Here is a 114,976-nt window from a genome sequence, read left to right as displayed (position 1 = left end):
ACGACCACGTCGTACGGCGGGGATGTGACGGCGGACAGGCTGCCGACCCGGTCGGGGTCGTAGCGCAGGCCCCGGAACGGGGTGAGGTCAAGGCCCATGCGTGCCGGTACGTCCGCGGTACCTGCCGTGTTCATTGATGCATCGTAAGTGTGTCAGTGCCATGAGCGATGATCGGGGGAAAGAGACCGAACGAGGAGCGATGCGTAATGAGCCAGACCGCGAGGACGCGGCCCGAGGGCAGTGACAGGGCCCTGAGCGAGGCGTACGACACGGCGCTGCTCGACCTGGACGGCGTGGTGTACGCGGGCGGCAACGCGATCGCGCACGCGATCGAGTCGCTCGGCACGGCCCACACGGGCGGGATGCGCCTCGCGTACGTCACGAACAACGCGCTCCGCACGCCCGACCACGTCGCGGAGCACCTCACGGAGCTGGGCATCGCGACGGAGGCCTTGGACGTCATCACCTCGGCCCAGGCCGTGTCCCGCCTGATCAGCGAGCAGTTGCCCCAGGGTGCGCGGGTGCTGGTGATCGGCGGGGAGGGGCTGCGGGTCGCGCTGCGCGAGCGCGGTCTTGAGCCGGTCGAGTCGGCCGACGACGATCCGGCGGCCGTCGTGCAGGGATTCGGCGGACCCGACCTGCCGTGGGGACGCTTCGCGGAGGCCTGTTACGCCATCGCGCGCGGGGTGCCGTGGTTCGCCTCCAACACCGACCTGACGATCCCCGGCGCCCGCGGTATCGCTCCGGGCAACGGGGCGGCCGTGGAGGTCGTACGGATCGCCACGGGTGCCGAACCGCAGGTGGCGGGCAAGCCGCTGCCCCCGATGCACCGCGAGACGATCCTGCGGACCGGGGCGAAGCGGCCGCTGGTCGTCGGGGACCGGCTCGACACGGACATCGAGGGGGCGTTCAACGGCGAGGTGGACTCGTTGCTCGTGCTCACCGGAGTGACCGATGGTGCGCAGCTCCTCGCCGCGCCGCCGCAGCACCGGCCGACCTATGTCGACGCCGATCTGCGGGGGATGCTGACGGGGCAGCCCGAGGTGGTCGAGGCGGGTGAGGGCTTCCGGTGCGGGGGTTACACGGCCACGGCCGGCAGCGAGAGGCTGGAACTGGACGGTGAGGGCGAGCCCATGGACGGGCTGAGGGCGCTGTGCGCCGCCGCCTGGACGGCAGGCGGCGGCGCGGCGTGCGAGCTGGACGGAGGCAAGGCACTGGCCCGGTTGGGGCTTTGAGGGCCGCGCAAGGCCGCGCAGGGTCGTTCGAGGCCTCGCCAGCCTGGTCACCACGCCTGGTCACCGGGCCAGGTCACAGGTCACCGGGCCTGGTCGCCGGGTGCGCCGATCGAAGCACAGTTCAAGTTAGGCTAACCTAACTGCCGTGTTGGTCGACAGTCCCCCCGAACCGAGCGCGGAGACCGCCCCCGCGCCCCCCGAGCGCCGGGCGGTCCGAGCCGCAGGGCTCCTCCTGTCCCTCGCCGTGCTGGTGCTCGTCGCCCTGGCGAGCATCGCCATCGGCGCGAAAGAGCTGTCCCTGGAACAGGTCTGGCACGGCCTGTTCCAGGACTCCGGTACGTACGGCGACGTCGTGGTGGGGGAGCGGCTGTCGCGTACGGTCCTCGGGCTGCTCGTCGGCGCGGCGCTCGGCCTCGCCGGGGCCGTGCTCCAGGCGCTCACCCGCAACCCGCTCGCCGACCCCGGGCTCCTCGGCATCAACGCGGGTGCGTCCGCCGCTGTCGTCACGGCGATCACCTTCTTCGGCGTCACCTCGCTGAGCGGCTATGTGTGGTTCGCCTTCGCGGGAGCGGCCGGGGTCGGGGTGCTCGTGTTCTTCCTCGGCGGCAGCCGGGGCGCGACACCGGTACGGCTCGCCCTCGCCGGCACCGCGATCAGCGCCGCGCTCTACGGCTATCTCCAGGCCGTGATGATCACGGACGAGGCGGCGCTCGGCAAGATGCGCTTCTGGACGGTCGGTTCGCTGGCCTCGGCCACCAGCGACATCATCTGGCAGGTGCTGCCGTTCCTCGTGGCCGGCACGGTGCTCGCGCTGGCCCTCGCCCGGCCGCTGAACGCCATGGCCATGGGCGACGACACGGCCCGTGCGCTGGGCGCGCATCTGAACCGCACCCGGGCGCTGTCCATGGCCGCCGCCACCGTGCTGTGCGGGGCCGCGACCGCCGCCTGCGGGCCGATCGTCTTCGTGGGGCTGATGGTCCCGCACGTCGTACGGTCCTTCACCGGGCCCGACCTGCGCTGGATCCTCCCCTACGCCACCGTGCTGTCGCCGGTGCTGCTGCTCGGCGCCGACGTCGTCGGCCGGGTCGTGGCGCGGCCCGCGGAACTCCAGGTCGGCATCGTCACCGCGATCCTCGGCGGCCCGGTCTTCATCTTTCTCGTACGACGGCGGAGGACGGCACAGCTGTGAAGGCCCCACGCAACCAGCCCGAGACCACACAGGCGGCTCCCGCCCGGGTCTCCCGCGGCCGTACGGTCCGTACCGTCGGCGGGCTGTCGGTCCGTGTCGACGTCCGCGCGTGCACGGTCGTCGTCCTGCTGCTGGTGGCCGCGCTCACCGCGAGTGTCGTGCTCATCGGCACCGGCGACTTCCCGATCTCCGCCGGTGACGTCGTCCGGACGCTGCTCGGCGACGGTGACGCCGGCCAGGAGTTCATCGTCAACGAACTGCGGCTGCCGCGGGTCCTGGTGGGGCTCCTGGTCGGCGCCTCGCTCGGACTCGGCGGCGCGCTCTTCCAGGCCATCTCCCGCAACCCGCTGGGCAGTCCGGACGTGCTCGGTCTCGGGCAGGGCTCGACGGCCGGCGCGCTCGTGATGATCGTGCTGTTCTCCGGGACCGCCAGGCAGGTCACCGTCGGAGCGCTGGTCGGCGGGCTGGTGACCGGCCTCGCCATCTATCTGCTCGCCTGGAAGAGGGGCGTGCACGGATACCGGCTGGTCCTGGTCGGTATCGGTGTCTCCGCGATCGTCACGGCCGTCAACGGCTATCTGATCACCAAGGCCGACCTGGTCGACGCGACCCGCGCGATCGTCTGGATGACCGGCTCCCTCAGCGGCCGTGACTGGGAGCAGGTCCGGCCCCTGCTCGGCCTGTGCGCCGTACTCGTACCGCTGGTCCTCGGCAACGCGCGCGCCCTGCGGATGCTGGAGATGGGCGACGACGTGGCGTACGCGCTCGGTGTGCGCGTGGAGCGGACGCGACTGCTGCTGATGGTGGCCGCCGTGCTGCTCACCGCGTCGGCCACCGCCGCCGCGGGTCCGGTCGGCTTCGTCGCGCTCACCGCGCCACAGCTCGCACGGCGCCTGACCCGCTCGCCGGGACCCAATCTGGTACCGGCGATGTGCATGGGCGCCACCCTCCTGGTCGTCGCGGACTGGGCCTCGCAGCGGGTCTTCGGAGCCGACCAGCTGCCCGTCGGCGTGGTGACGGGAGTCCTCGGCGGTGCCTATCTGCTGTGGCTCCTGGTCACCGAGCGCAAGGCGGGCCGGATATGAACCCCGGCCCCGTTCACCACCCCGACGGCCCTGCCCATGCCGACGGCGGGACACGCAGGACACGTACGGGCCGAACCACCGAAGGAGCACTGTGAACCGCCTGTCCGCCGAGGACGTCACCCTCGCCTATGACCAGCGCGTCATCGCCGAGCGGTTGTCGGTCGAGATACCGGACAACTCGTTCACGGTGATCGTCGGCCCCAACGCCTGCGGCAAGTCCACGCTGCTGCGCGCGCTGTCCCGCATGCTGAAGCCGCGGCAGGGCCGGGTCCTCCTCGACGGCCAGGCCATCCAGTCGATGCCCGCGAAGAAGGTGGCGAGGACCCTCGGACTGCTCCCGCAGTCGTCGATCGCGCCGGACGGGATCACCGTCGGCGACCTCGTGGGGCGCGGTCGCTACCCGCATCAGGGGCTGCTGCGCCAGTGGTCCACGGACGACGAGCGGATCGTACGAGAGTCCATGACCTCGACCGGGGTCGCCGAACTCGCCGACCGGTATGTGGACGAACTCTCCGGAGGGCAGCGGCAGCGCGTGTGGATCGCCATGGCGCTCGCCCAGCAGACCCCGCTGCTGCTGCTCGACGAGCCGACCACCTTCCTCGACATCCAGCACCAGATCGACGTACTCGACCTGTGTGCCGAGCTGCACGAGGAACAGGGCCGCACCCTGGTGGCCGTACTGCACGACCTCAACCACGCCGCCCGCTACGCCACCCATCTGATCGCCCTGCGCGACGGGGCGGTGATCGCGGAGGGCGCCCCGGCGGACATCGTCACGGCCGAACTGGTCGAGGAGGTCTTCGGGCTGCGCTGCCAGGTCATCGCCGACCCGGAGACGGGCACGCCGCTGGTGGTGCCGGCGGCGCGGAAGGCCCGTACGGCCGCCGCCGCGCCCGTCGCCGTACCCGTCGAGGCGCCCACCGCTGTCACCGAGGGCTGACCGGGGCCGGCCGGGAGGAGCGGGTCAGAGCAGCTTTCTGAGCCGCACCAGGTCGCGCAGGCCCGCTTCGAGCTTGACGCGGCCCGAGCCCCACGCCTTCGCGAAATGGAGCTCGCCGGCGACCATCGCGACCAGGTCGTCGCCGGTCATCGCGAGCCGGATCTCGGCCTTGTCGGGCGGCGGGCCCTCGACCGTGTCGAGCACCACGATCCGGCCGTCCCGCAGGCGGCCGACGAGGGTGATGTCCAGGTCGGTGATACGGCAGCTCAGGGAGCGGTCCAACGCGACCGCGCTCTGTACGTCACCGTTCGCGCCGGCCATGTGGTCCGAGAGTTTGTCGAGTGCGCCGCGGCACTCCTCGATCGTCGCCATCGTGATCGACGGTACCTCAGCGCTTGGCGGTAGCGTCGGGGCATGAGCGAGTCCACGACCGGCCCGGGGACCGAGATTCCCGGTACGGATCTTTTCGGTACGGAGCCGGAGACGGAGCTGAAGCCAGAGACTGAGCCGCACGCCGAGTCCCGCGTCCGGTCCGGCCCCGACGCCCGGCCCGAGTACGACCCCGCCGCCCCCGCCCCGCTGTACGTGCCGCGCACGCCGACCGGTGACGCCGAGGTCGACGCGCTGCTCGACCGGCTGACCGACGCGGACCACCTCGACACGGACGGCCACGTGGAGGTGTACGAGGATGTACACCGGGGGCTGCGCGACGCGCTCACCGCGCTCGACGCCCGCCCGGGACCTCCGGCGCCCCCCGTGCCGGACAGCAACAGTAGTTACAGCGCCAGCAACAGCTACAGCTACAGCAACAGCAACAGCTACAGCAACAGCAACAGCAACAGGAGCTGAACCGAACGTGGCAGGAGTGGCACGACGCCGCCTCGACGCCGAGCTGGTCCGACGCAAGCTCGCCCGCTCGCGCGAGCACGCAGGACAGCTGATCGCCGCCGGACGCGTCACCGTCGGCAAGAACCTCGCGACCAAACCCGCCACCCAGGTGGAGACCGCGGCCCCCATCCTGGTCACCCAGGACGACAACGACCCGGACTACGTCTCGCGCGGCGGCCACAAGCTCGCGGGGGCCGTGGAGGCGTTCGTACCGCTGGGCCTGGAGGTCCGGGGGAGGCGGGCTCTGGACGCCGGAGCCTCGACCGGCGGGTTCACCGATGTGCTGCTGCGCGCCGGCGTCTCGCACGTCCTCGCCGTGGACGTCGGCTACGGGCAGTTGGCGTGGTCTCTACGAAGTGATGAACGCGTCACCGTCAAGGACCGTACGAACGTACGCGAGTTGACGTTGGAGGCGATCGATGGGGAGCCGGTGGATCTTGTAGTCGGTGATTTGTCCTTCATCCCGCTCGGCCTGGTGCTGCCCGCCCTTGTGCGGTGCGCGGCGCCCGATGCCGACCTGGTGATGATGGTCAAGCCGCAGTTCGAGGTGGGCAGGGAACGGCTCGGGAGCGGCGGAGTCGTCCGCAGTCCCGAGCTGCGGGCGGACGCCGTGCGCGGTGTGGCCCGCCGGGCGGGGGAACTGGGGCTCGGGGTGAAGGGTGTGACGGCCAGTCCGCTGCCCGGACCCTCGGGGAATGTCGAGTACTTTCTGTGGCTGCGTGCCGGGGCACCCGCACTGGACCCGGCCGACGTTGACCGTGCAGTGGCGGAGGGGCCGCGTTGACCGACACCCGATCTCGTACTGTTTTCCTGCTCGCCCACACCGGACGGCCCGCGGCCATCCGCAGTGCCGAGCTGGTCGTAGAAGGGCTGCTGCGCTCCGGACTCGGCGTACGCGTCCTGGAGGCGGAGGCGGCCGATCTGCCGCTGCCGCCGACCGTGGAGCTCGTCAAGGAGGCGACTCCGGAGTGCCTCGACGGATGTGAACTGCTGATCGTCCTCGGCGGTGACGGCACACTGCTGCGCGGCGCCGAGTTCGCCCGCGCCTCCGGCGTGCCGATGCTCGGCGTCAACCTCGGGCGCGTCGGCTTCCTCGCGGAGGCCGAGCGCGACGACCTCGACAAGGTCGTCGACCGGGTGGTGACGAAGGCGTACGAGGTCGAGGAGCGCATGACCGTCGACGTCGTCGTGCACAGCAACGGCGATGTCGTGCACACGGACTGGGCGCTCAACGAGGCCGCCGTGCAGAAGGCGGGCGCCGAGAAGCTGCTCGAAGTGGTCCTGGAGATCGACGGGCGGCCGGTGACCGGCTTCGGCTGCGACGGGATCGTCTGCGCGACCCCGACCGGGTCCACGGCGTACGCGTTCTCCGCCGGCGGGCCCGTGGTGTGGCCGGAGGTCGAGGCGTTGCTCATGGTGCCGATCAGCGCGCACGCCCTGTTCGCCAAGCCGCTGGTGACCTCGCCGAACTCGGTCCTTGCCGTGGAGATCCTGCCGCACATCCCGCCCGGGGTGCTGTGGTGCGACGGCCGCCGCACGATCGAGCTGCCGCCCGGGGCCCGCGTGGAGGTTCGGCGCGGGGCGGTGCCGGTGCGGCTGGCTCGGTTGCACCATGCGTCGTTCACCGACCGGCTGGTGGCCAAGTTCGCCCTGCCGGTCGCGGGGTGGCGGGGTGCGCCCCACTAGGCGCTCCGCTGCCGGGTAGGTGATGAACCTGCTGGTGCGTGGGGGCTGGTCGCGCAGTTCCCCGCGCCCCTGAAGGCGAAGGATCGCGCCGTTCCCCGCGCCCCTGAGGGGGCAAAGGCTGGGGCGCGGCCCCGCTTCTGAGGGGCGCGGGGAACTGCGCGATCAGCCCCCGCCGGGCCGCGGACGGGACGCGGGCGGTCCCGGCGGTCACACCAGGACGTTTGTGCAGGGAATGGGGCGGCGTCGCGCCGGGTGGGAGAAACCTCGTATGGTCATGTCCGTGTTGGAGGAGATGCGGATACGGTCGCTCGGAGTCATCGACGACGCGGTGGTCGAGCTGTCGCCCGGCTTCACCGCGGTCACCGGTGAGACCGGCGCGGGCAAGACGATGGTGGTCACCAGCCTGGGCCTGCTGATGGGCGGACGCGCCGACGCCGCCCTGGTGCGGATCGGGGCGAAGAACGCGGTGGTGGAGGGACGGATCTCCGTCCTCAAGAGTTCCGCGGCGATCCTGCGGGCCGAGGAGGCCGGCGCGGAACTCGACGACGGCACCCTGCTCATCAGCCGTACCGTTTCCGCCGAGGGCCGCTCGCGCGCGCATCTCGGCGGGCGTTCGGTGCCGGTGGGGCTGCTCGCCGAACTCGCCGACGACCTGGTGGCCGTGCACGGGCAGACCGATCAGCAGGGGCTGCTCAAGCTGTCCCGGCAACGGCAGGCCCTCGACCGGTACGCGGGCGACGCGGTCGCCGTGCCGCTCGCCAAGTACACGGGCGCCTACCGTCGGCTGCGCGCCATCACCACCGAGCTGGACCAGATCACCACGCGCGCCCGTGAACGCGCCCAGGAAGCGGACATGCTGCGCTTCGGGCTCGACGAGATCGCCGGGGTGGAACCCAGGGCGGGCGAGGACGTGGAGCTCGCGGCCGAGGCCGAGCGGCTGGGACACGCGGAGGCGCTCGCGTCGGCCGCCGCGGTCGCGCACGCCGCCCTCGCGGGCAACCCGGAGGACCCGGAGGGCATCGACGCCACGACACTCGTCGCGGGCGCCCACCGGGCCCTGGAGGCCGTACGGTCCCACGACGCGGCCCTCGGCGCGCTGGCAGGCCGCATCGGGGAGATCGGCATCCTGCTGGGCGACGTGGCGGGGGAGCTGGCGGGCTACGCCGACGACCTCGACGCGGATCCGCTGCGGCTCGCGGCCGTCGAGGAGCGGCGTGCCTCGCTCACCACGCTGACCCGCAAGTACGGCGCTGACGTGGCCGCGGTGCTGAGCTACGCGGAGCAGAGCGCCGTGCGGCTGCTGGAACTGGACGGCGACGACGACCGGATCGGCGAGCTCACCGCCGAGCGGGACGCGCTGCGGGCCGAGCTGGGTGGACTGGCGCAGGCCCTCACCGACGTCCGTACGGAGGCCGCCGAGCGCTTCGCCGCCGCCGTGACGGCCGAACTGGCCTCGCTCGCCATGCCGCACGCGCGCGTGTCGTTCGCGATCCGGCAGACCGAGGACCCGGAGGGCGTGGAGGTCGGCGGACGTCCCGTCGCGTACGGGCCCGCCGGGTGCGACGAGGTCGAACTGCTCCTCGCCCCGCACCCGGGGGCACCGCCGCGGCCCATCGCCAAGGGCGCGTCCGGCGGTGAACTGTCGCGGGTCATGCTCGCGGTCGAGGTCGTCTTCGCGGGGACGGATCCGGTGCCCACGTATCTCTTCGACGAGGTCGACGCCGGTGTCGGCGGCAAGGCGGCCGTCGAGATCGGGCGGCGGCTCGCGAAGCTCGCCAAGAGCGCGCAGGTCGTCGTCGTCACCCATCTGCCACAGGTGGCCGCGTTCGCCGACCGGCAGCTGCTGGTCGAGAAGACCAACGACGGTTCGGTGACCCGCTCCGGCGTGAAGGTCCTGGAGGGCGAGGAGCGTATCCGTGAGCTCTCCCGGATGCTGGCGGGCCAGGAGGACTCGGAGACGGCACGGGCCCACGCGGAGGAACTGCTGGCGACGGCCCGGGCGGACGGATAGGGGCACGGATAGGGGCACGGGCAGGGGCACGGGCAAGGGTGCGAGCGGAGTGTCCTGAGGGGCGCGAAGGGGGCGTGAACAGGGGCTCGCCAGGGACGATGACCGCCCCTGACTGTCTTCGGACATCCCCTGGCCCTCACTCGTGTGAGTGACCACCCGCAACTCGCCCGCATTCCGCCCGCATCCCGTCCGAACCCCATGCGTCCCACTGGTCCCGCACCGGCCCCGCGGTGGTCGGCAACTCGCCCCCGTCCTGGCATCCTTAGGAGGAGGACGAGCGGTACACCCCCGTCGCCCGTTCCTTCGGTACTTTTCTTCGTGACCGCCCGACGCCGAACCAGGAGCCACGGCCACGTGAGCCACGTGAGCAGCCACTCACCGCACGGACAGTCGCCGCTGCGTACCGTCCAGGTGCTCGGCGGCGGCAGCGCGGGCAGCTGTGCCCATGTGCGGTCGCTGACCGCGGGACTCGTCGCACGGGGCGTGCGGGTGACCGTGTGCGCTCCGACGGATGCCGATCACGCGTACGACTTCACCGGCGTCGGTGCCGATCACGTCCATGTGCCCAGGCGCAACGACCCGGCCTCCGTGGCCGCGCTGCGGGCGGTCTGCGGGGACGCCGACCTGGTCCACGCGCACGGTCTGCACGCCGCGCTGCGGGCCGCGTTCGCGCTCAGCGGACGGCGCGTCCCGCTCGTCGTCACCTGGCACACCCGTCCGTACGCCGAGGGCGCGCGGGCCCATCTGCTGCGTGCCCTGGAGCGGCGGGTGGCGAAGGCCGCCTCGGTGGTCCTCGGTTCCTCGTCCGACCTGGTGGACCGCGCCCGCAGCAGGGGCGCCCGGGACGCGCGGCTCGCCGCCGTCGCGCTGCCGGCCCGGTCACGGCCCGGCGCCGCGCACGAGGAGACCGACGGGCTGCGGCTCAAGGCGCGCGCGGAACTCGGCACGACGGACCGGCCGTTGCTATTGGCCGTCGGCTCGCTCGACCGGCACCGGGGGTACGACACGCTGCTGGACGCCACGCGCGCGTGGCGACGGCTCGACCCGGTGCCGCTGCTCGTGATCGCCGGCGAGGGACCGCTGCGCGGCGCACTCCAGCGGCGCATCGAGGACGAAGGGCTCCCCGTACGTCTCATCGGCCGGCGGGACGACATCGGGGAGTTGCTCGCCGCCGCCGACCTCGCCCTGCTGCCCGGCTCCCCGGAGTCGCGCTCCCTGCTCGCCCAGGAGGCCCTGCACGCGCGCGTGCCCCTGGTCGCGGCCGCCACCGGAGGCATGCCCGAACTCGTCGGCGACGCGGCCGAACTCGTTCCGCACGGCGACCCGCGGGCGCTCGCCGAGGCAGTCGCCGCTCTGCTCGCCGACCCCGACCGCCGCGAGCGGCTGAAGGACAGGGGCACGCTCCAGACGGCCACCTGGCCGACCGAGGACGAGACGGTGGCGCAGGTCCTCAGCGTGTACGACGAGCTGACCCGACCCCTGCCGCTGCCGTAACACCTTCTGCCGTAACACCTTTTGCCGTAACACCTTTTGAAGTAAAACCTCTTGAAGTAACACCGCGAAACCCTGGCCGGGCCCCTGGGCAGGGCGGCGGTCCGGGCTCACGCGACGAGTCTGCGGGCCCGCAGCGCCAGGCTCAGGGCCAGCACCGCCTGCGGATCGTCCAGGTCCGTCCCGAGCAGTTCCCCGATCCTTGCGAGCCGGTTGTAGAGCGTCTGCCGGTTGAGGTGCAGTTCGCGCGCGGTCTCCGCCTTGCGGCCCGCGTGCGCGAGATACGTCTCCAAGGTGGGCAGCAGCGGCGGCTTCGAGCGGTGGTCGTGGTCGCGCAGGGGGCCGATCGCGCGGTCGACGAAGGCCGCCAGGTCCTGATGGTCCCGCAGCCGCCACAGCAGCAGGTCGATGTCCAGGCTCCGGGCGTCGTACCAGGGCCGGTCGGACAGCCCCTGGGCGGCCGTGGCCGTCTCGGCCGCGTGCCGCAGCCCCGCCGACGCGGCAGCCCAGCCACCCGCCATGCCGACCACCACGACCGGCGGCTGCGCTCCGGGCCGCTGTGTCCCCGCCCGCTCGACGCCCGCCCGCAGCGCCGCGGCGACCCGGTCCGCGACCGCCGGCCGCTCGGACTCCGCGCGCAGCCCCACCAGCAGCGGTACGCGGCCCTCCACGGGGCGTACGCCCAGCAGGACCGGTACGCCCACCGACGCCAGCTCCTCGGCGACCGCCCGTGCCAGCACGGCCCAGCCGCCGCCGGGAGACGGCCCGTCGGCGAGGCGCATGACGACCGGCAACAGCGGGCTCGCGCCGGGCTTGAAACCGAGGACCCGGGCCTGCGCGGGCGCGTCCCCGGCGGCGATCCGGCCCTCGGCGAGGTCGGTGAGGAAGTCGCCGCGTCCGCGGGCCGCCAGCTCCTCCTCCTGGCGGGCCTGCATCATGACCACGGCCAGGACGCCCGCCGCCCGCTCCGTCGCGATCCGGTGCACGGGCGCGAGCGGGGTGTTCACGGGGAGGAGGACGAGCCGGGCCCGGACGGACCCGGGGCCGCCGCCCTGTCCGCCGCCGGGCACGTCCACGAGGACCGTACCGGCGGGCGGCCCGGCCCTGTGCCGGCCGCGCAGCCCCTCCCACACCTGGAGCGGATCGGCGTTCGCGGGGCCGGTCCCGGCGGCGTACAGGAGCCGGCCGTCCGGGGTCTCCAGGAAGACCGGGTTGCCGCCGAAGTCGGCGAGGATGCCGAGGACCTGCGGGATGCCGCCACCGCCGAGCAGGGCCTCGGTGCAGCGCCGGTGGACCTCCTCGGCGCGCTGGAGCAGTGCGTAGTGGCCGTTGACGATCTCGGTGTGGACCTCCTCCGTGACCGTCACGAACGCCACCTCGCGGTGCAGCTGCACCAGGGGCAGACCGGCCGCACGCGCAGCCTCGACGAGCGCGGCGGGCAGACTCGTGAAGCGCGGCCCCAGCTCCACGACCAGGGCCGCGATGCCACGCTCGGCCAGCGTGCGGACGAACGCCCGCTGGTCGGCGGGGCGGGTGCCGAGCCCGTAACCGGTGGTCAGGAGCAGTTCGCCGCCCTTGAGGAGCGAGGCGATGTTCGGTACCTCGCCCGCGTGCACCCAGCGCACGGTGCGGCCCAACCGGTCGGCGCCCGCCAGGATCTCCGGCAGGCCACCGCGCAGTCCGGGCAGCTCCAGGGCCCGCCGCACGGTGATCCCGCCACTGTGCTGCGTGTCCGGCGTGTCGTCGCGGCTGTCCATGACCGGACGCTACCCCGTCCGCCACCTGCTGTGACGCGCCGGACGGGGTCACACGGGCTCTCAGCCGCCGTACGCCCCTGAGGCCGTCAGGCGCAGGGCCGTGTCGATCAGCGGCACATGGCTGAACGCCTGCGGGAAGTTGCCCACCTGGCGCTGCAGGACCGGGTCCCACTCCTCCGCGAGGAGACCGAGGTCGTTGCGCAGGGCCAGCAGCTTCTCGAAGAGCTTGCGGGCCTCGTCCACGCGGCCGATCATCGCGAGGTCGTCCGCCATCCAGAACGAGCAGGCCAGGAACGCGCCCTCGTCGCCCTTCAGGCCGTCCACGCCCGCGTCGTCACCGGAGGTGGGGTAGCGCAGGATGAAGCCGTCCGAGGTGGACAGCTCGCGCTGGATGGCCTCGATCGTGCCGATCACGCGCTTGTCGTCCGGGGGCAGGAAGCCCATCTGCGGGATCAGCAGCAGGGAGGCGTCCAGCTCCTTGGAGCCGTACGACTGCGTGAACGTGTTGCGTTCCTTGTCGTAGCCCTTCTCGCACACGTCCCGGTGGATGTCGTCGCGCAGCTCGCGCCACTTCTCCAGCGGGCCGTCCGCGTCCCCGGACTCGATGAGCTTGATCGTGCGGTCGACGGCGACCCAGGCCATCACCTTCGAGTGGACGAAGTGGCGGCGCGGCCCGCGCACCTCCCAGATGCCCTCGTCGGGCTCGTCCCAGTGGTCCTCCAGGTAGCGGATCAGCTTGAGCTGGAGGAGCGAGGCGTAGTCGTTGCGGGCCAGGCCCGTCATATGGGCCAGGTGCAGCGCCTCGGTCACCTCGCCGTACACGTCGAGCTGGAGCTGGTTCGCGGCGCCGTTCCCGACGCGTACGGGACCGGAGTTCTCGTATCCCGGCAGCCAGTCGAGCTCCGCCTCGCCCAGTTCCCGCTCGCCCGCGATGCCGTACATGATCTGCAGGTTCTCGGGGTCCCCGGCTACCGCCCGCAGCAGCCATTCGCGCCAGGCGCGCGCCTCCTCGCGGTAGCCGGTGCGCAGCAGCGAGGACAGGGTGATCGCCGCGTCGCGCAGCCACGTGTAGCGGTAGTCCCAGTTGCGGACGCCGCCGATCTCCTCGGGAAGGGACGTCGTGGGGGCGGCCACGATGCCGCCCGTCGGGCCGTACGTCAGCGCCTTCAGCGTGATCAGCGAGCGGACCACGGCCTCGCGGTAGGGCCCGTGGTACGTGCACTGGGCCACCCAGTCGCGCCAGAACTCCTCGGTGGCCTCCAGGGACTGCTCCGGCTCGGGCAGCGCGGGTGGCTGCTTGTGCGAGGGCTCCCAGGAGATGGTGAACGCGATGCGGTCACCCGGTGCGACCGTGAAGTCCGAGTATGTCGTCAGCGCCTTGCCGTACGTCTCGCACTCCGTGTCGAACCACACGGAGTCGGGTCCGGCGACGGCCACCGTGCGCCCCTCGTGCTTGTGCACCCACGGCACCACACGTCCGTACGAGAAACGCATCCGCAGGGCGGAGCGCATCGGGACGCGGCCCGTGATGCCCTCGACGATGCGGATGAGCTGCGGGGCGCCGTCACGCGGGGGCATGAAATCGGTCACGCGGACCGTGCCGCGTGAGGTGTCCCACTCGGATTCGAGGATGAGCGAGTCGCCGCGGTAGTGGCGGCGGACCGCTCTCGGCGGTTCGGCGTCGGCGGCATGCGCGGGGCCCAGCCGCCAGAAGCCGTGCTCCTCCGTGCCGAGCAGTCCCGCGAAGACGGCGTGGGAGTCGAAGCGGGGGAGGCACAGCCAGTCCACCGTGCCGTCCCTGCAGACCAGCGCGGCCGTCTGCATGTCTCCGATAAGTGCGTAGTCTTCGATGCGCCCGGCCACGTGCAACTCCAGTCGAACGGCCACTTCGCCCCGAGGGGGCGGTGTTCTTGCGGTCAGAGGATCATTGGTAAAGCGTCGTTGCGGAACGTCGGTTGTCGCGTGTCACGCATGTCAATGGTTGCAGCGATTGTCTTCGCGAGGCGAACCGACGAGCTCTTGGCCCAGGAATACCGGTGGGGTGCTGCCGTTTGCCGGTCTGGCTCGGCAGCGAGTGTCCGAGCAGGATACGACGCACGATGATGTTCCGCGTGCCCCTCCCGACAACCCGCCTGGTCCGAACGCGTGAGCACGGGTGTGGCGCGTGTCGACCTGTGCGCGGAGCGTGGCCGGAAGCGACCTCCTCGCGTCGCTGATACCCTGGTAGCCCGTGGACCGGTGGACGCCCGAGCAGGAAAAGGGACCCCCGAACCGCAGCGACGGCACCGCCGGAAACCTCCGGGCCGGGCAGCCGTACCGCAACCGAAACCGCGACCACGGGAGCCCCCTCTTGGCCATGCCGCCCGCTGCTTTCCGAAGCAGCACAGCCACGACGACCAAGCACATCTTCGTCACCGGAGGTGTCGCCTCCTCCCTCGGCAAGGGCCTGACCGCCTCCAGCCTGGGCGCGCTGCTCAAGGCACGGGGTCTGCGGGTCACCATGCAGAAGCTCGACCCGTATCTGAACGTAGACCCCGGCACGATGAACCCGTTCCAGCACGGTGAGGTGTTCGTCACCAACGACGGGGCCGAGACGGACCTCGACATCGGTCACTACGAGCGTTTCCTCGATGTGGACCTGGACGGCTCCGCGAACGTCACGACCGGGCAGGTCTACTCCACGGTCATCGCCAAGGAGCGGCGCGGCGAGTACCTCGGTGACACCGTGCAGGTCATCCCGCACATCACGAACGAGATCAAGCACCGTATCCGCCGGATGGCCACCGACGACGTCGACGTCGTCATCACGGAGGTCGGCGGCACGGTCGGCGACATCGAGTCCCTGCCGTTCCTGGAGACGGTCCGCCAGGTCCGTCACGAGGTCGGCCGCGACAACGTGTTCGTGGTCCATATCTCGCTCCTCCCGTACATCGGCCCCTCCGGGGAGCTGAAGACGAAGCCGACCCAGCACTCGGTTGCGGCGCTGCGCAACATCGGTATCCAGCCGGACGCGATCGTCCTGCGGGCCGACCGCGAGGTGCCCACCGCGATCAAGCGCAAGATCTCGCTGATGTGCGACGTCGACGAGGCGGCCGTCGTCGCCTGTCCCGACGCCCGCTCGATCTACGACATCCCGAAGGTCCTGCACACCGAGGGCCTGGACGCCTATGTCGTGCGCAAGCTGGACCTTCCCTTCCGTGACGTGGACTGGTCGACCTGGGGCGACCTGCTCGACCGCGTCCACAACCCGCTGCACGAGATCCACCTGGCGCTCGTCGGCAAGTACATCGACCTGCCCGACGCCTACCTCTCGGTCACCGAGGCGCTGCGCGCGGGCGGCTTCGCCAACAAGGCCCGGGTGAAGATCAAGTGGGTCGCCTCGGACGACTGCAAGACCCCGGCGGGCGCCGCCAAGCAGCTCGGTGACGTCGACGCGATCTGCATCCCCGGCGGCTTCGGCGACCGCGGTGTGGCCGGCAAGGTCGGCGCCATCCAGTACGCCCGCGAGAACAAGATCCCGCTGCTCGGCCTGTGCCTGGGCCTGCAGTGCATCGTGATCGAGGCCGCGCGCAACCTCGCCGGCATCGCGGACGCCAACTCCACCGAGTTCGACTCCGCCACCGGCCACCCGGTCATCTCCACCATGGCCGAGCAGCTGGACATCGTCGCGGGCGACGGCGACATGGGCGGCACGATGCGCCTGGGCATGTACCCCGCCAAGCTCGCCGAGGGCTCCCTCGTGCGCGAGGTCTACGACGGCAAGGAGTACGTCGAGGAGCGGCACCGCCACCGCTACGAGGTGAACAACTCCTACCGCGCCGAGCTGGAGAAGAAGGCCGGTCTGCAGTTCTCCGGCACCTCCCCGGACGGCAAGCTGGTGGAGTTCCTGGAGTACCCGCGCGAGATCCACCCCTACCTGGTCGCGACGCAGGCGCACCCCGAGCTGCGCTCGCGTCCGACCCGGCCGCACCCGCTGTTCGCGGGCCTGGTCAAGGCCGCGGTGGAGCGCAAGACGGCCAAGTAGGCCGAGGGTTGTACGGTTGCCGGGGTACGCGTCTTTTGGGGCGCGTGCCCCGGTTTTCGCCGTGTGTACATCTCTGGTGCGGCACAGGTTTCGTGCGTGTGGGAGGCAAGTCGACATGACCATCAAGGACACCGCCGAGGAGTGGGAGGTCAGGGCGACCGAGACCCCGTTCACCGGCAACAAGACCTCCGTGCGCACCGACGACGTGGTCATGCCCGACGGATCGGTCGCCCGGCGCGACTACCAGGTCCACCCCGGTTCGGTGGCCGTCCTCGCCCTCGACGACCAGGGCCGCGCCCTGGTCATCCGCCAGTACCGGCACCCCGTGCGCCACAAGCTCTGGGAGATCCCGGCCGGCCTGCTCGACGTCCCGGGCGAGAACCCCCTGCACGCCGCGCAGCGCGAGCTGTACGAGGAGGCGCACGTCAAGGCCGAGGACTGGCGGGTGCTCGCCGACGTGTACACCACGCCCGGCGGCTGCGACGAGGCCGTCCGGATCTTCCTGGCCCGCGATCTCTCCGAGGCCGAGGGACAGCGTTTCGAGGTCGAGGACGAGGAGGCCGACATGGAACTCTCCCGGGTCCCGGTCGCCGAGCTCGTACGCGGTGTCCTCGCCGGTGAGCTGCACAACAACTGTCTCGTCGTGGGTGTCCTCGCGCTGACCGCCGCCCTGGCCGGCGAGGGTCTGGAAGCGCTGCGCCCGGCCGAGGCCCCATGGCCCGCACGCCCGTTCGAGGCGTGATCCACTTCGGTGCGCGCAATCGGCCCACCGATGTGACGATCGCCTGATCCGATCGGGGGATCTGCCCGCCGCGCTCCGCACGGATCGTCGCAGAGCGTGAACTAGGCTCTGAAAACGCCCCGTCCGGAGTCCCGGCGGGCTTGCGCGCGCAGTGGGACGGGAGTGTGGCCCGTGACGGATCAGGCGGTGGATACCGGCGGCACGACGGTGTCGGAGAAGGGGCGGCGCCCGGCTGCCGCGTCCGCCCTCACGGGCAGTCAGTTCCTCGGCCGTACAAGAGAGTTGAAGGAACTCCGGGCCGACATCGACCGCGCGGGGCTCGACACCCTCGCCGGCCGCAAGGCGCCACGCGCGCGCGTGCTGCTCATCGCAGGCAGGCCCGGATCCGGGCGCACCGCCCTCGCCGAGGAGCTCGTACGGCAGGTCGCGGACAGTTACCCGGACGGTGTCCTGCGAGCCCGGCTCACCGAGCCCGGCGGCACCCCCGTACCGACCGAACGAACCGCCCGGGACCTGCTCACCGCACTCGAACTGCACGCCCCGGCCGGAGCGGACGAGGACGACCTCTCCGAGCGGCTGCGCGAGGCGCTCGCCACCCGCAGGACCGTGCTCCTGCTCGACGACGCGGCCGACGCGCAGCAGGTCGACGCGCTCCTCCCCGAGACCCCCGACTGCCTCGTCGTCGCCGTCTCCGGCGGGCCCCTGACCGGGATCGCGGACGTCCGGCCCTGCACCCTCGGCGGCATGGACACCAAGTCCGCCCTCGAACTCCTCGACCGGTTCACCGGCTCCGTACGCATCACCGTGGACCCGCGCGCCGCCGAGGGGCTCGTGGAGATCTGCGCGGCCCAGCCCGCGGCGCTCGTCCTCGCCGGGGCCTGGCTCGCCCACCGGCCCAAGTCCGCCGTCGCCGATCTCGCCAAGCAACTGCACACCGACGGTGACGACGGCCCGATCCTCGAACGGGTCTTCCGGCTCACCTACGCGGCCCTGCCGTCGGCCGCCGCGCGGATACTGCGCCTCCTCTCGCTCGCCCCCGCCGGTCTCGTCGACCCGCACACCGCGTCCGCGCTCGCCGGCTGCTCGGTCGGCGCCGCCCGCACCACCCTGGACGACTTCACGAAACTCGGTCTCGTCCGGGCCGTGGAGTCGCCGCTGCCGCAGTACGAGGTGCCCGGCTGCCTGCTGCCGCTGCTGCGCTCGCTCACCGGGACCGAGGACCGCGCGGCCGAGCTCCAGCTGGCCCGCGCCCGCATGCTGGAGCGGACCGTGCGGCTCCTGGTGTCCTGCCGGGCGATCACCGAGACCGACAGCTCGCCCGCCCGCGAGAAGCTCGCCGGGATGCCCCGCGCGCTGCGCTTCCCCAACCCCCGCGCGGCAGCCGACTGGCTGCGCATCCGACAGCCCGCGCTGCTGGCCGCCGCCCGCCTCGCGGTCTCCGACGGCGAGCTGGACACCCTGGCCCGCCGCCTGATGGCCGCCCTGGTCAGAGCGTTGGTCGCCCATGTCGGGACGCAGGCCGCGGCGCCCGAGCTGTACGGCATCCACCGGCTCGTCCTGGATGTCGCCGAACGCCGGAACCTGCCCCGCGAGAAGGCCGCGGCACTGCTGAACCTCGCCGACCTGGACGCCCGGACCGGCCGTACGACGGACGCGCTGGCCCGCTACCGGGCCGCTCTGGACGCCGGACGCGAGGCGAACGACCCCTACGCGACCGGCCGCGCGATGGAATCCGTAGGCGGTGCCCACCAGGAGCTCGGTGACTACGACCGGGCCGCCGACTGGTACGGGCGCGCGCTCGCCCAGCGGCTCGCCCGCGACGAGCGCGCGGACGCGGCCAGACTGCACGGGCGGATCGCCACCGTGCACACCTACGCGGGCCGTTACGGCGAGGCGCTGCGCAACTGGCGCTCCGCGGTCACCGGGTACCGCAGGACCGGCGATGTGGCGGGCCAGGCAAGGGCGTTGAGCGAGACGGCGCGGGTGCAGGAGTACGCGGGCCGGCCCGAGGAATCCCTCGCCACCTGCCAGGAGGCGGTCGAGTGGGCGCGCCGCGCCGACGACGTGCGGCTGCAGGCCGCGCTGCAGCTCCGGCTGGCCGACACGCTCGACCGGCTGGGGGACCCCACGGCCGCCCGGCTGCACCGCACCGCCGCCGAACGAATGCTGGGTGACGAGCTCCCGGAGAGCGCATCAACCAGGGAACAAGACGGCAACGCCTGCGAAATCCGTAGCGCAGCCGAAGAAGATTGATGCATTGAAAGGCTAGACAGGGAGAATCCCTTCATTAGACTGGCTCCGCCGCGTCTTTTCGTGGTGTTCCCCGGTGTGCTCCCGTGCATCCGGGTATGTCAGGCATCGTCATGTCTTGCGCTGCCCGGCCCAGATCCCCGCTGCATCCCTTCTGAGCCAAGGAACCGTGATCGACGTGAAGGTCGGCATCCCCCGCGAGGTCAAGAACAACGAGTTCCGGGTGGCCATCACCCCCGCCGGTGTGCACGAGCTGGTGCGCCACGGCCACCAGGTCCTGATCGAGCGGAACGCCGGTGTCGGCTCCTCGATCACGGACGACGAGTTCGTCGCCGCCGGCGCGCGGGTCCTCGCCACCGCGGACGAGGTCTGGACCGCCGCCGACCTGCTGCTGAAGGTCAAGGAGCCCATCGCCGAGGAGTACCACCGCCTCCGCAAGGACCAGACGCTCTTCACCTACCTGCACCTGGCCGCGTCCAAGGAGTGCACGGACGCGCTCCTGGAGTCCGGCACCACGGCGATCGCATACGAAACGGTCGAGCTGCCCAGCCGCGCGCTGCCGCTGCTCGCCCCGATGTCCGAGGTCGCGGGCCGCCTCGCCCCGCAGGTCGGCGCCTACCACCTGATGCGCGCCAACGGTGGCCGCGGTGTGCTGCCCGGCGGTGTCCCGGGCGTGCTTGCCGCCCGTGCCGTGGTCATCGGCGGCGGGGTCTCCGGCTGGAACGCGGCGCAGATCGCCATCGGCATGGGCTTCCATGTGACCCTGCTCGACCGCGACATCAACAAGCTCAAGGAAGCCGACAAAGTCTTCGGTACGAAGATCCAGACGGTCGTCTCGAACGCCTTCGAGCTGGAGAAGGCCTGCCTTGAGGCGGACCTCGTCATCGGCGCCGTGCTCATCCCCGGCGCCAAGGCCCCGAAGCTGGTCACCAACGAGCTCGTGTCCCGAATGAAGCCCGGAAGTGTCCTTGTCGACATCGCCATCGACCAGGGTGGCTGCTTCGAGGACTCACGTCCGACCACCCACGCGGAGCCGACCTTCCCGGTCCACAACTCGGTCTTCTACTGCGTCGCCAACATGCCGGGCGCGGTGCCCAACACCTCGACGTACGCGCTCACCAACGCGACGCTTCCGTACATCGTGGAACTCGCGAACCGCGGCTGGGTCGAGGCGCTGCGCCGTGATCCCGCGCTCGCCCGGGGTCTCAACACGCATGACGGCAGCGTCGTTCACCGTGAGGTCGCGGAGGCCCACGGCCTGGTCCACGCCGAGCTGGAGACCCTGCTCGGCTGAGGTCCCCGTCGGGTTCGTCCCGCTTCGGCGGCAGGCTTCTCCACCGACAAAAGGCGATACGTCAACACGACTCGTCAACATCGCGCTCACGGCCGGACCTTGGCCGACAGGGCCCGGCCGGGTGTGTGTCGAGTCACTTTGCGAGACTCGTTCAACTCGCCTCGAACGTAACCCTTGAACCGTTTCGCACACCCGTGAAACCTGCCGTGCGACGCCCTTACGCCCTTGACAGAGGGGTGTTCCGTTGCCGACACATCGGGCCGGGTCCGGCGGATTGTGTTGCTGCGAAGCGGTGACACGCCATAGAGTCGCCAACCGTCGGCATGGTGCCACGCTGACCTATCGAGAAGTTTCCTGGTCACCAAGGAGGTAAGACGACTTGTGAATGAGTCGACATTTACTCCCGGGGGTGGTCAACCAGGAATGCCTGCGCAGGGCTCAAGGCCAACGGGGCTCGAAGCTGTCGGCTCCGTCGCCGTGCGGACCTTCGCAGCCCATCAGAGTCCGAAGACGACTCAGACAGCACACCAGAGCATGGATGGCCATCACGTGAACGCCATGGCCGGCAACGGAAGTGGCGGGAACCGCACCCACTTCGCCGACTACGACGACCTGCCCGAGGGGCATTTCTACGACCCCGACGCCGAGTACGAGCCCGATCCGGAGTACGCGGCCACGCTCGCGCCCGACGCGGCGCGCCAGCGGCGCGAGCGCATCGGTCCGACCGGTCGCCCGCTGCCGTACTTCCCGATCCCGGGCCCGCTGACCGACCACGGCCCCGCGAAGATCATCGCGATGTGCAACCAGAAGGGCGGCGTGGGCAAGACGACGTCGACCATCAACCTGGGTGCCGCCCTCGCGGAGTACGGACGCCGGGTCCTGCTCGTCGACTTCGACCCGCAGGGCGCGTTGTCCGTGGGCCTCGGAGTCAACCCGATGGAGCTCGACCTCACGGTCTACAACCTGCTCATGGAGCGGGGCATGGCGGCCGACGAGGTGCTCCTGAAGACCGCGGTTCCGAACATGGACCTGCTGCCCAGCAACATCGACCTGTCCGCCGCCGAGGTTCAGCTGGTGAGCGAGGTCGCCCGCGAGTCCACACTGCAGCGCGCCCTGAAGCCGCTGATGGCCGACTACGACTACATCGTGATCGACTGTCAGCCCTCGCTGGGTCTGCTCACCGTGAACGCGCTGACGGCCGCTCACAAGGTGATAGTGCCACTGGAGTGCGAGTTCTTCGCGTTGCGCGGGGTCGCGCTGCTCACCGAGACCATCGAGAAGGTCCAGGAGCGGCTCAACCCCGAGCTGGAGCTCGACGGCATCCTCGCCACGATGTACGACTCGCGGACCGTGCACAGCCGTGAGGTGCTCGCGCGCGTGGTCGAGGCGTTCGACGAACACGTCTACCACACGGTGATCGGCCGGACCGTCCGCTTCCCGGAGACCACGGTCGCCGGTGAGCCGATCACGACGTACGCCTCCAACTCCGTCGGCGCCGCCGCCTATCGTCAGCTCGCCAGGGAGGTGCTCGCCCGGTGTCACGCCGAGTGAGTCTGCCGGGGGCCGACGAACTGTTCCGTACGACCGGGGGGATGGCACTTCAGTCCTCCAGCCCGCGGCGTCCGGCCAACGGCGAGGCGCGGGTGCCCGCTCCGGCGGGCGAGAGCGACGCCGCGGCCGGGGAGGACGGGCCGCAGTCGGTGCCCGTGCGGGGTGGCGACGGCGAGGGCGCCGAACATGTCGCGGCCGGCGCCGACTCCGCCGACGGGGAGTCCCGAAGCCGTGGCGCCGCCACGGCGGACCGTTCCGGGCGACGTCCGGGGCCGCAGGAAGGTTCTGCCGGGGCCCAGCCGCAGTCCCAGTCCCGCAAGCGCGGGCGGGGCTCCGGACGGCGGCCCAGCGGCCGCGAGCGGCACGACGAGAAGATCACGGTGTACGTGTCCGCCGAGGAGCTCATGGACCTCGAACACGCCCGGCTGGTGCTTCGCGGGGAGCACGGACTCGCGGTCGACCGCGGCCGAATCGTGCGGGAGGCTGTCGCGGTGGTCCTCGCGGACCTCGAATCGCGCGGCGACGCGAGCATCCTCGTACGACGGCTGCGTGGGCGGTAGCGGTAGCCTGCGACGGCTATGACCTCGAACGACGGCCCTCCTCCCGCCGCCGCCTCCGGTGGGAGGCGGCGCGTGCTGGGGCGGGGACCCGCGGGCGCCGCCCCTGTCGAGCCGCCTGCGGCGGAGGGCCCGTCCGAAAGTGTGGACGGTCCTCCGTCCGCGGACCGTGGTGAGGACCAGGCCGGGGACGGGGTTTTCAAGGTTCGGCTCGCCAATTTCGAGGGGCCGTTCGATCTGCTGCTCCAGTTGATCTCCAAGCACAAGATGGATGTCACCGAAGTGGCGCTCTCCGAGGTCACCGATGAGTTCATGGCGCACATCCGGGCGATGGGGCCGGACTGGGACCTCGATCAGACCACCGAGTTCCTGGTCGTCGCGGCGACGCTGCTCGATCTGAAGGCCGCCCGGCTGCTGCCCTCCGCCGAGGTCGAGGACGAGGCCGATCTGGCGCTGCTTGAGGCCCGCGACCTGCTCTTCGCACGGCTGCTGCAGTACCGCGCCTACAAACAGATCGCCGACATCTTCGACCGCCGCCTCGACGACGAGGCGCGCCGCTGTCCCCGTACCGTCGGTCTTGAGGCGCACCACGCCGAGCTGCTGCCCGAAGTGGTCATCGGCATCGGGGCGGAAGGATTCGCCGCACTGGCCGTGAAGGCGATGCAGCCCCGGCCCAGGCCCCAGGTGTACGTCGACCACATCCACGCGCCGCTCGTGAGCGTGCAGGAGCAGGCCGCGATCGTGGTGGCGCGGCTGCGGGAGTTCGGCGAGGCGAGTTTCCGCGCACTCGTCGAGGACGTCGACGACACCCTCACCGTCGTGGCGCGTTTCCTGGCCCTTCTGGAGCTTTATCGGGAGAAGGCGGTCTCCCTGGACCAGGAGGAGGCTCTGGGGGACCTGGTGGTGCGCTGGACGGGCGGGGAGGGGGGCGCGCAGCCGACGGTGACGGACGAGTTCGACCGGCCGCCGGATCCTGTCCCGGATCCGGTCAGGGAAAAGAAGGTGTGAAGGTGTGAGCGAGGACACCACCGGAGCCCCCGCGGGGGCTCGCAGCGTCGCGGATCTCGACCTCCGGCCCGCGCTGGAGGCCGTCCTCATGGTCGTGGACGAGCCCGCCACCGAGGAGCACCTCGCGAAGATCCTGGAGCGGCCCAGGCGGCAGATCGCGGACGCGCTGCGCGCGCTGGCCGACGAGTACAGCCTCCAGAGGCGCGGCTTCGAGCTGCGGATCGTCGCCGGCGGCTGGCGGTTCTACAGTCGTCCCGAGTACGCGGCGGCCGTCGAGCGCTTCGTCCTGGACGGGCAGCACGCCCGCCTCACCCAGGCGGCGCTGGAGACGCTGGCGGTGGTCGCGTACCGGCAGCCGGTCAGCCGATCGAGGGTCTCGGCGGTCCGCGGAGTGAACTGTGACGGCGTGATGCGCACCCTTCTTCAGAGGGGTCTGGTCCAGGAGGCGGGCGCGGAACCCGAAACAGGTGCGATCCTGTACAGGACGACGAACTACTTCCTGGAGCGAATGGGCCTGCGCGGCCTGTACGAGCTCCCGGAGCTCGCGCCCTTCCTTCCGGAGGCGGACGCGATCGAAGCAGAGACGCTGGAAGGGGTCCCGTCGTTCGATCCGGATGCGCCGGACGCAGATGCAGACGACACGACGACGACGGAACTTTGATGCGAAGCAGTGGCAGTGGCAGCGGCAGGAACAGCGGCGGGCGCGGCAACCCCCGCGGGACCGGCGGGAGTGGCGGGAGCGGTGGCTCGCGTGGCTCCGGCGGTGGGGGCGGTAACCCCCGCGGGGCCGGCGGCGGTGGCGGTGGCGGTAACCCCCGCGGGTCCGGTGGCGGCGGTGGCTCTCGCGGCTCCGGCGGCGGTGCCGGCGGTCCTCGTACCTCCGGCAGTGGATTCAACTCCCGGGGGAGCGCCGGGAGCGGTTCCCAGCAGAACGGCGCGGGGGGGCCCGACGACAGGCCGAAGCGTGCCAGCAACCCCCGCCCCGAGGAGCGCCGCTACGACGTAGGCCCCGGCGCGACCCACGAGGGTGCGAAGTCCGGGCGCGGCAGCTCCGCCCGCGGCGGTGCCAAGGGCGGCCCCAAGCAGGGCCAGCAGCGCACCGGCCGTACGGAGAACGCGCGCTCCCGCGAGCTGGAGACACGTACCGAGGAGCGCAACAGGGACCGGTACGCGGGCAAGCCCGATGCCAAGACGGTCAAGACCTTCCCGGGTTCCGAGCAGGAGGGCGAGCGCCTGCAGAAGGTGCTCGCGCGTGCGGGCTACGGTTCGCGTCGTTCCTGCGAGGAGCTGGTCGAGCAGTCCCGCGTCGAGGTCAACGGCGAGATCGTCGTTGAGCAGGGGATGCGTGTCGACCCGGAGAACGACGAGATCAGGGTCGACGGGCTCACGGTCGCCACGCAGTCGCACCAGTTCTTCGTGCTCAACAAGCCCGCCGGTGTCGTGTCCACCATGGAGGACAACGAGGGCCGTCAGTGCCTCGGCGACTACGTGACGAACCGCGAGACGCGGCTCTTCCACGTGGGACGGCTCGACACCGAGACCGAGGGCGTCATCCTGCTCACCAACCACGGTGAGCTGTCACACCGCCTGACCCACCCCAAGTACGGCGTGAAGAAGGTCTACCTCGCGCACATCGTGGGCCCGATCCCGCGCGACCTGGGCAAGCAGCTCAAGGACGGCATCCAGCTGGAGGACGGGTACGCGAAGGCGGACCACTTCAGGGTCGTCGAGCAGACCGGCAAGAACTACATGGTCGAGGTGACCCTGCACGAGGGCCGCAAGCACATCGTGCGGCGCATGCTCGCCGAGGCCGGTTTCCCGGTCGAGAAGCTCGTGCGCGTGTCCTTCGGGCCGATCGCCCTCGGCGACCAGAAGTCGGGCTGGCTGCGACGGCTGTCCAACACCGAGGTCGGGATGCTGATGGCGGAGGTCGGCCTCTAGGCACCTCTGGGTTTTTCCGCAGGCGCAGTACGGCATCGGCCGGTTCCGGGACTCCCCGGGACCGGCCGATTCGTGTTCGGGGGCTTGTGCGCGCGCGGTGCGCGATTTATAGTCGTCCTGACCATTAAGAGACGCCCTCGTCGGGCGCGGCCGATGGAGCAGGGCCCACGGGGGTGGTCCCGGTCCCCGTCCGTCGCCCGGCGAGGTGCGCCGACGGCCTTCGAGGCCACACGAGGAGGGGGTATGGAGGGCTACGACAAGCACGCCTTCGAGCCCTTCGCCGTCACCGTCGATCTCGCGGTGTTCACGGTCCGGGCGGGCGCGCTCCAGGTGCTGCTGATCGAGCGCGGACTGGAGCCGTACGCGGGGTGCCGGGCGCTGCCCGGGGGATTCGTGCTGCCCGAGGAGTCGGCAGGGACGGCCGCCCGGCGTGAACTCGCCGAGGAGACCGGCCTGTCGGACGTCTCCGGGCTGCACCTGGAGCAACTGCGTACATACAGCGAGCCGGACCGCGATTCCCGGATGCGGGTGGTCTCCGTGGCGTACACCGCACTGCTGCCCGACCCTCCCGAGCCGCGTGGCGGAGGCGACGCGGCCGGCGCGCACTGGCTGCCGTACGACGGACTCGGGCCGCTCGCCTTCGACCACGACCGGATCCTCGCCGACGCCCGTGAACGGATCGGCGCGAAGCTGGAGTACACCTGCCTCGCCACCGCGTTCTGCCCGCCGGAGTTCACCCTCGGGGAGCTCCAGCAGGTCTACGAGACGGTGTGGGGGTCCGGGCTCGACCGCCCGAACTTCCGGCGCAAGGTCCTTGCCACGCCCGGGTTCGTCGAACCGGTCCCGGGCGCCGCGCGGCTGACCGGGGGGCGGGGGAAGCCCGCCGCGCTGTACCGGGCGGGGGCCGCCACGGGGTTGCATCCGCCGCTGCTGCGAGCTGCGGCCGGATCGCCCCAGTCGGCCTCTGCCTCCTCGCCTTAGACCTCGCCTTCGTCTTGAAAGGACCGTCCTCATGACCACGACCGTCAGGAAGCAGGCCGCCACCGGGGCTCTGGTGGGGCTCGCCCTCGGGGACGCGCTCGGCTACCCGACCGAGTTCAAGGACGTGCCGTCGATCCTTGCCGCGTACGGGCCCTGGCGGGAGCTGGAGCTGCCGGACCCCGCGTACATCACCGACGACACCCAGATGACGCTGGCCGTGGCGCGGGGGTTGCGCGCCGCGATGGACAGAGGGCTGCTGGGCCCACGGGAACTGGTGGAGTCGGTGCGCAAGGAGTTCATCGCCTGGAACCGGTCGCCGGAGAACAACCGTGCACCGGGCAACACCTGCCTCACGGCCTGCGAGCTGCTGGAGCGCGAAGGCCTGCTCTGGCAGGACGCCAGCCAGATGGGATCGAAGGGCTGCGGCGCCAACATGCGGGTGGCGCCCCTCGGTCTGGCCCCCGGCCTCAGTGACGAACAGCGCGCGGGCGCCGCCCAGCTGCAGGCCGCCCTCACGCACGGCCACCCGACGGCGCTGGCCGCCTCCGACCTCACCGCGCACGCGATACGGCTGCTCGCGCAGGGCGCCGAACCGACCGGCCTGGTCGGGCAGCTTCGCTCGTACGCGTACGAGAACCGGACGCGCTATCACGAGCGCTGGCTCGGTGATCTGTGGACCCGTGCCCAGGACCCGACGCCCACGCACTTCATCGCGCGGGGCTGGGACGAGTGCCTTGAGGTTCTGGAGCGGCTGCGGCGGGCCCTGCGGTCGCCGTCGCCCGAGACGGACCCGTGCCTGGCCACCGGCGCCGGGTGGATCGCCGAGGAGGCCCTCGCCACCGGCCTGCTGAGTTTCCTGCTCTTCGTGGACGAGCCGGTGACGGCCCTGCGCCGGGCCGCCTGCACCTCGGGGGACTCGGACTCGATCGCGTGTCTGGCCGGCGCCTTCGCGGGGGCGTACCTCGGCGCCGACGCATGGCCCACGGAGTGGGCCGACAGGATCGAGCACCAAGGTGACCTGATGGCGCTGGGCGCGCTCTGGGACGCCTGACCGGCCCGGCCCCGCCTGCTCTTCCGCGCGGCGGATCAGGCGGATCAGGCGAGGCTGATCGAGTCTCCGGTGACCGTGATCTGCTTCGCGGGGAGCGGCTTCGGTGCCGGGCCGCCGGCCACCGAGCCGTCGGCCACGCGGAACCTGCTGCTGTGGCACTTGCAGTTGATCGTGCCGTCCGAGACGTCGGCGACGACGCAGCCCTGGTGGGTGCAGACCGCCGAGAAGGCCTTGAAGCCGCCCTTCTCCGGCTGGGTGACGACGACCTTCTCCTCCTTGAAGATCTTTCCGCCGCCGACCGGGACATCGGCGGTCTTGGTGAGCTCCTTGCCGCCGGGCGCCCCGCCCCCGCTCGCGGTGCCCGAGGGGGCCACGGAGGATGCCTCCTCCGTGTCACCCCCGCTGTTCTCGTCCCCGTACTCGCTGCAGCCCATGAGCAGCGCGCTCGCCGCGCCCGTCGCGAGCACCGTGCGCCGCGTCGGGGGATTCGTCATGTCGTCACTCCGAAGGTGCGGAAGAACCAGAGGGCGGAGGTCAGCCAGATCACCGTGAGGGTGGAGAAGACGAGCCCGCCGACGACGGGCAGCACCCAGCCGGGCAGTCGCTCCGAGCGGAGCAGCAGCATCTTGGCGCTGAAGGCACCGAAGAAGAAGCAACCCAGGAGTGAGTGCCAAAGGACGCGCGGTTCATATGTCTGATAGCCCAGTGCGTACAGACAGTGCACCGCTACGGGTACCGCGACCAGGAACGCGATCCGGCCCGACCAGCGGTGCAGGACTCCTGACCAGCTCGGGCCCGGCAGTCGCCCGTACAGCATGAGTGCCGAGACGAGCTGTACGACGGCGAAGCCCATCGCGACCGTGGCCAGCCAGGACTTCACCGCGCTCGTGCTGCTGAAGCCCGCGAGGTTGAAGGCCGTGCCCTCCGGGTCGTGCGCGTTGCCGTAGACGCCGAGGCCCACCGCGACGGCGCTCGCGACCAGGGCGGGTACGAGATAGCGGGCGGCTCCCTGGCCCCGGCGGGCCGGGTCGGGCGCGGTAAAACCCTGGGTGGCGGCGTTCGGGTCCACTGTCATGGTCGGCTCCCAGCGTTCACGCGATCTCGCGGTCATGGGGCGGAGCGGAGGGTGGGACGAGGAGCGAAGGGCGAAGAGCGGGGCGACGAGCGGAGCCGGGGGGCAGGAGGCAGGGGGCTACGGGGTCACGGGTCGGGCCGTGAGTTGCTCGCCGTCGACCGTCACGGTGCCGGTCTCCGGGTCGATACGGGGCGCGGGCCCTGCCTTGCCGTCCCGCCTGAGGATGCCGACCTGGCTGTCGTCCAGCAGCACGATCCAGCCGCCGTCGATCTCGGTGTCGGCCACGGTGTCGGTGGCGCGGTACAGCGCGTTGGGCTTCAGGGACTTGTCGGCCGTGAAGCGGTAGGTCCGCGCTCCCATGTCGACGGTGCCGCGGATCCGTTTGCCCGCCAGGTCGCCGGCGAGGACCTGGCCCTTCTGGTTCGTGAGGCGCATGCTCCCGTCGGACTCGACGTCGCCGTTCAGCCACGACTCCTGGTCCCGGCCGTCGCAGAAGTACGCGACCGCCCTGCCGTCGCGCAGCGTCACCGCGACCGCGGAGGAGTCGTCGTCGGTGCGGCCCGCGTAGTCGCCGTCCGGCACCGCGGACCTGGACTTGGACGGGCTGGGTGACGGTGACGGCGACCGCTTGCCCGGCGGGGCCGTGGCCGTCGCCGTGGGTGCCGGGCTCGCCGACACGGCGTCGGCGGGCGAGTCGTTCCCCGTCGTCGTGCCGCGCGTCCCTGTCGTCGCGTTGAGCGACAGCATGAACAGGGCGAGCAGCAGTCCCGCGAGGAGCGTGAAAAGTGGTCCGGAACGCTTCATCGAGCCTCCCCCGAGGCGGTGCGCGGACAGCCTCACCATGCAAGCGGACCGCGGCTCCCGCGTCCAGAGGCACAGCGGAGCCACTTGGCGGAGAGGGGGAGCGAGAAGCGAGAAGGGCGGCCGTCTCGGCAGGCGGGCGCCGCGTATCGGGTGACCTGGGGTCTGACTAGTGCCGCGACAGGCAACGTTCGCCCCGTCGCGACGCCCGGCACGCTCCCCCAGCCTCCGGCCGGGGGGACCCCCACTCGCCGCACCGGCCGAAAGCCCGAGTACGTCCAGTACGAGGGCTTGCGGCCGGCACACCGAGAGCACGCACCGGACGCCGCTCCTCAACGGGCAAACGTTGCCTGCCGCGGCACTAGGCTGGACGCACCACAACCGATCCGTACATGAACGAGGAGCATCACCGTGGCGGTACGAGCGGTCCGGGGCGCCGTCCAGCTGGAGCGGGACGAAGCCGGTCACATGGACGAGCAGGTCAGCGAGCTGCTCACCGCCATCCTGGAGCGGAACGGGCTGACCGCCGACGAGCTGATCAGTATCTGGTTCACGGCCACCCCCGACCTGCACAGCGACTTCCCGGCGGCCGCGGCGCGCAAGCTCGGCATCGTCGACGTGCCGCTGATCTGCGCCCAGGAGCTGGACATCGAAGGGGCGATGCCCCGGGTCGTACGGGTCCTCGCGCACATCGAGTCCGACCTGCCGCGGGCCGACATCGCGCATGTCTACCTGGGCTCCGCGGGCGCGCTGCGCAAGGACATCGCCCAGTGAGAACCGCACTCGTCATCGGCACCGGCCTTATCGGGACGTCGGCCGCGCTGGCCCTGACCGGGCGGGGCGTCGTCGTGCACCTCGCCGACCACGACCCGGGGCAGGCCCGTACGGCGGCGGCGCTCGGCGCGGGCACGGACGAGGAGCCCGCGGGCCCCGTCGACCTCGCGATCATCGCGGCGCCGCCCGCGCATGTGGCCTCGGCGCTCGCCGACGCGATGCGGGACGGTGTCGCGCGCGCCTATCTCGACGTGGCCAGTGTCAAGGGCGGCCCGCGCCGCGAGCTGGAGTCGCTGGGCCTCGACCTGTCCGGGTACATCGGTTCGCATCCCATGTCGGGCCGTGAGAAGTCGGGTCCCCTGGCCGCCACGGCCGACCTCTTCGAGGGACGGCCCTGGGTGCTGACGCCGACCCGGGACACCGACACCGAGGTGCTCAACCTCGCGCTGGAGCTCGTCTCGTACTGCCGGGCGGTTCCGGTGGTGATGGACGCCGACGCCCACGACCGGGCGGTCGCGCTCGTCTCGCACATGCCCCACCTGGTGTCCAGCATGGTCGCCGCACGGCTGGAGAACGCCGAGGAGGCCGCCGTACGCCTCTGTGGTCAGGGCATCCGTGACGTGACCCGGATCGCCGCGTCCGACCCGCGGATGTGGATCGACATCCTCTCCGCGAATCCGGGCCCGGTCGCCGACCTCCTCGCGGACGTCTCGGCCGACCTGGACGAGACCGTGCAGGCCCTGCGCGCCCTCCAGTCCTCCGACGAGGCCAAGCGCCGCATCGGCACCGACGGCATCGAGGACGTCCTGCGCCGCGGCAACGCCGGCCAGATCCGCGTCCCCGGCAAGCACGGCACCGCTCCCGCCACGTACGAGAGCGTCGTCGTCCTCATCGACGACCAGCCGGGCCAGCTGGCCCGCATCTTCGCCGACGCGGGCCGCGTGGGCGTCAACATCGAGGATGTCCGCATCGAGCACGCGACCGGTCAGCAGATCGGTCTGATGGAGCTGCTGGTGCAGCCGTCGGCGGCGCCGGTGCTGACGGCTGCACTGCGGGAGCGGGGCTGGGCGATCCGGCAGTAGGGGCGGGCGCCCGGTGTCGGAGGCCGCCGCAGCCGTCCGGAGCCAGGGAGGCGCGCCCGCCCTGGTGCGCGCGGGCCGCGGTCGCGGGGCGCGACGTGTTCAACGACACCCCCCGGCCGCGCCGGGACAGCTGCAGCCGAGTCGGGTGCAGCAGGCGACGCAGCGGATGGAACAGGTCAGGCCGTCGTCCCAGCAGGCGCCGACGTGGCTGCCGGACACCGCACGGCCTCTCGCCGTGGGCTGACGATCCTGGTGATCGTCGTGAACCTGGCGCCGGGGCGTCGCGGGGGCCGTAAGCCGGGGCCCGGGGAGCCAGTAACCTTGTTCGGGGCGCGCTCGTGCCCGAACCAGCCAGTACCCCGTACCAGGAAGGTGTCCGCACCCGTGGAATCCACCGACGCCCGGACCGCCCCGGCCGTGATTGTCGCCATCGACGGTCCCTCCGGCACCGGCAAGTCGAGCACCTCGAAGGCCGTCGCGGCACAGCTCGGCCTGAGCTACCTGGACACGGGCGCCCAGTACCGGGCGATCACCTGGTGGATGGTGAACAACGGCATCGACATCGCCGACCCCTCCTCCATCGCGGACGCGGCGGGCAAGCCCGACATCGTGTCCGGTACGGACCCCGCGGCGCCCGCCATCACGGTCGACGGCACGGATGTCGCGGGCCCCATCCGCACCCAGGAGGTCACCTCGAAGGTCAGCGCGGTCAGCGCCGTCCCCGAGGTCCGCGCCCGGATCACCGAGCTGCAGCGCTCGATCGCCTCGGCGGCCGGGCAGGGCATCGTCGTAGAGGGCCGGGACATCGGTACGACCGTACTGCCCGACGCCGACCTCAAGATCTTCCTCACCGCCTCGCCGGAGGCCCGCGCCGCCCGCCGCAGCGGTGAGCTGAAGGGCGCCGACGTCGCCGCCACCCGCGAGGCGCTCATCAAGCGGGACACCGCCGACTCCACCCGCAAGACCTCTCCACTCGCGAAGGCGGCCGACGCGGTCGAGGTGGACACCTCCGACCTCACGCTCCAGCAGGTCATCGAGTGCGTCGTCACCCTCGTCGAGGAGAAGCGGGCCGCGAAGTGAGCGAAGCCCGGAACGCAGCGAACACAGCCCCGACGGCCCGGCGGGCCGACGTCGGCCGCCGTATCGGCGTCGGCCTGATGTACGGACTGTGGAAGCCGCGCGTCCTGGGAGCCTGGCGGGTCCCGGCGACCGGTCCGGCGATCCTCGCCGTCAACCACTCCCACATGATCGACGGCCCGATGGTCATGGGTGTGGCACCCCGGCCCACGCACTTCCTGATCAAGAAAGAGGCGTTCGTCGGCCCGCTGGACCCCTTCCTGCTCGCCATCGGGCAGGTGAAGGTGGACCGTTCGATCGCCGACCGCACCGCGATCACCCAGGCGCTGGGCGTCCTGGCCGACGGCGGCGTCCTCGGTATCTTCCCCGAGGGCACCCGCGGCGAGGGAGACTTCGCCTCGCTGCGCGCCGGGCTCTCCTACTTCGCGGTCCGCAGCGGGGCCCCGATCGTGCCGGTCGCCGTCCTGGGAAGCACCGAGCGGCGCGGACGCTTGATAAAAGGGCTGCCCCCGTTGCGCAGCCGGGTCGACGTCGTGTTCGGCGACCCCTTCGAGGCGGGCGACGGCAGCGGACGGCGTACGCGCAAGGCGCTCGACGAGGCGACCGTGCGCATCCAGAAGCAGCTCTCCGCGCACCTGGAAAACGCCAGGCGTCTCACGGGACGCTGAGCGACACTTGAGTAGTGGATCTCCCGATACGGGCGGTTCCACCGATCACCACGATGAACGAGGTACGGACTTCATGAACGACCAGATCCAGCCCGACGGCTCGGAGCACGAGCACGGGGCGCTTGGCGAGGTCGAGGCCTCCGAATATGCAGCGTTCATGGAGCTCGCCGCGGAAGAGGGCTTCGAGGCCGAGGACATCGAGGGCGCGCTCGACGAGGCGGGCCACGGCCCGCTTCCGATCCTCGCCGTCGTCGGCCGTCCGAATGTCGGCAAGTCGACCCTGGTGAACCGGATCATCGGCCGCCGCGAGGCCGTAGTGGAGGACAAGCCGGGCGTCACCCGCGACCGCGTCACCTACGACGCGGAGTGGGCCGGCCGCCGCTTCAAGCTCGTCGACACCGGCGGCTGGGAGCAGGACGTCCTCGGCATCGACGCGTCCGTGGCCGCGCAGGCCGAGTTCGCGATCGAGGCGGCCGACGCGGTCGTCTTCGTCGTCGACGCCAAGGTCGGCGCCACCGACACCGACGAGGCGGTCGTCCGGCTGCTGCGCAAGGCCGGCAAGCCCGTCGTCCTGTGCGCCAACAAGGTCGACGGCCTGAGCGGCGAGGCCGACGCCTCGTACCTCTGGTCCCTGGGCCTCGGCGAGCCGCACCCCGTCTCCGCGCTGCACGGCCGCGGCACCGGCGACATGCTGGACGCCGTCCTGGAGGCGCTGCCCGAGGCCCCGGAGCAGACCTTCGGCATCCCGGTCGGCGGCCCCCGACGCATCGCGCTCATCGGCCGCCCGAACGTCGGCAAGTCGTCGCTCCTGAACAAGGTGGCCGGCGAGGACCGCGTGGTCGTCAACGAGGTCGCGGGCACCACCCGCGACCCGGTCGACGAGCTGATCGAGCTGGGCGGTGTCACCTGGAAGTTCATCGACACGGCCGGTATCCGCAAGCGCGTCCACCTTCAGCAGGGCGCCGACTACTACGCCTCGCTGCGCACCGCCGCCGCCGTGGAGAAGGCGGAGGTCGCGGTCATCCTGCTGGACGCCAGCGAGAACATCAGCGTCCAGGACCAGCGCATCGTGACGATGGCCGTGGAGGCGGGCCGCGCGATCGTCCTCGCCTTCAACAAGTGGGACTCCCTCGACGAGGAGCGCCGCTACTACCTGGAGCGGGAGATCGACACCGAGCTCCTCCAGGTGGCGTGGGCGCCGCGGGTCAACGTCTCGGCGCGTACGGGCCGTCACATGGAGAAGCTGGTCCCGGCGATCGAAGCAGCGCTGGCGGGCTGGGAGGCACGCGTCCCGACGGGACGCCTGAACGCCTTCCTGGGCGAGCTGGTCGCCGCGAACCCGCACCCGATCCGGGGCGGCAAGCAGCCGCGCATCCTCTTCGGCACCCAGGCGGGCACCAAGCCCCCGCGCTTCGTGCTCTTCTCCTCGGGCTTCATCGAGCACGGCTACCGCCGTTTCGTGGAGCGCCGGCTGCGCGAGGAGTTCGGCTTCGAGGGCACGCCGATCCACATCTCGGTGCGGGTGCGCGAGAAGCGCGGCAAGAAGAAGTAGCCGCCCGCCGCACGAGCGGTGTGCGGGAACACTTGAGAGGGCCCCCGCGCGTCGTTGCGGGGGCCCTCTCACGTTCCTGTCAGCTCACGTCAGCGTTCGCTGCGCGGGCCGGGCGGCAGGGCCGCCGGCGTCAGGCCTGCGGCGTGCTGCCGTGCCACCGGCTGCCAGACGGAGGTGACCGTCGGGCTCTGGTGCGTGGCCGCGTACCCCGTCTGGTGCTGCCCGGCGACCTGCCGCATGCCGTACACGGCCGGTGTGCCGGAACCCGAGTGGTACGAGCCACTGCTGTACGGACCGACGCTGTGCAGGCCGGCGCTGTGCAGCCCCGACCCGGGCAGTCCCGGTCCGTGCGGGTTGATCCCGAAAGCCGTGAAGCCCAGCTCCTCCTCGCCGATGCGGTCACCCGGCAGGGCCCGGAAGGTCCTGCGGTACTCCGCGTAGAGCGCGTCGTAGATCGGGGTGGCCGAAGAGCTGCCCGTGGCGTCCAGGGTCGGCCGCATGGCCGGGATCGGTGACGAGTAGGGCGGGCGGCGGGGGGTGTCGTAGGTGTACACGTACGTGCCAACGACCCCGCCGCCCTTCGGATGCGGCCGACGGCCCGCTTTCGCAGGTCACAGCGCTGCCGGTCAGAGGTGGTCAGGTGCCGGTCAGGTGCCGGTCAGGTGCCGGCCAGGGGCATCGCGCTCGCCACCAGGCGGCCGCCCACCGCGGCCTTGTCGAGGGCGTCGCGCAGCAGGTCCTCGCGGGGCTGACGGCCGATGGAGCCGACCGGGGCGGCGAACAGCAGCACCTGCTGGTGCTTGTTGGCGGCCGCCCGCCAGCTGTCGGTGACCTGGAGCGGCTGATGGGCCTGCCACCAGGCGACGGGTGAGCCGCCGGTGCTGCTGGGCTGCAGAACCGCGTGCAGCTGGCCCATGGCGAGCAGCACGGACCATCCGTGCAGCACGGGCGGCACCTCGGTGAGCTGACTGACCGGCATGAAGCCCTGCTCGATGAGGAGCGGCAGGAAGTCGTCGCCGCCGCCTCCCGTCGTGCCCGGCCGGGCGATGCGACCGGTCGGTTCGACGACGAGCGCGGGGTGCAGTTCACCGCCGAGCAGGATGAGTCCGCTGGTGACGCCGAGGACGGCCTGCTCGGGCAGGGCCTCGGAGGGGCGCTCGTCCCCGGTGATGGACCGGACGGCGCCCTGCAGCTGCTCCTCGGTCACCTGGACGACCTGCGAGGGCAGGCAGGTGGCGTGGGCGAACGCGAGTACGGCCGTCTCGTCGCCGATGAACAGGACGGTGCTGGTGCGCTCCTGTTCGGAGTCGCCCTGGGTACGGCAGGACGTGCAGTCGTAACTGCCCGGGGCGTTCTCTCCGGCGAGCAGCCGGTCGGCTTCTTCGTCGCCGATCTCGGCGCGTACGTCGTCGCCGACGTCGAGCATGCGCGGCACGGGGGGCTCCTCGGGTGCGGTGCGTGTTGTGGCCGGGGGCTCCCGGTCCGTGAACCGGATGGGTTCCCGGCTCATGAAGAAGACAACGGAGGATCCGTGGCGGGGGTCACGCCCCAGAGCGAAGGGAATCGAACCATCCTGCGCACCGGGTGGGACCGGTGGCGGAATCCGTCACTCCACGCCAACTCCCGTGCGCGGAGGGGTAGTTGGTCCGGTGTTGTGCGTCATGAATCACCGGGGTCGATGGTCGACAAATCAGGAGATCCACGAATGAAGCGGGTGGCTCAAAATCGACGATACCGGTGGTAACGGTACGGGGTGGGGGTCCGGATGTCACTGTCCGGGCCGGCGGGCTGGGCATCTGAGCTGTGGTTCGGCTGCGGCCGGTGGGGGTGGGCCGCGCAGTTCCCCGCGCCCCTCAAGAGCGAGGCCGCGCCCTTGCCTTGCGGGCCCGCGGGGGCGCGGGGAACCGCGCGCTCAGCCCCTACCGGCCCGCAGCCGACACTTCCGCCCGCGAACCTCCGCGCCCCACCCGGTCGGCCGACCGGGTGGGGCCCCTTCCCCCCGCCCGCGCGGCTCGTCCAGGACCGCCGGACCCCCACCTAGCGTGGCCCGATGTCGATCAAGCGCATGCGGTACGCGGCTGTCGTCGTCGCGGTCCTGGCCCTGCCGGCCCCCGCGGAGGCGGCGGCACCACCGACCCCGGCGCCCGGTCCCGCGACGGCGGACCGGGCGCCGTACGCCTGTGCGAAGGACCGCTGGCCGTGGGGGTGCGTCGCGAAGTGCGAGAGCTCCGGCCGCTGGAACGCGAACACCGGGAACGGCTTCTACGGTGGGCTGCAGTTCCGGCAGCCGACCTGGCGGGCGTTCGGCGGCCTCGCCTACGCGCGGCGGGCCGATCTGGCCACGCGCGACGAGCAGATCCGGGTCGCGGAGGAAGTGCTGCGCGTCCAGGGCTGGAAGGCGTGGCCCACCTGCTCCAAGCGGTACGGGCTCACGGGCCGCGCGCATGTGGTGAGGCGGGGGGAGAGCCTTTCGTCGATCGCCCGGTCGTACCGCGTCAAGGGCGGGTGGAAGGCGCTCCACAAGCTCAACCGGCAGCTGGTCGGGGCGCGTCCGGACCGCCTGAACGTGGGCACGATGCTGCGGCTACCGAAGGGGGCGGGCCCGGGACGGCGGCTCACCACGCAGGCCGGAGGAGGGGGTACACCCGCGCCCGCCCCGAGCCGTCCGAGCCGTCCGAGCGGCGCGAACACCCCGACTCCGTCGGCCGTCCCTTCGACCGCACCGGCTCCCTCGTCGCCGCCGGTCCCCTCTCCTCATCCGACCCAGCCGACCCAGCCGACCCAACCGGTACTTTCTGTCCCCTCGGCCGCCCCCTCCGTGCCGGTCACGTCGGCTTCGCCGGTCCTGGTGGCTCCGTCGGCGTCGCCGTCCCTGTCCCCGTCTCTGTTGCCGTGGATGCCGCCCTCTCCGTCGCCTCGCCGCTGAAGACGACCGCGCCGCGCCGGAGTTCGTACACGATCACCGTTCCGGCGCACAGGCCGGGCGGCAGCCGCTGTTCGGCCACGACCACGCAGGCGTCGAGGCCGCGCAGCAGCTCGTACGTGCGGGCCGCGACCTTCGGGGACATGCCCTGCGCGGGCTCGTCGACGAGGACCACGCGCGCGCGTGAGAGCAGGGCGCGGGAGAGGGCGAGCATGCGCTGCTCACCGCCGGAGAGCGTGCCCGCTCTCCGGGGCAGCAGGGTGTCGAGCTGGGGGTAGGCGTCGAGGGCGGGCGAGAGGGGCCGGCCGGAGGCGGCCAGTTCGAGGTTCTCGCGGACCGTGAGCGAGGCGAATACCGCACGGCGGTCCGGGACGAGGCACAGGCCCCGGCGGGCCCGTTCGTACGCGGGCAGGCGCGTGACGTCGGCGCCGTCCCAGAGCACGGTGCCGTGGGACAGGGGCAGGGTGCCGGCCAGGGCGCGGAGCGTGGTCGTACGGCCCGAGCCGTTGCGGCCGAGCAGGACGGTGACGCCGGGGGCGGGCGCGTGGAGGGTGACACCGTGCAGGGCCTCCAGCGGGCCGTAGCGCACGCGCGCGTGGCGCAGCGAGACCCCGGCCGCGCTCATCCGTCCAGCCCGTCCAGCCCGTCGGACCCGGCGTACTCGTCCAGCCCTTCGAGTACGTGGTCGGCGGGGCCGGAGGCGACGACGCGGCCCGCGGTCATGACGTGCACGGTGTCGGCGAGGTCGGCCACCAGGTCGAGATCGTGCTCGACGACGAGCAGGGTCGTTCCGTCGGCGGCGAGCGCGCGCAGCACGCGGGCCAGTGCCGTCACCTCGCCCGTGTCGAGCCCGGCCGCGGGTTCGTCGAGCAACAGGACCCGTGGGCTTCCCGCGAGGGCCCGGGCGAATTCGACCCGCCGCAGGGTCCCGGTGGGCAGGTCCGCGGCCGGCAGGGTCCGTACGGCTCCGTCGAGCCCGAGCAGCCGCAGGGCCCGTTCCGCCGCTCCGGTGTCCACGACGCGCCCCTGCTCGGCGCCCACGCGGACGTTCTCGGCCACGGTCAGGGTCGGGAAGACGGCCGGCTGCTGGAACGTGCGGGCGATGCCGAGCCGGGTCCGTGCGTGGGCGGGCAGCCGGGTGATGTCCCGCTCCCCGAGCGCGACCCTGCCCGACACCGGTCGAACGGTTCCGGCGAGACAGTGGAACAGCGTGCTCTTCCCGGCCCCGTTGGGCCCGACGACCGCGGTGATCCGGCCGGGCGGGAGATCGAGGTCGACCCCGTCCAGAGCGGTGAACCCGTCGTAGGTGACGCGCAGGGCCCGAGCCCGCAGAACGGGGAGACCGGGCGCCACGCGTCCGCCCCGGGGGCGGAGGGGCCCCGCCCCCGGGACACGGCCGCGCCTTCCCGCACCGGTCCCCACGGTGCCACTGGCGACACCCGCGCCCGCCGAGGGCACCGGCGCGGGTGACCCTGATGGCGTGCGCGGGCCAGGAGCGTGGTCGGGGCTGGTCCACTCCGCCGCGCGTGCGTCCCGGGGAGCGGACCCGGGGCGGGATGTCGCCGGGGTGCGTTCGCCCCGGGCCGGGCCGGGCGCCTCGCCGTCGGCGTGCCCGGACTCCCCCTCCCGCCCGTCCGTGCCCGGCACGGGCGGTGCCCCGGAGTGCATGCCCCTGCCGGGCCTGGCCCGTTCCGCCGTGCCGGACGGCCACCGTGCGGCGGATCCGTCGGCGCCGGACCCGACCGGCGGTATCGGCCGCCGTACGAGCGGCTGCCCGGCGGCGCGAAGGCGCAGCGCGTTCGGGGCGGCAGGCGCCCCCACCACGGGCGTCCCCACGACAGGCGTCCCCGCCGTGGGCGCTCCCACCGTGAACGCTCCCGTGACGGGCGCCCCGGCTGAGCGTGTCCCGGTCGCGGCACCCCCCGGCCCCTGAGGCGCGCCCAGGTCCCGTGCCCGTACCGCTCGCCTCGTCACGACCCCCAGCGGGGTCGACGTCACATGCCGGCGCGGGCGCAGGCCCGGCCGCAGACGTTCGGCAGCCGACCGCAGGGCCTCGTACGGGCCGCCGGGGAAGCGGCCCACGAGGACCGCCAGGAGGCCGATCGTCGCAGCCGCCACCCCGCCCCGGGTCCCGGCGTCCAGGCCGACCAGGAGGGCCGCGGCGAGCAGGGCGCCCAGGACGCTGTCGGCACCGAGCACCACGATCGCGGCGAACCACAGCAGCCCGCGGACCGGGTCGTACGCCCCCGGGTCGAAGGCGCGCACGCCCATGCCGAGCATGCCGCCGCCCAGCGCGGCCAGCGCGGCGCCCGCCACGAAGGCCGTCAGTTTGAGGCGCGGGACGCGGACGCCCGCCGCCGACGCACCCGCCTCGTGGTCCCGCATCGCGGCCAGGGCCCGGCCCGTACGGCCCCGGCGCAGCGCGCGGACGGCCGACAACGCGCCCGTGAGGAGGAGGAGTTCCAGCACGTAGTACGCGCGGTCGCCCTCGAAACCCGCCGGGCGGCCCAGGCCCAGGCCCGAGGTCGCGTACGGCTGGGCGAAGACGAAGCGGCTGACGCCGACACCCACCGCGAAGGTCGCCAGGGCGAGGGCCAGACCGTGGCGGCCGATGGCGGGCCAACCGGTCAGCAGGCCCAGGGGCGCCACCAGCAGCACGGCGGCCATGAGCGCGGCGAGTTCCGGGAGTTCGGGCAGACCGGGGAAGCGGCCCGCCGCCAGCAGCGCCGTGAAGAGGGCGCCCAGACCCGCGTACGCGGCCTGGCCGAGGGAGATCTGGCCGCCGCGGCCCGTGACCACGACCAGGGAGAGAAGGATGACGCCCAGCGCCGGTACCTGGACCGCTGTGCGCAGGTCCGAGCCCGCGAAACCCAGGGGGAGGAGGAACAGGACCACCGCGACGATCCACGCGCCCGGCGGGGTCGGTACGCGGGCCGTCGCGGTGCGCGGGAGGGCGTCGCGGGTGCCGACCCCCGGCAGCACCAGGGCGGCGACCAGCAGGGCGACGACGAAGAGGTTCGCACCCACCGCCTGGAGGAGGGGTCCCAGGGGGCCCGTCGGGTGCAGCCGGGTCAGCTGGCTCTGGGCGACGCCGATGCCCAGGGCCACCAGCACGGCCACCGGCAGACTGCGCATGCGGGCGGCCACCGCGACCGCCACCACCTCCATCACCAGCAGGGGCATGCCGTACGGGTCCAGGCGTACGTACGGAGCCAGCAGCACCCCCGTCAGGCCCGCGGTGAACGAGCCGAACGCCCAGCCCGCCGCGGCCACCCGGTCCGCGTCGACGCCGGTCAGCGCGGCGAGCGAGCGGTCGTCGACGACGGCCCGCAGTTCCCGGCCGAAGCGGGTCCAGCGGATCACCGCCCCCACACCCGCGGCCAGCACGAGCGTCACCGCCAACTGCCCCCAGGGTTCCCCGGGCACGAGCGTCGGCGCGTCCGAGCGGGCGCCGGGGCCCCACACGAGCGCCGCCCCGCCGACGAGCAGGACGAACACGCCGATGGACGCGACGAGGGTCTGCGCGGGGTCGCCGCCAAGGACCGCCAGGGGACGGAAGACGAATCGTTCCAGTACCACGCCGATCGCCGGGGCCACCACGAGCAGGGTGAGCGGCGCGGCGAGCGCGAGCGGCCAGTCCCACTCGACGGTGAGCCCGCGCAGCAGACAGGCGCACACCATCGCGATCGCGCCGTGCGCGAAGTTGAGCACGCCGGTCGCCCGGTGGGTGACGACCAGCCCGATCCCGGTGAGCGCGGCGGCGCTGCCCACGGAGAGCCCGGCGAGCGTGAGGTCGTACGTCAGCGACGACATCAGCCGGCCGCCGCCCCGGACGGCGGGTCGTCCGAGGAGGCGTCAGGGAATTCGCCCGGGGATTCGCCCGGGGGGTCGTCCGAGGCCGTGGGTTCGCAGATCGGGCAGGGGGCGAGGTCCCCGCCCGCGAGGACCCGGGAGTCGACCGGCAGTGCCTCGGGCTTCCCGGCGACGAGCGGGCAGTCCGCGCGGTGCCACAACGTGCCGCCCGGCACCATCAGCGGATCCCCGCTGACCGCCACGGGCGCGGCGGCCGGCTGTCCCGCGACGGTCCCGTCGGCATCGGCAGGGTCGGCCGCCACCAGGAGCCCGTACAACTCCTCCACGCGGGTCGCCGCGAGCGCGTTCCCGCCGTGGGTGAGGAGGACCGCCGCGGCGATGATCAGGGCCGCGCCGGGCACCGTGCAGGACGCGAGGTACGGCAACTGCCGTTCCGCGTAACGCTCGCCGGAGATCCCGTACCAGCCGAGGACGCACAGCACCGCGCCCGTGGCGAGCGCGGCCCACCCGGTCCAGAGGACGGGACGCACATTCCGCAGTCGAGCAGTCCGCATGGGGGCTCCACATGATGTGTCCGGCTGTCTTCCAAGTCCGCCGACGGACTTGCACTATGCCTTCTGGAAGCTGTCCCTGAAAGCTCCGGGCGCGCACGGCCCGGACCGACACCCGGTGGTGAGCCAGATGGTTCTCGGGAGTGATCTCAGGCGGAGTACGGGCCGGGGGCTGGTGGTGGCGGTGCTCCTGCTCGCCCCGGCCCTCACGGCGTGCGGCGACGACAGCGGCGGGGACGACACGCAGCCGCCCTCGCCCTCCGCGGAGCGGACCTCGAAGGCCGAGCCGAGTCCGAGCGCGAGCGCGCCGGACGACCCGGCGGCGGCCGAGAAGGAGATCAAGGAGAACTGGAAGAAGTTCTTCGACCCCGCGGTCCCCACGAAGGACAAACAGGCCGTCCTGGAGAACGGCGACGCGATGGGCACGGTCCTGAAGAGCTTCAGCGGTGACGAGCGGGGCGGGCAGGTCGAGGCGACGGTCGGCAAGGTCGCCTTCACCTCACCGGCCGACGCGGACGTCACGTACACGCTCACCCTGAAGGGCGCCACGGTCATGCCGGACGCCGCCGGGACCTCCGTCGAGCAGGACGGCACCTGGAAGGTGTCGGTCAAGACGCTGTGCGGTCTGGTCACTCTGAGCGGCAATGCCTCGCCGGGGCCGGGCTGCTGAACCCGCTGTCGTGGGCCTGTTGTCCCTGCTGCTCCTGGTGGGCACGGCCTGCGGCAGCCGCCTCCCGGAGAGCGACTTCGAACACCGGCCCGGCCGCACACCCGCCCGCGCCACCGCGGAACCGATCCGCGTGGGCATCGTCACGAGCGCCACCAGCCCGGTCGGCGGTGATGCTTTCACGGGTCCGCGCGACGGCGCGAAGGCCTACTTCGACGCCCTGAACGCGCGCGGCGGCATCGCGGGACGCAGGGTCGAGGTGCGTACGTGCGACGACGGCGGCAGCGGCGTCGGCAACAACGAGTGCGTGCACCGGCTCGTCGACGAGGACAAGGTGATGGCCCTCGTCGCCACCACCGCCCTCGACTACGCGGGCGCCTCCCGGGTGTCGCACGCGCGCGTGCCCGACATCGGCGGTCAGCCCGTCGGCGCGGCCTACGACACCTACCCGCACCTCTACGGGATCTACGGCAGCCTCGCGCCGCGGAACGGAAAGCCCGGCTGGGACGGCGAGTTGTACGGCGGCACCGAGATCTACCGCTGGTTCAAGGAGAAGCAGGGCGCGCGTACGGCGGCCGTCGTCTCGTACAACCAGTCCGCGTCGGCGGCGTACGCCCGGCTCGTCACCCGGGGCCTGAAGGCCGAAGGGTACGAGGTCGTCACCGAGCAGGTCGACTTCGCGCTGCCCAACTTCCGTGCCGCCGCGGCCGATCTGCGGGAGCAGGGCGCCGACCTGGTCTTCGACGCCATCGACACCTACGGAAACGCCCGGCTGTGCGAGGCGATGGACGACGTCGGCGTCGAGGTCCTCGCCAAGGTCACCAACGTGCAGAACTGGACGTCCGCCGTCCGCGAGGACTACAAGGACGCCCCGCGCTGCCGCAACACCCTGTGGGCGACGGGCGCGAGCCGCAACTACGAGGACACCGGCCACGAGGCCGTACGGGAGTTCCGGGACGGCACGAAGGCACTGAAGACCCGCTCCCAGTGGCAGGTGGAGGGGTGGGCCGCCGCGATGTGGTTCACGGACGCGGCCCGGTCCTGCGCCAGGACGGGCGTCACGCGCGCGTGCGTCGACCGGTACATGGCCGCGGGGCAGCCCTACACCGCGAAGGGGCTGCTGCTGCCGGTCCGGTTCGAGCACCTGCCCGAACCGCCCAGGACGCGCAGGACCTGCCTGTCGGTGGCCCGCTGGGAGGACGCCCGTGGATGGGTGAGCCAGGGGGACATGGACCGCGAGTGCCACGACGTCCCGCAGCTCTCCTACAAGCCCTGATGCGCGCGAGCCCCAGAAGGTTCCCTCATCTGCTTACCGATGGCGCAACTGTTCGGGAACAGAGTGATAAGGGAGCCCAACCATCACATCCGTACCCGGGTCTAACCCTCTGGTAGCTGGATGAGCCGGAGATACGGGGACGCATGCAGATTTCTTTCCTTATACACAACGCCTACGGAATCGGTGGGACGATCCGGACGACGTACAACCTTGCGAACACCCTTGCCGAGCAGCACGACGTGGAGATCGTCTCCGTCCTCCGCCACCGCGAGGAGCCGGTCTTCACACGGAACCCGCGCGTGCGCCTGCGCCACCTCGTCGACGTACGCAGGGGCAGTCCCGGATACGAGGGCGACGACCCCGAGCATCGGAAACCGGCCCGGGTCTTCCCGAAGGGAGAGATCCGCTACGAGCAGTACAGCGCCCTGACCGACCGCCGTATCGCCGAGCATCTCTCCACGACCGACGCCGATGTCGTGGTCGGCACCCGCCCCGGCCTGAACGTGCATCTGGCCCGCGAAACCAAGCGAGGCCCGGTCCGTGTCGGCCAGGAGCACCTCACCCTCGACAGCCACTCCGTCGGCCTGCGCACCGAACTGCGCGGCGCCTACCCCCGTCTCGACGCGGTCGTCACGACCACGGAGGCGGACGCCGCCGCGTACCGCACCAAGATGCGGCTGCCCGGGGTGCGTGTCGAGGCCGTGCCCAACTCGGTGCCCGCACCCGGCATAGAGCCCGCGGACGGCACCGGCAAATGGGTCGTCGCGGCCGGCCGGCTCGCCCCGGTCAAGCGGTACGACCTGCTGATCAAGGCCTTCGACCTGGTGCGCGCCGAGCGGCCCGACTGGCGCCTGAGGATCTACGGCAGCGGGAAGCAGAAGGACAAACTGCGCCACCTCATCGACGAACTGGGCCTCTACAACCACGTGTTGCTGATGGGAGCGGCCAACCCCATCGAGCCGGAGTGGGCCAAGGGCTCCATCGCCGCCGTCACCTCCAGCCTGGAGTCCTTCGGCATGACCATCGTCGAGGCCATGCGCTGCGGCCTGCCCGTCGTCTCCACCGACTGCCCGCACGGCCCGGGGGAAATCATCGACGACGGTGTCGACGGACGCCTCGTGCAGGTCGGAAACGTCCAGGCCATCGCCGGAGGTCTGCTGGAACTCATCAACGACGACGCGCTGCGCCGCCGGATGGCGGGCGCGGCACTCAAGGACTCCGAGCGCTTCGACCCGTCCCGGATCGCCGAGCGCTACGAGTCGATCTTCAGCGGTCTCGTCTCGCGGGGCGGCATCTCGAAGATCGGCCGGGTGCGCGGCTCGCTGCACCGCACCCGAGGGGCCCTGCTGGGCAGCGCGTATGCCGTTCGGGACGCCGGACTGACCGTATTCGGGAAGGAGCGTTCCGCATGATGACCCTGGCTCCGCAGACCGCGCAGACGCCCACCGACGAGGACGCCGCCATGCTGCCGCGCGCCGACTGCCTCGCCGACTCCGCGGGCGGCCTCACCTTCGACATGGCCGAGACCGGCGAGAGCGGTGACACCCACCTCGTGCTGCTCCACCGCGACGGCCTCCAGGAGGTCCGGCTGCCGCTCGCCCCGACGACCGCCGACGGACGGCTGCGCGCCGCGCTGCCCAGCGGTGTCGAACTGCCCGAGGGCCGCTGGGACGCCTTCGCGCAGACCGGCGACGGCGAGCCGCAGCGCCTGACCCCCGGCCTCAACGACCTGCGCTCACTCGTCGACCGGGTGCCGAGCGGCGCGCGCGGCCATGTCGCCGTCCGCATCCCGTACGCGACCAAGCACGGCAACCTCTCCGTCCGCAGCTGGCTGCGCGCCCCGCACGCGGAGGCCGGCGAACTGCACATAGGAGAGAGCGAGCTGGGCGTCCACGGGCAGGTGTACGGGGTCGCGCTCACCCCCGACGCGTACGCCGAACTGGCCGGCCGCGAGGGGACGGACCCCGCGCCGAGGATCGGCGTCCACCGGGACCGGGCGCTGTTCCGCTTCACCGTGGACTACACGGAACTGCCCGAGGGGGTGTGGGACCTGTGGCTGCGCCCGGCGGGCGAGAGCGGGCCGCGGGTACGGATCGCGCGGCTGCTCGACGACATCGCCGACAAGAAGCCCATCTTCACGTACCCGAAGGTCACGGTGGAGACGGAGTACGGCCCGGTGACCGCCGGGCCGTACTACACGAGCGACAACGACCTCTCGGTGGCCGTCACCGCGGCGGCTCGCTGAGGGCTGTCCCGGGGTTACGGGACAGTCCTTGGGCCGCGGTCGGTGCTCAGTACTCCTCGGGACCGGCGCCCGGACGCTCCTGGCCGAAGCGGATCTGCGGGCTGTCCTCCTGGCCGGAGCGCGTCTGGGGCGGTGTGATCGCCGCGAACCGCGGATGGTGCAGGTCGAACGCCGGCGACTCGGAACGGATCCTGGGCAGCGTGGTGAAGTTGTGCCGCGGCGGCGGGCACGAGGTCGCCCACTCCAGTGAGCGGCCGAAGCCCCAGGGGTCGTCGGCGTCGACCTTCTCGCCGTACCTGGCCGTTCTCCAGACGTTGTAGAGGAACGGCAGCGTCGACATGCCCAGCAGGAACGCGCCGATCGACGAGAGGGTGTTGAGCGCCGTGAACCCGTCGGCCGCCAGATAGTCCGCGTAGCGGCGCGGCATGCCCTCCGCGCCCAGCCAGTGCTGCACCAGGAACGTGGTGTGGAAGCCCACGAAGAGCGTCCAGAAGTGCAGTTTGCCGAGCCGTTCGTCGAGCATCTTCCCGGTGAACTTGGGCCACCAGAAGTAGAAGCCGCCGAAGGTCGCGAAGACGACGGTGCCGAACACCACGTAGTGGAAGTGCGCCACCACGAAGTACGTGTCCGTGACGTGGAAGTCCAGCGGCGGCGAGGCCAGGATCACTCCTGTCAGGCCGCCGAACAGGAACGACACCAGGAAGCCCGTCGCCCAGAGCATGGGCGTCTCGAAGGACAGCGATCCCTTGAGCATGGTGCCGGTCCAGTTGAAGAACTTCACCCCCGTGGGCACCGCGATCAGGAACGACACGAACGAGAAGAACGGCAGCAGCACGGCACCCGTCGCGAACATGTGATGGGCCCACACGACCACGGACAGACCGGTGATGGACATCGTGGCGCCGACCAGCGTCAGATAGCCGAAGATCGGCTTCCTGCTGAAGACCGGGATGATCTCCGTGATGATCCCGAAGAACGGCAGCGCGATGATGTAGACCTCGGGATGCCCGAAGAACCAGAAGAGGTGCTGCCACAGCAGTGCCCCGCCGTTGGCCGAGGCGAAGACCTGCGAGCCGAACCGCCGGTCCGCCTCAAGCACCAGGAGCGCCGCGGCGAGCACCGGGAACGCCAGCAGGATCAGGATCGACGTGAACAGCGTGTTCCACGTGAAGATCGGCATCCGGAACATGGTCATGCCCGGGGCGCGCATCCCGATGATCGTCGTCAGGAAGTTCACCGCGCCGAGGATCGTGCCGAAGCCGGCCAGCGCGAGCCCCATGATCCACATGTCGGCGCCGATACCGGGCGACCGTTCCATGCTGTTCAGCGGCGCGTACGCGAACCAGCCGAAGTTCGCCGGCCCTTCGGGCACCAGCAGGGACCCCAGCACGATCAGCCCGCCGAAGAGGAACAGCCAGTACGACAGCATGTTCAGCCGGGGGAAGGCGACGTCGGGCGCGCCGATCTGCAGCGGCATGATCTCGTTGGCGAAACCGGCGAAGGTCGGCGTAGCGAAGAGCAGCAGCATGATCGTGCCGTGCATCGTGAACATCTGGTTGAACGTGTTGTTGTCGATGATCTGCGTACCGGGCCGCGCCAGCTCGGCCCGCATCAGCAGCGCCATCAGACCGCCGACCAGGAAGAAGGCGAACGAGGTGATGAGATAGAGGTGGCCGATCTTCTTGTGGTCGGTGGTCGTCAGCCAGTCCACGACCAGCCGCCCCGGCCGCCTCACCGGTACGGGCCGTACCGCCGCCTGTGCGGTTTCCGTCCCCATCGCCGCCCCCTCGCTCGTCGCGTCCCGGGCCTCCCGAAGCTGACGCCATGATGCTCGCGGGGCACCGCCCTCCGACAGGGGGCGTACGTGGGCTCTGTGCTTGAACCATGTATTTCCTGTGGCGGGCCAACTTCCTTGCGGCGCTGCGGAATCGGAAACAAAAGACTGGGAAACCGGTCCGGATACCCGCTTTCGGCGGGGTATTCGGGGCCGCTTCGGAGATAGTCGCGAGCGCTGCGGAATTACGTTCGGCGGTGGGCGGAAAGCGTGTGGAACCGCCCGTTCGTGTGACGGCTTGATGCGTGACCGTTGATGTCGGCGCGGCCGGACCGGGTGTCGTTGTCCTGTGACAGAAGCGTGACCGGAGAGGGACCGGTGACTGATGGTGGCGGGTCCGGGGTTCCGCGTCCGGGCGGGGGCGCCTAACGTGGCGGCATGGCACCGATTCCCACTCCGCCCGCGGAGCCCTCCGACACTCCGGACGCGTACGTCGGCCTTGACGCCGGTGGCGCGGAGCGGCAGGCACGTGCGCGCGGCTGGTCGACCGTGCGGTCGTTGCCGCCGGGCGCGATCATCACGATGGAGTACCTGTCGGGACGACTGAACTTCGAGGTCACGAACGGGCGGGTTACGCGCTGCTGGAAGGGGTGACCTGTTCCGGTAGGGGGCGTGTGCGGGCCGGTGGGGGCTGGTCGCGCCGTTCCCCGCGCCCCCAAGCGCCCTTGACGGGGCGGAACCTGGTGCGTTCGTACGGTGCGGGTGCGTGGGGGCTGGTCGCGCCCCCAGGCGCCCCTGGTGGGGCAGAACCGGGTGCGTTCGTAGTGCGGGCGCGTGAGGGCTGGCCGCGCCGTTCCCCGCGCCCCTCGAAAGCGGGGCTGCGCCCCAGATTTTGCCCCGTCAGGGCGCCCCTCGGGGGCGCGGGGAACTGCGCGCTCAGCCCTCACGCACCCGCAGGTTCAAGCGCGCGGGCCAGGGCGCTTTCAGGGGCGCGGGGAACTGCGCGACAAGCCCTCACCGGCCCGCAGACGGAAGTGCGCGGGGGAGTGGTGTGCGTACCGGTCCCGCCGTGCCCCCGCGTTCAGCCCCCCGCGACTGGTCGCGCCGACGCTGTGCCACGTGTCACCCGGTCCGACTGCGGAGGCCGGCGGCTGCCGAGCGGCGTCACCGGTGTGCGCTCCGAGCGGCTCAGGTGCGGCCCCGGGGCCAGATGACCCGGCGGCCGGGGCGGCCGGGACGCGGCCACCGGCTCACGCACCACCGGCTCCTGCTCGCCGCCCGTGCTGCTGCCGACCGGGGTGAGAGCCACCGGAACCTCGGCCGGAGCCGCGCCACGCCGGCGGTCGCGCCAGACGTCACGCAGGTCGAAGATGGCGGACTCGGCACGCGCGATCAGCGGCTCGAACCAGGGCAGCGCCAGCAGGATCAGCAGTCCGGCGACCCAGCCGAGCACCACGTCGCTCAGCCAGTGCGTACCCAGGTACACGGTGGTCAGGCCGACGCCGAGGGAGACCACGGCGGAGAAGGCCGACAGCCAGCGGCGGGCGCCCGGCGTCGAGGCCAGATAGGCGAGGATGCCCCAGGTCACGACGGCGTTGGCGGTATGGCCCGAAGGGAATATGTCGCCGCCCAGCCACATCTCGTTCGAGCCGACACTGGTCGCGTAGTGCGGACCGAGGCGGCCCATGCTGATCTTGGCCGCGCCGACCGTGAGGTTCAGGAGCAGCAGCGAGGCGCCCAGCGTGAGCAGCGGGCGCAGCGTGTGCTGCCGCCAGGAGCGCCAGCCCAGCCAGGCCGCGATCATCACGGCGGTGGGGCCGCGCTGGCCCAGCACCACGTAGTAGTCGAGGAACGCGTGGATCTCCGGCCACTGCTGGTACGGCCGGAAGAACATGACCTGCCAGTCGAGCCGGACCAGCCATGAGGTGATCACGATGGCCCACACGATGGCCGCGTAGAAGGCGAGCGTGGACGCGAAGAGGACCACCCGGTGCCGGCTCATCCTGGGCACGTCGATGTGGGCCGGTCGTTCCGGCTCACGGTCCAGCCGGGCGAAGACCCGGTCCAGACGAGTCAGCTTTCGTTCGGTACGCACTCAATCGACGTTACAGCGAGTGAGCTGTGTTCCAGGGCGAAGCACCGTCTTTGTGATGACGATGTGATGTGGGATTGCTCTCAGGCGGGGGTTTATGGCCGTGGATTATGGAATCCCCCGTCCGCTCTTCCTTCAATTCGATTGATCATTCCGGGGCGGAGTTTTATGGCGCTTTCGAATTCGTTCACCGAATGCTTGCGTGCACTTCTCCGGGCGCTCACCGGCGACCGTGTGTGATCACGGCGGACCGGACCCGTTCAGCCACCAGGCGCCGTACACCGCCGACGCCACCGCCACACCGCCCAGCACCCACGCGGACCTGGACGTTCGCAGTCGCGCGAGGGCCAGGGCGAGGGGCAGCAGCAGGGGGAAGGCGGGCAGCAGAAGGCGTGGTTTCGAGCCGAAATAGCTCGACGCGCACAACGCGAGGGCGCTGACGACCCCCGCGTACACCAGGAGCGGCAACGGCTGCCGCTGCCGTACGCAGATCACGTACAGCCATACGAGCAGGCCGACCCCGGCGGTCAGGCCCAGCCCGGCCAGGGCCGACGGGAACGAGGTGAACTTCTCGGCGACGAACCGGGCGAACGCGTAGCCGCCGTCGAAGCCGTTGCGCCAGCCCGCCTGGACGTCGAGATAGCCCAGTGGGCCGCCGCCCGTGCGACGGCCGACCCACAGGACGTAGCCCGCCGCGCCGAGGGGCGCGATCAGCATCGCCAGGGCGCGCCGCCACCGGGACGCGCCGTCCTCGACCCGCACGCACCGCTCCCGTACGAAAGAGGCAAGAGCCGTCACCCACACGGCCGCAACGACCGCCGCGCCCACCGGGCGGGTCAGACCGGCCAGCGAGGCGAGCAGGCCCGCGGTCAGCCAGCGGCCGGTCAGGACCGCGTACAGCGACCAGGCCGCGAGCGCCGTGAACAGCGACTCGCTGTACGCCATCGACTGCACGACGCCGACCGGCAGGACGGCCCACACCAGCACGGCGCAGACCCCGGCCCGCCGGCCGTACACGTGGTCCGCGACAGCGAAGACGCCCCAGGCCGCCGCGAGCGAGGCGACCCAGCTCACCAGCAGGCCCGCGTCCGCGTGGGAGAGAGGGGACACCGCCGACACGGCCCGCTCCAGCCAGGGCAGCAGCGGGAAGAACGCCAGATTCGAGTGCACGTCGCCGTTCGGCAGGCGCACCTCGTAGCCGTAACCCAGCTCGGCGACCCTGGAGTACCAGAGGGAGTCCCAGCGGGCCGAGAGCAGCCGCAGCGCGCTCTCGTCGCGGGCGGCGCTCCACACCGCGAGCACCGCCAGGCCGAGCGCGCGCACTGCCGCGTACCCGAGGAGTGCGGGCGCGGCGCGGCGCCAGGACGGGCCCGGACGCATCGGCGCGACGGGCGTCGCAAGATCGGTCACGGGCTCGATTATCGAGGGGGCCCGCAACCGCGGACCCCGGCGGGGCCGTGCTCGGACGCGGGGCGGGACGCGGAGCCGGGCACAGGGCGAGCACAGGGGGGACACAGGGCGGGGCGCGGAGGAGCGTGGCGCACGCCACACGTGTCCCAGGAGAACGTGAGAGGTCCGCCACCCGACGCCGGGAGGAACTCGCGTACTCTGACGTCTCACTCGCCTTTGTTGCGTGGGCCGGGACACCGCTCCTCCCGAGCCGCAGCCGCAGGGAGTCCCCACCCAGCGGATCGCCGAACGCGAGGGAACATCTGGGAGGTACGTACATGCTCGGGACGACCACGGCCGCCGCGCGTCGCCGTCGGGAGACCGGGGCCGGTGCAAACCGCTGGGTCGTCCTTGTGGTGCTGTGTGCCAGCCTGCTCCTGGTCGCCGTCGACGCCACCGTGCTCCACGTCGCCGTGCCCGCCGTCACCGAGGACCTCACGCCCGGCGCGATGGAGCTGCTCTGGATCGTCGACGTCTATCCGCTCGTCTGCGCCTCGCTCCTCATCCTCTTCGGCACACTGGGCGACCGAATCGGCCGCAGACGCGTCCTCCTCCTCGGATACGCGCTCTTCGGCGTCGCGTCCGCCGTCGCGGCCCTCGCCGACAGCGCGCAGGTGCTGATCGCGGCCCGTGCCCTGCTCGGCGTCGGCGGCGCGATGATCATGCCCGCGACGCTGTCCATCCTGCGGCAGGTCTTCCCCGCCCGTCGCGAGCGGGCCCTCGCCATCGGCGTCTGGAGCGCCGTCGCCGCGGTGGGCGCGGCCGTCGGACCGCTCCTCGGCGGGTTCCTCCTGGAGCACTTCTGGTGGGGCTCGGTCTTCCTCATCAACATTCCGCTGATGCTCGTCAGCCTGCCCGTCGGCCGGCTGTTGCTGCCCGAGTCGAAGGGCGAGCGGGACGGGCCGTGGGATGTCGTCGGCGCGCTGATGGCCGCGGCCGGCCTCTTCGGCGTGGTCCTCGGCGTGAAGCGGCTCGGCGGCGGCGAGGACCCGCTGAGCGTGTTCACGGCGGTGCCGCTGATGGCGGCTGCCGGCCTGCTCGTCGCCTTCGTACGGCGGCAGCGGCGGCGCCGGCATCCGCTGGTCGACCTGACGATGTTCTCCCGGCCCGCCTTCAGCACCTCCGTCGGCTGCATCGTGCTGGCGATGCTCGCGCTGGTCGGGCTCGAACTGATCGCCGCGCAGTACCTCCAGCTCGTGCTGGGGCTCTCCCCGCTGGAGACCGGGCTGCGGCTGCTGCCGCTCACCGTCGCCGCGATGGCCGCGGGGCTGGCCGGGGCGAAGATGCTGCAGCGCTTCGGGCCGCGGACCATGGTGTGCTCCGGCTTCTGCCTCACCGCCGCCGCGGTCGTGACCCTGACGGGAATGGGCGCCGAGGACAACGCCCCGCTGCTGCTGAGCGGGTTCGTGATGCTCGGCTTCGGCCTGGAGGTCACGCTCTTCGGCGCGTACGAGTCGATGCTGAGCGAGGCTCCGCCGGAACAGGCCGGCGGGGCGGCGGCGATCGGGGAGACGTCGTACCAGCTCGGGGCCGGGATCGGGATCGCGCTCCTCGGGAGTGTGATGAACGCGGCGTACGCGCCCGGGCTCGCGTCCGTTTCGGGGGTGCCCCCGAGGGACGCCGCCGCGGCGGGCCATTCACTGGGGGAGGCGTACGAGGTCGCCGCGCGGCTCGGCGGCGGGTCGGGGGAGGCCCTGCGGGTGGCGGCTCGGCACGCGTTCGTGCACGGGCTGCATGTGACGTTGCTGGTGAGTGCGGGGCTGTTGTTGCTGGGGGCGGTGATGGCGCTGCGGCTGCCTCGGGCGATGGAGTGCGGGGAGCCCTCCAGGGCGGAGGTGCCGGGGCCTCGGGAGGGCTCCGGTGCGCCCGTGCGGGTCGAGTCTGTTCGCTGACCGTGCGTCGTGGCTCGGGCCCGTGCCGTGCCCGCCTACCCGCCGTCGGCGCCTGCGGGACAGTGGCTCACGTGCGGTCCTGGACGTGCGGTGTACCGCGTCGTAACGTCAGGACCCACCCGTAGTTACCACTGCTAGTTTTGCGCGTCGGAGGTCCCCATGTCGAAGTTGCCGCCGTTCGATCCCGCCGATCCGCTCGGGATCGACGATCTGCTGAGCGTGGAGGATCTGGCGGTCAGGGACACCGTGCGGGCCTGGGCCGCGGACCGGGTGCTGCCGTATGTCGCCGAGTGGTACGAGAAGGGGGAGCTGCCCGGCATCCGGGAGCTGGCGCGGGAGTTGGGCGGCCTCGGCGCCCTCGGGATGTCGCTCGACGGATACGGATGCGCCGGGGCCTCCGCCGTGCAGTACGGCCTCGCCTGTCTGGAACTGGAGGCGGCGGACTCCGGAATCCGCTCGCTGGTCTCCGTGCAGGGCTCGCTCGCGATGTACGCGATCCACCGGTTCGGGAGCGAGGAGCAGAAGCAGACCTGGCTGCCGCGGATGGCCGCCGGTGAGCTCATCGGCTGCTTCGGGCTGACCGAGCCCGACCACGGGTCCGACCCCGCGGGCATGCGCACGTACGCCAAGAGGGACGGCGGCGACTGGGTCCTCACCGGACGCAAGATGTGGATCACCAACGGGTCCGTGGCGGGCGTGGCCGTCGTGTGGGCGCGGACCGACGACGGCATCCGCGGGTTCGTCGTGCCGACCGACCGCCCCGGCTTCTCCGCGCCGGAGATCAAGCACAAGTGGTCACTGCGGGCGTCGGTCACCAGCGAGCTGGTCCTCGACGAGGTACGACTGCCCGCCGACGCCGTACTGCCGGAGGTCACCGGGCTCAAGGGGCCGCTCAGCTGTCTGTCCCACGCCCGGTACGGGATCGTCTGGGGGGCGATGGGCGCCGCGCGGGCGAGTTTCGAGACGGCGGTGGAGTACGCCAGGACACGTGAGCAGTTCGGGCGGCCCATCGGCGGATTCCAGCTCACCCAGGCCAAGCTCGCCGACATGGCGGTCGAACTGCACAAGGGGATTCTGCTGGCCCACCACCTGGGTCGGCGGATGGACGCGGGACGGCTCCGTCCCGAACAGGTCAGTTTCGGCAAGCTCAACAACGTACGGGAAGCGATCGACATCTGCCGCACGGCACGGACGATCCTCGGCGCCAACGGGATCTCGCTCGAATACCCCGTGATGCGCCACGCGACGAACCTCGAATCGGTGCTGACCTACGAAGGCACCGTCGAGATGCATCAACTGGTACTGGGCAAGGCGCTCACCGGTCTCGACGCGTTCCGGTAGGACCCCGACACGGACGTTCCACCGCGGCGCCCGGGGGCGGGTCCGGTGAGCGGCCTTGCCTAGCTCTGGTTGAAGAAGCCGTCCACACGACGGGCGGCGGGTTCCCCGCTGACGATCTCGGTGTCGGCGGGGGTCAGCAGGAAAACCCGGTTCGACACGCGCTCGATCGAGCCGCGCAGGCCGAAGATCAGGCCGGCCGCGAAGTCGACGACGCGCTTGGCGTCGGCGGCCTCCATGGCCGTGAGGTTCATGATGACGGGCACGCCGTCGCGGAAGAGCTCACCGATGCCACGGGCGTCCCGGAAGCTGTCCGGGGTGACCGTGCCGATCCGTCGGCCCTTCTCCTCGGCGGCTTCCGATGCCACCTTGACCCGAGGATCCGTGACCCAGACCTCCCGGCTCCCGGTCTCGGATCCCTCGGCGTAGTCGTCGTCGTAGTAACGCTCGTCATCGTTGTCGTCGACGAGGCCAAGCCAGGCACTCGCCTTGCGCACCGATCCCATGGACGCCTCCTCTCACAGCGGTCTTTTCTCTTTCCGCATCCCCATGGTCGTGCATGATGCGGATGTCGCGCCAAGGGGATAGACGCCGCGCTGGGGTTTCGTGACGGTACTGGTGCACAGCGAATCCGTCGAGAGGCCGCGTACCCCAAGGGTCGTGCGGTACACCGCTGCTGACTGTGAGTGAAATATGATTCTTCACGGCGTACGGGTGACGGCTGGGGCGTACGGGTGAACGAGCCGCCGCCACGATGTCGCAGCTCAACGTCGTACACACCACGGGGGATCGTCGTGTTCGGAATCGTCAGGCCCTGCCGTCATAGGCTGGGAGAGAACCTCAAAACCCAATGGATGGCGCATTTGTGCGGGCTTTGCCTCGCACTGCGCGGAGATCACGGGCAGTTCGCGCGGGTCGTCACGAACTACGACGGCTTGCTGATATCGGTTCTGACGGAAGCTCAGGCCGCACCGGGGACGGAGTGGCGGCGTATTGCGGGGCCGTGTCCGCTGCGTGGAATGCGGAGCGCGTCGGTAGCTCAGGGTGAAGGCGCACGGCTCGCCGCCGCCGTTTCGCTGGTGCTCGCCTCGGCGAAGATGTTCGGGGGCGGAGCCCTTGAGTCGGTGACGGAATCGGGGAGGGGCGGCGGGGGCGCTGTGGGTGGTCGCCCAGTTCCCCGCGCCCTAGAAGATTGCGCAGTTCCCCGCGCCCCTGAAAGATTGCGGGTTCGGGGGCGGGGGCCCTGAGGTGGTGACGGTCAGGTCTTGATCTCGGGCGGGGAGATCTGGGACTCGGCGATCGCCGAGCCCGTCGTGCCCCACTTCTTGAGGATCTTCGCGTACGTCCCGTCCGAGATCAGCTCGTTCACGGCGGCCTGAACGGCAGGCGCCAGCTTCGTGCCCTTCTTGAAGGCGAACCCCACGTCCAGCCGGTGGAACTCGTTGAGGAACTTCAGCCCCTCCTGCTGGGAGACGGCATAGCGAAGCCCGTTGATCGTGCTCATCACCACATCGCTGCGCCCCTGCTGGAGCGAGGACCACAGAGCACCCTGCTCGCTGTACGTCTGCACCTTGTACGCCTTCTTGTCCGCGTCGGAGCACACATGCTTCTGCTCCTCCAGCGTGGCCTCGAACGTGGTGCCCGCCCCGGTCGCCACGTTCAGCCCGCACAGCTGGGCGAGGTCGGTGACCTTGCCCAGGTCGCTGTCCTCGCGGGTCGCGAATCCCTGGCCGTCGTTGATGTAGGTGACGAAGTCGATGGTCCTGCGGCGCTCGTCGGTGACACCGAAGTTGCCGACCCCGACGTCGTACTTGCCGCTGTCCAGGGCCGGCAGGATCGCCTCGAAACTCGCGGCCTCGCGCTTCAGCCGCAGGCCGAGTGTCTTCGCGACGGCGTCCGCGAAGTCGACGTCCTGCCCTGCGAGGGTCTTGCCGTCCTCCAGGTAGCTGGTGCCGGGCGGTGAGCCGCCGACGCTGACGGCGAGAGTCAGCGAGTCGGTGCCGGCGGGCAGCAGTTTCGCGGCTGCGGCGTTCTTCGTCACGGCGGAGACGACGTCCGTGGTGGGAATCTCGTCGCTCTTGCCGGCGGCGGCCTGGGCGGTACCGCCCGCCGCGGTGTCGTTCCCGCCCGAGCCGCACGCGGTGAGCAGCAGGGTCGCGGAGGTGATCAGGGCGAACGGCAGCAAGAGCTGGTTGCGGGCACGGTGAGTGCGGGCACGCGTGAACGTACGCATGAAGCGGTCTCCTGGAAGCAGAGCGCGGGACGAAGGAGCGCGCGGTGAGGAAACGCGAAGAGAGGACGCGAAGAGAGGACGCGAAAGAGCACGAAAGGGCAAGAAAGTGCGAAAAGGCACGAAAGGTCGTGAAACGCGGGAGCGCGAGGGGAGGGGTGCGCGTGTGAAGGCCTGGCTACAGCACAGGAAATGAGGAGGGCGCCCGCCCGCGAAGGGCTCGGGCGCGCAGGGGGTCAGCTCAACAGGATGAGGACCACACTCGACCGAAGTCGATGTGGGAGCGCGTGACCAGCCACTGCTGTGAATGCATGCGCACAAGTGGAACAGGCATCCGGATGAACGTCAACCGGCGTGAGATGTACCGCTCACAGTGTGGACAGCCTTGACAGTCCGGGGAAACGCACCCGTACTCTCAACGGACGGCCCTGCTGAGGGGCTTGGCCGTGATCCGTGTGAAGGCACCACCCGTGTTCGACTCGACTCGACGCATCACGGAGCCTTCGCATGTCCTCGCACACCCTCACCAAGGTGGCCGCACCGGAAGACGCGGTGCCTTCGCGCATCGTCCCCCGGCGCCGAACCGGCCAGTGGATTGCAGCGGGCCTCGTCCTGATCCTGCTCGGGCTCGCCGTCAACTCCGTCGCACGCAACGAGGCGTTCCAGTGGGACGTGGTCGGCGACTACTTCACCTCCGCCTCGGTCCTGCGCGGCCTCGGCCTCACCCTGTGGCTGACCGCGCTCGTCATGGCGCTCGGCTTCGCGCTCGGCGCCCTGCTCGCCGCGTGCCGACTCTCCGCCAACCCCGTGCTGCGAGCGGTGAGTTGGGGATACGTCTGGCTCTTCAGGTCGATGCCGATCCTGGTGCAGCTGCTGTTCTGGTTCAACATCGGGGCGCTCTACCCGACGCTCTTCGGCGTCAAGACGGTGAATCTGCTCGGCCCGGTCACGGTCGCCGTCATCGGCCTCACCCTGCACGAGGCCGCGTACGCCGCCGAGGTCGTACGCGGCGGCATCCTCTCCGTCGACCGCGGGCAGATCGAGGCCGCCGAAGCGCTCGGGCTGAGCCGGTGGCGCCGCTGGTGGAAGATCGTGCTGCCGCAGGCCATGCGCTCCATCGTGCCGCCGGCCGGGAACATGCTGATCGGGACGCTGAAGGGCACCTCGATCATCAGCGTCATCGCCGTGCAGGACCTGCTCTACTCCGTGCAGCTCGTCTACCACCGCACCTACCAGGTCATCCCGCTCCTGATGGTGGCCACCCTCTGGTACGTCATCGTCACCTCCGTGCTCAGCGTCGGCCAGTACTACGTCGAGCGGCACTACGGACGCGGTTCGGAGCGCGCGCGATGAGCGGGGCGGGCGGGGTGCGCCCGTCGCTGGTGATCGTGGGCGCGGGCCCGCGAGGGACCGGACTCCTGGAGCGGATAGCCGCCAACGCGCCCGAACTGTACGGCGACGCCGGGCTCGACGTGCATCTCGTCGACCCGTATCCGCCGGGCGGCGGACGCATCTGGCGCGAGGAGCAGCCACCGCTGCTGTGGATGAACTCGCAGGCCCAGGACGTCACCATGTTCACCGACGACACCGTGGACATGGCCGGACCCGTACGGGAGGGCCCCACCCTGCACGAGTGGGCCGAGCTCGACGGACGCCACTTCGCGGACCGGCAGCGGCAGGGCACCTATATGCGCTGGGTGTACGAGCGGACGGTCGCCGCCCTCCCGCCGGGCATCCGGGTCCGTCACCACCCCCGCCGCGCCGTGCGGGTCGGGGGTCCGCGCGAGGGCCGTCAGCAGGTGTGGCTGGAAGGCAGGCCGCGTCCGCTCCTCGCCGACCTCGTCGTCCTGGCGCTCGGCCATCTCGACGCCGAACTCGACGAGGGGCAGCAGGAGTTGGCCGCGTACGCCCGCGCCCACGACCTCGTCCATCTGCCGCCCGACTTCACCGCCGACAGCGACCTGTCCGCCCTCGGCCCCGGCGAACCGGTGCTCGTACGCGGCTTCGGGCTCGCCTTCGTCGACCTGATGGTCCTGCTCACGGAAGGACGCGGGGGCCGCTACGAGACGGACGCGGAAGGGCAGTTGACCTACCGGGCGTCCGGGCGCGAGCCCGTGCTGCACGTCGGGTCACGGCGCGGGGTCCCGTACCACTCGAAGATCGGCTACGACTGGACCGGTGAACGCCCGCCGTTGCCACGGTTCTTCGGACCCGGTGAGGTGGACGAACTGCTGGCGCGCCCCGGTGGCTTCGACTTCCGGCGGGACGTGTGGCCACTGGTCGAGAAGGAGCTGGGCTTCGCCCACTACCACCGGCTGTTCGCGGCCCACCCCGACCGCACGGCCATGACCTGGACGGACTTCGAGGAGGAGTACGAGAGGTGCGCGGCCGTCGACAGCGCGGGCGGAGCGGGCGGAGCGGGCGGAGCGGGTGGAGCGGGCGGCGCCGAGATCCGGGCGCTGGTCGCCGCAGCCGTCCCCGACCCCGCCGACCGGCTGGACCTGTCGGCGCTCGACCACCCCTTGGACGGCGTACGCCATCCCTCGTACGACGCGCTCCAGGAGAGTCTGCGCACCTATGTCGAGGGGGACCTCACCCGGCGGCACGATCCCGCGCACAGCCCTGACCTGGCGGTGTTCCTCGGACTCCTCTCCGTCTACGGGCAGTTGGTGCGGCTCGGCGACATCGGGCCCTGGTGGCACGGTTTCTTCAGCTGCCTCGCGTCGGGGCCGCCGGGACCGCGACTGCGGCAGATGCTCGCCCTGTCACGAGCGGGAGTGCTGAACTTCCTCGGCGCCGGGATGACGGTGACGGCAGTGGACGGAGTCTTCCGGGCCACGAGCACCACCGTGCCCGGCCGGTACGCCGAGGCCCGCGCGCTCGTCGAGGCACGGCTGCCGCACCCCACGGTCGAGCGGACCCGGGACACCCTGCTGCGCGAGCTGTACGCCGGAGGGGCCGCCGCGACGCCCGAGGGTCTGCTCGCCGTGCACCCCGCCGACGGGCGCGTCCTCGACCGGTCCGGCGCCCCGCACCCACGGCGCTTCGCGCTCGGGCCGCACACCGACGCCCGGGGTTCCGGCGCGTTCACCCGGCCGCGTACCGGAGGACCCGCCTTCCGGCAGAACGACGCCACCGCGCGTGCCGCGCTGGCGTTTCTGCGCGACCTCTCCTGTCGCGCCACCGCCGCGTAACCACCGCCGTGTACCACCGCCGCGTCACCGCGGGCGCGTCACCGCACCCGCGCTCCTCGCGCACCCCGCGCCCGCACCGCGCACCCCGTCCCTCCTTCTGCCCCGAGGACCCCATGTCGCTGACCAGTGATCAACCCGTCGTCAAGGCGCCGGCCGAGCCCGAGGACTACGGCGCGCTCAAGGTCGTGCCCGTCCGGCACCCCTGGCGCTGGGCCGCCGTGATCGTCACCGCCGTGCTGCTCGCTCAGTTCGCCCACGGGCTCGCCACCAACCCCGGCTGGGAGTGGGAGGTGTTCGCCGAGTTCTTCACCGCCGAGGTGATCCTCAAGGCGGTCTGGGTCACCCTTCAACTTACCTTCTACGGGACGGCGTTGGGTTTCGCGCTCGGAATCGTCCTCGCCTTCATGCGGCTGTCCGACAGCCCGTTCCTGAGGGCGGTCTCCTTCGCGTACATCTGGGCGTTCCGGTCCATCCCGCTGATCGTGCAGCTGCTCTTCTGGTTCAACCTCGCTTACCTCTACAAGGAGTTGAAGTTCGGCATCCCCTTCGGGCCCGGCTTCTTCACCTTCGACACGATGGGTCTGGTCGGCGCGATGAGCGCGGCCGTCCTCGGGCTCGCCCTGCACCAGGCCGCGTACGCCGCCGAGATCGTGCGCGGCGGTGTACTGGCCGTCGACAGCGGCCAGTTGGAGGCTGCCGCGGCCCTCGGCATCCCGCGGCTGCGGCAGATCCGCCGGATCGTGCTGCCGCAGGCGATGCGCTCCATCCTGCCGAACGCCGCCAACGAGGTGATCTCCCTCTTCAAGGGCACCTCGATCGTCTCCGTCATGGCGATCGGCGAACTGTTCTACCAGGTCCAGGTCATCTACGGACGCAACGGCCGGGTCGTACCGCTGCTCATGGTCGCCACGGCCTGGTACATCCTCCTGACCACCGCGCTCTCCGTCCTCCAGCACTACGTGGAACGACACTTCGCGAAGGGAAGCACCCGATGAGCGCGCCCATGGTCGACGTCAGGGCAGTCCACAAGAGTTTCGGTTCGCTGGAGGTGCTCAAGGGTGTCGACCTTCAGGTGCGCGCCGGCGAGGTCACCGTCATCCTCGGCCCCTCCGGCTCCGGCAAGTCCACCCTGCTGCGCACCATCAACCATCTGGAGAAGGTCGACCAGGGCTGGATCAGTGTGGACGGCTCCCTGGTCGGCTACCGGCGTTCCGGTGACAAGCTCCACGAACTGCGCGAGCGCGAGATCCTCAAGCAGCGGACCCGGATCGGGTTCGTCTTCCAGAACTTCAACCTCTTTCCGCACCTCACGGTCCTGGACAACATCGTCGAGGCCCCGGTCTCCGCGCTGAAGCGGTCCCGCAAGGACGTCACCGAGGCGGCGCGCAGACTGCTCGACCGGGTCGGGCTCGCCGACAAGGCCGACGCCTACCCGAAGCAGTTGTCCGGCGGGCAGCAGCAGCGCGTGGCCATCGCCCGCGCGCTCGCCCTGGAACCGAGGCTGCTCCTCTTCGACGAGCCGACGTCCGCGCTCGACCCCGAGCTGGTCGGCGAAGTCCTCGACGTCATCAAGGACCTGGCCCACCAGGGCACCACGATGATCGTCGTCACGCACGAGATCGGCTTCGCCCGCGAGGTCGCGGACACCGTCGTCTTCATGGACGACGGCCGCATCGTCGAACAGGGCGCCCCCGGCGACGTACTCGACGCGCCGAAGCACGAGCGCACCCGGGCCTTTCTCTCCAAGGTCCTCTGAGGCCCCCGACCGATCCCCGACCGGCTCTCGACCGACCCCCGACCGGCCCCCGTCCGGCCTTCGGACCGGCTTTTCGGCCGAGGCCGCTGCCGTCCACCATCCGTTCCCAGCCCAGGAGTTCACCGTGATATCCCGACGCACCCTCGCCGCCTCCGTCGCAGCCCTCGTCGTCGCCCCGCTGCTCAGCGCCTGCGGCGGTGACAGCGACGCGGCGACCGGGACCGGCTCGTCCGGCACCAAGAAGGTCGGCGACGTCAACATCGGCCCCGACCAGAACCGGATCCGTGGCAAGAAGGTCGACGAGATCGCCGCGCTCGTCCCGGCGGCGATCCGCGAGCGCGGCACGCTGAAGCTCGGCCAGAGCGCCGACGCCTCACCGCCACTCGGCTTCTACGCGACCGACGACAAGACGAGAATCGGCTCCGAGATCGACCTCGCGACCCTCGTCGCCGACACCCTCGGCCTGAAGCTCGACAACGACGAGGTCTCCTGGGAGAACCTCTTCGTCGGCCTGGACAGCGGCAAGTTCGACGCCGTCTTCTCGAACGTCACCGTGACCGAGGAGCGCAAGGAGAAGTACGACTTCGCCACCTACCGTCTCGACAACATCGCGTTCGAGGCGAAGAAGGGCAGCGGCTGGAAGGTCGACGGGCCCGAGGACGTGGCGGGCAAGACGATCGCCGTCTCCTCCGGCACCAACCAGGAGAAGATCCTCGTCGACTGGAACAAGCAGAACGAGAAGGCGGGCCGCGAGGCCGTCACCATCAAGTACTTCCAGAAGGACACGGACTACTACCTGGCTCTCCAGTCGGGCCGTATCGACGCCTATCTCGGCCCGAGCCCGTCCGCCGCGTATCACGTGTCCAGCGCCGGGCAGTCGGAGATCGTCGGCACGCTCTCGGGCGCCGGTGACGACCTCCAGGGCAAGATCGCCGCGACCACGAAGAAGGGCAGCGGGCTCGTCGACGCGTACGCGACCGCCGTCAACCACGTGATCAAGGATGGCAGTTACGCGAAGGTGCTCAAGCGTTGGGGCCTGTCGGGCGAGGCCGTCCCGAAGTCGGAGATCAACCCGCCGGGCCTGCCGAAGATCTGACTCCTGGGACTCCGGCGCCCGGGACTCTGACGCTCGGGATTCCGGCGCTCGGGATTCTGACGGCCGGGATTCCGACGGCCGGGACTCTGACGCTCGGGATTCCGGCGCTCGGGATTCTGACGGCCGGGATTCCGGTGCCCGGGAGTCGGTGCCGGGCGACCGGTGTCCGACACCGGTTCCATCCCACTGATGCCCCGTACCGCCGCCGCGGTGCCGCTCGTCGCGGCGGCGGTACGGGAGCCTCCCAGAAAGGTTCTCCTTCCCATGACGCCATCGAACGGCCGAGGGCTTCTGCACCTGGCCGCAGCCGTCGACCAGGCGGCGGCCCACGACGACGTCTCGGTCCACGTCGAGCTGACGCGGCTCGCGGAGAGCGGCGGGTTCGACTTCGTGACCCTGGGCGACAGCTTCGCGCGCCCCGGCTTCGACGCGCTCGCCGTGCTGGCGCGGGTCGCGCCCGCCACGGCCCGCATCGGTCTGGTGCCGACCGTCACCACCACACACACCGAGCCGTTCCAGGTCCAGGCCGCCGTGGCGACCCTCGACCGGGTGAGCCGCGGCCGGGCGGGCTGGTGTATCGACGTGTCGACCTCCGAGGGCGAGGCCCGCCTCTTCGGTCGTCGGCACGCGGCGCCCGTCGACGCGCTGTGGCACGAGGCGGGACAGGTCGCCGACGTGGCCGCCCTGCTGTGGGACAGCGCCGACCGTGCGAGTTCACACCCCGGCCACTACCCGGTACGGGTCGTCGACGCCACGGACCGGTACGCCCGTGCGACCGCCGCCCGGTACGCGGACGTGGCACTGGTCCAGGGCGTCAGCCCGACCCAAGTGGGGGCGATACGCGCCGAGTTGCAGGCTTCCGCGCTCGCCCACGGCCGGGACCCGGACGAGCTGCGGGTCCTCGCCGCCCTCACCGTCGACCTCGGTGACGGCGAACGCGCGGCCGAGCCGGGCCACGGCGGGGGAGGCCCCCGGCAGACCGCGCGGGGCCCGCTGTACCGCGGCGGGCCCGTCGACCTCGCCGAGCTGATCGCCGCCTGGCACGAGACCGGTGCCGCCGACGGCTTCCACCTCACCCCTGCCGAGCCCCGCCGGGACCTGGAACGCCTGGTCAACGGCACGGCAGCGCTGCTTCAGCATCGCGGGCTGCTGCGCACCTTCTACCCGGGCAGCACGCTCCGCGAGCACCTGGGGCTCGGCCGGCCCGCCCACCGGTACGCCGTGACAGGGGGAACGTCATGACCGTACGGACGCAGGTGCACCTCGCCGCCTACTGCCCCGGAGGTGGCGACACCGCCTCCGGGGCCGATTTCGCATCCTTCGAGCGTCTCGCGCGCACCGCCGAGCGCGGTCTGTTCGACTTCCTCCTCCTCGCCGAGCAGTCGCGGCCGGCCGAGCACAGGGGACGTATCCCCGACCTGGACACGGACCTGGACACGGACCTGGACACGGACGTGCACGCGGACCTGGGCCTTGACGCGGTCGGACAGCCCGAGCCGGTCACGGTGCTGAACGCGCTCGTCGCCGTCACCGAGCGGATCGGGCTCGCCGCCACGGTCGATACGGCCTTCAACGAGCCGTACGAACTCGCCCGCAGACTGGCCACGTCGGACCACCTCAGCGCGGGGCGTGCCGCCTGGAACGTGGCGGCATCCGCCGACCCACTCGCCCGCGTCGCCGAATTCCTCGACGTGTCACGGGAGTTGTGGGACTCGTGGACGCCGGACGGCATCGTGCGCCCCTTCGCGCACCGCGGCCGGCACTTCGACATCGCGGGCGAGTTCACCGTGCCGCGCTCCCCGCAGGGCCACCCCGTCGTCATCCGTCCCTTCGACGGCTCGCCGGAGGGACGCGAGTTCGCCGCGGCCACCGCCGATGTGATCCTCACGCGGTACGGGACCCCGGAGGCGGGCCGTGCGCTCTACGCCGATGTGAAAAGCCGCCTCGCCAAGTACGGCCGTGACCACACGGACCTGAAGATCATGGCCGAGGTCACCTTCGTCGGCACGCCGGAGTCGGTCGCCGCCGAGATCGACGACTCCGTACGGACCGGCGCTGCCGACGGCTTCGTCCTCGTACCGCATCCGATGCCGGGGGGCCTGGATGCATTCGTGGACCGGGTCGTGCCGCTGCTCCAGGAGCGTGGCGCGTTCCGTGCGGAGTACGGCGGTACGACGCTGCGCTCACACCTCGGGTTGCGGGCTCCCGTGCGGAAGGGTTGATCACACGACGACGGACGCGGCCGAGGACTGGAAGCACTGGCACGAGCAGCGCACGGGGTCGGTGTCCGCGCCCCACGGCCCCCTCGCGCTCCATGGGACGCATGGGTTGAAGATCATCCAGAGGGGCGAATTCCGGACATGCCCGGCCGGTGGGCCGTCGACGGGGGCGCGGTGCTGGCGGCGGCCGGGGAATCCGACGGCATCCAGGTGCACGGGCGGCCCCTGAACGGCGAGATCAGGCTGGTGGCCGACCTCGGTCCGGGGGTGTACGCGACGTCGACCCGGCGTACCCGCGCGGCGGGCGTTCCGCGGCATCGAGGTCACCTCGTACGACCCGCGCCGGTCGGTACCGCGGCGTTTCACGCCGTACGGGAGAGGCGGACCGTACGCGTGGGGAACGCCGACGGGCGTGAGCGGGGCCTCGGGCTCGGCGGTGAACCTCAACCGGGCCCTGCTCCCGCCGTGCGTATGCGCGGACCACTTCATCTGCCCATTCCCGCCGCCGGGGAATTCCCTGGGCGCGGAGATTGCGGCTGGAGGGCGCCATCCGCACGCAGCTCGCACGCAGCCCGCATGCAGCTCGGATACCGGCGCCGAAGAGGTCAACTTCCGTGGAGCATAAGTAAGTTGAACGCCGTGCGGCCGAAAGGCGCCCTTGCGTCGTTCGGGTGCGCGGCCAAATACTCCCCCCAGCGCCTTGTCAGGGGCACGGCGTATCCGGAATCCGGACACTCTGCCTCTGGCGTGCGCCTCACGGGCCCCGACCCCACGCGGGCCCCCGACTTCCCTTTGGAGGGAACGAACAGTGAGGACCCAGCGCACCACCCCCCGTAGCGGCATAGCGAGACGGACCCGGCTGATCGCCGTATCCACCGGACTCGTGGCCGCGGCCGCGTTCACCGTCCCCGCGGCCAACGCGAGCGACGCTTCGACGTTCGGCACCACCCAGCTGAAGAGCGCCAACTCCGCGGTACTCGCGGCCGATGTGCCCGGTACCGCCTGGGCGACCGACGCGAAGACCGGCAAGGTCGTCGTCACGGTCGACAGCACTGTCTCCAAGGCGGAGATCGCGAAGATCAAGCAGGCCGCGGGCGCCAACGCCGGTGCCCTGCAGATCAAGAGCACCCCGGGCAAGATCAACAAGCTGATCAAGGGTGGCGACGCCATCTACGCGACCAGCTGGCGTTGTTCTCTCGGCTTCAACGTCCGCAGTGGCAGCACGAACTACTTCGTGACCGCCGGCCACTGCACCGACGGTGCGGGTACCTGGTACTCCAACTCCGGTCGTACCACCGTCCTCGGGCCGACGGCCGGGTCCAGCTTCCCGACCAACGACTACGGGCTGGTGCGCTACTCGAACACCACGATCGCCAAGGAAGGCACCGCAGGCAGCACGGACATCACCAGCGCTGCCACCCCGAGCGTGGGCACCAACGTCATCCGCACCGGTTCCACCACCGGTACGCGTACCGGGCGGGTCACCGCTCTCAACGCGACCGTCAACTACGGTGGCGGCGACGTCGTCTACGGCATGATCCAGACCACGGTCTGCGCCGAGCCCGGCGACTCCGGCGGTCCGCTCTACGGCAGCAACGGTGTCGCCTACGGTCTGACCTCCGGCGGCAGCGGCAACTGCACCTCCGGCGGCACCACGTTCTTCCAGCCGGTCACCGAGGCCCTGAGCGCCTACGGCGTCAGCGTCTTCTGATCGGTACGCCCCGAAGAAAGACGCACAAGGCCTGACCTGCAGCCAGCAGCAGACGAGCCCCCGCACACCGTTCGCGGTGCGGGGGCTCGTCCTTCGGCCGTCGCCCTCGCCGCGGTGCTCGCACGCGCGCAGTACGCCCGCACGGTACGGCCCGCACTGGGCTGGAGGGCCTCCTGGGCAACGGGCTCCCTGGCCCCGGGCGAACCCGCCTGGGACGTGGGCATCCTCGACGCCGGTACGCAGCACGCGGTCGTCGAGCGGGTGGAGTACCAACTCGTGCCGCGCGGCAGGGCTCCCAGGCCGTGGACCGAGCGCGCGGGACTGCCGGCGGACCTCGCGGGGAGGAGGATCGCGCACGGCACCCACTACCGGCAGACGCTCCTCGGCACCGGCACCGGCTCCCCGCTCGCGGGCGCCGCCGGGCACGACACCGTCCCCGAGGGCATGTACACCCAGCGGTTCGTGGACGAGATCGACGAGCTGCGGACGCGGCTGCGCGTGACGGACGCCGTGGGGGGACAGCCACGAGCGGGTGACGGACCTGCTGCGAGGCGCCCGGCTGGAGCGGCCGGGCGCGGGCGGTGGCCTCGTCGTGGGGCCGCCCGGGAGATGAGCGGACTCGTCCTACGCACCCCGTGTCGGCTCAGTCGTCGCTCCTCGGTGTGGCGCACAGCCAGTCCAGTACGTCGGGAAGGGCCTCCAGCGCTGAGAAGTGGCCCCCCTTCGGGTCCAGGACGGGGCGGGCGCGGGGGATGTTCCGGGCCAGCCACTCGAAATGGCCCACCGGGGAGAAGGTGTCCTCGGCGCCGTGCCACAGCAGCACGGGCCGGGTGATACGCGCCGGGTCGAAGCCCCAGTGGCTCAGCAGCGCGAGATTGTCGTCGAGCCAGCCGTACGCCGAAGTGCGCAGCGCCTCACGGTAGTTGCGCAACAGCATGTCGCTCACGGCCGGAGTGGAGACGATCCGCCGGTCGGAATCGGTGAGGCCGTCCCGGACCGACGCGAGGAGCTGGGCCGGGTCCGTCCGGATCTCGGCGGCCCGCGAGGCGAGCCGCTCCGCGAAGTCCACGGGGTCGGTCAGCGCGAGGGTGAACTCCTCGACGTTGGACTCCGCCATCCCCTCGAACCAGTTCAGCCCCTCGCTGGAGGGCGGCGCGAGGCTCGCCAGCGCGGCGGCCCGTCGTACCCGGGTCGGCAGCAGCGCCGCACAGGCCAGCGCGTGCGGGGCACCGCCCGACCGGCCCAGCACCGCGAAGCTGCCCAGTTCCAGCGCGTCGGCCAGCGCGGCCACGTCCCGCGCCGCCTGCGCCACCCGGCGTCCCGGGCCGCGGTCGGAATCCCCGTACCCGGGGCGGTCGTACGCGATGAACCGTGCCTCGGGGCGCGCCTCGATCAGGTCCTGCGGCACCACCCCGGTCCGGCAGCCCGGTGTGCCGTGCAGCAGCACCACCGGCGTGCCCTCCGGGTCGCCCCATTCCTCGAACGCCAGCCGCCGTCCGTCCCGCATCCGTATCCCGCTCGGCACCTCTGCCCTCCATCTCCCCTTCGCGCCCGCGCCGGAGTTACCGTCGAAGTACACACCTTTTGCGCCCGTTACGGACCCTGGGGGTCGTCATGGTCGAGGAGCTGGTGACGGCGGGAGTGGCACTCGCGTCCGTCGGAGCGGTGTACGGGATGGCCGCGGCCCGAGTCGTCAAACAATACGAGCGCGGAGTGGTGCTCCGGCTCGGAAAACTGCGATCCGGGGTGCGTGGCCCGGGATTCACCATGATCGTGCCCTTCGTGGACCGGCTCCAGAAGGTCAACATGCAGATCGTTACGATGCCGGTGCCCGGGCAGGACGGCATCACCCGGGACAACGTCACGGTGCGGGTCGACGCCGTCATCTACTTCAAGGTGGTGTCCGCCGCCGACGCGGTCATCAAGGTCGAGGACTACCGGTTCGCGGTCTCGCAGATGGCGCAGACCTCCCTGCGTTCGATCATCGGCAAGAGCGAGCTGGACGATCTGCTCTCCAACCGCGAGAAGCTGAACCAGGGGCTGGAGCTGATGATCGACAGCCCTGCCGTGGAGTGGGGCGTCTCCATCGACCGGGTCGAGATCAAGGACGTGTCGCTGCCGGAGACGATGAAGCGGTCCATGGCACGTCAGGCGGAGGCCGACCGTGAGCGGCGGGCCCGGGTCATCAACGCGGACGCCGAACTGCAGGCCTCCAAGAAGCTGGCGGAGGCCGCCGGAGTGATGTCGGAGCAGCCCGCCGCGCTCCAGTTGAGGCTGCTGCAGACCGTGGTGGCGGTAGCGGCGGAGAAGAATTCCACACTCGTGCTGCCCTTCCCGGTCGAGCTGCTGCGGTTCCTTGAGCGGGCCCAGCCGGGGCACGGCCCGCAACCGGCGCAGCCTGGGACGGCTCCCGTGCAGTCGCAGCAGCCTCCACAGCCACCGCGGGAGCTGTCCGAATCGTGGCAGGCCCTGGACGGGGCTCCGGACCAGACCTCGGGGCGGACGTCGGGCCGGTCCCAGGAGCTGGCGGCGCAGGCGCAATTGCTGTTGACCCAGTGGCAGCAATCGATGCAGGAGCAACTCCCGCCCGTCGAGACACCACTGGATCCGGACTTCAGAGGGTCGAATTCCGGACAGGACTAGACCTCACGGAGGGGCGTTAGTTACTCGCTCGTAGTATTTGCGATGGGGATCGACGTGGTGTGACGGCGTTCTTGTCAACGCGCGTCAACCGTGCGGGGGCGCACGTCGTTTGTGGTGTGCGCGTCCTGAAGTCGACCTTGTGTGCCCCGGTGCGGCCTCGGAATAGTGGGTGGTGTCCGTTGGCATGGACGCGGCTTTTTTTATGAGTCGTCACCCTTGCCACACTCTTTTCGGTCGCGATGGTCCCCACTACCGCCGCGTCCGACCCCCCACAGGAGGACACAAGTTGAAGCACCGACGCATATCCAGGCGGCGGGCCGTCGCGGCCGGCGCGGGCATCGCCGCACTCGTCGCGGGTGGAGTCACCTTGCAGAGTGCGAACGCGAGTGAGAACACGCCCGCTCCCGAGCTGAGGGTTCTCTCGGTCACGGCGGCCGGAAAGCTCGCCTCGACGCTCGGCAAGGACCTCGGCGGCGACGCGGCGGGAACGTATTACGACGCGAAGGCCAAGAGCCTCGTCGTGAACGTGCTCGACGAGGCCGCGGCCGAGACCGTCGAGTCGGCGGGCGCGAAGGCGAGAGTCGTCGAGAACTCTCTCGCCGACCTGAAGAGCGCCCGTACGACGCTGAAGCAGGACGCGACCATCCCCGGCACCTCGTGGGCGCTCGACCCCGCGACCAACAAGGTCGTCGTCACCGCGGACCGTACGGTCACCGGTGCCGAGCTGGCCGAGCTGACGAAGGTCGTCGACGGGCTCGGCGGTACGACCGAACTCAAGCGGACGAAGGGGGCGTTCAGGACCTTCGTGGCCGGCGGTGACGCCATCACCGGCAATGGCGGCCGCTGCTCGCTCGGTTTCAACGTGGTCAAGGGCGGCGAGCCGTTCTTCCTCACCGCCGGGCACTGCACCGAGGGGATCACCGTCTGGTCGGACTCCTCCGGCACGGAGATCGGCGAGAACGCGGACTCCAGCTTCCCCGGCAACGACTACGGCCTGGTGAAGTACACCGCGGACGTGGAGCACCCGAGTGAGGTGAACCTGTACAACGGCTCCGCGCAGCAGATATCGGGGGCGGCGGAGGCGGTCGTCGGGATGGAGGTCACCCGGAGCGGGTCCACGACCCAGGTGCACGACGGGTCGGTGACCGGTCTGGACGCGACCGTGAACTACGGCAACGGCGACATCGTCACCGGGCTCATCCAGACCGATGTCTGCGCCGAGCCGGGGGACAGCGGTGGGTCGCTGTTCTCGGGGAGCAGTGCGATCGGGCTCACGTCCGGTGGCAGTGGTGACTGCACCTCCGGTGGGGAGACGTTCTTCCAGCCGGTTCCTGAGGCGTTGTCCGCGACGGGGACGGAGATCGGCTGACGATCGGCTCCGCCGCGGTGTGGAAGCCCCGTTCCCGCTCGCGCGGGGGCGGGGCTTTTCGCGTCGCGTCGCGTCGCGTCGGGTCGCGCTGCGTTGTGGAGTGGAGTGGGTGCGGGTCGGTGGGTGCGCGCCCAAAAGATTGCGCAGTTCCCCGCGCCCCTAAAAGCCGCGGGGTTGCGCCTGTCTGTTGCGTGAGCCCGCCCCGCGCTCCTAAAAGCCGCGGGGTTGCGCCTGTCTGTTGCGTGAGCCCGCTGTCAGGGTGATCGCGGTTCCCAGGGCCGCCCAGGCCGCCAGGACCAGCATGGAGGTGGTGATGTCGTTGCTCTTGAAATAGGCGATCGAGCGGGCCGCCCAGGTGCCGGCGCCCGGGGGCAGGGTGGGGCCGATCGCCTTCCAGAACGGGGGGAGCATCGGTGGGGGGAGGGCGCCGCCCGCGCTCGGGTTGCCCAGGATCACCACCAGCAGGACGGCCACTCCGATGCCGACGATCCCGAAGACGCACTGGAGCGCGAGTGTGGCGGCCCCCACCGCGAAGGTGATGAGCGCGCCGAGTCCCCAGAGGGCGGCCACGCTTCCCGGCAGGGCACCCAGGACCGGTCCGACGATGACCGCTCCGCCGAGTCCGCCGACGATCGCGACCAGGGCCATCGCGGCGAGCCGGATCACCGCGCGCCGGAGATTGGCCGGCCGCGCCCCCGCACTGATCGCCAGCGCCGACGCGCACAGATAGCCGCCCACGCACCAGCCGACCACCAGGTAGAACGGGGTGAGCCCGTTGGCGTCCTGGGCGTCGGCCGGGGCCACGTCGACGGTCCGTACCGTGCGCCCCTGGTCCTTCTCCAGCTCGGTGGTGAGGGAGATCAGGGCGTTCGACAGGGTCTTGCCGCCGCCGGAGGCGACCAACAGGGTGTCGGTGGTGCCGCCCGGGTCGACCAGCAGGGCGCCGTCGATGTCGCGGTTCGCGATCCGCTCGCGTGCCGTCGCCTCGTCGGCGAGCGTCCGGGGGTCCAGGGGATCGCCGGGCAGTTTTTCGAGCCGGGCCACTGTCTGCCCCGCGGCGGCGCCCGGCGCGACCACCCCGAACGCCACGTCCTTCGGCTTGGGATGGTGCAGCGCCCCCACGTAGGAGGCGATGAAGAGCAGTTGCAGGGCGACCACGCCGATGACGAGCAGTGTGGCCCGCGGGGTGACCGCGTCCTTGACCTCGTCGAGGAAGGACTTGGGCGGGGCCTCTGCTGTCCGTGCCATGTCCTCACCGTCCGGGTGCCGCGGTGTTTGCGCAGGTGGGACGGGGCCGAACGGATGTCGTACAGGTGTTCGAGACATGGTCTGCGCATGGTCTATGGTGGAGGTGAGGAATTTGGGAACTGATGTTCGAGGGCTGGATGAAAGCCCCTGGTGGTGGAGGTGCGCGTGTCCGGCTTCACGCATCTGCACACCGCTTCCGGGTACTCCCTGCGGTACGGGGCCTCCCACCCGGAGCGCCTCGCCGAGCGCGCCTCCGAGCGGGGCATGGACGCGCTGGCGCTCACCGACCGGGACACCGTCGCGGGCGCGGTCCGCTTCGCGAAGGCCTGCGCCGCGCAGGGCGCGGGTGTGCGCCCGCTGTTCGGGGTCGACCTCGCGGTCGAGGAGCCCGCCGGCGGGCCCGGGCAAGGGTCCGGCGCCCGGTCCGTACGGGGTGAGCGGCGCCGGGCTCCCGTGCGGGGTGGTGCCTTCATCGATGAGTCGCCACCTCGCGTGACCTTCCTCGCCCGGGACGGCGGGAAGGGCTGGGCCGATCTCTGCAGAATCGTTACTGCGGCGCACGCGGCGGGAGAAGGGAAGCCGCTGCTGCCCCGGGCGGAGAACCATGCCGAGGGGCTGACCGTGCTGCTCGGCCCGGCCTCCGACGTCGGCCGCGCGCTCACCGCCGGACGGCCCGACCGGGCCGCGAGACTGCTCGCGCCCTGGCGGGAGGTGTACGGCGACGCCCTGCGCCTGGAAGCGGTCTGGCACGGCCGTGAGGGCACCGGCCCCGGTTCCCTGCGGCTGGCCGCCCGTACCGTCGGCTTCGCCGCCGAGCAGCGGGTGCGCCCGGTGCTCACCAACGCCGTCCGGTACGCCGACCCCGGCATGGGCCCGGTCGCCGACGTGCTGGACGCCGCCCGCCTACTGGTCCCCGTCGACCCCCGCAAGGAGCTGGACAGCGGCGAGGCCTGGCTCAAGGACGAGGGGGCCATGCTCGCCGCCGCCGAACGGGTCGTCGAGGCCGCGGGCTACCGCCGTGACACCGCCCACCGGCTGCTCGAACAGACCCGGGCCGCCGCCGACGAGTGCCGGGTCGACCCGGAGGACGACCTCGGGATCGGCGCCGTGCACTTCCCGGAGGCGCACCTCGTCGGCGCCGGGCGCCGCACCGCGCAGCGCGTACTGGCCTCACGGGCGGCGGCGGGGATGACGAGGCTCGGACACGACCGCTCCTCCCGGGCGCGTGAGTACTGGGAGCGGATGCACCGCGAGCTGGACATCATTGCCCACCACCACTTCGCCTCCTACTTCCTGACGGTCTCTCAGGTCGTGGACGACGTGAAGGGGATGGGTATCCGGGTCGCCGCGCGCGGCTCCGGGGCGGGCTCGCTCGTCAACCACCTCATCGGCATCGCGCACGCCGACCCCGTCGAACACGGACTCCTGATGGAACGCTTCCTGTCCAAGCGCCGCGCGGTCCTGCCCGACATCGACATCGACGTGGAGTCCGCACGCCGCATCGAGGTCTACCGCGCGATCATCGGCCGCTTCGGCACCGAGCGGGTCGCGACGGTGGCGATGCCGGAGACGTACCGGGTGCGGCACGCGGTACGGGACGTCGGCGCGGCCCTCTCCATGGATCCGGCCGACATCGACCGCATCGCCAAGTCCTTCCCGCACATCCGCGCCCGCGACGCCCGCGCCGCGCTGGCGGAGCTGCCCGAACTCCGTTCCCTGGCGGAGGAGTTCGCGCGGAAAGGAGCGAAGTACGGGCGGTTGTGGGAACTGGTGGAGTCACTGGACGCCCTGCCGCGCGGAGTCGCCATGCACCCGTGCGGGGTCCTCCTCTCCGACGCCTCGCTCCTCGCCCGTACGCCGGTCGTGCCGACCAGTGGCGAAGGGCTCCCCATGTCGCAGTTCGACAAGGAGGACGTCGAGGACCTCGGGCTGCTCAAGCTCGACGTGCTGGGTGTGCGGATGCAGTCCGCGATGGCGCACGCGGTGGCCGAGGTGAAGCGGGCGACAGGCAGCCAGGTCGACCTGGACGCCGTCGCCGTGGAGGAGGGCGACCCGGAGACGTACCGGCTCATCCGGTCCACGGAGACGCTGGGCTGCTTCCAGATCGAGTCGCCGGGGCAGCGGGACCTGGTCGGCAGGCTCCAGCCCACGACCTTCCACGACCTCGTCGTCGACATCTCCCTCTTCCGCCCGGGACCGGTCGCGGCCGACATGGTGCGGCCTTTCATCGAGGCGCGGCACGGCCGGGCGCCGGTCCGCTACCCGCACCCGGATCTGGAGAAGCCACTGAAGAGCACGTACGGGGTCGTGGTCTTCCACGAGCAGGTCATCGACATCGTCGACATCATGACCGGCTGCGGACGGGGCGAGGCGGACCGGGTACGGCGCGGGCTGTCCGACCCCGAGTCGCAGGGGCGCATCCGCTTCTGGTTCGCGCAGCACGCGGCGTCGCGGGGGTACGACGCGCAGACGATCGCCCGTACCTGGGAGATCGTCGAGGCCTTCGGGGCGTACGGCTTCTGCAAGGCGCACGCGGTCGCCTTCGCCGTGCCGACCTATCAGTCGGCGTGGCTGAAGGCGCACCACCCGGCCGCCTTCTACGCGGGGCTGCTCACGCACGATCCCGGGATGTACCCGAAGCGGCTGCTGCTCGCGGACGCGCGACGGCGGGGGGTGCCGATCCTGCCGTTGGACGTGAACCGGTCGGCGGTCGCACACAGTATCGAACTGGTGTCTGAATCTGGCCGATCTGGCCGATCTGGCCGATCTGGCCGATCTGGCCGATCTGGCGGATCCGACGGGACGGAAGCGGCCAAGGGGACCTGGGGTGTCCGGCTCGCGCTCTCCGATGTGCACGGGATCAGCGAGGCCGAGGCGGCCCGGATCGAGCAGGGGCAGCCGTACGCCTCGCTGCTCGACTTCTGGGAACGGGCCCGGCCGAGCCGTCCGCTGGCCGGACGGCTCGCGCAGGTGGGCGCGTTGGACACCTTCGGCGCCAACCGCCGTGATCTGCAACTGCACCTGACCGAACTGCACCGGGGCGCACGCGGCGCCGGCGGCTCCCAACTCCCTTTGACCGGAGGGCAGGAGACCGCTTCGGCCGGGCTGCCCGACCTCTCCTCGGCGGAGCGGCTCAGTGCCGAACTGGGCGTGCTCTCCATGGATGCCTCACGCAATCTGATGGACGATCACCGAAAGTTCCTGGACGAACTGGGCGTCGTCACGGCACGCCGGCTGCGGTCGGCCGAGCACGGCGAGACGGTACTGGTCGCGGGGTCCAAGGCGGCCACCCAGACACCGCCGATCCGCTCCGGCAAGCGGGTCATCTTCACCACCCTGGACGACGGTACGGGCCTGCTCGACCTCGCCTTCTTCGACGACTCCCACGACACGTGCGCGCACACCGTCTTCCACTCCTGGCTCCTGCTCGTGCGCGGCGTGGTGCAGCGGCGCGGCCCGCGCAGCTTCAGCGTGGTCGGGGCCGCCGCCTGGAACCTCGCCGACCTGGCGGAACTGCGGCGCGAGGAAGGACTGGACGGAGTGGCGATGAGACTGGCCGCACCACAGGGAGAGCCCGGGGCCGGTCCCCGGGGCGCGGGAGATCCGGCGGGCGCCCGTCGCATCCGGATGCCCACGGGATACGAAATGCATCCGTGGGCGGATCTGCGCCCGGCGGGCGAGGGGTCCGCGAGCGGAAAGAAACTGTGGCACCAGAGCCCGGGGAGTGCGGGATGACCATCCTCTGCGTACGTTTCCAGCTGCCGCCGATGTACGAGGCCGCCCTGCCCGGGCTCCTCGGCACGTTGGAGGAGTTCACCCCCGTCGTCGAGGCGCTGCCGCCCGACGGGGCGCTGGCCGATCTGCGGGGCGCCGAGCGGTACTTCCGGCGGGACGTCGTGGAACTGGCCTCGCTGATCCGGGTACGGGCGCTCGCCTGGCACGGCGTCGACTGCGCGATCGGGGCAGGGCCCGGCCCGATGTTCGCGCGGATGGCCCTGCGGGAGGCCGCCCCCGGGGAGATCCGGGTGGTCCCCGAGGGCCTCCGCGCCCGCACGGAGTTCCTGGTGGAACGGTCCGTGCGGGCGTTGCCCGGAGTCGGCACGGCCACCGCCCGCACGCTGTGCGAGTACGGCCTGGACAGCATCGGCAAGGTGGCCGCCGCGCCGCTGTCCACGCTGCAACGGCTCACCAGTGCCCGTACCGGCCGCGAACTGCACGAGATGGCGCGGGGCATCGACCGCGGCCGGGTCGTACCGAACGCCGTCTCCCGGTCACTCGTCGCCGAACGGCCTTTCCCGAGCGACGAGTTGGATTCCGATCAGCATCGGCGCGCGCTGCTCTCCGCCGCCGGGGAACTGGGCTCGCGGCTGCGCGCCCTGGAGAAGGTGTGCCGCACACTCACCCTCACCGTCCGCTACGCCGGCCTCCCCCACTCTCGAACAGGCTCAAGCGGGGGGACCCCCGCGACGACCCGCAGCCGGACGCTCCCCGAGCCGACCGCCCACTCCGTGGCGCTGACCGATGCCGCGTACCGCATGTACGAGGCGCTCGGTCTGCAGCGGGCCCGGGTGCGGGGGGTGGCTCTGCGGGCCGAGGGGCTCGACCCCGCCGAACAGGCCTCCCACCAGCTCACGTTCGATCCTGTGGACGAGAAGGTGCGGCGTCTTGAGGAGGTGGCGGACCGGGTGCGGGAGAAGTTCGGGGCGGGGGCGGTGGTTCCGGGCGCGTTGGCTGCGTAGCCGCGTTGTGCCCCGCGGGGGGTGTCGGGTGCGGGTGCGTTGTGGCCGGCCGCGCGGTTCCCCGCGCCCCTTGGCGGGGTGCCCTTCGGGCGGCCCCCGATCAGTTGGCCCAGGGCGGGGTGAGGGTCGTGCCGTCCGCCAGCTCCGCCTGGAGGCCGATGGAGGTGGTGACCCACGCCCATCTGGGCGTGACCAAGCAGGCCGCGAGTCAGCTCGTCGACGAGATCGTCCGCAAGGGGTATGCGGAGCGGCGACCGCATCCCGACGACGCGCGCGCCCGGCTGGTCGTGCTGACCGGGCGGGGCCGGGAGTGCACCCGGGCGGCGGAGGAGTCGGCCGCGGAGGCCGTTCGGTCGTGGGTCGAACTCATCGGTGAGGGTGAAGTCCGGGCGTTGCGCGACCACGTGCTGCGCATTGCCCCCTACGGTCCCATCAGGCCCGCCTGGTGACGGTTCAACGGCACGTGTCGGTGCTCCCGGTTACCACTGGAAGCTTCTACTGACGCCCGACTTCACACTCTTACTACTCGCTCGTAACTTGAAGCAAGAACAGCATCCTCATGATCCGGATCACAGGGCGTATGGCCTCGTCACTCCCTTGAGCCGCAAGGAGATCACTCGATGCTGCCCTGGAAGCACCTGCTCAGACCCCTGTCGGCGCTGCTGCTGGCCGCGGTGGTCGCGCTCGTCCCCGCCACCGCGGCCACCGCCGCCACAGACCGGGCCGCAACCGCGACCAGCAGGGGCTGGAACGACTACTCCTGCAAACCGTCCGCCGCCCACCCGCGCCCCGTCGTCCTCGTCCACGGCACCTTCGCCAACTCCGTCGACAACTGGCTGGGCCTCGCGCCCTATCTGGTCCACCGCGACTACTGCGTCTACGCCCTCGACTACGGGCAGCTCCCCGGCGTACCGCTCGTCCACGGGCTCGGTCCCATCGACAAGTCGGCGGAGCAGCTGAAGACCTTCGTCGACAAGGTGCTCGCCGCGACGGGGGCGGCGAAGGCGGACCTCGTCGGGCACTCGCAGGGCGGGCTGATGCCACGCCACTACCTGAAGTTCCTCGGCGGCGCCGCCAAGGTGAACGCCCTCGTCGGTATCGCTCCCGGCAACCACGGCACCACCCTGAACGGACTGGCCAAGCTGGTCACGCACTTCCCCGGCGCGAGCGAAGTGCTCTCATCGGCCACCCCCGCACTCGCCGACCAGGTGGCCGGCTCCGCCTTCCTCACGCGGCTCAACGCGGGCGGCGACACCGTTCCGGGCGTCCGGTACACGGTCATCGCCACCCGGTACGACGGGGCCGTCACGCCGTACCGCTCGCAGTTCCTCGACGGTCCGAACGTACGCAACATCCTGATCCAGGACCTGTGCGCGCTCGACCTCTCCGAGCACGCGGCGATCGGAACAATCGACCGCATCGCCTTCCACGAGGTGGCGAACGCCCTGGACCCGTCCCGAGCCACCCCTACGACCTGCCTGTCGGCGATCGGCTGATCTCCGCACGGGGCGCCGCCCCTTCGAGGGGTGCGGGGAACCGCGCGACCAGCCACGACCGGGCCCGCGGTTCCCGTACGACCGAACCCCCTACGGGTCCCTGCCTACCGGCGGACGCCCGTCCGTCGGCGAACGGACGCGAACATCGCCGCCGCCCCGACCGCCAGCGCCGCCGCCCCACCCACCGCGATGTACGAGGTCGCGTCGGACCCCCCGGTCTCGGCGAGGTTCGCCGACGCACCGGCGGGTTCGGCACCGCTCCCGGACCCGTCCGCGGTCTCGGCGGCTCCGGCCGTCTCCTCGGCCTCGGTCCCGGAGCCCGTCCCGGAGTCGGTTCCGGAGTCCGAGTCCGACTTCGTGCCCGCGGCGGCCGTGACCGAGGCCTGGGTCTTCGGGTCGTCGTCGCCGTGCCCCCCGTGCTCCACGGACGACTCGTCCGCACCGTCCGCGATCTCCTCGTCGGACGGCGCCGACGCGGCCGGAGCCGCGGAGGCCTCCGCACCCGCGCCGCCCTCGCCGAAGACCACGTCCGAGCAGGTGTAGAACGCCTCGGGGGAATCCGAGCGCTGCCAGATCGAGTAGATGAGGTGGCGGCCCGACTTGACCGGGACGACCCCGCTGAAGACGTAGTCGCCGTTCTCCAGCTTCGGGTCGGTGACCTTGAGGAACGGCTTCGACTCCAGGTCCGCCCACTTCAGCGGCTTCGTCGGGTCGTACCCGTCCTTGGTGACGTACAGCTCGAACGAACCCTTGTGCGGGGCGGTCCCCTTGTAGCGGAAGGTGCGGTTGCCCGAGGTCAGTCGCGTGGCAGGCCAGTCGGCGCGGGCCAGGTCGAGGCCCTTGAACTTGTCGTTGGCGGCACTGCACAGCTTCCCGTCGGGGATGATCTCCTTCGACTTCCCGGCGGCGTTGGCGATGTTGACGCCGTTCCAGTCGTAGAGGGCCTGCGTGCCGCCGGCCGCGACCGCCGCCTTGCAGGCGGCCGAATCCGGGTTCTCCGGACCCTCCGCGAAGCAGGCCGCGACCCGGCTCACCGGGTCCGTCATCGAGCCGTGTGCGACGGCGGGAGCGGCGGCGAGCGCGGTCAGGGCGAGCGGGGCGACGCCGACCGCGACGACGGTGGCGATACGGGTGGCGGCCTGGTGGCGAGCGGGCATGGGGGTACTCCTCGAAACGGATCTGGGGGTGCCTGTGATGCCTGGGGGCGATCAGAAAGCTAGCCCCTCGAAACCGCGGAATCGCCTGCTGGGAGTGGGTGGAGACGATCCTTATGGTGCCGTTAAGGGAGTGCTGAGACTGGGCTCAGGTAGGTACCGTTCCGGTCATGACAGACAACTCGCCGGAACCGGGGATCCGGCCGGCCGTCGTCGCCGACGTGCCCGCCGTGCGGGCCGTGACCGATGCGGCCTACCACCCCTACGTCGAGCGCATCGGGGCCGTGCCGCAGCCCATGCGGGCGGACCACGCGGCCGGGGTCGCCGCGGGACGGGTGTTCGTCATGGGGGAGCCGGTGGTCGGGCTCGTCGTGATCGAGGCGCACGAGGACCATCTGTTCCTCGACAGCGTCGCCGTCCGCCCGGACGCCCACGGGCAGGGCGTGGGACGGCGGCTGCTCGCCTTCGTGGACGCGCACGCGCGGGCGCTGGGACTGCCCGAGGTCAGGCTGTACACGAACGCGATGATGTGGGAGAACCAGCGGCTCTATCCGCGGTACGGGTACGAACTCGTGGAGCGCCGCGTGGACGGCCCCTACGACCGGCTCCACTACCGCAAGTGGCTCGCGCCCTGACCGCCCCGACCGCCCCGTGTCCCGGGGGCACTCACCCGTCCGGCCACCAGGTGCGACGGATGTCCTTCCGGACTTCCGGACGCTCGGCCGGACGCTGGTCGGCCTCTTCCCGTACCCGACGGGAGTCCGACTTCTTGAGGGACTTCTGCATGGTCGTACGGCGCACAGGGGCCTCCCTTGCGGCTGGTCCGCCGAGTACCGCGTTCTCACGGTGACAGACCATTTCCGGGAGGGTGACTCATCGGTCGCCGCTTGTCAGTGGCGGCTGTCACGTTTCATCAATGAGTCCACATGTCGGACATCTTGTCGGTTTGTACTAAAGGATGGCGCCGGGTGGGGCCCGGACCCGGGTGCCGGTCCGTTGTCAGTGGCGGGTGCCACTCTGGGTGCATGACGAGTAACAGCACTGGTGGGAAGCGGTCCGGCGTCGACTGGGACGTGCAGGCCGACACCTTCGACGACGAGCCGGATCACGGACTGCGGGATCCCGCCGTGCGCGAGGCATGGGCGGCCAGACTGCGTGGCTGGCTGCCCCGCGGCCCCTCCGACGTGCTCGATCTGGGCTGCGGCACGGGCAGCCTGTCGCTCCTCGCGTCCGAGGCGCGGCACCGGGTCACCGGCGTCGACCTCTCGGCCCGCATGGTCGGGCTGGCCCGCGCCAAACTGGCCGGCCGCGACGCCGCGTTCCTGGTCGGTGACGCGGCGGCCCCGCCCGTCGGGGAGCAGCGGTTCGACGTCGTCCTCGTCCGCCATGTGCTGTGGACGCTGCCCGAGCCCGGCCGCGTCCTGCGGCACTGGCGCGGGCTGCTGCGCCCCGGTGGACGGCTCGTCCTCATCGAGGGCTTCTGGGGGGCGGTGAGCCCGGTCGGCATACCCGCCGACCGGCTGAAGGCTCTGCTCGCGCCCCTCGCAAAGGACGTGCGCCTGGAGCGGTTGTCGGACGACTCCCAGTTGTGGGGCCGGGAGGTGGGGGACGAGCGGTACGCGGTGATCGCTGTGCCGTGAGGTGATCGCTGTGCGGTGAGGGGGCGCTGTGCGGTGAGGGGAACGGGGTGGCAGTGGCTAGGTCAGCAGTGCTTCGAAGCCGCCTTCGCGGGCGCGGAGTTCGAGTTCGTCCAGGGCGGCCCGCGCGGCGGACGCGGCCCGTGGATCGGAGGTCTCCAGTCCGCTCGCCGCGAACTCGTCCTCGTCCAGCCGCAGTACGGTCCCGCCGTCGGCGGAGCGCCACAGGTCCAGGTCGAGATCCTCGCAGACCACCTCGCCCGGGGTGACGCCGGCCGGGCGCGCGATGTCGCAGTACCAGCCCTTGAGCGCGCCCTCGGCGTTCCGGACCTCCTTCACCGCGTACCAGCGGTCGCGCCAGTAGTGCTCCGTGAAGACGTCGCCCGGCTCGAAGCGCACGAAGCCGAAGTCGCGGACGCCGGCCCCCGCCCAGGCGGCGCGGACGACGACGTGCGTCCCGTCGTCGTGGAGCAGGTCGGCCGGATACCGGATCTTCGTACGGCCCGCCTTGACCAGGACGATGTCCACGGTGTCCGGGGCGACTGGGGTGGCGTCCACCGTCTCCGGCGCGGCGGACCGGGGGGAGGGATCAGCCGGGTTCGCGGACATGCTGTACCTCCGTGGCGCAGATCTCGTAACCGAACCACTTGTTGATCGCGAGCATCGGGGCGTTGCCCGAGTCGTTGCCCGTGAACGCCGAGGTATAGCCGGCGGCGCGGGCGCGGTGCAGGGAGTCGGCCTTGGCGAGCTTGGCGAGGCCGCGTCCGCGGTGGGCGCGGGCCGTGCCGGTCATCACCGTGCCGTAGCGGGTGCCGCCGTCGGTGCGGGCGGCGCTGAACGCGGCGGGCCGGCCGTCGACGACCGCTACGGAGGTCAGCTCGTGGCTGAGGAGCGGGTGGTGCCAGGTCTCCCTCAGCCACGCCTCGTAGTCGGTGAACTCGTGGGCGATGTCGCTCGGTTCGTCCGCGAGCGTCTCCGCGTCCAGGCCGAAGAGGGGGCGCGGGTCGTCGGCGAAGTCCGCCGCCGTGCGCAGCTCCACACCCACGGGCGGCTGACGGCGCGGCGGCAGAGGGCTGTTCGCCAGGTCGAGACGGAGGAAGTGCGCGGAGCGGCTCGCGCGATAGCCGCGCCGCTCGGCGAAGGACCGGTTCGCCGGCTCGTCGAGGACCCAGGCGAAGAGCTTCTTCGCGGACACCTGCGCGAGATGTTCCTCGGCGGTCCGTACGAGCAGCGAGCCGGCGCCGCGGCCCCGGCGCTCCGGGTGCACGTACACGTTCAGATAACCCTGGCCCGGTTGCGGGCTGTCGTACACGACGCCCGTGTTGGCCGTGCCGATGAGTTCGCCGTCCTCCTCGGCGACCAACGGCCGGAAACGCGCGTCGGGGTGGGCGTGTGTGACGTCGTGGAGGACGGACTCCGGGGTGGAGAGCATGTAGGGGAGTGCCAGACGCCGGATGTGCGAGAAGCCTTCGGCGTCCTCGGCATCCTCGGTGCGGAGGTCGCGGACGATCACAGTCATGGAATCGCACGCTACGCGCGGGGTGCGGCAGGCCGCCTCTCATTTTCCGGCCGGTGCGGGACAATCAACGGGTGACGTTGAAGATCGACATCGATGACGGTACGGGGATTGCGCCCTACGAGCAGGTGCGCGCCCAGATCTCCGAGCAGGCGCGGGCCGGGGCGCTGCCGGTGGGGTACCGGCTGCCGACCGTACGGGGGTTGGCCGAGGAGCTCGGTCTCGCCGCCAACACGGTCGCCAAGGCCTACCGGGCGCTTGAGTCGGACGGGGTCATCGAGACGCGGGGGCGCAACGGCACGGTTGTCGCCGCCGCGGGCTCGGCGGCCGACCGGGAAGCCGCGTCGGCCGCACAGGCCTACGCCGAGCGCGTACGGCGGCTCGGGCTGTCCGAGGCCGCCGCCCTCGACGCGGCACGGGATGCGCTGCGCGCGGCTTACGGAGGATCCGGCTGACGGTGGGGCGCGGCGGCGTCGGCCCCCGTGCCCGCCCTTCGTGCCCGCCCTTCGTGCCCGACTCTCGCGCCCGGCCGCCGGGGGCGGGGGCGGGGCGGTGGCCGGGGGTTCGCACAGTTCGGGCGGGGGCGGATAGGGGACCGCCGGGGTGCGCCGCGGTGGTTGCTCGCCGTCGCGGCGGGGAGTTGGGCCGCGCCCGTACAGGTGGTCGGGGGTTACAGGTACAAGCCCGCCTCCGTGTCGCCTCGTTGGCCGGGGACCGAGGTGGGAGTGGTACCCCGGCGCAGGGCGTACAGCTCGGCCAGGGTCGCGCCGTCGCGGCCCAGGCCCTCCTCCGTGCCGAGCCATGCCGTGGACTCCCGGCGGGTCAGCGGGCCGATCTCGATGCGCGCGAGGCAACGGCCGGGGCGGACCACCGCGGGGTGCAGGCGCTCCAGGTCCTCGTTGGTCGTGACACCCACGAGGACGTTGCGGCCCTGGCCCAGCAGTCCGTCCGTGAGGTTCAGCAGCCGCGAGAGCGCCTGACCCGCCGTGTGCTTGGCCTCGCCGCGGATCAGTTCGTCGCAGTCCTCAAGGAGGAGCAGCCGCCAGCGCCCCTTCCCCGAGCCGTCCTCCTCGCCGATGGCGATGTCCATCAGATAACCGACGTCGGAGAACAGCCGTTCCGGGTCCAGGACGCAGTCCACCTGGCACCAGTCCCGCCACGAGCGCGCCAGCGTACGCAGCGCCGAGGTCTTGCCCGTGCCCGGCGGACCGTGCAGCAACAGCAGCCGGCCCGCGATGTCCTCGGGGGTGGTCTTCATCAGGCCGTCCATGGCGTCCGCCACCGGCGCCGTGTAGTTGCCGCGCACCTCTTCCCACGTACCCGCCGAGATCTGCCGGGTCGTGCGGTGCGGGCCGCGCCGCGGTGACACGTACCAGAACCCCATGGTCACGTTCTCCGGCTGCGGTTCGGGCTCGTCGGCCGCGCCGTCCGTGGCCTGGCCGAGGACCTTCTCGGCGAGCTCCTCGCTGGTCGCGGTGACCGTCACGTCGGCACCGCGGTTCCAGCGCGACACGAGCAGCGTCCAGCCGTCGCCCTCCGCGAGCGTCGCGCTGCGGTCGTCGTCGCGGGCGGAACGCAACACCCGGGCGCCGGGCGGCACGAGGGTGACCCCGGACCGTACGCGGTCGATGTTCGCCGAGTGGGAGTGCGGCTGCTCGCCCGTCGCGAAGCGGCCGAGGAACAGCGCGTCGACGACGTCCGACGGTGAGTCGCTGTCGTCGACGTTGAGCCGGATCGGCAGAGCGTCGTGCGGGTTGGCAGACATGCCGACATGATCCGTCACACGGACGCCCCGTGCATCCGGTTTCCGCGTTGCGTCCGCCGGCGTCCACGGGTGTCCACGGGTGTCCACGAGCGGATGGTCCGGAAGCTGTTCCGCCGTCGACGCGCGCGGTCAAGTCCTGTGGCGGCTGCGGGCCGGCGGGGGTGGCCGCGCCGTTGCCCGCGCCGCTGAAGACAAAGACTGCGCCGTTCCCCGCGCCCCTGAAGACAAAGACTGCGCCGTTCCCCGCGCCCCTGAAGACAAAGACAAAAGACTGCGCAGCTCCCCGCCCCCCCCGGGATGGGGGACAGGGAGCTGCCTGTGGTGGGAGGGGTTACGGGACTATCTTCAGGAGGCGGTTGGGGGAACCCGTGCCGGGGGACGTGACCTTGCCGGTGGTCGCGCCGTTCACCAGGGCCGTCGAGACCTGGGCAGGGGTGGCCGAGGTGTGCCCGGCCAGATACACCGCCGCCGCGCCCGCGACATGCGGCGTGGCCATCGACGTACCGGAGATCGTGCTCGTCGCGGTGTCACTGGTGTTCCAGCCCGCAGTGATCGACGAGCCGGGAGCGAAGATGTCCAGCACCGAGCCGTAGTTGGAGTAGCTGGCCTTCGCGTCCGTGCTGGTCGTGGCGCCGACCGTGATCGCCGCGGCCACCCGCGCCGGCGAGTACGAGGAGGCGTTGGCACTGCTGTTGCCCGCCGCGACCGCGTAGGTCACCCCGCTCGCGATGGAGTTGGACACCGCGGTGTCCAGCGTGGAGGACGCGCCGCCGCCGAGCGACAGGTTGGCCACCGAGGGACCGCTGTGGTTCGCGGTCACCCAGTTGATGCCGGCGATGACGCCCGCCGTGGTGCCGGAACCGGCGTTGTCGAGCACGCGGACCGCCACGATCTTCGCCTTCTTGGCGATGCCGTAGGTCGAGCCCGCGATGGTCGTGGCGACGTGCGTGCCGTGACCGTTGCCGTCCGAGGCGACGGTGTCGCCGTCCACGGCGTCGTACCCGTAGGCGGCCCGCCCGCTGATCTGGGAGTGCGTGATGCGCACGCCGGTGTCGATGACGTACGCCGTCACGCCGGTGCCCGCCGAGTCCGGGTAGGTGTACGTGCCGGAGAGCGGCAGCGACGCCTGGTCGGAGCGGTCCAGGCCCCAGGGGGCGTTGGACTGGGTGGTGTCGCTCGCACGCACGGTCTGGTTCTGCTCGACCGCGGCCACCGACGGGTCGGTGGCGAGTCTGCGGGCCTCAGCCGCGGAGAGGTTCGCCGAGTAGCCGTTCAGCGCGGCGCCGAACGTCTTCGCGACGGTGCCGCCGTACTCCTTGATGAGGCTCTTGCCCTGGGCCGACGAGGCCTTGAAGCCGGCGCCCTTCTTGAGCGTGACGATGTAGCTGTCCTTGACGGCGGTGGGGGAGTCCGCCGCCAGGACCCGGCCCTCGGCCGGCGCGGCCTGGGCGGGGAGCGCGGTGACGGCGCCCAGCAGGGCGGCGGTCACGACGGAGGTCGCCGCGGCGATCCGGATCTTCTTGCTACGCAGTTGTGCCATTACGAGGGTTCCTCCTCATAGGCGGCGCGCGCCTGGGATGGGGCGCGCGTCTGTGGGGGGTGCGCACGTGATTGCGCGCACAGCCAGGAGCGTCGCGTTCCGCTACCGGTTGAGACATCAGCGTGATCGATCTACGGGCGTAGCTCAAGGGAGTTGGGGGTATGTCACATGTCTGTCATGAGCGCGCAATCGAACGTGCGGTGAACGCCAGGAAGAACTACCTGCCTGTCCAGGAAAGTCTTGGCATGAGCACTTCCTGCCGCCACGCGTGGCTGGTACCAAAGTCACGGCAGAGAACCTGCTATAGGGAGGTTCCATGAGACGTTTCCGACTTACGGCATACGTGACTTCACTTCTCCTCGCCGCCGCCTTCGCCCTCACCGGGGCAGCGACGGCCCAGGCGTCCCAACAAGCCGCCGCCACGGGCTATGTGGCCCTCGGCGACTCCTACTCCTCCGGCGTCGGCGCGGGCGGCTACATCAGCTCCAGCGGCGACTGCAAGCGCAGCACGAAGGCCTACCCCTACCTCTGGGCGGCCGCGCACTCACCCTCGTCCTTCGACTTCACGGCTTGCTCGGGCGCTCGTACGGGTGATGTTCTGGCGAACCAGCTGAGCCCGCTCAACTCCGGCACCGGCCTCGTCTCGATCTCCGTCGGCGGCAACGACGCCGGTTTCTCCGACGTCATGACGACCTGCGTCCTGCAGTCCGACAGTGCCTGCGTCGCCCGCGTCAACACGGCGAAGGCGTACGTCGACTCGACACTCCCCGGCAAGCTCGACTCGGTCTACTCGGCGATCAGCGCCAAGGCTCCGGCGGCCCAGGTGGTCGTCCTGGGCTACCCCCGCTTCTACAAGCTGAGCGGCAGCTGCCTGGCCGGTCTCTCCGAGACGGAACGGGCCGCCATCAACGGCGCCGCCGACTACCTGGACAGCGCCATCGCCAAGCGCGCCGCCGACCACGGCTTCACGTTCGGCGACGTACGCCCCACCTTCACCAACCACGAGATCTGCTCCGGCAGCGCCTGGCTGCACAGCGTCAACTGGTTGAACATCGGCGAGTCCTACCACCCGACCGCCCCCGGCCAGTCGGGCGGCTACCTGCCCGTCTTCACCGCCGCGGCCTGACCGACGCCGCACCCTGACCAACGTCGCAGCAGCCTGATCACCACCGCGGCCTGATCAACCCCGCGCCCTGAGCGCCCCGTTCGGGGCCAGTGCCTGGGGAGAACCGGAGTCGGAGGTCCCGCCCGTCGGGGCCTCCGTCTCGCAGGTGACCGAGAAGGGCACCTGGTTCGACTTCGTCTGCCGCGGGCTGCGGACCTCCACACCGATCTTGTTCGTGAGCGTCCCGGACGTGTCGTACGTCGTCAGGACGACCGTGTTCTGCTTGGTCTTCCCGCCGCCCTGCGGGAACGAGAGGGTCTTCCAGCCCGGGTCGGACACCTCGCCGGTCTCCGTCACCCAGCGGTACTGCACATCGACCGGTACGACGCCCACGGTGAACGTCGCCGTGAAGGTCGGAGCCCCCGCCTCGGGCGGCGGGCAGGCGCCGGTGTAGTCGGTGTGCGAGCCCGAGACCGTCACCTTCACGGACTGGGTGGGCGCGGGCGTCGTACCCCCGCCGCCCGTGGTCGAGCCGTCGTTCGACCCGCTCGTACCGGAGTTCTCCGTCGTCGAGCCGCCGTCGGTGCCGCTCCCGTCGGTCCCGCCGCTGTCGTCCCCGCCCGTCGAACCGCCGCTGGTGGTCCCGCCGTTCGAGCCGTTGGCTCCGTTCCCCCCGTCGCCTCCGTCGTCGCGGTTGATCAGCGCGTAGCTCAGGCCCGCGATGGCCAGGGCGAGAGCGGCCAGGCCCGCGATCATCACGATCATGGCGCGCCGCGGGCGAGCGGGCCGCGAGGTCGTCGTCGTGGCGGTCGGAGTCCGCCGCGAGTCGGGGGAGGCGGGCGAGTACGCCGGGACCGGGGCCGGCCCGGTCGCGTCCCGCTGGTCCGGCTGGGGGAACGCCGCCACCGTCGGCGAGTAGGGGACGGTGCCCGTACGCGGTGTGCCGCCGGCCGAGACGAGCCGGAGATCCCGCTCGGCGTCCTCGGCCGACACCCGCTCAGCCGGGTCCTTGCGCAGCAGCCCCTCGATGACCGGAGCGAGCGGACCCGCCCGGAGCGGTGGCGGCAACTCCTCGTCGACGACCGCGCGCAGAGTGCTGAGCGGGGTGTTCTGACGGAACGGCGAGTTGCCCTCGACTGCCGCGTACAGAAGCACACCGAGCGACCACAGGTCGGACTCGGGTCCCGGCGTACGCCCGAGCGCCCTTTCCGGGGCGAGGAACTCGGGCGAGCCGATCACCTCGCCGGTCATCGTGAGCGCCGAACTGCCCTCGACCGTGGCGATGCCGAAGTCGGTGAGCACGACACGGCCGTCGTTCGACAGCAGCACGTTGCCGGGCTTCACGTCGCGGTGCAGGACCCCCGCCCCGTGCGCGGCCCGCAGCGCGGCGAGCACCTCCGCGCCGATGTGGGCGGCGCGCTGCGGGGACATCGGGCCCTCGGCGTCCAGCGCGTCGGACAGCGCGATCCCGCGGATCAGCTCCATCACGATCCACGGGCGGCCGTCCTCCGTCGCCACGTCGTAGACCGTCACCACGTTGCGGTTCGAGATCCGGGCCGCGGCCCACGCCTCACGCTCCAGACGCGCGTACATCCGCTCGGCGTCGGGGCCCGGCAGCCCGCCCGGGGCCCGTACCTCCTTGACGGCGACCTCGCGGTGCAGCACCTCGTCGCGGGCCCGCCACACCGTCCCCATCCCGCCCTCGCCCAGCGGCGAGAGAAGACGGTAGCGGCCCGCGATCACGCGTTCACTGCTTGGCTCTTCGGACACGGTCGTCCCCCATTCGCATCCGCACGATTCTGAACAAAGTAGCTCAACCGAGTGCGGTTGCAGCCCCCTTGAACACCAAACCGGCCCCAAGGGCCACCACGACGAACGCGGATCCGAGAGGTGTGGCCCGCCGGACCAGCGCCGCGGTCTTCCCGCCCGACCAGCGGGCACCGTTCTCGATGGCCTTCGCGACCCTGCTGCCGACCTTCACCACGGCGAACCCGGCCGCCGTGAGGGTGAGCGCGAGCCCGACTCCGTACGCCAGGACGAGCAGCAGCCCGAACCAGGCCTTGCCGAGCGCCGCCGCGCCGACGAGCACGACGACGGCGGAGGGGCTGGGGACGAGACCTCCCGCGAAGCCGAGAAGAAGCGTGTCCTTGACCTTGAGAGCAGGGGCGTGCGAGTGAGTGTGCGGGTGGGGGTGCGCATGCCCGTGCTCATGCCCGTGTGCATGCCCGTGCCCGTGTGCGTGCTCGTCCCCGTGGCTGTGCGCAGGACCGGGGCCGTGGCTGTGCGAGTGGGAGTGGCCGTGCCCGTGTCCGCGCTGCTGCCAGGCCCGTCGTACGAGGGTCGCGCCGGCCACCGTGACGATGACGCCGCTCGTCACGCCCAGCCAGGCGATCACCGAGGGCGTCGCCGCCGAACCGGCGGTGACCAGGACGCCCAGGGCGACCACGCCGAGTGTGTGGGTGACGGTCACGGAGGCGGCGAGCGGCAGCACGTCACGCATCGTGGCGTTGCCGCGGGCGGCGGCCGTGGCGGCCATGATGGTCTTGCCGTGTCCCGGAGCCAGCGCGTGCAGCGCGCCGAGCAGCACGGCGATGCCCAGGGCGAGCGCGGCGAAGCCCGCGGTCAGGTCGTGGCGGGAGACCAGGTCGTCCAGCGCGCGGGTGAAGCGGTCGGCGCCGCGCGGCAGCACGGAGGAGGCGGGCGCGTCGGCGTTCTCCTCGACGAGCGCGGGACCCCCGGGGCGCACCCGCAGCGAGGCGGACGCCGTGTCAGCCGGGGACGACAGCAACTTCGCGGGATACTCGCTCAGTTCACCCGATACGGACTTCTCGGGTACGTCGGAGGAGGTGAGCGTCGTCCGGTCGCCGCGTGCCGTGACCTCGCGCCAGCCCGGCCCGTCGTCCACGGAGGCGCGGAAGCGCAGCGCCAGGTTCCCGTCGGGCAGCGGAGCCGTCCAACGGCACTCCACCCGGAGTGTCTTGAGGCCGGCCTGTCCGGGCCGTACCCGGGCACGGCTCTCGCCGGCGGTCAGCGCGACGGGCTGCCCGCCCACGGTCACCCGGCTCTTCCCGGCCGCCGTCTCGCACCGCTCCCGCGCCCAACTCCCCTTACCCGCCTTGTCGATGGCGGGCTGTGCCTGCGTCGCAGGGATCTCCGCCAGGTCCTCCACGTGCAGGACCCGCAGCTTTCCGGGCGCGACGACGAGACCGTCGTACCGGTTGACGGTGAAGTTTCCCAGCGGGTGCGCCGAGGCCGTCCCGGAGGGGATCAGCACGAGCGCGCAGGCGGCCATGAGCACGGCCACGCAGGACCCGTACGCGCGGCGGCGCACGGACGTCCGCCGGTTCTGGGCGAGGCGGGAGCGGAGTCCGCGCAGGGTGAAGGTGCTCACCGCGCACCGCCCAGGGCGGTCAGCGCCTTCTTGGCCTGCTTCGCGCCCACCGGCGAGAAGCCCGGGTTGAGTGCGAGGGCCGACGACAGGCCGGCACGGGCCTCCTTCTCATGGCCCGTGGCGCGTTCGATCATGCCGCGGTGGTAGAGGAACGTGGCGTCGCGGTAGCCGGTCGCCGTGGCGCGCCGGGCGTAGGACAGGGCCTCGTCGTCACGGCCGTTGACGTGCAGGGCCCAGGCGAGCGCGTCCGCGGTGTGCACGGTGTGCCGGCGCTCCCACTCGGCACGGGCGGCGCGCAGGGCGGCCTTGGGGTCGCCGTGGTCCGCCGCCGCGAGGGCGGTGTCCAGATCGGCGTTGACGCCGTGGGCGCGGGCCAGCGAGGTCCAGGCGTCGACCAGCGCGTACTGGTCGCGGGCCTTCGCAGGGTCCTGTTCGCCGTCGCGTGCCTCGTACAGCTCGCCGAGCACGACCAGGGGTCCTGGCAGCGGGAAGCGCGCCACGACCTCCTCCATCCCGCGGATGGCGGCTGCCCGGTCACCGTTCGCGGCCTGCGCGCGGGCCCGTCCTTCCAGCGCCGGCAGATAGGTCCCGTCGGCCCGCAGAGCCCGCTCGTAGTACTTCAGCGCCGCCGCGTACTCGCCCTCGCGCCAGGAGAGCTGGCCCAGCGAACCCGCCACGTACGCGATGTCCCCGGGCGCGGTGGCACCGGACAGCGCCTGCTTCAGGACGCGGCGTGCCGTCGCGATGTCGCCGCGCAGCTCACGCACATAGGCGTACCGGGTGAAGACCGGAACGCCCGGGCGGCGGGAGTCGGCCTCGTCGGCGGCCTTCGCCGCCTCCTTGTAGCGGCCCAGTTCGACCAGGGCGTCGATGCGCACCGACAACGCGCGCTCGTTGAAGGCGTTCTCGTCCAGTGCCTTCTCCGCGTAGGCCAGCGCCTCGGGGAACTCGTGCCGGGCCGCGGCCAGCGCCGCCCGGCCCGCCAGCGCCGGATCGTTGTCGGGGGTCAGCTTCAGCGACCGCTCCAGCGCGCGCTGCGCCTGCGGATAGCGGGACGGGTCGCCGTTGGTACGGGCCTGCTCGACATAGGCCATGCCCAGCGTGGCCCACCCGCCGGAGTCCTTGGGCTGCGCCTTGAGATGGGACTGCAGTGCGGAGATGCCCGAAGCCAGGCTGCCGCCCGCCAGCAGTTCGGGGTCGAGGCCGGGCGCGGACGACACCGTGCCCGTGTCGTCGCCGGCCCTGTCGCCCAGCACCACGGCCCCCGCGGTCATCGCGACGGCGAGAGCGACGGCGCAGGCCGCGAGCCGCGGCACCCGGGACCGCGCGGATCCCCGGCGCTCCCCGGGCACGGGCAGATCGGTCCCGGCTGTCCCTGCCGTCCCAACGGTCCCTGCCGTCTCGGCCGCCCCTGCCGTCTCGGCCGCCCCTGCCGTCTCGGCCGCCCCTGCCGCTTCGGCCGGCGTGGCCGTCTCGGCCGGGGCGGCAGCCTCGTCGACGAGGTTCCTCTCCTGCGCGTCGTCGTTGCTCCGCGGGGACATTGCGCTCTCCTCAATCGCCATGCGGGAAAAGTGGTTCTCGTACTGAATGAATGCGGTGGATGCGGTGGATGCGGTGGGTGGCGCGGCCCGCGCGCCGTGGGGGACGGTTACGCACGGACCGCGCCGGCCAGGGGTGTGGATCAGCTGCCGGTCAGGCGCGGATCAGTAGGCCCGACGGCGGCCGCGCCACCAGAGCAGACCCGTGCCGACGAGCAGGAAGCCGGCCGCGCCCGAGGCCGCCGAGACGGTGATCAGCGTGGTGTCGTCCATACCGCCCGTGCCGGTCGTGCCGGCGGGCTGCAGCGCGTCACCGAGCTGGTTGCGCACGTCGTTGGTGCCGGTCGTGCCCTTGGCCAGCGGTCCGCGCGAACCCGAGGTCGGCTGACCGACGTACGGGAACGCCTTCTCGAACTTCACGTCGTTCTTGTCGACCGCGTCGCCCAGGTCGTTCTTGGCGCCGACCAGTTCGCCCTCGACGACCTGCAGCGCGATGTCCAGCACGTCGTCGCCGAGGCGGCGGCCGTTCGGGAAGCCCGCGTTGTCGCCGTCCAGGACACCGAGACGCTTCTCCTCGGCGGCCGGCTCGGTGGAGGTGTTGAGACGCAGCATCTCCGAAGGGCGTACGTTCGGCGGCTGGTTGAGGCCCTCGACGCCCTTCAGGAACACGTCGACCAGGTCGTTGCGGGGCTCGTCGGGCGCCTCGATCTTGTAGATCGCCTCGATGAGCTTCGGCAGCTCGGGCTCGGTGACGTTCTTCAGGAAGTCACCGTCGTTCCAGGGCGCGGACGCGTTGAACTTGTCCTTGTCCTTGATCGGGTTGACGACCTCGTTCACCAGCGGCATGCCGAGACGCGAGACCTGCCGGTAGTGACCGCTCGCGTTCTTGCGCTGCGTCGTCGACCAGATGCCCACGATCGGCTGTTCGGCCGACTCCTGGATCACGTCGTTCGGGAGCTGGAGGGCGACGGAGTTGACGTTGTAACCCTTGAGGGTGTCGTTGCCGACCTCGGACAGGTTCCCGCCGTACAGCAGGTCGAAGACCCGCAGATCGAGGAAGAACGGGTCGTCCGCCTGGCCGGCGAACGTGGTCGCCCCGCCCGGCAGTTCGTGCACGGCCTGGGAACGGAGCTTGGCGTAGTCCGGCATGGACGCCTTGCCGACGTTCGACGGCGCGACATCCACGTCGTCCGCGTACTTCGTCTTCTTGACCAGGTGCTGGTCCTTGAGCTGCAGCAGGTCTATGTCGTACGTCTGCGTGATGTTGAGGTCCGGGTCGTCGAGGCTCTCGACCGGGCCGGTGTTGTACAGGAAGGTCTTGTCGTTCTTGACGTGCGTCTCGAACGTGTAGCGGAAGACCAGTTCGCCCTGCGCGTCACCGTTGTTGTCGATGTGCAGGTCGTACTGCGCGTCCTCCGCGAACGGGAAGAAGTTCGGTCCGCCGGCCGGCTCCTCGAACGGGATCCAGTTGGCGATGATGGTCGTCGTATCCGGTTTGTCGGGGCTCGCGAACGCGTACACGTCCGTGTTGTCGTACTGCGGCTGCCCCGAGATGAGCGGAGCCTCCCGGTGACTTGAGGCGCTCGCCGCCCCCGGTTCGAGCGCGGTCACGCCGACGGCCGCGAGCCCGCCGGTGGCCAGCGCACCGCAGACAAGGGTCGCGAGGCTCCTGCGTCCCACGAACCCGCTGGTGAAAGGTGTCATGCCGTCCGTCCTCTGTCCCAAAGCTGTGTTCCGGCGGTGATGTGGCGGGAGCGACCTGTCGACCGGTCCGCTCCCACGCTCGTACCGCGTCGGTGGGTGATGCCTGATGCACGCCATTCGGAGCCGGGGGGAAGAAGGATTGGTTCGGGATCCACCCGCGTTTTCGAGCGGTTGATCCGTAACCCCATCCGACGGCGTTCCTGCGCCGAATACGTGAGGACGGGACGAGCCGTTCAGACCGGCGAAGGGGGAAACGGGTGGAGGCGGACGAACTTCTGGTGCTCGTGGCCGGAGGCGACCAGAAGGCCTTCGAGGATCTGTACGCCCTGGTGTCCGGGCCGGTCTTCGGGCTGGTGCGCCGCGTGGTGCGGGATCCGGCCCAGTCCGAGGAGGTGGCGCAGGAGGTGCTTCTCGAACTCTGGCGGTCCGCCGCGCGCTACGACCCCGGCCGCGGCACCGCGCTCGCCTGGGTCCTCACCCTCGCGCACCGCAGGGCGGTCGACCGGGTCCGCAGCGCCCGCTCCGCCACGGAACGCGAACTGCGCATGGCCCGGCGGGCGAACGGCCCCGCCTTCGACCATGTCGCCGAGGAGGTCGAGGCCGGCCTCGAACGGGAATGGGTACGCCGCTGCCTGGACCGGCTCACCGCCCTGCAACGGCAGTCCGTCACCCTCGCCTACTACGACGGGTACACCTACCGTGAAGTGGCCGAACGGCTCTCCCTGCCGCTCGGCACGGTCAAGACCCGCATGCGCGACGGGCTCACGCGGCTGCGCGACTGCCTCGGAGGTGTCGCATGAGCAGCGTCTTCCGCCGAGGCGAACTGCACTCGCTGGCCGCCCCGTACGCCCTCGACGCCCTGGAACCCCATGAGCACAAGCGATTCGAGAAGCACCTGAGGCGCTGCGACAGCTGCGCCGCCGAAGTGCGCGCCCTGCGCGAGGACGCGGTCCGTCTCGCCTGGTCCACCGCCGCCCCGGCCCCCGCCGCGATGCGCGACCGGGTCCTGACGGCCATCCGCACGACCCCTCAGGAGCCGGCGCCCGCGGAAACCCCGGCACGCGCGCGCGTGGAACGGCCGCCCTCCCGCGCCCGCCGCTCACCCTTCTCGGCCTTCCTCATCCCGCTGGCCTCCACCACGGCCGCCGCCGCTCTCGTCGTCGCCGCGCTCTTCGGCATGCAGGCGTCCCGAACACAGGACCAACTCGCCGAACAGAAGGCGCAGGCACGTGAGATCGCCCACGTTCTCGCGGCGCCGGACGCGCGGTCGGGCACCGGCCGGGACGCGAACGGTCAGGGCATCGGAGTCGTCGCGTCCGCCTCGCAGCACACCGCCGTCGTCACCTCGGCCGGCCTCGGGACACCCACGAACAAGAGAGTCCACCAGTTGTGGCTCATGCGACCGGAGGGGAAACCGCGCTCTCTGGGGCTCCTCGACGGCGACACGCCCTTGATCGCCACCGGACTGGACACGGACGCGACCTCACTCGCTGTCACCGTCGAGCCGTCCGGGGGCTCCCGGCAGCCCACCACCGCACCGGTTGTCCAACTCGCCCTGGAATCGCTCGGATTCGGAGAGTAATCGTCAACCCCCTTACCGGGTAGGTGAATCCCGTGCCCGGGATACACGAGTGTGATGAGGGAGCGATAGGGTTAACCTGCCCGGGCCGGGTGCCCTCGTATGGGTGGGGAGTGACATGGAACAGATAACAGTGCGTGGCAGGGCGCGAGTCCCTGCGATCACGTGTGGGAGCAGCGCGACCAGTTCGCGCCTCGACCGCCATCTTTCGGTGATGGGTGGCCCTGCCATCCCTCAGCGCGAGGCGGCCGAGGCGACGTCCCTGATGCGTGAACTGACCGCACGTGACACCGCGCACGACCGCACCGGCAGGAGTGCGCGAGTGAGGCGGGTCTCGCTCTTCGCACCGCTGCGCCGGCTGCGCCGTTCCCTGTTCGGCGGTCGCTGACAGGCGACCCCGGTCGCTGAGAGGCGGCCGAAACCGAGCAGGACCAGCGGAACCAGAATCAGTAGGAACAGCGGAATCAGCAGGACCAGCAGGACCAGCAGAACCCCGACCCGCGCTCAGGCGGACACACCGTCCCGGCGCAGTGCTGCGATCTCATCGTCCGTCATCCCCACGGCACGCAGCACCGCCTCGGTGTGTTCCCCGAGTGCGGGTACGGGCCCCATCCTCGCCGTGACCCCGCCCGGCAGCGTGATCGGCGGCAGAAGAGCTCGCAGCGGCCCGACCGGCGACTGAACATCCCGCCACCGGTCCCTGGCCGCCAGCTGCGGATGCTCCGCCACTTCCGACACGTCCCTCAGCAGCGCGCAGGCGATCCCGGCCGCCTCAAGACGCGCCACCGCCTCCTCCGCGGTGAGCGCCGCCAGCGCCGTGGCGACCAGCTCGTCGGTGCGGTCCCGGTTCTCGACCCGGGCCGCGTTCGTCGCGTACGCCGGATCGTGGGCCAGCTCCGGACGCTCCAGCACCTGTTCGGCGAGGCGGCGCCACTCCCGGTCGTTCTGCACCGACAACAGCACCCTCCCGCGATCACCCGTCGGATAGCCGTCGTACGGGGCGATGACGGCGTGCGCGAGTCCGGTGCGCGCCGGGGGAGTGCCTCCGTGCATCGCATGGTGCAGGGGATGCCCCATCCACTCGGCCAGCGCGTCCAGCATCGCCACCTCCACCGGCCCGCCGCGCCCGGTCGTCCCGCGCCGCACCAGTGCCGCGAGCACCCCCGAGAACGCGTACATCGCCGCCGCGATGTCGGCCGCCGGAATGCCCGCCTTGACCGGCTGCCCGGCCGTCCCGGTCACGGACACAAGACCCGCCTCGCACTGCACGAGCATGTCGTACGCGCGTTTGCCGGCGTAGGGCCCCGAGGGCCCGTAGCCCGAGATGTCCACGGCGATCAGCCGCGGGTGCGCGGCGCACAGGGTGGCCGCGTCGAGGCCGAGCCGTGCGGCGGCGCCCTGCGCGAGGTTCTGCACGAAGACGTCGGCGCCGGCCACCAGACGGCGCACCACGTCGAGGCCGCGCGGGTCCTTCAGGTCGAGGGCGACGGACTCCTTGCCGCGGTTGCACCACACGAAGTGCGAGGCGAGCCCGGCGGCCGCGGTGTCGTAGCCGCGTGCGAAGTCGCCGCCGTCGAGGCGCTCGACCTTGATCACCCGCGCCCCCAGATCGGCGAGCTGCCGGGTGGCGAAGGGCGCGGCGACGGCCTGCTCGACGGCGACGACGGTGATGCCCTCCAGGGGCAGGGGCAGAGGCAGAGGCTGGGGCTGGGGCAGGGGCAGGGGCGGAGGCTGGGGTTGGGGTTGGGGCAGGGGTTGCGGCTCCATGCGGGGGATCATGACCCGCGGGCGGCGGCTTTGTCATGCGTGGGCTGAGGGGCGGGGTGAACGGTCAGCGTCCGCCGTTCGCGTACTGGCGGACGGCGAGCGGCATGAACACCGCGATGAGGACGGCGCACCAGGCCGGCGAGCCCGCGACGGGGTGCGTCACCGGCCAGGCGCCGTCGGTCGGCACGGGCGCGTTGCCGAACAGGTCCCGCGGGGCCGTGGTGACCGCTGAAAGACTGCGCCGTTCCCAGCGCCCCTATAGAGATCGCGCCGTTGCCCGCGTCCCCGGACGGCGGAAGGCTGCGCCGTTCTTCGTGCCCCCCGGGGGGGGAGGTGGGTGGTCAGAGTAGGGTGCGTTGGCCCTCTGGGCCCTCCTCCTGGTGGGTCAGGACCGAGGCTGGGGTGCGGGTGGTGGGGGGTGGGGGGAGTATGCCTGCCTTGTGTAGGTCTGTTGCGGTGATGGGTGTTGTCCGTAGTGGCAACTCCGCTCGCTTTGCGCGCAGTTCGGCGAGCAGGGTCAGGATCGTCACCAGTTCCAGGAGGTCGGAGGTCCAGGTCTGGGGCCAGGTCGTGGGGCGGACGGCCTCCAGCGTGCCGGGCCCGGGGCGGGTGATCCGGCTGCCGAACCACTGGTCCAGGACGCGGACGCCGCCGACCTCGAAGTCCCAGGCCGTGGGCGGGACGGGGGAGATGCGGCCCTCGTCGAGGTGGAGGGTCTCCTCCTCGCGTTCGTAGCGCGGTTCGACCGGGAAGGGCGGGAGCGGGGCCCGTACGTACGGGCGGCGTCCGCCGGGGAGCTTGGGGCGCTCGCCGTCGCGGCGCATCAGCCACAGCATGCGGTGGCCCAACTCAGTACCTCGCGCCCACAGTTCGGGATCGGCGGTGAGGGGGACGGCCACCCCGCCCGGTCCCCGGCCGGCGACCGCGACCGCCCAGGCGAGGACGTCGAGCGGGGCGGGGGGATGGCCGAGCCGCTCGGCCAGGAGGTCCAGCAGGCCCGGTGCCAGGTTCGGTTCGAGGCCACCGGGGCGTCGGTACAGGGGGTGAACGAGGCCGGGGCGGGCGACTGGGGCCGCCCTCGCCCCGGGGGTCCTCGGCTGCGGCGGGACCATCGGCAGCACCGACGCGACGAGGAGCGCCGGTCCGTCGGGCGAGGGCGGCTGCTCGACCGCGAACACCTGGTGCTCGTCGGCCACCCGCCACAGCTCAGGACGCGCCGCGTCGATCAGCCGGTGGTCCGGGATCAGCCACTGCTCGTCGAACGGGCCGGTCTGGACCCGGACCGGTTCCGCGCAGGGGCCCGAGGCGCGCACCAGCCGGCCCGTACCGGAGGACTGGCCGGGCAGTTGCCCCACGGCCGAGTGCAGGGTCCGCGAGCGGGTGGCGCCGAACAACGCCTCGCGGTCGGGCCCCTCGGCCTTCACCAGGGCGTCCCACCGTGCCCTCAGGGACGCCGCGTCGGGCGCCGCCGGCCACGCCCGGCCCAGCCGGGGAGGTGCGACGGACCACGGCATGAGGTCCGCGAGCAGCGGAGCGTCGTCGTGGGTCACGTTCGGAATCGTACGACGTGGCCCGTGGCGGGCGATTGGGTCCCGCACGGTCAGTGGGCGTCGAGGGTGACCGTGAACGAGAAACGGTCGCCCCGGTAGTGGATGCGGACCACGTCCAGCGCCCGGCCGTCCGCGCCGTGCACGACGCCCGTGTAGTGCAGGATCGGGCTCAGCAGCGGGACCTGGAGCAGCCGGGCGGTCTCCGGGTCGGCGAGCCGCGCCTCGACGGTGTCGGTGATCTGGCCGATCCGCGCCCCCGCGACATCCCGCAGGACCTTCGTCATGGGCCAGCGGACCAGATCCTCCGGGTCGAACAGGGCCGCCAGTTCCGGCCGGACGTAGTTGCGTGCGTGGTTGGTCGGCTCACCGGTCTTCTCGTCGCTGCGCAGCCGGTGGTACGTGGCCACCTCCGCCAGATCCGGGAAGTACGCGGAGAGTTCACCGGACACGGGCTCGCTGCCGTGGTCGAGGAGCTCCGTCGTCATGCCCGACTGCTGGGCCACGATGGCGTCCACCGAGCCGAGGAGGCGGACCGGCGCGCCCCGCAGGGCGCTCGGCTCGATGAATGTGCCGCGTCTGCGGTGCCGCGTGATGAGCCCCTCGTCCTCCAGCTCCTTGAGCGCCTGCCGCATGGTCAGCACGCTCACCCCGTAGTGCTCCGCCAACTGTTCCTCGGTGGGCAGGCGCAGCGGATCCTGCGTGGACCGCCCGAGTATCGAGGCGCGCAGGGACTGCGACACCTGATACCAGAGCGGCAGCTTGCGGTTCAGGACGATCGAGTCCGGCGCGAAGGAGGTCACGAGGGTATCCGTACCGGTCGCGGGCGTTCGGTGCAACGGGTGGCCGCGGAGGGGCCCGGGGCCCCCAGCACTCTCACGGCCGGTCGCCCGGCCGGAAGTGCCGCTGAAACCCGCGCCACACGTCGTCGTACGCCGTCTGCAGATGCCCGGCGCGAGCGGCCTGCGCGGTGGCGGTGATCGGCCAGCGGGTCTCGAACATGAAGGCCAGACCGTCGTCGACCTTCTGCGGTCGCAGCTCGGCGGCGCTGGCCCGCTCGAAGGTCTCCCGGTCGGGGCCGTGCGCGGACATCATGTTGTGCAGCGAACCGCCGCCCGGCACGAAACCCTCCGCCTTCGCGTCGTACGCGCCTTCGATGAGCCCCATGTACTCGCTCATCACGTTCCGGTGGAAGTAGGGCGGCCGGAAGGTGTCCTCACCCACGAGCCAGCGCGGCGCGAAGACCACGAAGTCGACCCCGGCGAGGCCCGGAGTGTCGGACGGCGACGTCAGCACGGTGAAGATCGAAGGGTCGGGATGGTCGTAGCTGATGGTGCCGATCACATTGAAAAGGCGCAGATCGTAGGTGTACGGCACATGGTTGCCGTGCCAGGCGACGACATCGAGCGGCGAGTGGTCGTATGTCGCCGTCCAGAGGTTGCCGCAGAACTTGTTGACCACTTCCACGGGTCCCGCCACGGGCCCCGCCACGTGCCCTCCGCGCCCGGCATCCCCTTCGCCCCCTTCGCCCCCTTCGTCCTCGTACGCGGCGACCGGTGCGCGGAAGTCCCGCGGGTTGGCGAGACCGTTGGCGCCGATCGGGCCGAGGTCGGGGAGCTGGAAGGGCGCCCCGTAGTTCTCGCACACGTACCCCCGGGCGGTCGGGCCGGCCGCAGGGTCCGGCCCGTCGTCGGACACGTCGCCCAGCAGCTCCACACGGAAGCGCACCCCACGGGGAATCAGCGCCACATGTCCCGGCTCCACATGCAGCAGCCCGAACTCGGTGCGCAGCAGCAGCCCGCCGTGCTCGGGCACGATCAGCAGCTCGCCGTCGGCGTCGCTGAACACCCGCCGCATCGAGGAGTTGGCGTGATACAGGTGCACGGCCATGCCGGTGCGCCGCGTGACGTCGCCGTTGCCGCCGAGGGTCCACAGGCCCGCCAGGAAGTCGGTGCCCGGCGCCGGCTCCGGCAGGGGGTTCCAGCGCAGCCGGTTCGGGTCCGGCACCGACTCGGTGAAGGGGGCCGAGCGCAGGGTGCCGTTGTCGGTGCGGGTGAACGCGGGGTGCGCGGCCGACGGGCGGATCCGGTAGAGCCACGAGCGGCGGTTGTGCGCCCGCGGCTCGGTGAACGCCGACCCGCTCAGCTGTTCCGCGTACAGCCCGAGCGGGACCCGCTGCGGTGAGTTGCGGCCGTGCGGGAGTGCGCCCGGGACCGCCTCCGAACTGTGTTCGTTGCCGAACCCGGAGAGATACGTCAGCGCCTCGGCGGTCTTCCGCAGTGCCGATGCGCCGTTGCGCGCGTCCCCGCTCATGTGGTCTCGCTCCCTCGTTCTGATTCCTATGCATCACCGTAGGATTCGGTGAATCGGTGCGCAAGGGGGAGGGGGCCGGGGTCGGCGGGAGGAGGCGTTATCGCGCCAGTGCCGCCGAGGTGGCCAAGAGTGGTGCCCAAGGGCCCGGCTCGGCCCAAGGACCCGGCTCAGCCCAAGGACCCGACTTAACCCAAGGACCCGGCTTAACCCAAGGACCCGGCTTAACCCAAGAACCCGACTCAAGGGGGATCCGGCTGTCGGAGCGGTGCTCTAATCTCCCGGCATGTCGTGGACGCGCGCATTCCTCACCGCGCTCGCGGTCTGTGCCCTGTTCGGTGCTCTGCTCGTCGGAGCGACGGGTTGCGGGTCCGACGGCGCGCGCGAGGGCGACGAAGCCAGACCGTCACCGGTGGGCAAGGTGCTGAAGGACACGGACGAGGAGGGGCGGCACTACCGTGAGATCGACAAGAAGAGCGCACCCGAGGTCGAGATCGAGATACAGCCCGCCGTGGACGGGGACGCCGACGACGCCGACAGTGCCGACGACGGCTGGGACGTCCGGCTGACCGTCCGCGACTTCCGCTTCTCGCCGGCCGGCACGGAGAAGAAGGCCGAACCGGGCCGCGGTTACGCGCTGCTCCGGCTGGACGACCGTCCCCTGTCCCTGCTCCGGGGCCCGGACCACCACCTCGCGGGCGACGTCGTCCCGCGCGGCACCCATCGGGTGACGGTGCGCCTGCACGCCGACGACGACACGGTGTGGGCCGTCGACGGAAAGCCCGTCGCCGGCACGGCCGACATCACGGTGTCCGACCCGGGGCCCACACCGGACACCCGGCCGACGACGGGCGGGCCACCGTCCGCGACCACGACGACCAACGGTTCGGCACCATCGATGGCCTCGGCACCATCGGCACCATCGGCACCATCGACGGCCTCGACGGGTGGCTGGGCTACAAAGGGCGGGGGCGCGTTGTCGATAGCGTTCCCGGTGGGTGAGGCGGCCCTGGCTGTCCCGGCGGGTGACGCACATCCCCCGGCCCCGCCGCCAGGCGCCGCACTGTCCGTGGCGCCTTCTGTCGAGGGTCCGCTGCCGGGGCCCCGGCGGGCGGTCCGATACTCCTGACCGCGCGGGCAACAGGCTCGTCGCTGTCGGCAGTCTCGCCAAGTGTCCCGGCGCTGCTGTCCGCCCCGGCCGATGGTCCGCCGCTCTTTCCGCTCCGGCAGTCCTGGCCGGCGACCCCGGGCCTTCTGCTTCCGCCCGCAGGCGGTGCCTGACCTGCACCGTCTGCGGGCGGTGGGGGCACGACGTGCGGTACTCGCGTTGCGGCTGGGCGCGCCCCGGAGGTCACCGTGAGTGGTGGCGGACAGCTTGCGGCCTTCGCGGGCGGCAACGCGGCCCGCGGCCTCTGCCGCCCCGGCGTCGGCGCACCGCCTGCGACTTCACCGGGCGACGCGGCTTGCGGTCTCCGTGGACGGCGGCGCACGGCCCAGGGGCCCGCGATCAGCGCCACACGCCTCATGCGGGGCAGGACCGGCGCCTCCACCGGGCGGTGGGGGACAACCTGTGGCTGATGTGGGTGCTGGCGTGTGGCTTGCGGCCTCCGCGACCGGCGGCGCACGCCCCGCGACCAGCGCCGTACGCCGCGCCGCCCCAGCCCAGCGTGCCCGTGGCAAGCCGCACGCGTCGTTGGATGAGTGGTACGGGCACCGACTTCGTACCCAAGGGCACGGTTCACCGGACCCCGGCGGAAAGGCATCATGAAGCCCGTGCCCCATGCGACCTCGCTGCGCCGCGCGCCCGTCCAGCGCCGTAGCGCCGAACGACTCACCCGTATTCTCGACGCCTGCGCCGACCTCCTGGACGAGGTCGGCTACGACGCCCTGAGCACCCGCGCGGTCGCCCTGCGCGCCGGAGTGCCCATAGGGTCCGTCTACCGGTTCTTCGGCAACAAGCGGGCCATGGTCGACGCGCTCGCCCAGCGCAACCTGGACATCTATACCGACCGTGTCACCCACCGACTCCAGGGAACCGGCCGCGGAGCGGGCTGGCGGGTGGCCATGGACGCGGTTCTCGACGAGTACCTCGCGATGAAGCGCACCGCACCCGGCTTCTCCCTCGTCGACTTCGGCAACCAGATACCCGTCGGCACCCGCGACGCCGAGCCCAACACCCGCGTCGCCGACCGGCTGACCGACATGCTCTCCGTGTATCTCGACCGCGCCCCCGACGAGGACCTCCGGCGTACCTTCCTCATCGCCGTCGAGGCCGCCGACACCCTCGTTCAGCTGGCCTTCCGCCTCGACCCGGCGGGCGACGAGCGGGTCATAGACGAGACACGAGAGCTGCTCCGGGCGTATCTCTCGCGCTCGCTCGACTGATCCGCTGTGCGGCGGGGCCGGGATGAGCTGTGCTGCGCTGCTGTACTGCCGATCCGCGCATCCGCGCATCCGCGCATCCACCGATCGGTACGACGCGCGCTCCTCCCGCCAACCCGCCCCCCCGACTCCGGGATACGCGAACATCCGCAGCCCGCAGCCCGCAGCCCGCAGCCCGCAGCCCGCAGCCCGCAGCCCGCAGCCCGCAGCCCGCAGCCCGCAGCCCGCAGCCCGCAGCCGAACTCCGGACCCCGGACCTGAACTCCGGACCCCGGCCCAGGGACCTGAACTCCGGACCCCGGACCTCGGACCCCGGACCCCGGACCCGGACCCCGGACCCCGGACCCCGGACCCCGGACCCTGGACCCGGACCCGGACCCGGACCCTGGACCCGGACCCGGACCCCGGACCCCGAACCCGGGCCGAGCCCGCCCCACTCACCCGCTCGCGGATTTACGACCCGACCCCCGCACCCCCTCCCCACCGTCCATACCGGTCGGTATGCTCGGCCCGGTCAGAGCGCCACCGTTGTCGCCATTTCCTTCGGGAGGACCCGTGTCCACCACCGCCGACTCCCGCACAGCCCTGCGCATCTGCCCGCTCTGCGAGGCCACCTGCGGGCTGACGCTCACCATCGAGGGGACCCGGGTGACGAGCGCGCGCGGGGACCGTGACGATGTGTTCAGCCAGGGGTTCATCTGTCCGAAGGGGGCGTCGTTCGGGGCCGCCGACGGTGACCCGGACCGCCTGCGCACCCCACTCGTGCGCAAGGACGGCGAGCTGCGCGAAGCCACCTGGCAGGAGGCCTTCGACGCCGTCGCCGCCGGACTGCGACCGGTCGTCGAGCGGTACGGGCCGCACTCCGTCGGAGTCGTCCTCGGCAACCCGAACGTGCACACCATGGCAGGCGCCCTCTACCCGGCCGCCCTGCTCTCAGGGCTCGGCACGCGCAGCGTCTTCACCGCGTCCACCGTCGACCAGATGCCCAAGCACGTCTCCAGCGGTCTCCTCTACGGCGACGCCAACGCGATCCCCGTACCCGATCTCGACCACACCGACCACCTGCTGCTGATCGGCGCCAACCCCCTGGAGTCCAACGGGAGTCTGTGCACCGCACCCGACTTCCCCGGCAAACTCAAGGCCCTCAAGGCGCGCGGCGGCACCCTCACGGTCATCGACCCCCGCCGCACCCGCACCGCCAAGCTCGCCGACCGGCACGTCGCCGTCCGCCCCGGCACCGACGCCCTGCTCCTCGCGGCCATGGCGTACGTCCTCTTCGACGAGCAGCTCACCGACCTCGGTGAGCTGACCGAGCTGGTCCAGGGGCTCGACGGACTCCGCGACGCCGTACGCGACTTCACCCCCGAGGCCGCCGCCGAGGCATGCGACGTCGACGCCGATACGATCCGGGCGCTCGCCCGTGAACTCGCCGCCGCGCCCACCGCCGCCGTATACGGCCGCATCGGCAGCTGCACCGTCCCGCACGGCACCCTCGCCAGCTGGCTGGTCGACGTCCTCAACATCCTCACCGGCAACCTCGACCGGCCCGGCGGCGCCCTCTTCCCGCAAGCAGCCACCGACCGCACGCCCCGCCCCGCGGGACCCGGCCGCGGCTTCGCACTCGGCCGCTGGCACAGCCGCGTCAGCCGCCACCCGGAAGCCAAGGGCGAACTGCCGCTCGCCGCGCTCGCCGAGGAGATCGACACCGCGACCGATACCGCGGCCGATACCGAGGCCGATACCGCGGCCGATACCGCGACCGTCACCGCGACCGTCACCGCGGCCGATACCGCGGCCAACCGCGTGACCGCCGAGGGCGAACCGATCCGCGCCCTCGTCGTCATCGCCGCCAACCCCGTCCTCTCCGCCCCCGACGGCGACCGCCTCGACAAGGCCCTCGACTCGCTCGACTTCATGGTCAGCGTCGACCCGTACCTGAACGAGACCTCGCGCCACGCCCACGTCGTGCTGCCACCGCCCCCGCCCTCGCAGAGCCCGCACCACGACTTCGCCTTCAACACCCTCGCCGTACGCAATCAGGTCCGTTACACCAGGGCCGCCGTTCCGCTGGAACCCGGCAGGATGGCCGAGACGGAGATCCTCGCCCGGCTCGTCCTCGCCGCGACCGGCATGCACGGCGCCGACCCTTCCGCCGTGGACACCCTGGTCATCGACCAGACCCTCGGCAAGGCCGTCAAGGAACCGCACTCCCCGGTGCACGGCCGCGACCCCCTCGAACTCGCCGCCGCCCTCACCGGTGACACCGGCCCCGAGCGCCGCCTCGACATGATGCTGCGCCTGGGCCCGTACGGCGACGGATTCGGCGCCCGCCCCGACGGCCTGAACCTGGAGACGTTGCTGGCCGCGCCCCACGGCATCGACCTCGGGCCGCTCCGGTCCCGCCTGCCGGGCCCCCTCAAGACCCGCAGCGGCCTCGTCGAACTGCTTCCCCAGCCGCTCGCCGACGACCTCCCGCGGCTCAGGGACGCCCTCCGGCAGCGTCCCGACGGCCTCGTCCTGGTCGGCCGCCGCCATCTACGGTCCAACAACAGCTGGATGCACAACATCCCCGCCCTCACCGGCGGCACCAACCGCTGCACCCTGCACATCCACCCCGACGACGCCGAACGCCTCGGCGTCGGCGACGGGGCACCCGTACGCGTGAAGGGCGCCGGGGGAGAGGTCGTCGCCCCCGCCGAGGTCACCGACTCCGTGCGACGCGGCGTCGTGAGCCTGCCGCACGGCTGGGGACACGACCGGCCCGGCACCCGGCTGCACCACGCCACCGCGGACCCCGGCGTCAACGTCAACCAGCTCCTGGACGGCAGCCTGCTCGACCCGCTGTCGGGCACCGCGGTCCTCAACGGCGTACCCATCGATGTCGCGCCGGCAGGCACAATGCCGTGAACGACTGCGAACGACTGCGAACGGCTGTGACCAGGAGTTTTGCGCTTATTGCTCTCGTGTCAACATCTTGTTAAGACTTGTCGGCCCGACCTAACGTCACTCGAACCGCCGTCCCTGGTGGGAGTTCAAGGGCGAACGTTAGGTATCCACTCATGCTGACCATCCTCGGCTTCACCATGATCGCGACCTTCCTGGTCCTGATCATGATGAAGAAGATGTCGCCGATCGCGGCGCTGGTGCTGATCCCGGCACTCTTCTGTGTGTTCGTCGGAAAAGGCGCCCACCTCGGCGACTACGTCATCGAAGGGGTGGGCACCCTCGCGCCCACCGCCGCGATGCTGATGTTCGCCATCGTGTACTTCGGCGTCATGATCGACGTCGGCCTCTTCGATCCGGTCGTCCGGGGCATCCTCAAGTTCTGCAAGGCCGACCCGATGCGCATCGTCGTCGGTACGGCCCTGCTCGCCGCGATCGTCTCGCTGGACGGCGACGGCTCGACCACCTTCATGATCACGGTCTCGGCGATGTATCCGCTGTACAAGCGCCTCAAGATGAGCCTCGTGGTGATGACCGGTGTCGCCGCCACCGCCAACGGCGTGATGAACACCCTGCCCTGGGGCGGTCCGACGGCCCGCGCCGCCACCGCGCTCAAGCTCGACGCCGGCGACATCTTCGTCCCGATGATCCCGGCGCTCGCCGTCGGCCTGGTCGCCGTCATCGCCCTCTCGTACGTCCTCGGCCTGCGCGAGCGCAAGCGCCTCGGCGTGCTGAGCCTGGCCGACGTTCTGGAGACGGAGACGGAGACGGAGACGAGGACGGAGACGAGGACGGAGACGGAGACGGAGAAGGAGCAGCAAGGAGCCGGGACCGAGACGGTGCTGGTCGGTGCCGGAGCCGGTGCCGGTACAGCCGGCGGCTCGGGTGACGGCAAGGTGCGTTTCGCCAAGACCACGGGCGGCTCAGGCACCGGCACCGGCACCAACGCCCCGGCCGAGTCCGGCGGTGAACCCGACGTGGACGGCGTGGATGACGTGGACGGCGTGGACGACGTGGACGACGTACGCCTCCAGGGTCTGGACCCGAACCGCGCGACCCTGCGCCCCAAGCTGTACTGGTTCAACGCGCTGCTCACGGCGGTCCTGCTCACCGCCATGATCATGGAGCTGCTGCCGATCCCGGTCCTGTTCCTGCTCGCCGCGGCGCTCGCCCTGACGGTCAACTTCCCGAACATCCCGGACCAGCGTGAGCGTCTCGCCGCGCACGCCGACAACGTCCTCAACGTCTCGGGCATGGTCTTCGCCGCCGCCGTCTTCACCGGCGTCCTCCAGGGCACAGGCATGGTCGACTCCATGGCGAAGTGGCTCGTCGACGGCATCCCCGACGGCATGGGCCCGCACATGGCCATCGTCACCGGCGCCCTGAGCCTGCCGCTCACCTACTTCATGTCCAACGACGGCTTCTACTTCGGTGTCCTGCCGGTCCTCGCCGAGGCCGGTGCCGCGCACGGCGTCTCGCCGCTGGAGATCGCCCGCGCCTCCCTCGTGGGCCAGCCGCTGCACATGTCGAGCCCGCTGGTCCCGGCCGTGTACGTGCTGGTCGGTATGGCCAGGGTCGACTTCGGCGACCACACCAAGTTCGTGGTCAAGTGGGCCGCCCTCACCTCACTCGTGGTGCTCGGATCCGGAATCCTGTTCGGCATCATCTGAGCCGGTCCCGATCCCGGTCCCGATCCCGGTCCCGGTCCCGGTCCGGCCCCGGCCCCGGTCCCGGTCCCGGTCCCGGTCCGGCCCCGTACCCGACGCCCGGCCGGGAGGCCGATTCCAACCGATGGAGAACGACACCGTGAGGCCCGGTAGGAACCGCGGCTGGCTGCTCCGCCTGGTCATCGCCTTCAGCTTCGCGCAGGGGGCGGTGTCCATGGCACGGCCCGCCGTCTCCTACCGGGCCCTCGCGCTGGGCGCCGACGAGCGGGCGATCGGTGTGATCGCCGGGGTGTACGCGCTGCTGCCGCTCTTCGCCGCCGTACCGCTCGGCCGCAGGACCGACCACGGCCGGTGCGCCCCGCTGCTGCCGGTGGGCGTCGTCCTGATCGCCGGCGGCTGCGCCCTCAGCGGCACGGCCGACTCCCTCGCCGCGATGGCGGCCTGGAGCGGTGTGATGGGCCTCGGACACCTCTCCTTCGTGATCGGCGCCCAGTCGCTCGTGGCCCGCCAGTCCGCGCCGCACGACCAGGACCGCAACTTCGGCCACTTCACCATCGGTGCCTCGCTCGGCCAGCTCGTCGGACCGATCGCCGCGGGCGCCCTGATCGGCGGCCCCGACATGGCGGGCACCAGCGCCCTCGCCCTGCTGGTCGCGGGCGGCGTCGCGGCGTTCTCGTTCGTCTCCCTGTGGCGCATCGAGCACCGTACGCCGTCCATGTCCCGTACGGGACCGGGTGCACGCGTGCCCGTACACCGCATCCTGCGGACCCGGGGCGTACCCGCGGGCATCTTCATCAGCCTCGCCGTGCTCTCCGCGACGGACATCCTCACCGCGTACCTGCCGGTGGTCGGCGAACACCGGGGCATCGCGCCCTCCGTGATCGGCCTGCTGCTCAGCCTGCGCGCGGCGGCGACCATCGCCTGCCGCCTGGTGATGACGCCGATGCTGCGGCTGCTGGGCCGGGCCGCGCTGCTCACCACGACCTGTCTGCTGGCGGCCCTGCTGTGCGCCGCGATCGCGCTGCCCGTGCCGGTCTGGGCGCTCGCCGTGATCCTCGCCGCGCTCGGGTTCTGCCTGGGCGTCGGGCAACCCCTGTCGATGACCACGGTCGTCCAGGCCGCCCCGGACGGCTCCCGCTCCACCGCGCTCGCCCTGCGGCTGACCGGCAACCGGCTCGGCCAGGTCGCCGCGCCCGCCACCGCGGGCCTGATCGCCGGAGTCGCGGGTGTGGCCGCGCCGTTCGTGATGCTCGGGGCGCTGCTGCTCATCGCCTCGGGGCTGGGGTTGCGACAGGGCCGCCCGGCTGCCGGGCCCGCCGGGCCCCCTGAACCCGAAACGGTGACGGGCCGGGACGCGACCCCGCCCTCGCCTGAACTGGAGAAACGCCGAACGGGTCGCGGCGGCGCCTGAGTTGCGGCGATTCGAGGTGTTCAAAGGGTTCCCCGGGGCATGCGCGGTCCGTTAGCTTCCGTGACTCATAGGTCTCGTACGCATCCGGCGCATCCGGCACATCCGCGGCGTCCGCCATATCAGCCGTATCCGCCGTATCCGAACGAGCCCGTCCGACCGCGGAGCATCAGCGCCCCGTGAGCCCCGGGGGTCACGACTCATGCCACGTGCCGTCTCTCTTCACCAGGTGAGCAAGTCCTACACGCAAGGCGTCCGCGTGGTGCAGCGGCTGTCGCTCGACATCGAGCCCGGCGAGTTCCTGGTGCTCCTCGGCCCCTCGGGCTGCGGCAAGTCGACCGTGCTGAGGATGATCGCCGGACTTGAGGAGCCCACCGAGGGAGAGGTGCGGCTCGACGGGGAGTACGCGAACCATCTCGCGCCCGCCGAGCGGGACATGGCGATGGTCTTCCAGAACTACGCGCTCTACCCGACCATGAACAGCCGCGCGAACATCGGTTTCCCCCTGCGGATCGAGGATCCCGGCCGGGACCCGCGCCCGCGGGTGGAGGCCACGGCCCGGATGCTCGGCATCGAGGACCTCCTGGACCGTTTCCCCCACCAGCTCTCCGGCGGGGAGCGCCAGCGCGTGGCGATGGGCCGGGCGATCGCCCGGCACCCCTCCGCCTTCCTGATGGACGAACCACTGGCCAACCTGGACGCCAAGCTCCGCAGTCATCTGCGGGCCGAGATAGCCCGGCTCACCCGGGACCTGGACGTCACGACGCTGTACGTCACGCACGACCAGGCGGAGGCGATGTCGCTCGGTGACCGGGTCGCCGTCCTGCGCGGCGGTGTCCTGCAGCAGCTCGGTACCCCGCGTACGGTCTACGCGCTGCCGGAGAACGTCTTCGTCGCCGCGTTCATCGGCACCCCGAGGATCAATCTCCTGCGCGGTGTCGTCCTCGCCCCGCTCGACGGGGCCATGTCGATCGGCCTCGGCCGCCAGGCCCTCGTCCTGCCCGAACCGCTGACCCCGGACCACAGCCTGCTCCGGGTGCAGCAGGGCCGCGAGGTCATCGTCGGGCTGCGCTCCGAGGCCGTACGCCTCGCCCGGCCCACGCGGGCCCGGCCCGGGGAGGTGGCGATCAGCGGGCTCGTCGAGCATGTGGAGTTCCAGGGGCACGAGGTCCTGGTCCACCTCGACACCGGTTCACAGCCCGCGCTGGTACCGGATCTGGAGGCGCCGCGTCCGGTGGTGCGGCCGGGTGGGCGGCGCCGCCGGGAGGGCGGGGTGTTCGACCGGCTGCGGGGGCGGGCGGCCGGTGCGCTGCGGGCCGGGCCCGTCGTGGTGCTGGAGCACCCCGCTGACGCCTCCGCCGACGCCGGCGCGGAGCCGGACCGGCGCGAACCGGCGTCGGCGGAGGCGCGGTTGCCGGGGGACCTCATCGTCCGTACGACACCGGATCACACGCTTCGCCCTGGTATGCAGGTGCCGCTCCTCGTGGACCTCGCGCACCTGTTCGTCTTCGACCACGACGGCGTACGCATCTCGCCGACCCCGGCCAGACTCCCGAACCTGGAGAACTGAGCCCCACGACCGCTGCGGCCCCACAGCGCCCGATCACGCAGTTCCCCGCGCCCCCAAAAGACAACCCGTAAGGGGCGCGGGGAACGGCGCGAGCAACCACGACGCACGGGCACCAAGCAACACACCCCGACCCCCACCCCCTAAGGGGCGCGGGGAACGGCGCGGGCAACCACGATGGACCCGCACGTAGCAATGCACGCCCACCCCCTAAGGGGCGCGGGGAACTGCGCGACCAGCCGCGACCGGCCCGCACTGGGCAAACCCCGCTCGACCAGCCCCCGGGGGCGCCCGTACCCCTGGCGGTCAAAAACTAACACCGCTAGTTTGTAGCGCGACCGACAGCTAGGTTGGGCGGCGGACGACGACACCCCCACCCGCGGGAGGAACCCATGAAGGCACACGACGGCATGTACATCGACGGCGAATGGCGCCCCGCAGCAGGGACGGACACGATCGCCGTCGTGAACCCGGCCGACGAGCGGATCATCGCCCACGTCCCGGCCGGCACGATCGAGGACGTGGACGCCGCCGTACGCGCCGCCCGCACCGCCTTCCCGGCCTGGGCCACCACCCCCCAGGCCGAGCGAGCCGCACGGATCGGCGCCCTCCGGGACGTCCTCGTCGCCCGCAAGGACGAGATCGCCGAGACGGTCACCGCCGAACTCGGCTCACCGCTGAAGTTCTCCCAGGCCGTGCACGTCGGCGCCCCCATCGCGGTCGCCGGTTCGTACGCCGACCTCGCCGCCTCGTACGCCTTCGAGGAGAAGGTCGGCAACTCGACCGTCTACCTCGAACCCGTCGGCGTGGTCGGCGCCATCACGCCCTGGAACTACCCGCTGCACCAGATCGTCGCCAAGGTCGCCCCCGCCCTCGCGGCCGGCTGCACCGTCGTACTAAAGCCCGCCGAGGACACCCCGCTGACCGCCCAGCTCTTCGCGGAGGCGGTCCACGAGGCGGGCGTACCGGCCGGTGTCTTCAACCTCGTCACCGGCCTCGGCCCGGTCGCCGGCCAGGCGCTCGCCGAGCACGAGGGCGTCGACCTGGTCTCCTTCACGGGCTCCACGGCCGTCGGCCGGCAGATCGGCGCGACGGCGGGCGCGGCCGTCAAGCGCGTCGCCCTCGAACTGGGCGGCAAGTCCGCCAACGTCATCCTGCCGAGCGCGGACCTCGCCAAGGCCGTCAACGTCGGCGTCGCCAACGTGATGTCCAACTCCGGCCAGACGTGCAGCGCCTGGACCCGCATGCTGGTGCACGACTCCCAGTACGACGAGGCCGTCACCCTGGCCGCCGACGCCGCCGCGAAGTACGGCGAGCGCATCGGCCCGGTCGTCAACGCCAAGCAGCGGGACCGCGTGGTGGGGTACATCGAGAAGGGCGTCAGCGACGGCGCGCGACTGGTCGCGGGCGGCCCCGAACCCCGTCAGGAACAGGGCTACTTCGTCAGCCCGACCGTCTTCGCGGACGTCACCCCCGAGATGGCGATCGCCCAGGAGGAGATCTTCGGCCCGGTCCTGTCGATCATCCGGTACCAGGACGAGGCGGACGCGCTCCGGATCGCCAACGGCACGGTGTACGGGCTCGCGGGCGCCGTCTGGGCCGCGGAGGAGTCGGAAGCCGTGGCCTTCGCGCGACGCCTGGACACCGGGCAGGTCGACATCAACGGCGGACGCTTCAACCCCCGTGCCCCCTTCGGCGGTTACAAGCAGTCGGGCGTCGGCCGCGAGCTGGGCTCGCACGGACTGTCCGAGTACCTCCAGACCAAGTCCCTCCAGTTCTGAAGCCTCGATTCGAAGCCCCAGTTCTGCAGCCCCAGTTCTGAAGTCCCAGTTCCGCAGTTCCAGTTCTGATGTTCCAGAGTCCTAGGAGCGTTGTACGTCATGACCCGCGCCGCTGTGCTGCCCGCCGTCGGGGCTCCCCTGGAGATCACCGAGATCGACCTGCCCGAGCCCGGCCCCGGGCAGGTACGGATCCGCCTCGCCGCCGCCGGGGTCTGCCACTCCGACCTCTCACTGACCAACGGCACCATGAGACTGCCGGTACCCGCCGTGCTCGGCCACGAGGGAGCGGGGACCGTCGTCTCCGTCGGCCCCGGGGTCGAGCATGTCGCACCCGGCGACGAGGTGGTGCTCAACTGGGCTCCCTCCTGCGGGAGTTGCCACGCCTGCTCGCTGGGCGAGGTGTGGCTGTGCGCCGACGCGCTGGCGGGGGCCGCGAACGTCTACGCCCACCGCTCCTCCGACGGGACGGACCTCCACCCCGGCCTGAACGTCGCCGCGTTCGCCGAGGAGACGGTGGTGGCCGCCAACTGCGTACTGCCCGCGCCGGCCGGGATCCCGCTGGCGGACGCGGCCCTGCTCGGCTGCGCCGTACTCACCGGCTACGGGGCCGTGCACTACTCGGCCAAGGTCCGGCCCGGCGAGACCGTGGCCGTCTTCGGGGCCGGCGGGGTGGGACTCGCGGCGCTCCAGGCCGCGCGCATCGCCGGTGCCTCCACCATCGTGGCGGTGGACGTGTCGTCGGAGAAGGAGTCCCTGGCCCGCGCGGCCGGAGCCACCGAGTACGTGATCGCCTCGGACAACACGGCCCGCGAGATCCGGGGGCTCACCGGCAAGCACGGTGTGGACGTGGCCGTGGAGTGCGCGGGCCGCGCCGTCACGATCCGTACCGCGTGGGAGTCCACCCGCCGCGGCGGCCGTACGACGGTCGTCGGCATCGGCGGCAAGGACCAGCAGGTCACCTTCAACGCCCTGGAGATCTTCCACTGGGGCCGCACCCTCGCCGGCTGCGTGTACGGGAACTCCGACCCCGTCCGCGACCTGCCCGTCCTCGCCGAGCACGTCCGGGCGGGACGGCTGGACCTGAGCGCCCTCGTCACGGAACGGATCGCCCTGGACGGCATCCCGTCGGCGTTCGAGAACATGCTGGCGGGCAAGGGCGGGCGCGCACTGGTGATGTTCCAGGAGCCGGGGGACCGGCCCCTCGGCTGAACTACGGCTGAACTACGGCTGAACTACGGCTGGGCCACGGCTAGGCCCTGTCGGACTGCGGCTCGGGGCGGGTCTTCGGAGCCGCGCCGACCGCCGTGGCAGGAGGCGCGGCCGTGGCCGTCGCGGGCCGGGGTCCGGACCGCGACACCGCCACCCCCGCCAGACACACGAGTCCACCGACGAGCGTGATCCAGCCCGGCACCTCGTCGAGCGCCACCCACGACATCAGCACCACCAGCGCGGGCACCGCGTACGTCGTGGCTCCCATTCGCCCGGCCGTCGTACGCGCCAGTGCGAACGCCCACGTGGTGAAGGCGAGCGCGGTCGGGAAGACGCCCAGATACAGCATGTTGAGGGTCGCGGACAGCGGGGCGTCCCGGGCGTCGGAGACCAGCTGCCCGGCGAACGGCAGACAGGCCACCGCGCCGATCACACACCCGTACGTCGTCACCTGGAGCGCGGAGCCGTGCCGCAGGGCCGGTTTCTGGGCGACCACTCCGCCCGCGTACGCGACCGCGGCGAGCAGGCAGAGCAGCACGCCGAACACGGAGGCGCTGCCCTCGCCCGACATGGACAGGCCGACGACCGCCGCGCCGACGAAGGAGACGGCCATCCCGGCGAGCAGCCGCGACGGCAGGCCCTCCTTGAGCAGCCATCCGGCGAGCAGGGCCATGATCAGCGGCCCGATGTTCACCACGAGTGCGGCGGTGCCCGCGTCGACCTTCTGCTCGCCCCAGTTGAGGACCACCATGTACAGGCCGAACCAGAGCAGCCCGGACACCACGATTCCCGGCCAGGCCGCCCGCGCGGGGAGCCCTTCCCGGCGTATCAGGCAGATCACCCCGAGGACCAGCGCTCCGGCGAGAAGCCGGCCCAGCGCCAGCGCGCCGGGGGAGTAGGCCTCGCCGGCGCTGCGGATGGACACGAAGGCGGAGGCCCACAAGAGCACGGTTACGCCTGCCGCTGCGGCTGCGCGTGGGTCGGTCCGGCGGGGGGTCGGGCGAGGCTTCATCACGTTCCAGAGGCTAGGTGGGA

Annotated in this window: 94 protein-coding genes and 6 pseudogenes (1 of these 100 only partly in view); 64 read left to right on the top strand and 36 right to left on the bottom strand. The window is 71.6% G+C overall.

Features of this window, described 5'->3' with window-relative positions:
• A protein-coding gene (locus ACIOKD_RS12055) for a DUF1015 family protein (RefSeq protein ID WP_402081674.1) crosses the window boundary here: on the bottom strand, positions 1-134 show its start. 1,153 nt of this gene lie to the left of the window's left edge; 134 of the gene's 1,287 nt are visible here — the first part of the coding sequence; it begins with the start codon at positions 132-134; its stop codon lies beyond the left edge, outside the window.
• A gap of 72 nt (positions 135-206) precedes the next feature.
• Here ACIOKD_RS12055 and ACIOKD_RS12050 point away from each other — a divergent pair, with 72 nt between their 5' ends.
• The 4 genes from ACIOKD_RS12050 (at position 207) to ACIOKD_RS12035 (ending at position 4,449) form a co-directional block, all read left to right on the top strand.
• Entirely contained in the window at positions 207-1,235 is a 1,029-nt protein-coding gene (locus ACIOKD_RS12050; protein WP_402081671.1) for an HAD hydrolase-like protein, read from the top strand.
• Positions 1,236-1,380: 145 nt separating this feature from the next.
• On the top strand, positions 1,381-2,424 hold the full coding sequence (locus ACIOKD_RS12045; protein ID WP_402081668.1) for a FecCD family ABC transporter permease: 1,044 nt from the start codon (positions 1,381-1,383) through the stop codon (positions 2,422-2,424).
• An 83-nt stretch (positions 2,425-2,507) separates the two neighbouring features.
• Positions 2,508-3,509 (top strand): FecCD family ABC transporter permease, encoded by a 1,002-nt coding sequence (locus tag ACIOKD_RS12040; RefSeq protein ID WP_402081750.1) that lies wholly within the window; start codon positions 2,508-2,510, stop codon positions 3,507-3,509.
• 91 nt (positions 3,510-3,600) lie between these two features.
• Positions 3,601-4,449 carry an ABC transporter ATP-binding protein gene (locus tag ACIOKD_RS12035; RefSeq protein ID WP_402081666.1) on the top strand — a complete coding sequence of 283 codons (849 nt, stop codon included), beginning with the start codon at positions 3,601-3,603 and terminating at the stop codon, positions 4,447-4,449.
• A 24-nt stretch (positions 4,450-4,473) separates the two neighbouring features.
• On the opposite strand, the gene ACIOKD_RS12030 is transcribed toward ACIOKD_RS12035, so the two are convergent.
• A complete protein-coding gene (locus ACIOKD_RS12030; RefSeq protein ID WP_402081663.1) occupies positions 4,474-4,821 on the bottom strand; it encodes a sterol-binding protein in 348 nt (115 codons plus the stop codon).
• Positions 4,822-4,863: 42 nt separating this feature from the next.
• On the opposite strand from ACIOKD_RS12030, the gene ACIOKD_RS12025 reads away from it, so the two are divergent.
• The 5 genes from ACIOKD_RS12025 to ACIOKD_RS12005 all read left to right on the top strand — a co-directional run bounded on the left by ACIOKD_RS12025 (position 4,864) and on the right by ACIOKD_RS12005 (position 10,528).
• Positions 4,864-5,298 (top strand): hypothetical protein, encoded by a 435-nt coding sequence (locus ACIOKD_RS12025; RefSeq protein WP_402081661.1) that lies wholly within the window; start codon positions 4,864-4,866, stop codon positions 5,296-5,298.
• A 7-nt stretch (positions 5,299-5,305) separates the two neighbouring features.
• A complete protein-coding gene (locus tag ACIOKD_RS12020; protein ID WP_402081658.1) occupies positions 5,306-6,121 on the top strand; it encodes a TlyA family RNA methyltransferase in 816 nt (271 codons plus the stop codon).
• Positions 6,118-7,023, top strand: coding sequence for an NAD kinase (locus ACIOKD_RS12015; protein WP_402081655.1), 906 nt, complete (start codon positions 6,118-6,120; stop codon positions 7,021-7,023). Before ACIOKD_RS12020 ends, ACIOKD_RS12015 begins: the two co-directional genes overlap by 4 nt.
• 268 nt (positions 7,024-7,291) lie before the next feature.
• The gene (gene recN, locus ACIOKD_RS12010) at positions 7,292-9,034 is read left to right on the top strand and encodes a DNA repair protein RecN (RefSeq protein WP_402081652.1); all 1,743 of its coding nucleotides are present in this window, start codon (positions 7,292-7,294) and stop codon (positions 9,032-9,034) included.
• A gap of 354 nt (positions 9,035-9,388) precedes the next feature.
• The gene (locus ACIOKD_RS12005; protein ID WP_402081649.1) at positions 9,389-10,528 is read left to right on the top strand and encodes a glycosyltransferase family 4 protein; all 1,140 of its coding nucleotides are present in this window, start codon (positions 9,389-9,391) and stop codon (positions 10,526-10,528) included.
• A 107-nt stretch (positions 10,529-10,635) separates the two neighbouring features.
• On the opposite strand, the gene ACIOKD_RS12000 is transcribed toward ACIOKD_RS12005, so the two are convergent.
• Both ACIOKD_RS12000 and ACIOKD_RS11995 read right to left on the bottom strand, forming a co-directional pair.
• Positions 10,636-12,282 (bottom strand): PucR family transcriptional regulator, encoded by a 1,647-nt coding sequence (locus ACIOKD_RS12000; protein ID WP_402081647.1) that lies wholly within the window; start codon positions 12,280-12,282, stop codon positions 10,636-10,638.
• Positions 12,283-12,342: 60 nt separating this feature from the next.
• Positions 12,343-14,145, bottom strand: a complete 1,803-nt coding sequence (locus ACIOKD_RS11995) for a glycoside hydrolase family 15 protein (RefSeq protein ID WP_402081645.1) — start codon at positions 14,143-14,145, stop codon at positions 12,343-12,345.
• A 493-nt stretch (positions 14,146-14,638) separates the two neighbouring features.
• Here ACIOKD_RS11995 and ACIOKD_RS11990 point away from each other — a divergent pair, with 493 nt between their 5' ends.
• The 11 genes from ACIOKD_RS11990 (at position 14,639) to ACIOKD_RS11940 (ending at position 27,681) form a co-directional block, all read left to right on the top strand.
• Positions 14,639-16,306, top strand: a complete 1,668-nt coding sequence (locus ACIOKD_RS11990) for a CTP synthase (protein ID WP_402081747.1) — start codon at positions 14,639-14,641, stop codon at positions 16,304-16,306.
• A 115-nt stretch (positions 16,307-16,421) separates the two neighbouring features.
• Positions 16,422-17,048 (top strand): NUDIX domain-containing protein, encoded by a 627-nt coding sequence (locus tag ACIOKD_RS11985; RefSeq protein ID WP_402081642.1) that lies wholly within the window; start codon positions 16,422-16,424, stop codon positions 17,046-17,048.
• Between the two features lie 171 nt (positions 17,049-17,219).
• Positions 17,220-19,301 (top strand): tetratricopeptide repeat protein, encoded by a 2,082-nt coding sequence (locus ACIOKD_RS11980; RefSeq protein WP_402081640.1) that lies wholly within the window; start codon positions 17,220-17,222, stop codon positions 19,299-19,301.
• A gap of 166 nt (positions 19,302-19,467) precedes the next feature.
• Entirely contained in the window at positions 19,468-20,592 is a 1,125-nt protein-coding gene (ald, locus tag ACIOKD_RS11975; protein WP_402081638.1) for an alanine dehydrogenase, read from the top strand.
• A 423-nt stretch (positions 20,593-21,015) separates the two neighbouring features.
• Positions 21,016-22,143: a ParA family protein gene (locus ACIOKD_RS11970; protein ID WP_402081635.1), complete on the top strand. Its 1,128-nt coding sequence runs from the start codon at positions 21,016-21,018 to the stop codon at positions 22,141-22,143.
• On the top strand, positions 22,128-22,703 hold the full coding sequence (locus ACIOKD_RS11965; RefSeq protein WP_402081633.1) for a hypothetical protein: 576 nt from the start codon (positions 22,128-22,130) through the stop codon (positions 22,701-22,703). Before ACIOKD_RS11970 ends, ACIOKD_RS11965 begins: the two co-directional genes overlap by 16 nt.
• A gap of 18 nt (positions 22,704-22,721) precedes the next feature.
• Positions 22,722-23,708: a segregation and condensation protein A gene (locus ACIOKD_RS11960; RefSeq protein WP_402081631.1), complete on the top strand. Its 987-nt coding sequence runs from the start codon at positions 22,722-22,724 to the stop codon at positions 23,706-23,708.
• 4 nt (positions 23,709-23,712) lie between these two features.
• On the top strand, positions 23,713-24,369 hold the full coding sequence (scpB, locus tag ACIOKD_RS11955; RefSeq protein ID WP_402081629.1) for an SMC-Scp complex subunit ScpB: 657 nt from the start codon (positions 23,713-23,715) through the stop codon (positions 24,367-24,369).
• Positions 24,369-25,649 carry a pseudouridine synthase gene (locus ACIOKD_RS11950; RefSeq protein ID WP_402081626.1) on the top strand — a complete coding sequence of 427 codons (1,281 nt, stop codon included), beginning with the start codon at positions 24,369-24,371 and terminating at the stop codon, positions 25,647-25,649. Before scpB ends, ACIOKD_RS11950 begins: the two co-directional genes overlap by 1 nt.
• Before the next feature lie 243 nt (positions 25,650-25,892).
• The gene (locus ACIOKD_RS11945; RefSeq protein WP_402081623.1) at positions 25,893-26,630 is read left to right on the top strand and encodes an NUDIX hydrolase; all 738 of its coding nucleotides are present in this window, start codon (positions 25,893-25,895) and stop codon (positions 26,628-26,630) included.
• A 31-nt stretch (positions 26,631-26,661) separates the two neighbouring features.
• Positions 26,662-27,681 (top strand): ADP-ribosylglycohydrolase family protein, encoded by a 1,020-nt coding sequence (locus tag ACIOKD_RS11940; protein WP_402081621.1) that lies wholly within the window; start codon positions 26,662-26,664, stop codon positions 27,679-27,681.
• Between the two features lie 44 nt (positions 27,682-27,725).
• Here ACIOKD_RS11940 and ACIOKD_RS11935 read toward each other — a convergent pair whose 3' ends face one another.
• From ACIOKD_RS11935 to ACIOKD_RS11925, 3 genes are all read right to left on the bottom strand, one after another.
• Positions 27,726-28,175 (bottom strand): Rieske (2Fe-2S) protein, encoded by a 450-nt coding sequence (locus ACIOKD_RS11935; protein WP_402081618.1) that lies wholly within the window; start codon positions 28,173-28,175, stop codon positions 27,726-27,728.
• On the bottom strand, positions 28,172-28,756 hold the full coding sequence (locus tag ACIOKD_RS11930; protein WP_402081744.1) for a DUF6529 family protein: 585 nt from the start codon (positions 28,754-28,756) through the stop codon (positions 28,172-28,174). The genes ACIOKD_RS11935 and ACIOKD_RS11930 overlap by 4 nt, the downstream gene beginning before the upstream one ends.
• A 117-nt stretch (positions 28,757-28,873) precedes the next feature.
• On the bottom strand, positions 28,874-29,560 hold the full coding sequence (locus ACIOKD_RS11925) for a hypothetical protein (RefSeq protein WP_402081616.1): 687 nt from the start codon (positions 29,558-29,560) through the stop codon (positions 28,874-28,876).
• Between the two features lie 408 nt (positions 29,561-29,968).
• On the opposite strand from ACIOKD_RS11925, the gene aroH reads away from it, so the two are divergent.
• The 5 genes from aroH to der all read left to right on the top strand — a co-directional run bounded on the left by aroH (position 29,969) and on the right by der (position 34,710).
• On the top strand, positions 29,969-30,331 hold the full coding sequence (aroH, locus tag ACIOKD_RS11920) for a chorismate mutase (RefSeq protein WP_267025623.1): 363 nt from the start codon (positions 29,969-29,971) through the stop codon (positions 30,329-30,331).
• Entirely contained in the window at positions 30,328-31,413 is a 1,086-nt protein-coding gene (locus tag ACIOKD_RS11915; protein WP_402081613.1) for a prephenate dehydrogenase, read from the top strand. The genes aroH and ACIOKD_RS11915 overlap by 4 nt, the downstream gene beginning before the upstream one ends.
• Before the next feature lie 384 nt (positions 31,414-31,797).
• Positions 31,798-32,493, top strand: a complete 696-nt coding sequence (gene cmk, locus ACIOKD_RS11910; RefSeq protein WP_402081610.1) for a (d)CMP kinase — start codon at positions 31,798-31,800, stop codon at positions 32,491-32,493.
• The gene (locus ACIOKD_RS11905) at positions 32,451-33,158 is read left to right on the top strand and encodes a lysophospholipid acyltransferase family protein (RefSeq protein WP_402081607.1); all 708 of its coding nucleotides are present in this window, start codon (positions 32,451-32,453) and stop codon (positions 33,156-33,158) included. The genes cmk and ACIOKD_RS11905 overlap by 43 nt, the downstream gene beginning before the upstream one ends.
• Before the next feature lie 73 nt (positions 33,159-33,231).
• Positions 33,232-34,710 (top strand): ribosome biogenesis GTPase Der, encoded by a 1,479-nt coding sequence (gene der, locus ACIOKD_RS11900; RefSeq protein WP_402081605.1) that lies wholly within the window; start codon positions 33,232-33,234, stop codon positions 34,708-34,710.
• 89 nt (positions 34,711-34,799) lie between these two features.
• Here der and ACIOKD_RS11895 read toward each other — a convergent pair whose 3' ends face one another.
• Together ACIOKD_RS11895 and ACIOKD_RS11890 are read right to left on the bottom strand one after the other, a co-directional pair.
• Complete coding sequence (locus ACIOKD_RS11895; protein WP_402081602.1) at positions 34,800-35,210, bottom strand: hypothetical protein; 411 nt, start codon at positions 35,208-35,210, stop codon at positions 34,800-34,802.
• A gap of 158 nt (positions 35,211-35,368) precedes the next feature.
• Complete coding sequence (locus ACIOKD_RS11890; RefSeq protein WP_402081599.1) at positions 35,369-36,145, bottom strand: hypothetical protein; 777 nt, start codon at positions 36,143-36,145, stop codon at positions 35,369-35,371.
• A gap of 615 nt (positions 36,146-36,760) precedes the next feature.
• On the opposite strand from ACIOKD_RS11890, the gene ACIOKD_RS11885 reads away from it, so the two are divergent.
• Positions 36,761-37,636 carry a transglycosylase family protein gene (locus ACIOKD_RS11885; RefSeq protein WP_402081597.1) on the top strand — a complete coding sequence of 292 codons (876 nt, stop codon included), beginning with the start codon at positions 36,761-36,763 and terminating at the stop codon, positions 37,634-37,636.
• Here ACIOKD_RS11885 and ACIOKD_RS11880 read toward each other — a convergent pair.
• Genes ACIOKD_RS11880 through ACIOKD_RS11870 form a run of 3 tightly spaced genes read right to left on the bottom strand, consistent with a single transcriptional unit; the run spans position 37,536 to position 42,000 of the window.
• The gene (locus ACIOKD_RS11880) at positions 37,536-38,258 is read right to left on the bottom strand and encodes an ATP-binding cassette domain-containing protein (protein ID WP_402081594.1); all 723 of its coding nucleotides are present in this window, start codon (positions 38,256-38,258) and stop codon (positions 37,536-37,538) included. The two genes, ACIOKD_RS11885 and ACIOKD_RS11880, sit on opposite strands and share 101 nt — an antisense overlap.
• The gene (locus ACIOKD_RS11875) at positions 38,255-41,446 is read right to left on the bottom strand and encodes an ATP-binding cassette domain-containing protein (protein WP_402081592.1); all 3,192 of its coding nucleotides are present in this window, start codon (positions 41,444-41,446) and stop codon (positions 38,255-38,257) included. Before ACIOKD_RS11875 ends, ACIOKD_RS11880 begins: the two co-directional genes overlap by 4 nt.
• The gene (locus tag ACIOKD_RS11870) at positions 41,446-42,000 is read right to left on the bottom strand and encodes a hypothetical protein (protein WP_402081590.1); all 555 of its coding nucleotides are present in this window, start codon (positions 41,998-42,000) and stop codon (positions 41,446-41,448) included. Before ACIOKD_RS11870 ends, ACIOKD_RS11875 begins: the two co-directional genes overlap by 1 nt.
• A 127-nt stretch (positions 42,001-42,127) precedes the next feature.
• Between ACIOKD_RS11870 and ACIOKD_RS11865 the strand changes: the two genes are divergently transcribed.
• The 4 genes from ACIOKD_RS11865 (at position 42,128) to ACIOKD_RS11850 (ending at position 46,185) form a co-directional block, all read left to right on the top strand.
• On the top strand, positions 42,128-42,667 hold the full coding sequence (locus tag ACIOKD_RS11865) for a hypothetical protein (protein ID WP_402081587.1): 540 nt from the start codon (positions 42,128-42,130) through the stop codon (positions 42,665-42,667).
• A complete protein-coding gene (locus tag ACIOKD_RS11860) occupies positions 42,642-43,940 on the top strand; it encodes an ABC transporter substrate-binding protein (protein WP_402081584.1) in 1,299 nt (432 codons plus the stop codon). Before ACIOKD_RS11865 ends, ACIOKD_RS11860 begins: the two co-directional genes overlap by 26 nt.
• Positions 43,941-44,083: 143 nt before the next feature.
• Positions 44,084-45,352: a glycosyltransferase family 4 protein gene (locus tag ACIOKD_RS11855; protein WP_402081581.1), complete on the top strand. Its 1,269-nt coding sequence runs from the start codon at positions 44,084-44,086 to the stop codon at positions 45,350-45,352.
• The gene (locus ACIOKD_RS11850) at positions 45,349-46,185 is read left to right on the top strand and encodes a hypothetical protein (RefSeq protein WP_402081578.1); all 837 of its coding nucleotides are present in this window, start codon (positions 45,349-45,351) and stop codon (positions 46,183-46,185) included. Before ACIOKD_RS11855 ends, ACIOKD_RS11850 begins: the two co-directional genes overlap by 4 nt.
• 46 nt (positions 46,186-46,231) lie before the next feature.
• On the opposite strand, the gene ctaD is transcribed toward ACIOKD_RS11850, so the two are convergent.
• The gene (gene ctaD, locus ACIOKD_RS11845; protein WP_402081575.1) at positions 46,232-47,962 is read right to left on the bottom strand and encodes a cytochrome c oxidase subunit I; all 1,731 of its coding nucleotides are present in this window, start codon (positions 47,960-47,962) and stop codon (positions 46,232-46,234) included.
• Between the two features lie 435 nt (positions 47,963-48,397).
• Here ctaD and ACIOKD_RS11840 point away from each other — a divergent pair, with 435 nt between their 5' ends.
• On the top strand, positions 48,398-48,613 hold the full coding sequence (locus ACIOKD_RS11840) for an I78 family peptidase inhibitor (protein WP_402081572.1): 216 nt from the start codon (positions 48,398-48,400) through the stop codon (positions 48,611-48,613).
• 427 nt (positions 48,614-49,040) lie between these two features.
• On the opposite strand, the gene ACIOKD_RS11835 is transcribed toward ACIOKD_RS11840, so the two are convergent.
• Positions 49,041-50,054 (bottom strand): phosphatase PAP2 family protein, encoded by a 1,014-nt coding sequence (locus tag ACIOKD_RS11835; RefSeq protein ID WP_402081570.1) that lies wholly within the window; start codon positions 50,052-50,054, stop codon positions 49,041-49,043.
• 237 nt (positions 50,055-50,291) lie between these two features.
• Positions 50,292-51,461, bottom strand: a complete 1,170-nt coding sequence (locus ACIOKD_RS11830; RefSeq protein ID WP_402081568.1) for a glycosyltransferase family 39 protein — start codon at positions 51,459-51,461, stop codon at positions 50,292-50,294.
• Positions 51,462-51,778: 317 nt separating this feature from the next.
• Between ACIOKD_RS11830 and ACIOKD_RS11825 the strand changes: the two genes are divergently transcribed.
• Both ACIOKD_RS11825 and ACIOKD_RS11820 read left to right on the top strand, forming a co-directional pair.
• Positions 51,779-53,392 carry an MFS transporter gene (locus ACIOKD_RS11825; protein ID WP_402081566.1) on the top strand — a complete coding sequence of 538 codons (1,614 nt, stop codon included), beginning with the start codon at positions 51,779-51,781 and terminating at the stop codon, positions 53,390-53,392.
• Between the two features lie 159 nt (positions 53,393-53,551).
• Positions 53,552-54,733, top strand: coding sequence for an acyl-CoA dehydrogenase family protein (locus ACIOKD_RS11820; RefSeq protein WP_402081563.1), 1,182 nt, complete (start codon positions 53,552-53,554; stop codon positions 54,731-54,733).
• 59 nt (positions 54,734-54,792) lie between these two features.
• Here the strand turns inward: ACIOKD_RS11820 and ACIOKD_RS11815 are convergent, their stop codons facing one another.
• Complete coding sequence (locus tag ACIOKD_RS11815) at positions 54,793-55,236, bottom strand: cell division protein SepF (protein ID WP_107021161.1); 444 nt, start codon at positions 55,234-55,236, stop codon at positions 54,793-54,795.
• Between the two features lie 288 nt (positions 55,237-55,524).
• Between ACIOKD_RS11815 and ACIOKD_RS11810 the strand changes: the two are divergent.
• Positions 55,525-55,914 (top strand): annotated as a pseudogene (locus tag ACIOKD_RS11810) (DUF5685 family protein); the annotation flags it as partial.
• A 74-nt stretch (positions 55,915-55,988) separates the two neighbouring features.
• Here ACIOKD_RS11810 and ACIOKD_RS11805 read toward each other — a convergent pair.
• A complete protein-coding gene (locus ACIOKD_RS11805; RefSeq protein ID WP_402081561.1) occupies positions 55,989-56,963 on the bottom strand; it encodes an ABC transporter substrate-binding protein in 975 nt (324 codons plus the stop codon).
• Positions 56,964-57,467: 504 nt separating this feature from the next.
• On the opposite strand from ACIOKD_RS11805, the gene ACIOKD_RS11800 reads away from it, so the two are divergent.
• The 9 genes and pseudogenes from ACIOKD_RS11800 (at position 57,468) to ACIOKD_RS11760 (ending at position 66,936) form a co-directional block, all read left to right on the top strand.
• A complete protein-coding gene (locus tag ACIOKD_RS11800) occupies positions 57,468-58,313 on the top strand; it encodes an amino acid ABC transporter permease (RefSeq protein WP_402081558.1) in 846 nt (281 codons plus the stop codon).
• Positions 58,310-60,154 carry an FAD/NAD(P)-binding protein gene (locus tag ACIOKD_RS11795; protein WP_402081554.1) on the top strand — a complete coding sequence of 615 codons (1,845 nt, stop codon included), beginning with the start codon at positions 58,310-58,312 and terminating at the stop codon, positions 60,152-60,154. The genes ACIOKD_RS11800 and ACIOKD_RS11795 overlap by 4 nt, the downstream gene beginning before the upstream one ends.
• A 113-nt stretch (positions 60,155-60,267) precedes the next feature.
• Entirely contained in the window at positions 60,268-61,149 is an 882-nt protein-coding gene (locus tag ACIOKD_RS11790; protein ID WP_402081551.1) for an amino acid ABC transporter permease, read from the top strand.
• Positions 61,146-61,910, top strand: coding sequence for an amino acid ABC transporter ATP-binding protein (locus tag ACIOKD_RS11785; protein ID WP_402081549.1), 765 nt, complete (start codon positions 61,146-61,148; stop codon positions 61,908-61,910). Before ACIOKD_RS11790 ends, ACIOKD_RS11785 begins: the two co-directional genes overlap by 4 nt.
• 124 nt (positions 61,911-62,034) lie before the next feature.
• Entirely contained in the window at positions 62,035-63,006 is a 972-nt protein-coding gene (locus ACIOKD_RS11780; protein WP_402081547.1) for an ABC transporter substrate-binding protein, read from the top strand.
• A 264-nt stretch (positions 63,007-63,270) separates the two neighbouring features.
• A complete protein-coding gene (locus tag ACIOKD_RS11775) occupies positions 63,271-64,248 on the top strand; it encodes an LLM class flavin-dependent oxidoreductase (protein ID WP_402081544.1) in 978 nt (325 codons plus the stop codon).
• Positions 64,245-65,228 carry an LLM class flavin-dependent oxidoreductase gene (locus ACIOKD_RS11770; protein ID WP_402081541.1) on the top strand — a complete coding sequence of 328 codons (984 nt, stop codon included), beginning with the start codon at positions 64,245-64,247 and terminating at the stop codon, positions 65,226-65,228. The genes ACIOKD_RS11775 and ACIOKD_RS11770 overlap by 4 nt, the downstream gene beginning before the upstream one ends.
• 61 nt (positions 65,229-65,289) lie before the next feature.
• Positions 65,290-65,850 (top strand): annotated as a pseudogene (locus ACIOKD_RS11765) (DUF1684 domain-containing protein).
• Positions 65,851-66,033: 183 nt separating this feature from the next.
• Positions 66,034-66,936 carry a S1 family peptidase gene (locus ACIOKD_RS11760; RefSeq protein WP_402081538.1) on the top strand — a complete coding sequence of 301 codons (903 nt, stop codon included), beginning with the start codon at positions 66,034-66,036 and terminating at the stop codon, positions 66,934-66,936.
• 643 nt (positions 66,937-67,579) lie between these two features.
• On the opposite strand, the gene ACIOKD_RS11755 is transcribed toward ACIOKD_RS11760, so the two are convergent.
• Entirely contained in the window at positions 67,580-68,461 is an 882-nt protein-coding gene (locus tag ACIOKD_RS11755; RefSeq protein ID WP_402081536.1) for an alpha/beta fold hydrolase, read from the bottom strand.
• Between the two features lie 89 nt (positions 68,462-68,550).
• On the opposite strand from ACIOKD_RS11755, the gene ACIOKD_RS11750 reads away from it, so the two are divergent.
• Both ACIOKD_RS11750 and ACIOKD_RS11745 read left to right on the top strand, forming a co-directional pair.
• Positions 68,551-69,579 carry a slipin family protein gene (locus ACIOKD_RS11750; protein ID WP_402081533.1) on the top strand — a complete coding sequence of 343 codons (1,029 nt, stop codon included), beginning with the start codon at positions 68,551-68,553 and terminating at the stop codon, positions 69,577-69,579.
• Positions 69,580-69,865: 286 nt separating this feature from the next.
• Positions 69,866-70,948, top strand: a complete 1,083-nt coding sequence (locus ACIOKD_RS11745) for a S1 family peptidase (RefSeq protein ID WP_402081531.1) — start codon at positions 69,866-69,868, stop codon at positions 70,946-70,948.
• A 210-nt stretch (positions 70,949-71,158) separates the two neighbouring features.
• Here the strand turns inward: ACIOKD_RS11745 and ACIOKD_RS11740 are convergent, their stop codons facing one another.
• Positions 71,159-72,196, bottom strand: a complete 1,038-nt coding sequence (locus ACIOKD_RS11740) for a DUF3533 domain-containing protein (RefSeq protein ID WP_402081529.1) — start codon at positions 72,194-72,196, stop codon at positions 71,159-71,161.
• A gap of 165 nt (positions 72,197-72,361) precedes the next feature.
• On the opposite strand from ACIOKD_RS11740, the gene ACIOKD_RS11735 reads away from it, so the two are divergent.
• Positions 72,362-75,931, top strand: a complete 3,570-nt coding sequence (locus tag ACIOKD_RS11735) for a DNA polymerase III subunit alpha (RefSeq protein WP_402081527.1) — start codon at positions 72,362-72,364, stop codon at positions 75,929-75,931.
• Positions 75,928-76,935: a DNA polymerase thumb domain-containing protein gene (locus ACIOKD_RS11730; protein ID WP_402081524.1), complete on the top strand. Its 1,008-nt coding sequence runs from the start codon at positions 75,928-75,930 to the stop codon at positions 76,933-76,935. The genes ACIOKD_RS11735 and ACIOKD_RS11730 overlap by 4 nt, the downstream gene beginning before the upstream one ends.
• Before the next feature lie 100 nt (positions 76,936-77,035).
• On the opposite strand, the pseudogene ACIOKD_RS11725 reads toward ACIOKD_RS11730, so the two are convergent.
• A pseudogene (locus ACIOKD_RS11725) lies at positions 77,036-77,110 on the bottom strand (cupin domain-containing protein); the annotation flags it as partial.
• 1 nt (position 77,111) lies between these two features.
• On the opposite strand from ACIOKD_RS11725, the pseudogene ACIOKD_RS11720 reads away from it, so the two are divergent.
• Both ACIOKD_RS11720 and ACIOKD_RS11715 read left to right on the top strand, forming a co-directional pair.
• Positions 77,112-77,384, top strand: a pseudogene (locus ACIOKD_RS11720) (MarR family winged helix-turn-helix transcriptional regulator); the annotation flags it as partial.
• Between the two features lie 171 nt (positions 77,385-77,555).
• A complete protein-coding gene (locus ACIOKD_RS11715; RefSeq protein ID WP_402081522.1) occupies positions 77,556-78,431 on the top strand; it encodes an esterase/lipase family protein in 876 nt (291 codons plus the stop codon).
• A gap of 104 nt (positions 78,432-78,535) precedes the next feature.
• On the opposite strand, the gene ACIOKD_RS11710 is transcribed toward ACIOKD_RS11715, so the two are convergent.
• Positions 78,536-79,588, bottom strand: coding sequence for a lytic polysaccharide monooxygenase (locus ACIOKD_RS11710; protein ID WP_402081519.1), 1,053 nt, complete (start codon positions 79,586-79,588; stop codon positions 78,536-78,538).
• 167 nt (positions 79,589-79,755) lie between these two features.
• On the opposite strand from ACIOKD_RS11710, the gene ACIOKD_RS11705 reads away from it, so the two are divergent.
• Positions 79,756-80,220 carry a GNAT family N-acetyltransferase gene (locus ACIOKD_RS11705; RefSeq protein ID WP_402081517.1) on the top strand — a complete coding sequence of 155 codons (465 nt, stop codon included), beginning with the start codon at positions 79,756-79,758 and terminating at the stop codon, positions 80,218-80,220.
• Between the two features lie 31 nt (positions 80,221-80,251).
• Here the strand turns inward: ACIOKD_RS11705 and ACIOKD_RS11700 are convergent, their stop codons facing one another.
• Entirely contained in the window at positions 80,252-80,386 is a 135-nt protein-coding gene (locus ACIOKD_RS11700) for a hypothetical protein (protein WP_402081514.1), read from the bottom strand.
• Between the two features lie 224 nt (positions 80,387-80,610).
• Here ACIOKD_RS11700 and ACIOKD_RS11695 point away from each other — a divergent pair, with 224 nt between their 5' ends.
• Positions 80,611-81,225: a class I SAM-dependent methyltransferase gene (locus tag ACIOKD_RS11695; protein ID WP_402081511.1), complete on the top strand. Its 615-nt coding sequence runs from the start codon at positions 80,611-80,613 to the stop codon at positions 81,223-81,225.
• Positions 81,226-81,282: 57 nt separating this feature from the next.
• Here the strand turns inward: ACIOKD_RS11695 and ACIOKD_RS11690 are convergent, their stop codons facing one another.
• Together ACIOKD_RS11690 and ACIOKD_RS11685 are read right to left on the bottom strand one after the other, a co-directional pair.
• Positions 81,283-81,831 (bottom strand): DUF402 domain-containing protein, encoded by a 549-nt coding sequence (locus tag ACIOKD_RS11690; protein ID WP_402081509.1) that lies wholly within the window; start codon positions 81,829-81,831, stop codon positions 81,283-81,285.
• A complete protein-coding gene (locus ACIOKD_RS11685; protein WP_402081506.1) occupies positions 81,812-82,741 on the bottom strand; it encodes a GNAT family N-acetyltransferase in 930 nt (309 codons plus the stop codon). The genes ACIOKD_RS11690 and ACIOKD_RS11685 overlap by 20 nt, the downstream gene beginning before the upstream one ends.
• Positions 82,742-82,812: 71 nt before the next feature.
• Between ACIOKD_RS11685 and ACIOKD_RS11680 the strand changes: the two genes are divergently transcribed.
• A complete protein-coding gene (locus ACIOKD_RS11680; protein WP_402081503.1) occupies positions 82,813-83,193 on the top strand; it encodes a GntR family transcriptional regulator in 381 nt (126 codons plus the stop codon).
• A gap of 215 nt (positions 83,194-83,408) precedes the next feature.
• Here the strand turns inward: ACIOKD_RS11680 and ACIOKD_RS11675 are convergent, their stop codons facing one another.
• Positions 83,409-84,503, bottom strand: a complete 1,095-nt coding sequence (locus tag ACIOKD_RS11675; protein WP_402081500.1) for a DUF5925 domain-containing protein — start codon at positions 84,501-84,503, stop codon at positions 83,409-83,411.
• 331 nt (positions 84,504-84,834) lie between these two features.
• Complete coding sequence (locus ACIOKD_RS11670; RefSeq protein WP_402081497.1) at positions 84,835-86,043, bottom strand: S8 family peptidase; 1,209 nt, start codon at positions 86,041-86,043, stop codon at positions 84,835-84,837.
• A gap of 316 nt (positions 86,044-86,359) precedes the next feature.
• Here ACIOKD_RS11670 and ACIOKD_RS11665 point away from each other — a divergent pair, with 316 nt between their 5' ends.
• Positions 86,360-87,169 (top strand): SGNH/GDSL hydrolase family protein, encoded by an 810-nt coding sequence (locus ACIOKD_RS11665; RefSeq protein ID WP_402081495.1) that lies wholly within the window; start codon positions 86,360-86,362, stop codon positions 87,167-87,169.
• 54 nt (positions 87,170-87,223) lie between these two features.
• On the opposite strand, the gene ACIOKD_RS11660 is transcribed toward ACIOKD_RS11665, so the two are convergent.
• From ACIOKD_RS11660 to ACIOKD_RS11645, 4 genes are all read right to left on the bottom strand, one after another.
• Positions 87,224-88,918: a serine/threonine-protein kinase gene (locus tag ACIOKD_RS11660; RefSeq protein ID WP_402081492.1), complete on the bottom strand. Its 1,695-nt coding sequence runs from the start codon at positions 88,916-88,918 to the stop codon at positions 87,224-87,226.
• A gap of 43 nt (positions 88,919-88,961) precedes the next feature.
• A complete protein-coding gene (locus ACIOKD_RS11655; protein WP_402081741.1) occupies positions 88,962-90,440 on the bottom strand; it encodes a nickel transporter in 1,479 nt (492 codons plus the stop codon).
• 95 nt (positions 90,441-90,535) lie between these two features.
• Positions 90,536-92,080 (bottom strand): tetratricopeptide repeat protein, encoded by a 1,545-nt coding sequence (locus tag ACIOKD_RS11650; RefSeq protein ID WP_402081490.1) that lies wholly within the window; start codon positions 92,078-92,080, stop codon positions 90,536-90,538.
• A 162-nt stretch (positions 92,081-92,242) separates the two neighbouring features.
• On the bottom strand, positions 92,243-93,781 hold the full coding sequence (locus ACIOKD_RS11645; RefSeq protein ID WP_402081487.1) for a DUF4331 domain-containing protein: 1,539 nt from the start codon (positions 93,779-93,781) through the stop codon (positions 92,243-92,245).
• A 209-nt stretch (positions 93,782-93,990) separates the two neighbouring features.
• Here ACIOKD_RS11645 and ACIOKD_RS11640 point away from each other — a divergent pair, with 209 nt between their 5' ends.
• The 3 genes from ACIOKD_RS11640 (at position 93,991) to ACIOKD_RS11630 (ending at position 95,748) form a co-directional block, all read left to right on the top strand.
• Entirely contained in the window at positions 93,991-94,581 is a 591-nt protein-coding gene (locus ACIOKD_RS11640; RefSeq protein ID WP_210890244.1) for a sigma-70 family RNA polymerase sigma factor, read from the top strand.
• Positions 94,578-95,363: an anti-sigma factor domain-containing protein gene (locus tag ACIOKD_RS11635; RefSeq protein WP_402081484.1), complete on the top strand. Its 786-nt coding sequence runs from the start codon at positions 94,578-94,580 to the stop codon at positions 95,361-95,363. Before ACIOKD_RS11640 ends, ACIOKD_RS11635 begins: the two co-directional genes overlap by 4 nt.
• A gap of 115 nt (positions 95,364-95,478) precedes the next feature.
• Positions 95,479-95,748: a hypothetical protein gene (locus ACIOKD_RS11630; RefSeq protein WP_107021126.1), complete on the top strand. Its 270-nt coding sequence runs from the start codon at positions 95,479-95,481 to the stop codon at positions 95,746-95,748.
• A 116-nt stretch (positions 95,749-95,864) separates the two neighbouring features.
• Here the strand turns inward: ACIOKD_RS11630 and ACIOKD_RS11625 are convergent, their stop codons facing one another.
• The 5 genes and pseudogenes from ACIOKD_RS11625 to hmgA form a co-directional block, all read right to left on the bottom strand.
• Entirely contained in the window at positions 95,865-97,127 is a 1,263-nt protein-coding gene (locus tag ACIOKD_RS11625; RefSeq protein WP_402081480.1) for a CaiB/BaiF CoA transferase family protein, read from the bottom strand.
• A 64-nt stretch (positions 97,128-97,191) separates the two neighbouring features.
• A pseudogene (locus ACIOKD_RS11620) lies at positions 97,192-97,374 on the bottom strand (ABC transporter permease); the annotation flags it as partial.
• Between the two features lie 94 nt (positions 97,375-97,468).
• On the bottom strand, positions 97,469-98,686 hold the full coding sequence (locus ACIOKD_RS11615) for a type ISP restriction/modification enzyme (protein ID WP_402081738.1): 1,218 nt from the start codon (positions 98,684-98,686) through the stop codon (positions 97,469-97,471).
• Positions 98,687-98,727: 41 nt separating this feature from the next.
• Positions 98,728-99,477: a GntR family transcriptional regulator gene (locus ACIOKD_RS11610; protein ID WP_402081478.1), complete on the bottom strand. Its 750-nt coding sequence runs from the start codon at positions 99,475-99,477 to the stop codon at positions 98,728-98,730.
• A 73-nt stretch (positions 99,478-99,550) separates the two neighbouring features.
• A complete protein-coding gene (hmgA, locus tag ACIOKD_RS11605; RefSeq protein WP_402081476.1) occupies positions 99,551-100,987 on the bottom strand; it encodes a homogentisate 1,2-dioxygenase in 1,437 nt (478 codons plus the stop codon).
• A gap of 283 nt (positions 100,988-101,270) precedes the next feature.
• Between hmgA and ACIOKD_RS11600 the strand changes: the two are divergent.
• From ACIOKD_RS11600 to ACIOKD_RS11565, 8 genes and pseudogenes are all read left to right on the top strand, one after another.
• Positions 101,271-101,834 (top strand): annotated as a pseudogene (locus ACIOKD_RS11600) (nuclear transport factor 2 family protein); the annotation flags it as partial.
• A 914-nt stretch (positions 101,835-102,748) separates the two neighbouring features.
• Positions 102,749-103,369 carry a TetR family transcriptional regulator gene (locus ACIOKD_RS11595; protein WP_402081473.1) on the top strand — a complete coding sequence of 207 codons (621 nt, stop codon included), beginning with the start codon at positions 102,749-102,751 and terminating at the stop codon, positions 103,367-103,369.
• Positions 103,370-103,921: 552 nt separating this feature from the next.
• A complete protein-coding gene (locus ACIOKD_RS11590) occupies positions 103,922-106,273 on the top strand; it encodes a molybdopterin oxidoreductase family protein (RefSeq protein WP_402081470.1) in 2,352 nt (783 codons plus the stop codon).
• A 152-nt stretch (positions 106,274-106,425) separates the two neighbouring features.
• A complete protein-coding gene (locus ACIOKD_RS11585; RefSeq protein WP_402081468.1) occupies positions 106,426-107,979 on the top strand; it encodes a CitMHS family transporter in 1,554 nt (517 codons plus the stop codon).
• Positions 107,980-108,115: 136 nt separating this feature from the next.
• On the top strand, positions 108,116-109,387 hold the full coding sequence (locus ACIOKD_RS11580) for an MFS transporter (RefSeq protein ID WP_402081466.1): 1,272 nt from the start codon (positions 108,116-108,118) through the stop codon (positions 109,385-109,387).
• A gap of 199 nt (positions 109,388-109,586) precedes the next feature.
• Entirely contained in the window at positions 109,587-110,954 is a 1,368-nt protein-coding gene (locus tag ACIOKD_RS11575; RefSeq protein ID WP_402081464.1) for an ABC transporter ATP-binding protein, read from the top strand.
• A 389-nt stretch (positions 110,955-111,343) separates the two neighbouring features.
• Positions 111,344-112,732, top strand: a complete 1,389-nt coding sequence (locus tag ACIOKD_RS11570; protein ID WP_402081462.1) for an aldehyde dehydrogenase family protein — start codon at positions 111,344-111,346, stop codon at positions 112,730-112,732.
• Between the two features lie 99 nt (positions 112,733-112,831).
• The gene (locus tag ACIOKD_RS11565) at positions 112,832-113,941 is read left to right on the top strand and encodes a Zn-dependent alcohol dehydrogenase (protein WP_402081460.1); all 1,110 of its coding nucleotides are present in this window, start codon (positions 112,832-112,834) and stop codon (positions 113,939-113,941) included.
• Between the two features lie 40 nt (positions 113,942-113,981).
• On the opposite strand, the gene ACIOKD_RS11560 is transcribed toward ACIOKD_RS11565, so the two are convergent.
• Positions 113,982-114,953, bottom strand: coding sequence for a DMT family transporter (locus tag ACIOKD_RS11560; RefSeq protein ID WP_402081735.1), 972 nt, complete (start codon positions 114,951-114,953; stop codon positions 113,982-113,984).
• Positions 114,954-114,976: the final 23 nt, after the last annotated feature.

This window comes from Streptomyces sp. NPDC087844 (genome assembly GCF_044742785.1).
Classification (GTDB): domain Bacteria; phylum Actinomycetota; class Actinomycetes; order Streptomycetales; family Streptomycetaceae; genus Streptomyces.
This window is presented reverse-complemented; position numbering and strand designations above follow the sequence as displayed.

Excerpts from the sequence above, each read along its gene's own strand:
- ACIOKD_RS12050 (WP_402081671.1), top strand. The coding sequence starts at position 207 with ATGAGCCAGACCGCGAGGACGCGGCCCGAGGGCAGTGACAGGGCCCTG.
- ACIOKD_RS12030 (WP_402081663.1), bottom strand. The coding sequence starts at position 4,821 with ATGGCGACGATCGAGGAGTGCCGCGGCGCACTCGACAAACTCTCGGAC.
- ACIOKD_RS12025 (WP_402081661.1), top strand. The coding sequence starts at position 4,864 with ATGAGCGAGTCCACGACCGGCCCGGGGACCGAGATTCCCGGTACGGAT.
- recN (WP_402081652.1), top strand. The coding sequence starts at position 7,292 with ATGGTCATGTCCGTGTTGGAGGAGATGCGGATACGGTCGCTCGGAGTC.
- ACIOKD_RS12000 (WP_402081647.1), bottom strand. The coding sequence starts at position 12,282 with ATGGACAGCCGCGACGACACGCCGGACACGCAGCACAGTGGCGGGATC.
- ACIOKD_RS11990 (WP_402081747.1), top strand. The coding sequence starts at position 14,639 with ATGCCGCCCGCTGCTTTCCGAAGCAGCACAGCCACGACGACCAAGCAC.
- ACIOKD_RS11985 (WP_402081642.1), top strand. The coding sequence starts at position 16,422 with ATGACCATCAAGGACACCGCCGAGGAGTGGGAGGTCAGGGCGACCGAG.
- ACIOKD_RS11970 (WP_402081635.1), top strand. The coding sequence starts at position 21,016 with ATGCCTGCGCAGGGCTCAAGGCCAACGGGGCTCGAAGCTGTCGGCTCC.
- ACIOKD_RS11960 (WP_402081631.1), top strand. The coding sequence starts at position 22,722 with ATGACCTCGAACGACGGCCCTCCTCCCGCCGCCGCCTCCGGTGGGAGG.
- ACIOKD_RS11950 (WP_402081626.1), top strand. The coding sequence starts at position 24,369 with ATGCGAAGCAGTGGCAGTGGCAGCGGCAGGAACAGCGGCGGGCGCGGC.
- ACIOKD_RS11945 (WP_402081623.1), top strand. The coding sequence starts at position 25,893 with ATGGAGGGCTACGACAAGCACGCCTTCGAGCCCTTCGCCGTCACCGTC.
- ACIOKD_RS11940 (WP_402081621.1), top strand. The coding sequence starts at position 26,662 with ATGACCACGACCGTCAGGAAGCAGGCCGCCACCGGGGCTCTGGTGGGG.
- ACIOKD_RS11935 (WP_402081618.1), bottom strand. The coding sequence starts at position 28,175 with ATGACGAATCCCCCGACGCGGCGCACGGTGCTCGCGACGGGCGCGGCG.
- ACIOKD_RS11930 (WP_402081744.1), bottom strand. The coding sequence starts at position 28,756 with ATGACAGTGGACCCGAACGCCGCCACCCAGGGTTTTACCGCGCCCGAC.
- ACIOKD_RS11925 (WP_402081616.1), bottom strand. The coding sequence starts at position 29,560 with ATGAAGCGTTCCGGACCACTTTTCACGCTCCTCGCGGGACTGCTGCTC.
- der (WP_402081605.1), top strand. The coding sequence starts at position 33,232 with ATGAACGACCAGATCCAGCCCGACGGCTCGGAGCACGAGCACGGGGCG.
- ACIOKD_RS11895 (WP_402081602.1), bottom strand. The coding sequence starts at position 35,210 with ATGCGGCCGACCCTGGACGCCACGGGCAGCTCTTCGGCCACCCCGATC.
- ACIOKD_RS11885 (WP_402081597.1), top strand. The coding sequence starts at position 36,761 with ATGTCGATCAAGCGCATGCGGTACGCGGCTGTCGTCGTCGCGGTCCTG.
- ACIOKD_RS11880 (WP_402081594.1), bottom strand. The coding sequence starts at position 38,258 with ATGAGCGCGGCCGGGGTCTCGCTGCGCCACGCGCGCGTGCGCTACGGC.
- ACIOKD_RS11875 (WP_402081592.1), bottom strand. The coding sequence starts at position 41,446 with ATGTCGTCGCTGACGTACGACCTCACGCTCGCCGGGCTCTCCGTGGGC.
- ACIOKD_RS11870 (WP_402081590.1), bottom strand. The coding sequence starts at position 42,000 with ATGCGGACTGCTCGACTGCGGAATGTGCGTCCCGTCCTCTGGACCGGG.
- ACIOKD_RS11865 (WP_402081587.1), top strand. The coding sequence starts at position 42,128 with ATGGTTCTCGGGAGTGATCTCAGGCGGAGTACGGGCCGGGGGCTGGTG.
- ACIOKD_RS11860 (WP_402081584.1), top strand. The coding sequence starts at position 42,642 with ATGCCTCGCCGGGGCCGGGCTGCTGAACCCGCTGTCGTGGGCCTGTTG.
- ACIOKD_RS11855 (WP_402081581.1), top strand. The coding sequence starts at position 44,084 with ATGCAGATTTCTTTCCTTATACACAACGCCTACGGAATCGGTGGGACG.
- ACIOKD_RS11850 (WP_402081578.1), top strand. The coding sequence starts at position 45,349 with ATGATGACCCTGGCTCCGCAGACCGCGCAGACGCCCACCGACGAGGAC.
- ctaD (WP_402081575.1), bottom strand. The coding sequence starts at position 47,962 with ATGGGGACGGAAACCGCACAGGCGGCGGTACGGCCCGTACCGGTGAGG.
- ACIOKD_RS11840 (WP_402081572.1), top strand. The coding sequence starts at position 48,398 with ATGGCACCGATTCCCACTCCGCCCGCGGAGCCCTCCGACACTCCGGAC.
- ACIOKD_RS11825 (WP_402081566.1), top strand. The coding sequence starts at position 51,779 with ATGCTCGGGACGACCACGGCCGCCGCGCGTCGCCGTCGGGAGACCGGG.
- ACIOKD_RS11820 (WP_402081563.1), top strand. The coding sequence starts at position 53,552 with ATGTCGAAGTTGCCGCCGTTCGATCCCGCCGATCCGCTCGGGATCGAC.
- ACIOKD_RS11815 (WP_107021161.1), bottom strand. The coding sequence starts at position 55,236 with ATGGGATCGGTGCGCAAGGCGAGTGCCTGGCTTGGCCTCGTCGACGAC.
- ACIOKD_RS11805 (WP_402081561.1), bottom strand. The coding sequence starts at position 56,963 with ATGCGTACGTTCACGCGTGCCCGCACTCACCGTGCCCGCAACCAGCTC.
- ACIOKD_RS11800 (WP_402081558.1), top strand. The coding sequence starts at position 57,468 with ATGTCCTCGCACACCCTCACCAAGGTGGCCGCACCGGAAGACGCGGTG.
- ACIOKD_RS11795 (WP_402081554.1), top strand. The coding sequence starts at position 58,310 with ATGAGCGGGGCGGGCGGGGTGCGCCCGTCGCTGGTGATCGTGGGCGCG.
- ACIOKD_RS11790 (WP_402081551.1), top strand. The coding sequence starts at position 60,268 with ATGTCGCTGACCAGTGATCAACCCGTCGTCAAGGCGCCGGCCGAGCCC.
- ACIOKD_RS11785 (WP_402081549.1), top strand. The coding sequence starts at position 61,146 with ATGAGCGCGCCCATGGTCGACGTCAGGGCAGTCCACAAGAGTTTCGGT.
- ACIOKD_RS11775 (WP_402081544.1), top strand. The coding sequence starts at position 63,271 with ATGACGCCATCGAACGGCCGAGGGCTTCTGCACCTGGCCGCAGCCGTC.
- ACIOKD_RS11770 (WP_402081541.1), top strand. The coding sequence starts at position 64,245 with ATGACCGTACGGACGCAGGTGCACCTCGCCGCCTACTGCCCCGGAGGT.
- ACIOKD_RS11750 (WP_402081533.1), top strand. The coding sequence starts at position 68,551 with ATGGTCGAGGAGCTGGTGACGGCGGGAGTGGCACTCGCGTCCGTCGGA.
- ACIOKD_RS11740 (WP_402081529.1), bottom strand. The coding sequence starts at position 72,196 with ATGGCACGGACAGCAGAGGCCCCGCCCAAGTCCTTCCTCGACGAGGTC.
- ACIOKD_RS11730 (WP_402081524.1), top strand. The coding sequence starts at position 75,928 with ATGACCATCCTCTGCGTACGTTTCCAGCTGCCGCCGATGTACGAGGCC.
- ACIOKD_RS11715 (WP_402081522.1), top strand. The coding sequence starts at position 77,556 with ATGCTGCCCTGGAAGCACCTGCTCAGACCCCTGTCGGCGCTGCTGCTG.
- ACIOKD_RS11710 (WP_402081519.1), bottom strand. The coding sequence starts at position 79,588 with ATGCCCGCTCGCCACCAGGCCGCCACCCGTATCGCCACCGTCGTCGCG.
- ACIOKD_RS11705 (WP_402081517.1), top strand. The coding sequence starts at position 79,756 with ATGACAGACAACTCGCCGGAACCGGGGATCCGGCCGGCCGTCGTCGCC.
- ACIOKD_RS11695 (WP_402081511.1), top strand. The coding sequence starts at position 80,611 with ATGACGAGTAACAGCACTGGTGGGAAGCGGTCCGGCGTCGACTGGGAC.
- ACIOKD_RS11690 (WP_402081509.1), bottom strand. The coding sequence starts at position 81,831 with ATGTCCGCGAACCCGGCTGATCCCTCCCCCCGGTCCGCCGCGCCGGAG.
- ACIOKD_RS11685 (WP_402081506.1), bottom strand. The coding sequence starts at position 82,741 with ATGACTGTGATCGTCCGCGACCTCCGCACCGAGGATGCCGAGGACGCC.
- ACIOKD_RS11675 (WP_402081500.1), bottom strand. The coding sequence starts at position 84,503 with ATGTCTGCCAACCCGCACGACGCTCTGCCGATCCGGCTCAACGTCGAC.
- ACIOKD_RS11670 (WP_402081497.1), bottom strand. The coding sequence starts at position 86,043 with ATGGCACAACTGCGTAGCAAGAAGATCCGGATCGCCGCGGCGACCTCC.
- ACIOKD_RS11665 (WP_402081495.1), top strand. The coding sequence starts at position 86,360 with ATGAGACGTTTCCGACTTACGGCATACGTGACTTCACTTCTCCTCGCC.
- ACIOKD_RS11655 (WP_402081741.1), bottom strand. The coding sequence starts at position 90,440 with ATGGCCGCCTGCGCGCTCGTGCTGATCCCCTCCGGGACGGCCTCGGCG.
- ACIOKD_RS11650 (WP_402081490.1), bottom strand. The coding sequence starts at position 92,080 with ATGTCCCCGCGGAGCAACGACGACGCGCAGGAGAGGAACCTCGTCGAC.
- ACIOKD_RS11645 (WP_402081487.1), bottom strand. The coding sequence starts at position 93,781 with ATGACACCTTTCACCAGCGGGTTCGTGGGACGCAGGAGCCTCGCGACC.
- ACIOKD_RS11635 (WP_402081484.1), top strand. The coding sequence starts at position 94,578 with ATGAGCAGCGTCTTCCGCCGAGGCGAACTGCACTCGCTGGCCGCCCCG.
- ACIOKD_RS11630 (WP_107021126.1), top strand. The coding sequence starts at position 95,479 with ATGGAACAGATAACAGTGCGTGGCAGGGCGCGAGTCCCTGCGATCACG.
- ACIOKD_RS11625 (WP_402081480.1), bottom strand. The coding sequence starts at position 97,127 with ATGGAGCCGCAACCCCTGCCCCAACCCCAACCCCAGCCTCCGCCCCTG.
- hmgA (WP_402081476.1), bottom strand. The coding sequence starts at position 100,987 with ATGAGCGGGGACGCGCGCAACGGCGCATCGGCACTGCGGAAGACCGCC.
- ACIOKD_RS11595 (WP_402081473.1), top strand. The coding sequence starts at position 102,749 with ATGAAGCCCGTGCCCCATGCGACCTCGCTGCGCCGCGCGCCCGTCCAG.
- ACIOKD_RS11585 (WP_402081468.1), top strand. The coding sequence starts at position 106,426 with ATGCTGACCATCCTCGGCTTCACCATGATCGCGACCTTCCTGGTCCTG.
- ACIOKD_RS11575 (WP_402081464.1), top strand. The coding sequence starts at position 109,587 with ATGCCACGTGCCGTCTCTCTTCACCAGGTGAGCAAGTCCTACACGCAA.
- ACIOKD_RS11570 (WP_402081462.1), top strand. The coding sequence starts at position 111,344 with ATGAAGGCACACGACGGCATGTACATCGACGGCGAATGGCGCCCCGCA.
- ACIOKD_RS11565 (WP_402081460.1), top strand. The coding sequence starts at position 112,832 with ATGACCCGCGCCGCTGTGCTGCCCGCCGTCGGGGCTCCCCTGGAGATC.
- ACIOKD_RS11560 (WP_402081735.1), bottom strand. The coding sequence starts at position 114,953 with ATGAAGCCTCGCCCGACCCCCCGCCGGACCGACCCACGCGCAGCCGCA.